The organism is Brevibacterium jeotgali, from assembly GCF_900169175.1.
GTDB lineage: Bacteria > Actinomycetota > Actinomycetes > Actinomycetales > Brevibacteriaceae > Brevibacterium > Brevibacterium jeotgali.
Genome location: NZ_FXZM01000013.1, coordinates 1 through 87,283 on the forward strand (window position 1 = coordinate 1; position 87,283 = coordinate 87,283).

Consider the following 87,283-nt stretch of genomic DNA (forward strand, 5'->3'; position numbering starts at 1 on the left):
GTGGCGATGACGCCGCATCCGGGACAGCCGGTGAGCGGGTCGCAGGCCTCGACGTCGAGGAGAACGGCGGTGTCCGTGACGTGAGCGTCAACGAGGTGCAGGTCGGGCAGACCGAGGAGGACATCACACCTGCTGCAACGATCCAGGGCAGCAGCGCAGGGGCACGTAGGATGGGGCATAGTCGAGGTCCTTGGTGTGCGCGGGGGTTAGAGTCCGCTCATCATCAGGGACCTCGACGTCTATCCCCAGCACCCTCGCCCCATCGGCGCGCCCACACTCAACTCTGAAGAGCCAGTTAAAGTGTTCTCACTATTGGAATTGAGCCGTCGTGACACTCTACGCGTGCGGTGACACACCACTGCACGCGTACTCACGTCGCCCACGAACGGAGATGGTCCTTGAAGTTTCGCCGGCTCGTCCGGACCGCACGCACCGGAGCCTGGCATCTGCGCAAGGGCGGCCTCAACCAGTTCCGCCGATGGCAGCAGCGGCAGGGAACGGACTCCCGGAACCCCAGGATCTCCGAAGCTGGATCACTGCTGGAGCGCTATCACCCGATTGGAGAGACTCACCGGGCCCCCGCATTCGCATCGGTGCGGGTGGGAGTCATCCTCGATGATTTCTCCGCACTTGCCTTCGCGTACGAATGGGACACCGTGCCGCTGTCACGGAAGGGCTGGCGCGAAGAGCTCCAGAGCCTGGATTTCGTCTTCATCGAATCGGCATGGAACGGCAACGGCGGCCAGTGGCAGTACCAGCTCACAGGTGAGAGCGGGCTCAAAGCCGATGCACGTGAGCTGCTCGCGACATGCCGCGAACTGGGCATCCCCACCGTGTTCTGGAACAAGGAGGACCCGCCGCACTTCGAGGACTTCCTCGAGGCAGCCTCCCTGTGCGACCACGTCTTCACCAGTGACAGTCGGCTCATCGACGACTATCGGACGCAGCTGGGACACGATCGGGTGGGCCCGTTGTCATTCGCGGCCCAGCCCGCGATCCACAACCCGGTGCGGCCTGCCGGTCCACGCCGTGAAGAAGGCGCGGCATTCGCGGGGATGTACTTCGCGCACAAGTATCCCGAGCGCCGCGAACAGATGGACTGGCTCCTGGGCGGAGCGGCCGATGCCGCGCACAAGGCCCAGGAGCGCTTCACAATCTTCTCCCGCCAACACGGCGGAGACGATAAGTACCAGTTCCCCGGTGAACTCGCCGCCCACGTGATCGGCTCGCTGCCCTACGACCGGATGCCGAACGCGTACAAGGACTTCGCACTGTTCCTCAATGTGAACTCCGTCGTGGACTCCCCCAGCATGTGCGCTCGCAGGATCTTCGAGGTCACTGCGAGCGGCACACCCGTCGTCAGTGCCCCCAGCGCGGCCACCCGACGGTTCTTCCCTGTCGATGAAGTCTTCCAACCTGCTGGACGGACGGAAGCTGCACACACAGTCCGCGCGCTGATGCGCAGCCCCGAGCTCCGCGATCGGTCCGTGCACCTGGCCCAGCGACGCATCTGGGGCGAGCACACGTACTCGCACCGGGCCATGCAGATCATGGACGTGCTGAGCATCCCCTATGACGACCCCACCGTCTCCACGGCCACGGTCATCGTCTCCACGAATCGCCCTCACCAGGTCGATCACGTGCTGCAGTCCGTCGCGAAGCAGACCGGGGTCGTTGTGCAGCTGTCCCTCCTCACTCACGGGTTCGAACTCGTCGAAGACGACGTGCGGTCACGTGCTGCCAGCATGGGATTGGACGATGTGATCCTCCGTGCCGCGCCGTCCTCCCTCAGTCTGGGCGAGTGTCTGAACCTCGCGATCGAGAGTGCAGACGGTGACGTGATCGCCAAATTCGACGACGACGACTACTACGGCGAGCACTACCTACTCGATCAGATCCATGCCTTGCACTATTCTGCAGCGGACCTCGTAGGTAAGCAGGCCCACTACATGCACCTCGAAGACACTGGTGCTGTGCTCCTTCGCTTTCCTGAGCGAGAACACAAGTTCACAAAACTGGTGATGGGGCCGACGATGGTGGGACGCCGTGAAGCATTCACTGACATCCGGTTCCGTCCGATCACCCGGGGAGAAGACACCACCTTTCAACGAGAGTTGATCGACTCGGGTGGCGCGGTGTATTCGGCCGACCGTTTCAATTTCGTCCAAGTTCGTAAGGACGACGGCGCACATACGTGGACCGTCGAGCAGTCTGAACTGCTCGCTAACAGTGTCGTGCATGGCTTCGGCCTCGCCCCGGAGCATCACTTCTTCTGAACCAAGCGAATGACGCGCATTACACATGCCTGTAGAAAGGACCTCACTATGACATCACCCCACACGCCTTCCGTGGCCGTCATCGGCCTCGGTTACATCGGACTGCCAACTGCTGCCATTCTCGCTAGCGTCGGCGTGCAGGTCACGGGAGTCGATGTAAAGCAGAGCACGGTCGATGCGGTGAACGCTGGCGAGCTCCCTTTCGTGGAGCCTGACTTAGGTACCGTGCTGGCGGGCACCGTTTCACAAGGCACTCTGACAGCCTCCCTTGAAGTCCCGAAGGCGGACGCGTACATCATTGCAGTTCCGACACCGTTCAAGGGGGACAAGGTCCCAAACCTTTCCTACATCGAAGCTGCGACCCGCAGCATTGCGTCGACGCTCACCGGTGGAGAACTCGTCATCCTCGAATCGACATCACCCCCGGGAGCGACTGAGCTCGTCGCGCAGACAGTAATGGATGCACGACCTGATCTCACACTCGAACCTGACCTGCCGAATACCGTCTACTTCGCGCACTGCCCCGAGCGGGTCCTGCCGGGCCGCATCATGATTGAGATGCGCACGAACGATCGGATCATCGGTTCCGTCAACGGTGACGCGGGCGAACGAGCAAGAGACCTCTATCAGCTGTTCTGCGAGGGCGAGATGCTCCTCACCGACGCGCGCACGGCGGAGATGGCGAAGCTGACAGAGAACGCGTTCCGGGACGTCAACATCGCGTTCGCGAACGAGCTCTCACTGATCGCCGACCGCGTGGAAGTCGACGTGTGGGAGCTCATCGAGCTGTCCAATCACCACCCGAGGGTGAATATCCTGCAGCCGGGCCCCGGAGTGGGCGGCCACTGCATCGCGGTCGACCCCTGGTTCATCGTCTCGTCGGCGCCAGAGGAATCGCGAATGATCCGCAACGCACGCGAGATCAACGACGAGAAGCCGGAGTACGTCCTCAATCAGGTCGTTCCGCGTGCGCAACGGTTCAAGCAGCCACGCATCGCAGTCCTGGGACTGGCCTTCAAGCCCGACATCGACGACCTGCGCGAGAGCCCTGCAATGCACATCGCCGATGAACTCGCCCGGCGGCTGCCCGAGGGAGAGATCATGGCCGTCGAGCCGCACATCGACGAACTTCCGTCGTCTCTTACGGCACACGGCAACGTCGTGCTCACGGAGTTCGAAGCAGCGATGTCGGCAGCTGACCTCGTCCTGCTGCTCGTCGATCACACGATCTTCAAGAACGCTGACCCTTCCGCGCTGACGAGCGCCCAGATCTTCGACACACGCGGTGCGTGGCGAAGCATCTGAGAACCGCGGTCGCTCACGACACAGCTCAATCTGACGTGGTCGGTGTCGCCGGTGCGCTCCGTTCGAACACGAAGACGGTCGCAGAGCTCGCATCCACGTCGAGCTGGAGGTCAGCTGTGTCCTCCAGCTCGCCGGAGTACGGAAGGTTCGCTGGCAACGGAAGCGGCTCCAGATAGTTCGACACCATCGGTTCAGTGAGGTTCTCCGCGGAGACCTGCGAGGCCGCGATCGCGGCGTAACCGTCCGGTACATCGACGCTCATTGGCGTGGCGTCGATGTCCGCCGCATCAGCCGTGCTGAGCACCGTGACGACGATCTGATCTGCGGCCTCATTGTGGACAGCGTAGGTCCGCACATCGCTGCGAGCACCTTCGATGGAAATGAACTCACCGTTCGCACTCATCGATGCCAGGCGCAGCGCAGCGTGGTTGTTCTGCCCCACGATCGCCGCCGGACCATCTTCAGCTGTGCAGATGACAGACATCGGTGCCCCACCCAGACAGTCGCCCAGCATGGAGTGCATCGCCATCCGCTGCACGCCCAGCTGAGCCGCATGCAGGGTGTAATCGATGGTCCACAGTGCTTTCGACTGTGTCCGCGAGGTGTCGTTGGTGCCAGGGCAGCTGGTCGGACCGGTTTCCTCGACCCATAGTGGCAGGCCCGCTTCATCGGCTACCCCCAGCCCGATGCCGAGGATCCTCGCCGCAGATTCGTGCACCTCCGGGTGGACGAAGTTCTCCGCCTGCGGGCCTCGACCCGGCACCTCTGTCGACTCGCAGTCGTAGAGCGCGTACCAGTGCTGACTCACCGCCGCCTTGTCGGCTATATCCGATCCTGCGAACCCACGCATCCACTCGGCGTCGAACGCTCCGGGCCCAGCGATGGGCAGGCCGGGCGCCGCATCCGCGACCGCCGCGGCGTACTCCTCCACCTGCTGCACATAAGCATCGACGTCCCAGGAGTCGTCGCGGACGCGGTGGTTCGGCTCTCCCTCCACGGTAAAGCCGTTCGGCTCGTTGCCGATCGAGACGGCGACCAGAGCATCACCGAGGGACTGCTGCGCATGTGCGGCCATGTCCGCGCCCCGCTCCGGGTCGAAGTCTCCGAGTGGAAGCCCCAGAGTCACCTTCGCGTCCGTCGCATCCGTCAGCTTCCGCAGCCGCTCCAGATCCTCCGGCTGGACGACTACGTCGTCGGAGTCGTCAGGTGACTCGCCCGATGACGTCCAGAACAGGTTCCTATCCAGTCGGTTCCCTCCGAAGCGCAGCGCAGGAGCACCCAGCTCATTGAGACGTTCGTCCAGCGTCGATGCTTCCGGATCGAGACGCGGATCAGCCAGGTCGGTTGCTTCCAGAGAGATGCCGATGTTCTCCGGCCGAACACTCCCACCGACCTTGTCCATCGAGACAGTCAGCTCCACAGGGTCGCCCAATGAGGCATGCTCGCCCAGGTCCTGCACGAACTCTTCGGCATCGTCGCGAAGGGTAAGCCCAGGAGCTGAGGGGGGTTCCGGAGGCTCCGTCGTGCGGGTCCCCCGCTCTTCGTCGACTCCCAGGCTGCAGCCCGCGAGCAGGAACACTCCGGCCGAGGCCAGCGCACTTACTCTTCTCACTCGGGTCCTCACCGGCCCAGTCTATTGGCAGTCCTGCGAGGCTCGGACGTCTAGGGGTGGGACCACCGTGCGCGCGCGGTCTCCGTGGGGCCGTCGACCTCGGTGAAGCCCGCGTCGACTACACGCACCGGGGCGGGCGGTGCACTCGCCCAGGAGGTTTCGGTGGCGAACTCCACACGGACGCGGAAGCCTGTATCCCGCCAGGCCGCGCGGGCCTGGTCCGGCATCTGCTCGTACGCGAGCTGTGCCGCGTGGCCGACCTGCGCTGCCGCCTTGCCCGTCGTGAGAGTCGCCGCCGGTAGCAGCTCGATGACGACGACGGCCTCCGTCGTCGCACTCGACGTCGTGGAGGGGTCGTACGCACCATCGTCGGACTCGCTCACACCCAGGGGGAACTCAGTTCCGCCTACCTGCAGCTTCTTCAGCTCGCGGGGCAGCGGCTGCATCGGGCCGGGCGGCAGCACGAGGACGTCCACCGGACCGAAGTCGAAGGCACTCCTCCGCTGCACGCGCACGGATCCCAGCGCTGCGGCGTCCTCGAACTGCTTCCCGTCACCCCGGCGCACGACCTTGCGGATAGCGCCGTGTCGCCAGTACTCGACGGCGTCGTGCCACTCACCACCGGGCTGGCAGCGGGGGTCGTCGAGGAAGGTGACGACGGCCTCGGCGGCGGCCTCCAACACGTCTACGTGACGGGCGATGTGCGTCTTGGATCTGCGGACCACCATCGGCAGGGCCCACGGGATGTCGTGATCGCTCTCATGCCTCCTCATGCGGGAGACGTCGGGGCCTGCGGAGTCGGCAGTGCCGGACTCCGCATCGGCCTCGCTCACGCCTGCTGCCCGGACTTCTCCACGACTTGTCGCTGGATGCGCGTGAGCATCCCCGACATGCCGTTGAGCCGCAGAGGGCTCACCGCCTTCGTGAGCGACAGTCGCAGCGGGAAGTCCGCGGGGACAGCAAGGACCTCACCGACCGTGCGGCCATCCAGCCCCTCTTGGAGGATGCCGGCGAAGCCGCGTGTGGTCGGAGACTCCGGAGGTGCAGAGAAGAACAGGCTCACCGTTCCGTCCTTCGGGTCGTCCGCCGGTTCGACCTCGGCGATGACGAAGATCGGCGACTGACATTCCGGCACCGACTCCAGCAGCTCCGGGTGGTCTGCGTAACGGTCGGGCAGTGCGGGCAGCTCGTCGCTGAACTCGAGGAGGATCTCCAGCAGTTCGTTCTGCGCCGCGGCCGCGAAGTCATCGGCGATCTCCTGGAGGCCGCCGGGCAGCGGTGCGTTCGTCTGGTCGGTCATGCGCGGGGAGCCTCCCCCGCCTCTGCACCGGTGACGATCGGCACGCGCACGACGTTGCCCCACTCCGTCCAGGAGCCGTCGTAGTTCTTCACGCTGTCGAAGCCCAGCAAGTGCTCGAGCACGAACCAGGTGTGCGAGGAGCGCTCACCGATCCGGCAGTAGGCGATGATGTCGCCGTCGGCCTGGAGGCCCAGGTCGTCGAGGTAGAGCTTCTGCAGTTCATCGGCGGAGCGGAAGGTGCCGTCGTCGTTCGCGGCTTTGGCCCACGGGACGGACTTCGCGGTGGGGATGTGGCCGCCGCGCAGGGCGCCCTCTTCCGGGTAGGCGGGCATGTGGGTGCGCTCCCCCGTGTACTCCTCCGGGCTGCGCACGTCGATGAGCGGGATATCGCCGATCGCGTCGCGGACCTCCGGCAGGAAGGCGCGGATCTGGGAGTCGTCGCGGTCGACGACCGGGTATTCGGTGGGAATGGGTTGGGGCTTCTCGCGGGTGTACTCGCGGCCCTCTGCCTCCCACTTCTGGCGGCCGCCGTCCATGAGGCGCACGTCGTCATGGCCAAAGAGGGTGAAGACCCACATCGCGTAGGCGGCCCACCAGTTGGACTTGTCGCCGTAGACGATCAGCGTGTCGTCACGGGAGATGCCCTTGGCGGACATCAGCTGCGCGAACCCCTCGCCGTCGACGTAGTCACGGGTGACGGGGTCGTTGAGCTCCGTGTGCCAGTCGATCTTCACCGCACCGGGGATGTGGCCGGACTCGTACAGGAGGACGTCTTCGTCGCTCTCGACGATGACGACGCCCGGGGTCTCGAGGTTGTCGGCCACCCACTGCGTGCTCACGATGCGGTCCGGACGCGCGTAGGCCGCGAACTTCGGATCCGAGGTGTCCGCGGGAACGCGGGGTGCGGTGGAATCAGTCACGGTGCCTCCGTAGGGGTTGGGCTGTGTGGTGGGCAGCATGTGCGATGCCTTCCGGGACAACCATACGGAGGCGGGCGCCTATTCCCCAGTTCGCGCCCCAGTCCGCGTGCTCGCCCACGTCCGGGTGAAGGCGCTGCCGAGCTTCTTCCACGTCTCATCCCGGATGAAGATCGCGTCGACGGCGATCATCGTCAGCGAGAACCAGGGCAGGCCCATGAGGACCCCGATGCCGATGTGGAAGCTGAGGATGCCAAACAGTGCGACGACACGGGTGCCGCGGCGCAGCAGCATGAAGGGGAAGGCCATCTGCAGGATGATCGAGCCCCAGCTGATCGCCGCGACGCCCGGTCCCCAGACGGTCAGCAGGTCGGCCAGCTCCGGCCACGTGCTGAACTGTGCGACGTGCAGCGGGTCGTAGACGGCCCAGCCCTCCGACCACGGAGTGCCGCCGGCCTTGTACAGCGCGCCGGAGACGTAGATCGCCGACACCTGGAACGTCAGGACGATGAGCACGATGTTGTGTGCGAGGTTCGTCAGCTCCGCGGGCAGCAGCCTCTCCCCCGCCAGCTTGCGCCGCCACCAGGGCTGCGCGACCTCGATGGGCCGGGCCCGGCGTCGGGCGTCCAGTGACAGCCGCATCGAGTTGTCCGCGAAGAGCAGGGCGATGAGGAAGATGCGGTAGGCGTTGTCGCCCTGATCGCCGGCGCCGTCGTTGACCTCGATGAAGCTGACCCAGCCGACCAGGTAGATCGGCAGCATGATCCGCGTGCGCCACCCCAGCATGATGATGACGGCCAGGATCCCCAGGAGGATGTAGAGGAGGGTGAAGAGCGCGGGATTGTCCGCGACGTTGTGGAAGAGGCTGAAGAGCCAGATGCTCGGGAAGTCGCTGACGGATTCCGCCAGCTCACCGTTCCACGCGGAGCCTTCGCCGAAGGTGTAGAGGCGCGCGTTGAAGTTCGTCAGCAGCAGGCCGATGCCCACGAAGCCGACGACGATGCGGGTCACGGCGAGGCCGTACTGGGCATGCTTCGCCTCCAGCAGCCAGTTCTCGGAGAAGAAGTAGAGGTCCGCGATGACCTTCACGACTCCGTGCCAGAGCTGGGACAGGAGCCCGCGTGCGGTGCGGAGGATGCGCATGCCCGGGGGCGCGGCTTGGGCCTTCTGGGCGGTCTTCGCCGTCTGAGTGGCGGCTGTGGTCTTCTGCGCAGGCTTGTTCCGCGTGGTGCTCTTCGGGTTCATGAGCAGACATCCTCCGGTGCGGAGCAGAAGTAGTTCGCGAACTGTTCGCGCGACTGTCCGTCGCGCTCGATGAGGCCGCGCCAGCCGGTGTTGACCACCTGGAGGGGCGGCTTCTGAGCATCGGGCTCGTTGCGCTCCGCGAATGGGATGACGTTCTGTCGCGTCGTCTGGAACTGCACCCGGGCGACGTTCTCACCCCAGACGGCGTAGGCCACCTGAGTGGCGTAGGCGGTCAGCTCCTCCTCTGCTTCGAGGTAGGCGTCGACGACTTCCTCGCCATCGTAGGACTTGAGGTTCTCCTCCAGGCTGGGCTGCCAGTCATCTTGGAAGTAGTTGAGCTCGGCCACGACTTCGTGGTCGGTATTGAGGTCCTCGAAAGCGCGCTTGTGCGCGGACGTGACGTTGAGCGCCAGGTTCGCGGCCCGGGGCGGGACGAGGTTGTGTCGCGACAGGGAGATCTCCACGTCTGTGGCGCGCACCCAATCCGTGACCGTCTCCGTGCCGTTCTCGACGACGACGGCGCGGACGTCCAGGCGGTGGTCGCCGTTGACGGGAGCCGGGGCGAACACGCTCCAGCTCTGCCCGTACAGGGGGAGCATGTAGCTGCGCAGCGCATCACCGGGGACCGCGTCGCGTGCGGGTCCTGCAGGTGCGATCCAGAGGAAGGAGGCGGCCACGTGCCATGCGGTCATCACCAGGGCGATGACCATGCAGATCCGGATCCAGAGGGGTCGCTTCGTGCGGACCGGCGCTTCGGTCTCTGCGCTGTTGCTCACGTTCAAGACTTCTTTCGATAGCTGACGCAGTGGCGGGGCGCTGCGGTCAGTGCAGCACCCCGTCCCTGTGCCGACGCCAGAGCCGGCCCCTCACCCGGAGGCGAGGAGCCGGCTCTGACTATACGGTGTGACTCACGCCTTCCGGCGGCGAACCACCATCAGGATTCCGCCACCGACAAGCAGTGCCAGTGCCGCGATCGCGAGGATCGGGCCCATGCTGTCGGTACCGGTCCGGGGAAGGTCGTCTCCGTCTGCGTCACCCTGTGCGTTCACCGAGCTTCCGGCACCCGCGTTCGCGTCGGCCGATGCGCTGGCGCTCGCCGAAGCGTTCGCCGAGTCATCACCCTGCGCGTCAGCATCAGCCTGCGGCGACGCGTTGGCGTCGGCTTCCGCATCGGCAGTCGCATCAGCATCCGCCGTGGCGTCAGCCGTGGCGTCCGCGTCAGCTGCTGCCGAGGAGGTCGCATCGCTGGATGCGTCAGCGTTCGCCGCCACGGTCGAGGCAGCCGCTGCGTCGGCGGTCGCCGCTGCAGTGGTGTCCGCGTTCGTGTCGGTAGCCGAATCGCTGGTCGCTGTAGCTTCAGCCGAGGCCGAAGCTGCTGCGTTCGCATCCGTACTCACGTCAGCCGAGGCCGTGGAAGCATCCGTCTCAGCAGCGGACTCTGCCGCTGCCGAAGCATCCGCGTCAGCCTCAGCCGAAGCGGCCGTGTCAGCATCTGCGTTCGCCGCAACCTCTGCCGCTGCCTGAGCAGAAGCGTTGGCATCGGAATCCGCGTCAGCCGAAGCCGCAGCGGAAGCCGAGGCGTTCTCGTCGACATCGGCCGAAGCGTTCGTCGAAGCGTCAGCCTCAGCAGCAGCTTCCGCTGCTGCCGCGCCGTCCGCATCGACCGAAGCCGCTGCCGCCGCGTCCGCACCTGCGAGCAGATACTCGGAGCTGATCTCTCCGGCGTCCTTCGTGGCGGTGGATGCGGTCGTACCCAGTTCTAGCGATGCCTCATCGAGAACTTCGTCCGTCACACCGTCCAGGTCGAGCTGATCGAAGAGGTTCGTCAGGTCGACTGTGGCGGGACCGTATGCGCCGGGGCTGTTCGGATCGAGGTCAAGAACCCCGTCCTCACCGACAGCACCAGCGCTGGCGGTCGACGACGTCATGTTCAGCGATTCAGCTTACGAGTTCAGCGCACCGAGCTCACCCAGCTCGAGCAGACCAGCAGCGTCCGGGCCCGCCTTGATCAACGGAAGCATGATTCCGTCACCCAGGTCGACCTCGAGAGCGTTGAGCAGTTCGAGGTTCAGAGGGGTGGATCCCGGACCGATTTCACTGGGGAAGCCGGTGTGCGCGGTGTTGAGGTCAGCCAGATCCGCAGTGAGCAGATCCGTGTCAAGGACCAGTCCGAGCGCTTCCGACTGGTCCTCGGGGCGGCGTTGGCAACCGTCACAGGGGCTGCGAGCAGTTCGATAGCTGTTCCGGCTGCGACGGCGCCTCTCCATCTAGCGCGGGCGAACCGCGGGAGATTACGTCTCAATTCGGCATCCTTTCGGATTGATGTTCCCCGGGAAGAAGTTCAACAGTTCTAGGGCGAACACTCACATGCCGATTTCCGAAAAGCCTCCGCCGAACATTTCGCGATGGATGTTAAATGGCGAGACGTTGGTACCTGTCAGTAACAAAGAATGGCTCGACAGGGCCTCACCGCAGCTGCGCGAAGGCTTCGACGCGGGCCGTCGGGCCGACGACCAGCAGGGTGTCTCCGACGTGCAGAACCGTGCTGGTCTCCGCGGTGCGCCACTTGCCCTGCGGGGACCGGAAGGCCGCGATCGTCACCTGATGCGTGGTGCGGACTCCTGCTTCGCTGAGCGTGATCCCGTCGAGCGCTGCCGGCGCGGCGGTCTTCACCATGGCGTAGCCGGGCTCGATCTCGACGTAGTCGGCCGCCGCCCCGCGCACCAGGTGGGCGACTCTCCGCCCCATGTCGCGCTCCGGCGAGAGCACCCGGTGGACGCCCAGCTGATCCAGGATGATGGCGTGCTGCTCGTCATCCGCTTTGGCCCAGACGACCGGCACCTTGAGCTGGAGCAGCAGGGAGGCAGTGAGGATCGAGACCTTGATGTCGGAACCGATCGCCACCACCACTCGGTCGAACTCGCCCAGCCCCAGCTCCTTCACGACTTCGCGCTTCGTGGTGTCGGCACGCACAGCCTGGGTGAGACGACCGTTCATGTCCTGCACGATCGAATCGTCGAGATCGACGCCGAGCACCTCCGTGCCGGTCTCCATCAATTCCAGCGCGAGAGATGAACCGAATCTGCCGAGGCCGATCACGGCGACGGAATCGGCTTCCGCGATCCGATGCATCCGGCCGGGATGAGAGCGACGTGGTGACATGGTCCCTGCTTCCTACGTGACGTGGACTATCCGATGATGAGGCGTTCTGGAGGGTATTCATACAGTTCGCGGCGCTGACGCACAGCGAGCGCTGATGCGAGGACGATCGGTCCGACGCGTCCCGTGAGCATGAGGGCCGACAGGACGTACTTGCCGAACGCGTCGACCTCCGCAGAGATCCCGACGGACAGCCCGCAGGTCGCGAAGGCGGAGATCACCTCGAACAGGATCCGGTCGAGTGCCGCATCGCTGACGATCGTCAGCAGAGCCGATGCGACGAACACGAGCGTGGCTCCCAGGAACACGACGCTGATGGCCAGCCGAAGCGTCCCGTCGGGGAGCCTGCGGCCCAGGGCATTCGTGTTCCGCGTGCCCCTCGCTTCGGCAACGATCGCCAGGAAGAGCACGGCGAGGGTGGTGACCTTGATGCCGCCGGCGGTCGATCCGGACCCGCCGCCGACGAACATGAGGGCATCGCTGAGCAGCATCGTGGTCGTCGTCGACGCCTCCGGGTCGACGACCGCGAAGCCGCCCGAACGCATCATCGCGGAGGAGAAGACCGCGACCCCCAGCTTCCGCCACCATGGTTCGCCGGCCACGGTGTCCGGATTGGCCCATTCGAAGGCGGCCCACGCGATCGCACCCGCGACCAGCAGCACCGTGGTCGTGATGAGGGTGAGCTTGGTGTGCAGCGTCCACTTGTGCCGCGTCCACCGCGCTCGGATCAGGTTGAGGAAGACGGGGAACCCGAAGCTCCCGACGAACACCCCGATCGCGATCGGGGCGAGGACGAACGGGTTGTCCTCGAACATGGCGAGCCCACCGGAGTGGACGGTGAACCCGGCATTGCCGAACGCGGACACCGCATAGAAGATCCCGTACCAGGAGCCCCACACGACGGACTCCTCGACACTGATGAATGCGGGCACGAGGAACGCCGCGAGGCACACCTCGAACAGCAGCGTCGTCACCACGACGACCCGGAGCAGCCGCCCCACGCTGCCCATGTCGTCAGCCCCGATGCTCTCCTTCGCGAAGACGCGACCGGAGATCCCCAGCCGCCGGGTGACCGTCATCGCCAGCAGCAGAGCAATCGTGACCACACCCAGCGCCCCCGTCTGGATCGCGGCGAGGATGACCACGTGACCGAACATCGACCAGTGCTCCGCGGTGTCGACCGTCGTCAGCCCGGTCACCGTGACCGCTGAGACTGCCGTGAACCACGCGTCCTCCAGAGGTGTGGCGGTACCGTCCGCCGCTGCGGACGGCATCATGAGGAGGGCGGTGAAGACGAGCGTCGCGGCGGCGAAGGCGACCGCAGCGGCTCGCGCAGGCCTGTGACCCACGGAGTACCGTGCCCGATTGCGCAGCCGCACGGCGCGATCACGCAGGGCATTCACCGCATCGCTGCGGATATCCGAGCTCATCTGTTCCTCTTCCGACCCGTCCGTGCCTGTTCCGAACCGTCCGTGCTGCCCCGGGACGCCACGGAGCACACCCGCGGGACTCGCTGGATGCTACTCCCCTTTCCGCGTTCGTGCCTGCATACGGAGGGCGGACCCTCCGTGGGGGTGTCACGCGCGGGGAAGGGAGCCCCTCTGCCACGCTCTGTGGCAGTCGATGAGCTCAGCCGTGATCGGTGAGAAGACTCTTCCACCGGGGCCCTGGAAGCTGCGGATCCCATAGCCGTTGTACACGGCCCTGCGCGGATCGGTCGCCAGGCACACGATCCGCTCCCCCGTGGTGAGCACGAGGACGCTCGCGCCGGTGCGGTACCCGGACTGCTGGACTTCCACGCGGTTGAGCTCGTCCCAGCGAACGTGGCGGGTCGTCCGGAGGAACTGCCGCAGCTCGATCCCACGATCCGTCACCAGGATGCTGGTGCGCACAGCGCCGATGACCAGCAGCGCCACGGCCGCATACACCGCCGCGAAGAGCGCGAGGAGGCCGATCCCCACAGCGACGGTGGCCCGTGACTCCCCCGCTGCGATGAGCACGAGGGGAAACCCGAGGAAGAAACCTCCGGCGATAGCCGTCGCCACGGCCGGGACCAGGAGCAGAAGGCGCGTGCGCGGGTAGGCGAGCAGGATCCGGGAGGGACCCCAGACCTCGGCGAGCTTCGCCGCCCGCTTCTGCGCCCATCGCGGCAGCGGGCGCCCAGACTGCGGCTGCGGAGGCTGCGGAGCGGTGTGGCCGTTCACCGATTCAGGAATGACCGGAGGATCGCCGCGAATTCTTCGGGCTTCTCCGAATGCACCCAGTGGCCGGCGCCCTTCACCGTGATCTGGCGGACCTTCGGGAACAGCTCCCGCATGACGGGCTCAGCCGCCTCCGTGATGTATCCGGACTCCGAGCCGCCCACCCACAGGGTCGATCCCGTGAACTCCCGGCCGCTCATGTCCGGGAAGCCGCCGATCGTCGGCAGGGATTCGTACAGCAGGTCCAGGTTCGGCTGCCAGGAGTATCCGCTGTCGGTGGACCGCAGGTTCTGCAGGAGGAAGCCGCGCGTGCCCCTGCTGGGGATCGGGTCCTGCAGCGCCTCGTCCGCATCCGTGCGCGATGCGAGCGCGCCCAGGTCCAGCGCCGCCAGTGATCCGAGCAGGTGCTCGAACTCGCCGCCGTTGTCGGAGCCGACCGGCGAGATGTCGACGATCACCAGTCGGTCGATGAGGTCGGGGTGGCGAAGCGCCAGCACCATCGCCGTCTTCCCACCCATGGAATGACCGATGAGGTCGACCGGTCCGTCCGCTGCGGCGCCGGATCGCAGGGAGTCCGCGACGGCATCTGCCATGTCGACGTAGGAGAAGTCCTCCGTCCAGGGGGATTCGCCGTGATTCGGCAGGTCCACGAGTGTGCTCGTGTGGGTCTCCCCGATGGCCTTCGCCGCGGTCGTGAAGTTCCTGCCGCGACCGAAGAGACCGTGGAGGAAGACGGCCCGGTCCGGCCCCTCCCCCACGGTCTTCGTCGCCAGTGCGTCGCTGTTCTGTGTGCTCACATCATCACTGTCGCACACTGCATGCCGGCGGTCAGTCGGCGACCGTCAGCTGATCGCCTGCGCGATCGGGGTGTCACCGTCGAAGAAGTTCACTGTCTGACGCATTCCTGCATCCTTCTCCAGCACGTGGGCGATGACGACGGCGACGTTGTCGCGGCTGGTGACCGCGGCCTCGGCATCCAGACCGTCGACCCGCCCGTCCTTGTCCGCCACGACGATCTTCTCCGAGGCTGGCTCGAGCGTGAGCTTGCCGGGCCCCAGGATCGTGTAGTCCAGCTTCGTCGAGCGCAGGTATTCGTCCGCATCGTGCTTCGCCTTGGCATAGGCGAAGAAGGGATTCTCCGGATCGACCGTGTCCACTGCCACGAGCGCGCTGGAGAAGGAGACCATGACGAATCGCGACACGCCTGCCTTCTGCGCAGCATCCATGGCGCGCACCGCAGCCTTATGGTCCACTGCCTCCGTGCGCGCGGGGTTTCCTCCACCGGCACCCGCGGAGAACACGACGGCGTCTGCTCCGTCGAAGGCCTGCGCGAGCTCGTCGACGCCCGCGTCCTCGATATCGAGGACGACGGGCCTCGCCCCCGCAGCCGTGATCTCGTCCGACTGCCCGGAATCGCGGATGAGTCCGTCGACGTCGTATCCCGCGTCGACCAGGCGGGGTGCGGCCAACAGCGCGATCTTGCCGTGCGCTCCGATGATGACGGCCTTCTTGTCAGCCATGTCGCTGCCTCCTTCGTCAGGGGTGCTGCCGAGTCCCGGTCGCCTCCTCGTCTGGAGTGAGGTGCCGGGCGTCCTCCTGCGTCAACGCACGTCAGCGGCGGGTATTCCTCTGCGCCGGACCAGGACGACGGAATCGTCGAGGTGGGCGTGCGCACCATCCGGCGCCTGGACGTCACGCGTGCGGATCCCTGCCGTGAGGGTCTCCCACTCGTGGGGATCGAGTGCGAGCGCGCTCAGTTCGTCCTCGGGCGAGGGGAACTCTGCGGGGCCGGAGTGGTGATCAGCGTGGTGGTCGGTGGTGTGGTGGTCGGTGGTGTCACCGGCGTGCTCTGTGTGCTCCGCGGTCCAGGGCGGCGGTGCCGCGTGCGAGGTGATCAGCAGGTGGCCGCCGGCCACGACGAGGTCCGCTGCTGCGCGGAGGACCTGCTGCCGGTCGAGCGCGACCGGGGACTGGAAGAAGCTCGCGGTCACCAGGTCGAAGGGACCCGTGAGCGATGCGTTCCGATCGCGGTCGGCGAGTGTGGTGAGGTCCGCACGGACGAAGGCGGCACGGTCTTCGCCCAGGTCTGCGGCCTCGGCGGCTGCGCGCGCCCGAACGATCGCTGCCTGCGAGATGTCGACCCCGACGGCCCGCCACCCGCGCTGTGCGAGCCAGAGGACGTCAGCACCCTCACCGCAGCCCAGGTCCAGGACGCTGCCGGGGATGATGTGCTCGACTGCGTCGGCGAGTGCCGCGTTCACGTTGCCGGACCACACCTGTTCGTCGCCGTAGTGGGATTCCCAGAACGCGGCGGGGTCCTGGGGTGTATCGGCCTGTGGCGCGTGGTCGTGGTTGTGCTTGGCATCGGTGCTCATTCCCCCACACTAATCGCGAAGCAGCCGCAGACGGCGACGAAGCTCGAAGAGACCTCGATGACACTGGAACGCTGGTCCGAGCCCCATCATCTGAAGGGCTGGATAGTCGAGCATCCAGAGGTGCTCGACCCATCCCTGAAGATCATCACCACACAGTTCTCCCAGTGGGAGTCCGATGATGCACGTGCCAGGGACCGGCTCGGCGTCTGCGACCAGGCCCGAGCGAGCGAACAGCAGAGGTGAAAGAGCAGCTCTCAGCCAACCGCCGACGAGCCAGATCTGTGGCTCTCATTCACGAGGCCGGCGCAATTCCCGATTCTGCCCGCATCACGTTGAACCTCGAATCACGCGTGCGGCCCGACATAGCGGAGCAGGTGTTCGCCTGGCTCGACGCAGACCCCCGACGGCTCGACGTCCAGTGGCGGAGCCACCCGTCTAAACCCCTGGTCTGGGCAGCGGACGAGGACCCCCAGAGGCAGTGGTCACCCACGAAGCTCCGCAATGAGATCTTCGAGCGGGCCGTCGGCGAACCGGGGGCCTTCTCCGCGGCTGATGCGTGGCAGTACGACGGGCGCAGCCTGTACTGGGTTGCCCAGGACTACGTGGAGTAGAGGATCACTGCTCCTTCTCTATGCAAGGACACCTGTTCGCTACGGTGTGGGCGTGACTCCACGACGCCCCTCGCCGCTCCGCGGCCGGAAGCCCACGAAGGACGACCTCGCACAGGTGGACACCGCTGCTCCGGACGGGGTCGATGACGTCCTCCCCCACGATCCGGCAGAACGGCTGCGACTCCTCATCGTCGGCGTGAACCCGGGCCTCTGGACGGCTGCGGTGAACGCGCCGTTCGCCCGTCCGGGCAACCGCTTCTGGCCGTCGCTGCACCGCGCCGGTCTCACCGACCACCAGATCGATGCCTCGCTTGGCCTGACTGACGACGACGAGCAGCATCTGCTGTCACGCGGCATCGGCATCACCAACCTCACGGGACGCCCCACCGTGCGCGCGGATCAGCTCAGCCGGACGGAGCTGCGCGAGGCCGGCCGCCGGCTGGTCGAGCGTGCGGAGATCCTGCGGCCCGGCGCCGTCGCGGTCGCCGGCATCACCGCATTCCGCACGGCGTTCACGCTGCCGAAGGCGGTTCTGGGCCCGCAGGACCCGGACGACGTGCCCGGCTGGCCGGACGGCGTCCCCCTGTGGGTCGTCCCCCAGCCCAGCGGACTCAACGCGCATGAGAACATCGACACCCTCGCTGCGAAGTGGCGTGCGGTGTGGGAGAACGCGGGACCCTGAAGCGCTCTCAGCCCAGTCTGGTCCGGAGGATCCCCAGGAACTCGTCAGCGCGCTCGACCTGGCGGGCGAGCTTCTCCCGCCTGATGCGAGCGTCCTCCAGCAGCGCCTCGAGCGTGCCCCGCGCATCGCTGCGCTGCTGTGTCGGAGCATCGCTCTCCACGATGTCGAGCAGTGCGAGGAGCTCACCCATCTCAGCCGTCGAATAGTTGAGCGCCTTCATGCGCCGAATGGTCATCAGACGGCGGAAGTCGTCATCCGTGTAGACGCGGAATCCGCCCTCGGTCCGGCCCGTGGCGGGGATCAGCCCGATGTCCTCGTAGTGCCGCAGGGTCCGCGACGACAGACCGGACTTCTCCGCCATTTCGCCGATGTGCACGCACAGCTCCGTCCCGCAGGTTCTCCAGTGAATGGGGGCTCCAGTGCCGTTGGCCCGCAGCCGCCCAGGTTTGCAACGACTCTAACGCAGCGTTAATGTCGGCACTGAACCCTGACACTCCGTGAAGGATCGTGTCGGGCCGCCCCTCTCTTCTCGCCCCCAGGAGTCACTGTGTCCACGGCCCTGCCGTCCACCGCCGAACCCGCGCCGCCATCGCCCGATGAGCGCCAGTCCGTTCGCCTCACCCTGAAGCGCCCCGCCTGGCTCAAGACGGAGATCCTCGGCGGCCTCGTCGTCGCGCTCGCGCTGATCCCCGAAGCGATCGCCTTCTCCGTCATCGCGGGCGTCGACCCCCGCATGGGACTGTTCGCCTCCTTCACGATGGCCGTGACCACCGCGATCCTCGGCGGCCGGCCGGCGATGATCTCCGCCGCCACCGGCGCGGTCGCACTCGTCATCGCCCCCCTCGTGGCGTCGCACGGAACGGACTACTTCATCGTCGCGGTCATCCTCGCCGGCGTCTTCCAGGTCGTCCTGGCGCTCGTCGGCGCCGCGCGCCTCATGCGCTTCATCCCCCGGCAGGTGATGGTGGGCTTCGTCAACGCCCTCGCCATCCTGATCTTCATGTCCCAGGTGCCGGAACTGATCGGGGTGCCGTGGCTGGTCTACCCGCTGTGCCTGCTGGGACTCCTCATCGTGTTCCTGCTGCCGAAGGTCACCTCCGTGGTCCCCGCACCGCTGGTCGCGATCGTCGTGCTGACTCTGCTCGTCGTGGCGTTCGCGTGGGACGTGCCGAACGTCGGCGACAAGGGCGAACTGCCGGAGTCGCTGCCCTCGCTCTTCCTCCCCGCTGTGCCGCTGCACCTGGAGACGCTGCGGATCATCGCACCGTACGCGCTGGCGATGGCAGTCGTCGGGCTCCTCGAATCACTCATGACCGCGAAGCTGGTCGATGACGTGACCGACACGCACTCGAACAAGACCCGCGAATCATGGGCGCAGGGAGTCGCCAACATCGTGACGGGCCTCTTCGGCGGCATGGGCGGCTGCGCCATGATCGGCCAGACCATGATCAACGTGAAGGCCTCCGGAGCCCGCACCCGCATCTCCACCTTCTGCGCCGGCGTCTTCCTGCTGATCCTCGTCGTCGCCCTGGGCGACATCGTCGCGCTCATCCCGATGGCCGCCCTGGTGGCGATCATGCTCTTCGTGTCCTGGGCGACGTTCGACTGGCACTCCATCCGCCCCAGCACACTGGGACGGATGCCGAAATCGGAGACCACGGTCATGCTCGTGACCGTCGTCGCGACCGTGTGGACGCACAACCTGGCGATCGGCGTGGCGCTGGGCGTGCTCGTCGCGATGGTGGCGTTCGCCAATCGCGTGGCGCACTTCGTCCGCGTCGACCGCCGCCTCGTCGAGGAGGACGGTCGCCCCACTGCGCGCTACACCGTCGAGGGCGAGCTGTTCTTCGCCTCGTCCAACGACCTCTACACGATGTTCCACTACGCGGAGGACCCCGACCGCGTCGTCATCGACATGGATCGGTCCCACCTGTGGGATGCCTCGACCATCGCAGCCCTCGATTCGGTGACGGACAAGTACGACAGCTACGGCAAGCACGTCGACGTCGTCGGCCTCAACGACGCCAGCCGCCGCATGCGCGTCCGACTCGGAGGCCTCGCCAGAACCGGCGAGTGACATCGGGCCCATCGCCGAGGCCGCGGCCGGGCCCGTGCGTGGCCCGGGACTGGTCCCGGGAACGGTCCCGGGCTCGGGATCAGCCCAGCAGCCGGTTCTCGTAGGCGCGCCGCGCGACGACCACCCCACCGGTCAGCAGCAGAGCGACGGCTGCCGTGACCGCGAACAGGGCCATCCACCGCTGGGCGTCGGCCACCGCACCGCCCGCGGAGGCCCCCACCGCGCTGCCTGCGAACAGGCACCCCGCGAACAGCGCCACCACAGTCCCCCGCGCCTGCGGAAGGACCCCGGTCACCCACGTCTGCAGCGAGGAGTGCAGGAACGACCAGGTCACTCCCAGCAGCAGTGCGGTGACGACCACCGTCGCGATCGACACGTGCACGGCCAGCAGTGCGTATCCGGCCGCGGCGGCGACCCCGCCGATGGCCATGAGACCCGGCATGGGCAGGTGCCGTGAGACGGGCCGGACCATTCGGCTGGTCACGACGACCGCCAGGCCGTAGGCGGCGGTCGCCAGCCCCGCCCCCACTGCGCCGATACCCTGCGACTGCAGGGCCGGGGCCAGCAGCGTGAGAACCCCCAGCACGACGGCGCCCTCGACGAAGGCCAGCCCGACCACCACGAGCACCCACCGGTTCCGCACAGCACTCCGGACGGTCGCCACGAGCCCCGCCTGCGCCTCGCGCGGTGGTTCGTACAGGCGACCCAGCCCGATCGCGCAGCCGATGGCCAGCACGGCCGGGACTGCGAACACCCACCGCCAGTGCGCGAGTTCGCCGAGCATCCCGGCGAGCGCGGTGGCAAGCGCGGTGCCGACGGCGATCGCGGCCATGAGATCGGCCAGCGCCGGCTGTCGGTGGGCCTCGTCCACCGTGTCGCCCACATAGGTCAGCGACGCCGGGACCACTGCTCCGAAGAACGCTCCGGCGAACGAGCGGGCGATCACCAGCGTCGCGAGGTCGGGGGCGAGCGCGGAGACCACCCCGGCGGCCGCCGCCGCGAAGAGCGTCGCGCGCATGAGGCGGATACGACCGAAGCGGTCGGAGAGGACGCCCCACACGGGCTGGCTGAGGCCGTAGGCGAGGAAGTAGGCGCTCGCGATCGTGAGGCTCTCCGCCAGAGTGGCGCCCAGATCGACTGCGACGAGGACCAGCAGAGGACTGATCGCGAAGCGGTCGAGGCTGCTGACGAAGGCGGCGGCGGAGACGGACGCCGGCGGACGGGTGGGGCCCTGCGGGGCGTCAGCAGGAAGGTCGGCAGAGCTCACGAGGCCTCACTGTACGCGGGCCGGAGTCACAGGGACCGGTCCGATGCGGTGAGCCCGCGGATGATCCGGGGCAGGCCGGCGCGGAACGTCGCATCAGCATCGAAGGCGTCTGCGGATCGGGTGTCCCCCAGCGTCGCGAGCCACGGATGCCTCGTCGTCGCCCCGGTGCGGTCGAGCGCGCGGAACTGGTCGAGCCACCAGGCGCGATAGCTGGTCTCCGTCCTGCCGGTCTCCTGCTCCTCTGCGACGACCAGCGTCGCCATCCCCTGAATGTACGCGCTCAGGGCGAGGTACCGGCCGAACGCCTCCTCACGGACGATCCCCAGCTCCGTGAAGGCCGCGATGACCGCCTCCGCCTGCGCCAGCACGGCCGGGACGAGCGGCGGTCGGGTCGTCGTCATCACCTCGACCAGCCACGGGTGCGCGCGATACGCCTGCCATTCTGCGAGGGCCAACCGTGCCAGCACGTCGACGAGCGCCTCGCCGTCGGCGCGGCCGCTCGCATCCGCCGGCCCGCCGAAGACACGCTGCACCATGAGTGCGACGAGGCGGTCCCGGCTGCCGAGGTCGCGCTGCAGCGTCACCAGTGCCTGCCCCCGGCGGTGGGCGAGACTGCGCAGCGTGAGCGCGTGGATCCCCTGGTCGTCCGCCAGGCCGATGGCATCGTCGACGAGGGACTCCTCCCCTGCCGCTGCCGAGGTCCCGGTCCGGACCGCGCTCAGCCGGCCCTCATCACGGCGGCGCCGATAGGCCCGCGCCTGGCAGGAGCGCGAGCAGTACGTCCGCGGCCGGCCCGTGCGCCCACGGTCCACGCCCTCCCCACACATGGGACACACCATCTCCCGGCCTTTCGTCACAGACTCCGTGTGATGCAACCACTGTAGGCCGTCGCCCCGCGACCGGGATGCTGATCATGCACAGAGTCCGCGTACTCCCCCACCCCGACGAAGGAGACCCGCATGCACACGCCCCGCTTCACCACCCGCACGGCCGGCCCGGACGACCTCGCGATCGTCCTGGAACTCAGCCTCGAGGCGTTCGTCGATGAGGCGGTCCTCGCCTGGGCCATGCCGGACCCCGCAGACCGCGAGGCGCACATGCGCAAGTCATTCAGTGCGTCACTCGCGGCGGCCATCGGGATCGGAGCGGTGCTCCTCGCGTTCGACCGCGACGGAACGGCCGTGGCCGTGTCGATCTGGGTTCCCCGCGACGGGGCCGGCCAAGAAGCGGGCGCCGAAGAGGAGGCAGGGGCGGACGAATGGACGGACGATCCGGTGCAGCGGCGGTTGGCGATCGTCGAGGCCGCGACGGAGGCGCGGGTGCCGGACCAGGCGCACCTGCACCTCTCCGCGATGGCGACGCGGCCGCAGAGCCGCGGGCTGGGAGCGGGCACGGTGCTGCTCGACGCCGGACTGGATCACGCACGCTCCCGCGGCCTGCCCCTCTATCTGGAGGCGTCCGACGACGACAACCGCAGGCTCTACGCTCGGCGAGGATTCCGGGACCTCGGCGACGGGATCGTCCTGCCGGAGCAGGGCCCGGTGCTGCAGCCGATGTGGCGCGAGCACGACGGCGTGCGATGAGCCGCGCTGGCCGCGGGTGAGGCGGTGCCAGCCGCGGGTGAGGCGGTGCTGGCCGCGGCAACGGCCGCGCCGGCCGTGCTCACGCCGGGTCGTCGCCGGTCTCGCGAGGAACGATGTGCTCGAGGAGGTCGTTGACGGTCACCACTCCGGCGAGCCGGTGGCCGTCCATCACCACTGCGAGCTGCCTGCCCTCCCGCCTCATCGTGGTGAGAGCGTCGTGGAGGCGGACATCGGTGCCGAAGACCGGGCCGCCGTGGGCGAAGTCCTCGGCCGGGGCCTCGGGATCGACCAGCAGGGTGTCGCGGACGTGGACGACGACGGGTACGGAACCGTCCTCCGTCTCCACGAGGACGCGCAGGTGGCCGGTCCGCTGCACGGCCTCCTGCACGTCCCGCACAGTGGCGCCGGCCGGCACACCGGTGGGCGCGCTGCGGCCGGCCAGGATGTCGTCGAGCACCAGCGATTCGAACGACAGGGCGTGCGTCATCGGCCCGTGGATCGACCGATCGAGCGTGCCGGAGCGGGCGGACAGCTCCACCAGCTGACGGATCGTGTCCGCATCGCGACCGCCGATCGCCGCCCGCTCCACGGGTTCGACCCCGCTGGCGGCCACGAGGCGGTTGGCCATCCCGTTGACCCATACGAGCAGCGGGCGCAGGGACGCGACGAGCACTCCGGCCGGGACGCCGACGGCCTTCGCCGCGACCTCCGGATGGGCGATCGCCCACGACTTCGGCGCCATCTCCCCGACCACCAGGTGCAGGAACGTGACGAAGAGGAGGGACACGACGAAGGAGCTCACGTCCGCGATGCCCAGCGGCAGACCGATGGCCTCCAGCGCCGGGGTGAGCATGGCGTCGACCGCCGGCTTCGTCACCGCACCCAGTGCGAACGTGCAGGCGGTGATCCCGAACTGCGCGGCGGCGAGCATCATCGTCAGCTCGTTCATCCCGCGCAGCGCGGCCCGTGCCGTCCGGCTGGTCGCCGCGTCCTCCTCGAGACGGTGACGGCGGGCGCCCAGCAGGGCGAACTCGATGACGACGAAGAACGCGCTCAGCACGATGAGGCCGATGGTGGCGACCGCCACGATCCACGGGTTGGTCATCGGTCGTCACCCCCGTCCTCGTGCAGCTCCACGACCGTCTCCGACGGGACATGACTCTCGAGTCGGGCGACTTCGACGGTGAGGAACCGCCGCGGGGGCTCGTCCTCCGCCAGCTCGGCCCCTTCGGGGTCGAGGTCGACACGGACCGAGTCCCCCGGCTCCGGAAGGTCGCCCAGCTCAGCGATGACCAGTCCGGCGACCGTCTCATAGTCCCCGCGCGGAAGGCTGTGTCCGATGGCGCGCTCGACTTCATCCACGTGCACGTCGCCGGCCACGTTCCACACACCGTCCTCGACGTGCTCGATCAGAGGCGTCGGTTCATCGTCGTGCTCGTCGGTCAGTTCGCCGGCGACCTCCTCGGCGAGGTCCTCGGCGGTGAGGATGCCGTCGAAGGATCCGTGCTCGTCGACCACGCAGACCAGTTCCTCGCCGATCGTGCGCAGTCGTTCCAGTGCGGTCGGCAGCGGCATGAGGCCGGGGAGCACCGTGACGTCCCGCATGAGGTCCGCAGCGGTGCGCGAGGAGTCGGCGGCCAACGGGAGGACGTCGATGAGGTGGATGAGGCCCACCAGCTGCTCCTCCTGGACCACGGGGTACCGGGTGTGGGCTCCTGCCATGCGGCGGCGGACCTCGGCGACAGGGGTGTCCGCCTGGACGACGTCCACGCGATTGCGCGGGATCATGGCGTGCTCGACGGTCCGGTGCGGGAAGTCGAGGATGCGGTCGAGGATGAGTGACATGTCCGCCGACAGATCGCCGCTGGACCGGGAGTCGCTCACGATGTGCTCCAGGTCCTGGGCGGTCGCGCTCTGGTCGATGTCCTCGATGGGCTCGATCCGCAGCAGTCTCAGCAGTAGGTTCGACGACCGGTCGAAGAAGGTGACGAGCCAGCCGAACAGGATCAGGTAGACGCGGGTGGGAGCGGCGAGGGCCTTGGCGAGGGGTTCCGGGTTCGCGATCGCGAGGTTCTTCGGATACAGCTCGCCGAAGAGCATCTGCACGATCGTCGACAGACCCAGTGCCAGCACGGTGCCGACGGAGATGCTGACCGCCGGGGGGATGCCGATGCCGTCGAAGAGCGCACCGAGCGCTTCGCCCACGAGCGGCTCTGCGACATAGCCGACGAGCAGGCCGGTCACCGTGATCCCGAGCTGCGCGCCGGACAGCATGAACGACGTGCGCTCCGTGATCCGCAGGGCGCTGCGCGCAGCGGAGTCGCCGGCATCCGCACTGGCCCGCAGCCGTACACGGTCCACCGACATGTAGGCGAACTCCTGGGCGACGAAGAAGCCGTTGGCCGCGATGATGGCGAGGATGACCAGGATCCCCACCAGCAGGAGGAGCAGGGCGGTCAGCACGAGTGCCGCTCACCTGCTCGAGATGGGGGTTCGTCGCTCACTGCGATGCGCTGTCCTTCCGCGGTCGTCGACCCTTTTGAGGCAAGTACGTTGTGAGGCAAGTATACGAGGACCGTCGTGCCCACCAGTAGGCGCCGCCTTCGTCACTTCACCTCCATGCGCACTCCTCACAGTCGACGGCGCGACTGCACAGCGTAGTTCCGACCCACCGTCATCTGGTGCGCGGCGGTGAGGAGTGTCGCCAGTACCAGGATGCCCAGGCCGCTCACGAGTGCGGCTCGCAGCCCGAACAGCGCCAGCAGGCCGCTCACACCCATGACTCCCAGCGCATTCGCGGTGCGCAGATGCGCGAACAGCTCTGCGCGCCTGTCCGCAGGCGCCAGGCGGTCCACTGCGAGTGAGTAGAACGTGCCCAGCATCGGCAGGAAGATGCCCACGACGAAGGCTCCTGCCAGCGTGACGCTCAGATGCGCGTCGAAGAGCGCCACACCCATTCCGGCCGAGGACGCGGCCAGGAAGCCTGCGACCCACCACACGCTGGGCGTGCGATTGCGCACGCTCACCCAGACGCCGCCCAGGACGGATCCGATGCACAGCGCCAGCGCGAAGATGAACGCCCACCCGGGATCGAGGCCGAAGGACAGTGCGAAGGCAACGGCGCCGACCTCGATCGCGGCGACAGAGGCTCCCGTCGCCAGCGAGCAGGTCAGCCAGAGGAGCACCGTCCCCGGCAGGCGCGAGGACGAACGGCGCTCTGTCTTGTCCACGCGCACGCCGTGTGCGTCCGGGATGCTCGGCATGAGGACCAGGGGGCCGATGCCGAGCACCGTGATCGCGATCATCGCCCAGACCGGCGAGACAGCACCGAGCACAGATGCGAGCACGGGCGACAGTGCGAAGGACACCTCGTTCAGGGTCGCGGCGACGCCCAGTGCCCGCGGGAGCTTGCCGGGTTCCACGATGTGATTGAGCAGGGTCCGCTGGAAGCCGTACGCGGCACCGTTGACCAGCCCTGCTGCGACGACGGCCACCATGAGGCTCGCGAAGGGAGCGGACACTGCCGCCAGCACCGTGACGAGGGCGAGCGCGAGCGTCCGCACTGCGATGAGAGCGCGCAGGTAGTGCACCGCGTTGAAGCGGGCGCCCAGGCGTGAGACCGGCACGGAGCCGATCACCTGCGCGGCGGTCATCGCGAAGACCAGGCCGGCTCCGGCCTCGGCGGAACCCGTCAGGGGCAGCGCGATGAGGGCGAACGCGATCGGGGCGGCCGCCTGCGGCACTCCGAACGATCCGTATCCGATCTGCCAGCGGAGCACATGCCAGCGCGAGTGCGTGGCACGTCCGCGCGGCGGCGGTCCGCTCGGCGGCGTCACGGCGGCATCGTCCCCCTGCCCCGGACCTTCACCTGCTGCGCTCACAGCGGATAGTCCATCACGTTTCCCGCTCATGGGTCCGGAAGCCGAAGTTGAGATCATCTTCAAATCCGACGGATTTCACAGTAGTGTGATGCCATCGGTCGGCGCACGTCCGGGTCTGTGACGCGACACCGCAAGGAAGCGGTGGAGGGGCAGGCGAGGACGACGACGCCTTGGGAACTCAAAGAGGAGTGAACATGACATCGGCCCGGAAACATCGACTCTCCGCAGCCGTCGCGGTCGCGGCCACGACGAGTCTGCTGATCAGCGGATGCGCGGGAGGCGCAGGCTCCGCAGACGAGGGAGGCTCTGGCGAAGGATACGAGTTCGGAGCGCCGCAGGAGGAGGTCGATGCGGCGATCGCGGACCTCGACCCCGTGGAGATCACCTATCAGGCGGGCGCGCAGTCTCCCAACTCCGTCTCCGCGATGAACGGCAATCAGTTCAAGGAGTACGTCGAGGAGCGATCCGGCGGGAAGGTCACGGTCGACGTGGTGTGGGGCCAGGCGATCGCCGGCTACGCGGAGATCGTCGATGCGCTGGGAGACGGTCGGATCGACGTATCCTATGCCCTGCCGATCTATGAGCCCGCGAAGTTCCCGGAATTCGATGCGCTCACGACGGCGACCGCGGGTATGCCGAATTCGCCGGTGCTCGGCGAGATGATCGGCAACGCCGCGGTCATGGACAATGCGTGGAACTCGGAGGAGCTGCTCGGCACCTACGAGGAGCTCGGCCTGACACCACTCACACCCATGATCAGCACGGGCTCGTACGTCTCTGTGTGCGGCGACGACGGGACCACGCTGGACGACTACCAGGGTCGCCAGATCCGCGTGGCGAGTGTGGCGCACGAAGCCCAGGTGCAGGAGCTGGGCGGCTCGCCCGTCTCCATGGAGTACGTCGAGGTCTTCGAGGCACTGCAGCGCGGAACTGTCGACTGCACGTTCGCCCAGATGCTGCCGTCCGAGGAGACGGGGCTCCTCGAGGTGGCGAAGAACGTCTCGTACACCACTGCGGAGAACAGCCTCTCGGGTCGATCCGCCGGGGCGAACCTCGCCGGAGTGGGCTACCAGAACCTGCCGCTGGCGTATCAGCAGATCATCTTCGATTCGCAGATGTCAGGCTTCGCTGCGAGCAACGAGGTCATCTCGGAGGGCACTTCACGAGGCGTCCAGCAGCTGCTCGACGCCGGCGGTGAGATCACTCAGATGGAGGAGGAGACGGACGAGCGCATCGGACAGACGAATGATGAACTGCTCGCCGAGATCGAGGACAGCGGCGTCATCGGATCCGACGTGACGGGTCGGACGGACGAGGCGATCGATAAGTGGACTCAGGTCGCTGAGGAGCTCGGGATCACCGAGGAGGGCGACTTCGAGAACATGCCGGAGTGGTTCAACGCGGACGACTACGACTACGACGCATTCGCTGAAAGGGTGTTCGAGGAGACGGCTCTGCCGCACCGACCGAGCTGAGGCTCCCGGACAATCTCCGCCTGCAGACCACTGCGCCCCCGACTGCCGGGGGCGCACTGGTCTGTGGTCGCCTGGTCTGTGGCCGCCGGTGGATCGACGACTATTGAGGAATGAGCGTGACAGCAATCCAGGACCGCCGGCTCACAGTGGGCGCGATGTCTGCCGCCTCAGCAGTGGTGCTTCTCAGCGCCTGTGCAGGAGGCGCTGGCACGACCGCCGGCGAAGGAGGCGGCGGCGGAAGCGGCTTCGCATACGGATCCTCGCAGGAGGAGGTCGATGCAGTCCTCGCGGACCTCGATCCCGTGGAGATCACCTTCCAGGCGGGCGCGATGTCACCTGAGGCCATGTCCGCTCCGAACGGCCACCGCTTCCATGAGTACGTCGAGGAGCGCTCCGGCGGGAAGATCTCCGTCGACGTGGTCTGGGGCCAGTCCATCGCCGGCTACGGAGAGATCGACGACGCGCTGGCGGACGGACGCATCGACGTCTCCTACGCCCTGCCCATCTACCAGCCCGCCGAACACCCGGAGTTCAACGCACTCGCGACCGCCACTGCCGGGATGCCCAACTCCCCCGTGCTCGGCGAGATGATCGGCAATGCAGCCCTCGTCGACATGGCCTGGAACTCCGATGAGCTGCTCGCCACCTACGAAGAGCAGGGTCTCACGCCGCTGACCCCGATGATCAGCACGGGGACGTATCTGTCCGCATGCGGGGAGGAGGGGACCGCGCTGGAGGACTATGACGGTCGACAGATCCGCGTGGCGAGCGTCGCTCACGAGCAGCAGGTGCAGGAGCTGGGCGGCTCGCCGGTCTCCCTGGAGTACGTCGAGGTCTTCGAAGCGCTGCAGCGCGGGACCGTCGACTGCACGATCACCCAGCTGCCGACAGCGGAGGAGACGGGCCTGCTCGACGTCGCCACGCATGTGGCGTACACGACCGAGGAGAACAGCTTCTCCGGACGACCGGCCGGAGCGAACCTCGCGGGAGTCGGCTACCAGAACCTCCCTCTGGCCTACCAGCAGATCGTCTTCGACTCCCAGACGGGCGGCTTCGCCTCGAGCAACGAGGTCATCGCGCAAGGCAGCGCCCGGGCCATCGAACAGCTCATGGACGCCGGCGGCGAGATCGGGCCGATGGACGAGGATGCCGATGAGCGCATCGGTGCGACCAACGACGAACTGCTGACCGACGTCGAGGAGTCTGGACTCATCGGGTCGGACGTTCAGGGTCGTACTGCGGAGGCGGTGGACAAGTGGCGGCAGGTCGCCGAAGAGCTCGGGTACACCGAGGAGGGCGGCTTCGAGGACATGCACGAGTGGTTCGATGCGGACGACTACGACTTCGAACCGTTCGCTGAAAGACTGTTCGAAGAGGTCGCGGTGCCGCACCGGCCCAGATGAACAGCGCGCCTGGCAACGACAGACGCTGGGGCTCCTCGATCAGCTGTCGGTCGGGGACGCGTCCTCATACTGCAGCACGGCGCTGGCCATCATCACGCCGACCATGACGGGGCTGCGCACAGCGAGCGGGACCACTGGTTCATCGCTGACGAACTCGACAAGACCGGCCGTCTCCAGGCGGCGCAGTTCGTGCTGTGCTCTGAGGTGGAATATCTGCGACAGGCCGTCAGTGGGGGCTCGCACGGCGTCAGAGTCCGGCACGACTGCTTCCATGATCCGTGCGATCGTCTGTGCCACGGCAGGACGAATCATCGGCCCCACCGTGGTGAAAAGGGGATTGGTGACGATCTCGGAGACGTAAACAGAGATGAGCTCGTCAGCCGTGTCCAGCGAGAGTGCCGCCGCGGAAGTGAGCGAATCGGCGCGGGGGCCGGGACGAACCCTGGTGGACGTCAGCTCGATCACACCGGCCTCGTGTAGGCCGGTCCACCACGCCATCAGCTCAGGCAGCTCCTTGGCGGACTGCACATACACCCGCTGCCGTTCATACACCGGGCGACCCAGATCTTCAGTCAAAGTATCCCAGTCGGGGTGCACCGGCCGTGTGGCGGCCCCTTCGGCGGAGACGCCGATCATGGCCGCGACCGTTGCAATGTCGCGGCGACGGGGTACACCGGCCTGAGTGATCGCCTGTGAAGTCCCGATCCAGTCGAGCAGCGTCCGGGTGGCGGAGATCAGGCGCAGCTCCGCCACCAGGGGGCGGCGCTGTTCGTCGTCAAGGGCTTCTGCTGTGTGAACCGCGTCAAGCACCGCAGCCGAGGCGGCGCCGTACCCTTCTGCAGATTCGGTGAACACATCATGGGCGTCCTCCCACCCTTCGCGGTCATGGTCGTTGTCCATCCGAAAGTGAACATAGTCATGCAGCACTTCAGACGCCCACTCGGCCTGATGGCGGGGATAGATCTCGTCGATCATGTCCCACAAGGCATCGAACTCGTCGGGTGCATGCGGATCGATGCCCTCGATCGTCGCCTGCTCGACGATCGCTTCCAAGGCGGTGATCTTGGCTTCGGTGGTTCCCGCCGTGGTGTCCGGGTCGTTCTCGAGCCAGGAGCGGAACTCTGTGACGAAGTTCTGCGACGAGACCGCAGCGGCTGCCGCCGGACCGAACGCACTTCCCGGTGCTGCGGGCCTGTGACTCGACTGCGCTGCTCCAGGGAGGTACCGATCCGCCAGCTGCGTGTAGGCAGTCTGCTCGTGCTCAGCGAGTGCGATCACAGAGCCTGCGACCAGAAGTGCGCCGCCATGTGCCAGTGCCAGGCCGCCGTGGTTGCGCATCAGGCTGTCCAGCGATGCATAGGCGCGGCCCTTGCGTGCCAGAGCCAGAAGATCCGGGGCGGCCGAACGACCCCGTCCCAACTCTTGAGGCACGCTCAGTCTCGCCAATTGTGCCCGGGTGGGCTCCTGGGAGTGCCACGAATCCAGCAGATCCATGCTGGTGCCGATCAGCTGTGCGGCGCTGGGTCGGCGGGAGGTTGCATCTGGCGCTATGGTGTCGAGGATCCGCGCGGCACGGGCCGCATTCTTCTGCTCCAGGGCATCGCTGACGTCTCGCAGAGTCGCCAGTGTCCGGGACCGCTGCTCACCCACGGCGGTGAACAGCTCCATGTTGTGCCGCTCAGTGGCGTAGTCCAGGGCCGCGTTGAGCCGGTTGAGGTCGAGCTCAGAATCAGGGTCGTTGAGATCGATACCTTCTTCAGCCAGCAGCGGAGCAAGTTCGTTCAGCATCTCGTCAGCCAGACCGGGCCGATGCACCACGCCGGCCTTCTGCATGGCGGCCTTGACTTCCGGATCCTCGAAGGGTGATTCTGCGTCAGTCACAGACGGAGATTACCAGCGCCGTACTCCATCTTCCGAGAACGAGGCCGAATGTCGGTGCCAGCCAGCGGCCCCATCGCCCGCAGAGTTCCCGGAGAAGCCTGCTCTCGCTGCCGATTCTCCCGCAGTCACGTGTCCGTCCACTTCCCGAACGCCTGTTCCGCCTCGTCTCCGAACGGGACGAAGACGACGGTCTCGACAGTCTCTGCAACCTCGGCGGCGGTGTCCTGCACCGTCTGGACGGCGATGCGAGCGGCGTCGTCCATCGGCCAGCCGTAGATCCCGGCGGAGATCGCGGGGAACGCGACGCTGTGAGCGCCCGCCTCCGCAGCGACCCGCAGGCTCTCGCGGTAGCAGGAGGCGAGGGTCTCCGACCGGTCCTCGGTCTTCGCGTAGACGGGACCCACGGTGTGGATCACCCAGCGGGCGGACAGCTTCCCCGCTGTGGTGGCGACGGCCTGCCCGGCGGAGAGCCCGTCCGGAAGCGTGGTCTCGCGGAGTCTGCGGCACTCCTCGAGGATGGCGGGGCCTCCGGCGCGGTGGATCGCACCGTCCACTCCCCCGCCTCCCCGCAGGCCGGAGTTCGCGGCGTTCACGATCGCGTCGGTTGCTTCCTGCGTGATGTCGCCGGGCCGGATCACGATGTCCATGGCGGCGCTCCTTCGCTGATCGGGCCGTTCTGGTCTGGCTGTGCTGGCCCGGCTGTGCTGGTCTGCGTGTTCTGGCTGACCTGGTCGGTGACCCCACAGTAGTCCGGGTCACCCAGCGCGTGTCTAGGATGGCGGGCATGACGCTTGCGGCCGCCCCCACACGGATCGACGACACGGCGCTCATCTTCGAAGGGGGCGGCATGCGCGCCTCTGTCACCAGCGGCATGGTCGTCACCCTCCTGGAGGCCGGCCTGTCCTTCGACTGGGTGGCCGGGGTCAGCGCGGGGGCGACGAACACCGCGAACTACCTCTCCCGCGATGCCCGCCGTGCTCGTCGCTCGTTCGTCGAGTTCTCCGCTGACGAGCAGTTCGGCGACCTGCGCACCTTCGCCCGCGGCCAGGGCCTCTTCAACGCCGAGTACATCTACCAGGGCTCCGGCGGCCCCGACCAGGCGCTGCCCTATGACTGGGAGTCGTTCCTGTCGAACCCCGGCGACCTGCGCGTCATCGCGTTCGACGCGGAATCCGGTGAGGACGTCGTGTGGTCGAAGTCGGACATGCCGCACATGGACGACCTCATGGTCCGAGTGCGCGCGTCGTCGACGATGCCCATCCTCATGCCGCCCGTCCACCTGGATGGACACGTCTACGTCGACGGCGCGATGGGCGCAGACGGTGGGATCGCGCTGAGCCAGGCGCAGAGTGAGGGGTTCGAGAAATTCGTCGTCGTCCTCACCCAGGAGCGCGGGTATGCGAAGGAGCCGCAGCGCTTCCCCGCGTTCTATCGGAGCTGGTTCCGCCGCTACCCCGCGCTGGCTGACGCCCTGCTGACCCGGTGGAAGCGCTACAACGAGACACGGGAGCGCGTCTTCGAACTGGAGCGCGAGGGGAAGGCGTACGTGTTCGCCCCTGAGCGGATGCCGGTGGACAACGGTACCCGGGACCTCTCGCGACTGGCTGCCGCGCATCGCATGGGGCTGTCCCAGTCGCGGCGTGAGATGCCGGCGATCCGGGAGTTCGTGGGGGCGCGGTGAACAGCATGCGAACTTCTCGTTCCTCACCGCTGAGTGACCGGTGAGCGCTTCGACATCATTCGGTGGAGACCGCCAGTTCGCCATTGACCCAGGTCACAGCGCTCCTTCTAGCGTGGCTGGTGAGGGCACCCGCTCTCATCACCGCTGAAGAAAGGCTCACCATGAAACTGCGCCAGGCGATCAGCACTCCGCTGGCCACGACTGCACTCATCGTCACCGCTGCGGTGGGAGGCTCGGTGTCCGCAGCCGCTGCGGACACCGGCAGCGCCCCCAGCGGCGCATCGGCGTCAGCCGTCCAGCCCGCAGCGTCTGCACAGTTCGACAACACCAGCGACTTCCTCAACCACTACGCGGGGCAGACCCTCGCGAACAGCAACGGCAGCTACCCCGGCCAGTGCGTCAGCGCGATCTCCATCCTCCTCGAAGAGGTCTACGGCGTCGACCACGGCGCCTGGGGCAACGCGATCGATTACCAGGCGGGCGGTTCCGGCGGCCAGCAGATGGCGGCCAACGGCTTCTCCTGGGGCACCGACACGAACTTCAAGAACGGCGACATCGTCGTGTGGGGCAACGGCGCGAACACGTCGGCGTACGGCCACATCGGCATCTACTGGGACGGCCAGATCTGGCACCAGAACTGGAACGGCGACCAGTCGCTCCACGCCATCGACTTCAACAACGACATCGACGCCTACCTCGGCTACTGGCGAGGCTGAGGCACCGGCACGCTCTCGCACAGCCGAGGCCCCACGCTCGTCCGGCGGATCGTGGGGCCTCGGTCTGCGTCGGGCTCGCCGTACTGTGATCAGCCGTTCCGAACCTGGTCCAGTACCGGCATCAAGTAGGTCTTGAACTTCTCCGGGTTCTCCGACATCGGGAAGTGACCCACCTCTTCCATCAGCGTATAGGTCGACCCAGCCACTTCGCGGTGGAGTGCCTGGCACTTCTCGGGGGTGGCCGACCAGTCGTAGGTGCCGCTGAGGACATGCAGCGCTACTTTGCTGGTGTCGATGTTCTTCGCTGTCTCAGTGGTGTCGTAGTCGATGCCGTAGTAGTACAGATCGCCGTGGAACACCGGCGGCGCCCCCTGGCTGTACATCCAGATGGTCTCGTTCTTCCGAGCCTCGGGACTCTGCGGCGCCATCATCGTGTACATCAGGCTCGGTTTCGAATCGTTGCTGAGACGCGGGTGGTTCCACCAGGGCATGATGTCCTGGATGTCGTGACTCTCCAGCGCGCCTTCCAGCGCGATGCACGCGCGGAACTCGTCGGGGTGGTTGAGCGCGAGGTCGGCGGCCAGGTGGCCTCCCATCGAGCAGCCCATGAAGACCGGGTCCTGCAGGTCGAGCGCTTCGACGAACTTCAGCACGAACTCCTTAAAGAAAGCCGCGCGCAGCTTGTACTCGACTTTCCACCACTCGACGCCCTCCGGTGGCAATGACTTGCCGTGATAGGGCAGGTCGTAGACGATGACGCGGTAGTTCTCCGTGACGTCGGGGTCATTGAGGAGGTGGCGGTACTGCCGTCCGTCGCTTCCGGCAGTGTGCTGACAGACAAGGGGAATCCCTGTGCCGTTCTCCTCGAAGTAGACGCGGTACTCCGTCCCGTCCACCTCGATGAAAACGTACTTTCCTGTGATGTCGCTGATCGAGCTCATTGTGATCTCCTCACTCGATGCCGCGCAGCATCTGCTGAAGCCTGCGCAGGGCCATGTGGAATCCGAAGAACTGCTCCAAGTCACCGTCGACCGTGAACCCATGGTGCAGCCAAGCGGAGTAGATGTCCTGGTAGAACGGGGCCGGCTCACGAACAAGCAACCTGTCCCACTCCTCCTTCGACGCCGCGATGGTGAAATCAGCTGCGGTGAAAATCGTGGGATCCACTTCGATTCGATCCACTGCGCCTTCGTGCATCTGGATCACGACGGTGTCGTTACCGCGAACGACTTTGAACCGCCCTTCCCACTTTCGTGCTTTGAGCGTGAACTCCGGATCGGCGTTGAGCCTTTCGAGTGCAGCTTCGGCGGTTCCGCCGAGCTCTTGTAGTGCATTCATCGGTGCCTCCTGTGCCATCGTGAATGTCACCGCGTCGACGTCGGTTGTCGACGGCGGGTGTGTGCCACGCTAGAGAGTTGCCGTCTGTGGAAGTATCCGTTCTCTGCAGAGGTGTATCCGATTCGTGCAATGCCGTCGATCAGGTTCGATTGCTAGCGTCGTTCGCAAAGCTCTGCGGACGCTCTGGCGTCCCAAGTTCGCCGATGGGGGTAACATGGAGAAGCTTCGTAACTTCCGAGTCCTCGCGACTGACGATCTCGATGAGGCCCGCGCGGCCGTGTCATCAACGTATCTCGACCACCATCTGACGCAGCTGAGCAGCAGCGGCCTGCACTTCTCTCTGAATGCCTCCGAGTCATACGACGTGACTGTCGGGTACCTGACCTATGCGAGTGAGGTCAATCTGCAGATGCCGCCGAGCGGGGAGTTCTATCACGTCAACCTCACCACCGGTGGAAGGACCGACGCATGGCGCGATGACCGGCAGCGGTGGCAGACGTCCGACGGTGATTCCGGAGTCGTCCTGCTGCCCGAACAACTGTCGCGCGTGACCTGGTCACACGATGCCGAGCAAGTGATCTTCCGCTTCTCTCGGCGGCGACTCGAGGGCTACCTCGGTCGGCTCATCGGCAGAGAGGTCACGCAGCCCATCCAGTTCGATCTCGGGCTGGGTCTCCGCACACAGGTCGGGGCGGGCCTCTACGCGACAGCCCTACAGATGGTCGACGAGTTCGATCGTCTTCAGTCCGTTCCCGGATTCGCCCAGATGGTCCGCCCCATGGAAGAACTGGTCATGACCCAGCTCATCTACGCTGCTCGGCACGATTACAGCGCAGAACTCAGAGCAGCAGACTCGACAGCCTCGGTTGGACCCCGCGGCCTCGGCAGCAGAGTCGATCGACGACTGCAAACCGTGCAGGAGTTCATCGACGCGAACCTCGGTGACCACATGAGCCTGGAGGGGATCGCCTCGGTCGGCGGAGTCAGCATACGGAGTCTTCACGCACTGTTCCGTTCGGAGCTGGGAACCACACCGCGTCGATACATTCTCGATCGACGCCTCAACGTCGTCCGTAACGAACTCGAGACGTCTTCTAGCGCCGAGACGGTGAGTTCGATCTGCACCCGGTGGGGGTTCACGCACTTGGGACGCTTCGCATCCGCATACAGGAGACGCTTTGGGGAACCACCCAGTTCAACGCTGCGCCGAAACCCTCAGATAGCATAAGAAATCTGTCTCAGGCTCGGCCGCACCGACGCTCGCGAAGCAGGCAGAACAATGGTCTGCGGCGGACGGCGACTTCCTTCTTGCGCTTCGCTTTGCGCTGATTCAGCACTTGCAGCAGCTCATCCGCCTTCTGAAGCAGACGGTACTCACCCTCAAGGGTGTATTCGATCTGACGTCCGTCAGACATCGTAAATGTCTTCACCTTACAGGCGACCGAATCGGGATTGCGCGCTGACTTTCCGTGGTGCGTAGCGGAGGTAGTCATCAATCCATCTCGTTTTCATACGTAAGACAGTACCGAAAGAATTTGAGAGACCGTCTCGACTCACGGCCAGCGCTATCAGACCCACGTGTGGCGCGGAGGCCTTCCCCGGGACGCTACGGGGCCTTCGTCTGCTCCTGAACCGATCCCCGCAACCGACGCGCGAACCAGATCGCGAACAGCGTCGTCGCCGGCATCGTCACCGTGAGGCCCACGATGCCCGCAAGCAGCTGCACGATCGTGTGCGCGACGGTCTCCGACTGCAGCAGCGCCCACACCGGCATCCCGTAGGACTTCGCTGCGACGAACGCCGCGAGGCTCGCACCGACGACGGAGAAGCTCACGGTGTAGATCGCACTCGCCGCATGGTCCTGCCCCACATCCAGCGCCCGCTTCATGAGTGAGGGCTGGCGTTTGCGGAGGCTGCGCCGTGTCGCCGGCTCACCACTCGGGTGAGGGTCGTATGTCGCGTCGCCTCCGCGGCTGTGTCCGTGGTCGTGGCCGCCTTCACCCTGGAATCCCAGGAGTGAGAAGACGACTGACGCCTGAGCCACGGTGATGTCGTTGAGGATGCCGATCAGGGCGATGAGCAGAGCGGCGAGCGCCAGGACGGAGATGTCGATGTCCCCGGTGACGAACACTGCGGCGGACGTCGTCTCCGTGATCCCGGTGAGCCGTGCGACGGAGGAGAAGATCCAGCCGGCGAGCATCGCCGCACCTACACCGGCGACCGTGCCCGCCCACGCCGCCAGAGTCTTCGCCCCGAATCCGTGGGTGAAGTGCAGGACGACGGTGACCACCAGCACTGCGGTCAGAGCGGAGTAGATGAGCGGATTCCCGCCCTCGTGCACACCTGTGACGAGGAACAGCCAGATGAAGAGTGCGGAGACCAGCAGGGACACGAAGGCCCGCAGTCCCTTGCCTCCCACGCTCAGAGCGACGAGCGCCAGGGTGATGGCCGCGAAGATCGCCAGGGAGGTTCCGCGCTCCACCGAATGGAAGGAATGCAGCACTTCACCCTGGACGGGCGTGGCGGTCTGGATGACGACGCGGTCGCCGTCCTCCAGACCTGCGACCCAGCCTTCACGGGTGATGCCGATCTCCTGGGTCGCGCGGTCGTCCAGGTGTGCGGTCGCCTGACCGCAGTGGGAGTCCGCATCGATCCAGTCGGCGGCGCAGTCAGCCAGTTCGACGTCGCTGAGCTCTGCTCGCGAGTAGTCCAGCGTCGTCCCGTTCGGCAGTGCCGCCGGCTGCTGCGACGGCCACAGTGCCAGCACGATCGGCAGTGCGAAGACGAGCACGCAGCCGACGACGATCAGGGAGACGAAGGTCTCCCGTGAGAATCCGGAGAAGCGAAGAGCTGGCAGGCGCATGCCCCCAGTGTTCCCTATGAGCCCGCTTCAGGTGGAGTGTGCACGCAACTGGAGGACGCCCTCGCGCTGCGAGGGCGTCCTCCAGGGGTCAGTCGACTTCAGAATTCCAGGACGATCCGTCCCCGGACGCCGCCTGCTTCGAGCCGGCGGTGAGCCTCCGGCGCCTGATCCATCGGCAGGGCGTCTGCCACGCGCAGGGTGACGACGCCGTCCTCCGCCTGCTGCCGCAGCGTGTCGAGCGCCTCCGGGTTCTTCGCGTACTTGCTCACGACGATCGACCAGAACTTCACCCCACGATCGCGCTCGCCCTTGTCGCCACGGATCGTCACGATCGTCGCGCCGTCCTTCGCAGCGGGCACGATCTCATCCAGCTGCACGGATCCGTCGATCATGCCGTCGACGCCGTCGGGGTACCTCTCCCGCACTGCGGCTGCGAATCCTTCTCCGCGGGGCAGGACGACGTCGGCGCCCAGGGAGGCGACCAGCTCTTGATCCGCTTCCGAGGCATCTGCGATGACCGTGTGGCCGTCCGCCTTCGCCAACTGCACCGAATAACCGCCGAACGCGCCGGCCGCACCCGTAACTGCGATCGTCGACCCTGCGGGCAGGTTGAGCTTGTCGAGTGCCAGGCGGGCGGTGAGTCCGTTCATCGGGAGAGTCGAGGCTTCGATGAGCGAGGCACCGTCGGGGATGCGGGCGACGGACTCCACCGGCACCGCGACCTTCTCTGCGTAGGCGCCGTGGGATCCGTTCGGCACGACGATCGCCATGACCGCATCGGCGATCTCCAGATCCGTATCCGTGTCCGGACCGATCGCTTCGATCATGCCCGCAGCATCCATGCCGACGACGTAGGGCGGCTGCGCACCTGCGGCATCGCGCATGCCGACCCTGCGCATCGTGTCCGTGGGACTCACCGCTGCAGCGCGCACGCGGATGACCACCTCGCCGGGGCCCGGCACCGGATCGGGAAGCTCCATCACTTCGAGGACGTCGGGACCACCGGGCTCTGTGTATGCGATTGCCTTCATGTGTCGCACAACACTCGATCCGAGGCTCTATTCCCGCCGTCCGCCATCCGGACCTGCGTCCTCTCCCGGTCGCACGGACGCCTGCTCCGCGGCCTTCTGCCTCTGCCGGAACCGCTGGGCCTGCCGTCGACCATGCGTGAGCTCGTTGATCGAGTCCGTGTCATCGAAGTTGGAGCCGAGCGCCCCGGCGACGGTACCCATCGAGGCGCTCAGCCACGCGATGTCGACGTAGTTCCACACTGACACCTCGACGCCGATCGTCGTGGCCATGAATCCCGTCTCTATGACGACGAGTGAGCCGACGAGGATACCGACGAAGAGCACAGCGTAGAGCAGTCCCACCGTGACCAGCAGAGTCACCACCGTCGAGGCGTTGTACAGCGCCGTCTCCGCCGGAGAGCCCACCTGACGGGGTCGCTCCCACAGTCGGTTCCCGACCAGAAGCCACAGCACCATCGTCACGATCACCGACACCGTGATGAGTCCCAGTCGCACTGGGGACAGCGCATAGGCCATCTCCCAGATCGATGAGTAGAAGATGCCGAAGGCCCCCGTCGCCGCGGCCGCTGCCAGGACACCCGACATCTTGGTCACCGCCGCGAGGGGCTCGTTGGTCCGCACCATCCCCAGCACCAGGCGCAGACGGCCGGGCCGCCACCAGGGCGAGGCGATGTACACGGACCGGCCCGTCTCCGAATCCTGCTCGTGCACTACGCCGTAATCAATGCGGCGATCCCCGCTGCCCGGCGCCTCCTCCGCGACAAGCGCATCGAGCGAATCGAACATCGCGGCGCGGAGGTTCTTCACCACGTTCGACCATCCGAGAGCAGGCAGGGAGATGATCGCGGCGCCTTCGGCGAAATGCAGGCCGACCATCTTGACCCGCCCGCCAGCGCTGCGTGGGATTTCGGTGACGATGACCATGAAGTCCGCCTCATCGCGCCGCGCCCACTCCCTCACCGTCTCCATGTCCAGTGTGCCGTCGTCGCGCAGGGGGATCCGACGGTTCTTGTGATGCAGGACGAGGTCTGCCTCGGTCTCGTCCTGCTGTCTCGCAGCGAGCACCTTCTCCACCGCCTTCATCGGCAGTCCGGGGTCAGCGAAGATATCGACATGAAATTCGCGGTCCATTCGACTCACGGTACGGGGTTCATCCGACTCCGCACAGGGGACGCACGTGCAGTCTGGGAGGGCTTCGCTTCACAGGTGCAGCCGTTTGCCCAGTTCGTGGCGGACCTCCGTGCCGCGGGCGAACTGCAGGAATGACAGCGCCACCAGGCTCAGCACGCCGCAGACGACCGATGGCAGCGGGTCCTCCACCCACCCGAAGCCCAGGAAGCCGATGGGTGCCAGCCCCAGCAGCACCGCCAGCCCTGTGTAGACGATGTGCTCTCCCACCTCGATGCGCATCACCCGCACCGTGATGATGAGGGCCACGATCGAACAGGCGCAGAGACTGGGCACCGCATACGTGAGCGACCAGCCGTGCCAGCCGGTGAGGTAGTCCCAGTACGTCACCGACAGGCCCACCAGCACGACCAGGTACACGGTGCCCTTCGCGACGTTGCGCCGCTTGCGCACCGCCATGATCACGACCAGCCACATCGCCGCCACTCCCAGCCACAGCGAGCGCAGCACGCCGATGCCGTCGCTGTCGCGGTTGAACAGCAGCTGCGCGGCGAACGACAGGACGACCACCGCGAGCGAACTCAGGAACAGCGTCCGCAGCACCCGCCGGCGGGAGAAGTCCAGGGGGATCACGGGGAACGGCTCGCCGCACCCCTCGCCCTCCAGCCGAGCACGGCACAGAGGACACGCCGTCCACGTGCCCTCGACGTCGACCGCGCACTCCCCACAGCGCTTCATGAGCGGAGCTCCGCGCCGTCAGTGACCTCGGCGACCTCGTCCTCGGTCACACGGGTGGCAGCGACGGACACGTCCACGCCGCCGGCGGCGAGCATCCGTGCGAACTCCCGCACGTGGTCGGTCTCCGTGAACGGCGAGGTGAAGCTGACCGTGAGCATCCCATCGTGCGACATGGAGCAGAACTGCGGGCGGACCGCGGTCACGTGGAACATCATCCGCCGCACGCGCGATTCGGCGGGCTCCGGCAGTGCCACGCGGCCCAGGTTGGACACGGCCACCGTCAGCCCCCGGTTGTTGGCGATGTTGACCAGCCCCAGGATGACGTCCTTGAGGCCCCGGGGCAGGATCCGCAGCAGCGGCATCCGCTCGAACCGGATGAACCTGCGCAGCTTGCGCTCGAGGGCCTCCGGAGTGGCCTCCGGACCGAACTGCTCCTCCAGATTCCGGCAGATGGCGCCGAGGTCGTCGTCCCCCTGTCCGTACGTGTGCTCCACTCGGACGGTGGCGAAGAAGTTCCGCGGCGAGTTCGACGGGAAGAACTGGCGCAGGTTCACGGGGACAGAGGCCGCGATCGTCTGCGACCTGCCGAGTCCGCCGGCGGAGAGCCGGACGGCTTCGAAGAACAGACCGGTGAGGTACATGGTCATCGAGACGCCCTGAGCACGGGCGAGCGCAAGCACCTGCGTCGCCGGCATGCTCAGCTCGACCAGCCGCGGCCGGTTGTCCGGTGTCCTGGTCCCCCGCACGCGGTGCACGCCACGGACAGTCCTGCGACCCACCGCCACCGGGCGGCGACGCGGGCGGGAAGGCGCGGCGGCCTCGGCGGCGGAGCCTTCCGTCGGGGTGTCGGTCGTGGTCGTCTCGTCGGCCGTGGGAGGGCCGGACCCGGCCTCGTCGTGCGCAGGCGCGGTGCCGTCCCCCGTCGGCCTGTCGCTGCGCCGACCCCTGCGGAAGTAGTGGGCGAAGCTGTCGGACGTCAGGCCCAGCGCGTCTGCGGCGGCCTCGCTGGGGTCGGCGTGCAGGTCCGCGGCCTGGTCGGGGGCGTCAGGATGCTCGAGGAGGACGGCCTCGGGATCAGCGTCCTGCGGCTGCGCGGTCGCAGGATCGCGCAGGCGGACATAGGAGTCCAGGAGGTCGGTCAGGAACCACAGGGCGCCGGTGCCGTCGGACAGGGCGTGGAAGACCTCGAGCGATATCCGGCGTTCGTGGTGGACGACGCGGAACAGCAGACTGCGGCGGTCGACCTGGTAGAGGGCCGCGCAGGTGTGTTCGTCCTCCTGGGTGGCGACGGGGCGCAGGTCGCTGTCCTGCAGGTAGTACCAGAAGACTCCCCGGCGCATCACCGCATGGTAGAGCGGATAGCGGTCGTAGACCTCGTCGAGCGCCGCCTGCAGGAGGAGCGGATCCACTTCGTGGTCCATCTCCGCGCTGATGCGGAACACCTTGGGGTCCGCGTCGCTGCGCGCGGCGAGGAAGATGTTCGACGCGTTGTCCAGCCGCACCCAGGCGGGGCGGTTCACGGGATGCCGCCTGAACCGGGGGTGCCGCGGGTGCCGCGGGTGCCGGATGAGTTCGCGCGCACGCCCTCATCGAGGAACGCGTTGATCACCTCGTAGGCCTGGCGGAGCGATCGGGAGAAGCGGGGCAGGGTGATGAAGCCGTGCAGGGCGCCGTCGACACGGTGGATGCGGACGGTGTTGCCCGCTTCCTCGAGCGCACGGCCGTAGGCCTCGCCCTCGTCGCAGAGCAGGTCGAGTTCGGCGGTGATGAGGAGCGTGTCCGGCTGGCCGGAGAAGTCATCGGCCATGAGCGGGGCGACGCGGGGGTCCTTGCGCGCCTGCGGGTCCGGGACGTACATCTCGAGGTAGTCCTGGACCTCGTGGGTCGTGAGGCGATAGTCCTTCCCGTGATCGCGCACGGAGGCGAACGGTGAGGTCCGGGGGTCGTGGTCCCAGTGGGTGACGGGATAGAGGAGGATCTGGCGTCCGGGGGTGGAATGGCCCTCCGCGTGCAGCTGCTGGGAGACGACTGCTGCGAGGTTACCGCCCGCGGAGTCACCCACGAGCACGATGCGGTCCGGGTCCTCGACACCCACGCGGCCCGGTTCGTCCAACAGGAGCCGGGCGATGTGCAGGCAGTCCTCGAGGCCTGCGGGGAACGGGTGCTCCGGTGCCAGGCAGTAGTCGACGGAGACGACGACGCAGCCGGTGAGCTCCGCCATCGTCGCGCACGCCGGCGTGTAGCTCTCGATGTTCCCCGTCACCCAGCCGCCACCGTGGAAGAAGAGGAGGACGTCATCGCGGCTGCGTTCGACCGGGCTGAACACGCGGACCGGGATCGGGTGCTCGCCGTCGTCGACGGTGGTCTGGCGGTAGGGGACGCGGGGTCCTGAGAGTGCGGCCAGCTGTCGCTGCAGACGCCGGACCTTCTCGTAGTCCTCGCGCATGTTGACCCGCGGGGCGGCGAACAGCCCGAGCACCGCTCTGACGAACCGGTTCACGGGCGGCCTGCGGCGATCGGACTGGTCCATGGTGACAGCTTAGGCGCGGGCGGTGGGTTCAGCGCGGTCGTGACGCACGTGGCAATGCACATGGTGACGCACGTGGCGAGGGACTTGGCGACGGGCTTGGCGACGGGCGTGGCGAGGTGTCCCCGAATACACTGCGCTCATGGACAGCCCAGTCGAACCGATCGGACGGATGACGCCCTACGGAGCGGAGCACATCGCGGTGCTCGGGGTGACGGTGGTCCTCGCAGTGGTCCTCGTGATCGCGGCTCGACGCATCCGCGGGACCGTGCACGAAGACCGCCTGCTGCGAGCCGCCGGGTGGATCATGCTGACGGTGACGGTGGTGTGGACCCTGTGGGGCATGATGCCCGGCCAGTGGAACATCGACCAGTCGCTGCCCTTCCAGTTCTCCGACGCGATGCGCTTCCTCACCGCGATCGCACTGCTGACGCGAGCCGGGTGGGCGATTGCGATCTGCTGCTTCTGGGGTCTGACGCTCAACCTGCAGTCCGTCATCACGCCCGATCTGAACTACTTCGACTACCCGGTCGCGGAGTTCGCCGCCTACTGGTTCCTGCACATCGCCGCGCTCATCGTGCCGATCGTCTTCGTGTGGGGACTGGGGTACCGACCCACCTGGCGCGGGTACTGCGTCGCCTATGCGGCTGCGATCGCGTGGGCGCTGGTGGCGATCTGCGCGAATGCGCTCACGGGTGCCAACTACGCGTATCTGAGCCACGCACCGGAGGGTCCGTCGGTGCTCGACGTACTGGGGCCGTGGCCGGTCTACATCCTGTGGGAGCTGGTCATCGTCGCTGTCGTGTGGGCGCTCATGACGTGGCCGTGGGCGATGCGAGGTGCGCGGGAAGCCGGTCTGCTGCCGGACACGCTGCAGCATGCCGTCGAGGTCGACAGGTGGGCGACTGTTCGCAGACTCTCCCCTCCTCGCCCCGTGGACGCCGCGCTCGGATCGAGGGGGTCCTCCGTCCCTCCCCCGCACTCCCCAGGCGCGGTGCGCCCGCAGTGAACCGCATGCAGGACGTCTCCCACCCGGCCGGGTGTGTGGCTGACCGGCAGCGTGCTGGGTGCTGCGTACTGCGGGACGCACCTGCCGGGCGAGGGCCGACGGACGGGCTCACGGTCCGAGGGACGGTCGCACTCGCCCGTCCCTCGGACCGCAGGGGTGTCCGTCGCGGGGGTGGGAGGGGGTCGCTCGACGGGGAGTGTCTGCCCTCGCGCCCTCAGCCGGCCGCGCGGAGTCTCGCGGCCTCCCGGCGGCGCTGCTCCTGCTCGACCGGATCCGGCACCGGCAGGGACGCGATGAGCCTGCGCGTGTAGTCGTGGTCCGGACGCGTGAGCACCTGTTCTCCGGTGCCGTTCTCCAACAGCTCCCCGTGGTAGAGGACGCCGATCCGGTCCGACAGCATGTCGACGACCGCCAGATCGTGGCTGATGAAGACCGTGGCGAAGCCCAGACGATCCTGCAGCTCGCGGAACAGCTCGAGCACCTTCGCCTGCACGGAGACGTCCAGCGCCGACGTCGGCTCATCGGCGACGAGCAGCTCCGGATCCAGCGCGATGCCGCGCGCCAACGACGCACGCTGACGCTGACCGCCGGACAGCTCGTGCGGATACCGCTTCGCGTACTCGGCGGGCAGCTGGACAGCATCCAGCAGTGACAGCACTTCCCCGCGACGATCCGCATCGCTCATCGTCGGACGGTGCACCGCGAACGGCTCCTCGATGCACTGGCCGACGGTCAGCTGCGGGTTGAACGACGCGGCGGGATCCTGGAAGACGAAGCCGATCCGCCTGCGCAGCGGCTTGAACGTCTTCTCCTTCATCCCGACCATCTCGTAGCCCAGGACATTCAGCGACCCGCCCGTGGCGGTGGTGAGCCCGGCGATCGCACGACCGATCGTCGTCTTGCCGGAGCCCGATTCGCCGACCAGCCCGAACACCTCACCCTGGTGCACCGTGAAGTCGACTCCGGCCACCGCGGTGAAGTCCGGCTTGCCGATGCCTCCCGGGTAGACGATCTCCAGCCCGCGAGCCGTGACGACCGGCTCACCGAACGTGCTGCCGGCCTCGCCGGGCGCATCGGCCTCGGCAGGTCCATCGGCCCCGGCGGGCGCATCGGCCGCGGCGGGCGCATAGACCTCGCCGACGGCCGCGGCCCCGGATGCTGCAGCGGAAGTCTTCCCGGGAGCAGTGGTCTCCCCCGCCTCGGCGGTGGTCGCACCGGCGCGAGCGGCAGCCGCCGCACCCGCCCCGCCCGGACCAGAGCGGGAGTCTGCGCCCAGCCGCGGGACGGCCGCGAGCAGCGCCCGCGTGTACTCCTCCTGCGGTGAGGCGAACAGCTCCTTCACCGGTGCGGTCTCGACCAGCTCGCCGCGGAACATCACCGCGACCCGATCAGCGAGGTCCGCGACGACCCCCATGTTGTGGGTGATGAGCACGATCGCCGTGCCGCGCCGGTCACGCAGGTCGCGCAGCAGATCGAGGATCTCGGCCTGGACGGTGACGTCGAGTGCGGTCGTCGGCTCGTCGGCGACGATGACATCGGCACCCAGAGCCAGCGCCATCGCGATGACGATGCGCTGCTTCTGTCCGCCGGAGAACTGGTGCGGGTAGTAGTCGTAGCGGTCGGCGACGTTCGGGATGCCGACGTCCTCCAGCGCGCTGACGACCCGCTGACGGATCTCCTTCTTCCTGAGCTTCGGGTTGTGGGCGCGCAGACCCTCTGCGATCTGCCAGCCGACCGTGAAGACCGGATTGAGCGCGGTCGACGGCTCCTGGAACACCATGGAGACATCCGCGCCGCGCAGCTTCCGCAGCTGGGTCTTCGACGCCGCGAGCACGTTCCTGCCCTGGAGCACGACCGCGCCGTTCGTCGTCGCCGTCTCCGGAATGAGGCCCAGGACGCTGCGTGCAGTGACGGACTTGCCGGAACCGGATTCGCCGACGATCGCGAGCACCTCCCCGGGCGCGACCGCGAGTGACAGGTCCTTGACCGCGTGGACGTCGCCCGCGTCGGTGACGTCGAGGCCGTCGATGCTGAGGACGGGGTCCTGTGTCATGCCGTCTCCTCCACTGCAGACTTCTTCTTCGATCCCGCGCGCCTGCGCAGGCGCAGACGCGGATCGTTGAGGTCGTTCATCGACTCACCCACGAGCGTGATGCCCAGGACGGTGACGACGATCGCGATGCCGGGGAACACGCTGGTCCACCAGATGCCGCTCGTGACGTCGGCCAGCGACTTGTTGAGGTCGTAGCCCCATTCCGCCGCGGACGACGGCTCGATGCCGAAGCCCAGGAAGCCCAGTCCGGCGAGAGTGAGGATCGCCTCGGACGAGTTCAGCGTGAAGATCAGCGGCAGGGTGCGGGTCGCGTTGCGGAACACGTGCTTCGTGATGACGCGCGTGCGGGACGCACCCAGCACGATCGCCGATTCCACGAACGGCTCCGCCTTGAGGCGGACCGTCTCCGCGCGCACCACGCGGAAGTACTGCGGGATGAACACGACGGTGATCGAGAATGCCGCGGCGAGGATGCCGCCCCACGCACTCGACTGGCCGCCGGAGATCACGATCGCCATGACGATCGCCAGCAGCAGCGACGGGAACGCGTAGACCGCGTCCGCGATGACGACGAGGATCCGGTCCAGCCACCCGCCGATGTATCCGGAGACCAGGCCCAGGGCCACACCGAGGAAGATCGACAGCAGCACGGCGACGATGATGACGCTCACCGCGGTCTGGGCACCCCAGATGACACGGGAGAACACGTCGTATCCACCCACCGTCGTCCCCCAGATGTGGGCGGCGCTCGGTGCCTGCTGGGCGCCGAACCGACCGCCCTCCTCGTAGGACATCTGGGCGTAGCCGTAGGGGGCGATGAGCGGCGCGAAGATCGCCGCGATGAGCACCAGCGCGCAGATGACGAGACCTGCGATGAGCATCCCGCGCTGCAGGCCGACGGCCTGGCGCAGGTGGCTGATGATCGGGAGCCGCTGGAACGGGATGCGCTTGAGAATGTCCATCAGTACCTCACTCGCGGGTCGATGAGGGCGGCGATGACGTCGACGAGGAAGTTCGTGAGCGCCACGATGACGGCGAGCATCACGACGATCCCCTGCACGGCGACGAAGTCGCGCTTGAGGAGGTATTGGACCAGTTGGAAGCCCAGGCCCTTCCACTCGAAGGTCGTCTCCGTCAGCACCGCACCGGCGAGCATCATCGCGATCTGCATGCCCATGACCGTGATGACGGGGATGAGCGCAGGACGCCACGCGTGGGTCGTGACGAGTCGGAACTCGCTCACGCCGCGCGACCGGCCGGACTCGACGTACTGCTGCCCGAGCGTGCCGATGAGGTTCGTGCGCACCAGACGGAGGAACACGCCGGCGGTCAGCAGACCCAGCGCGATCGCCGGCAGCACCGCGTGGGACGCGATGTCGCCCAGAGCGTCGAAGTCGCCGATCCGGATGGCGTCGATGAAGTAGATGCGGGTGGGGCCGACGACGCCGGACATGAGCAGTTCGGTGCTGCTGGAGGCACGGCCCGATGCCGGGAACAGCGGGATGAGCACCCCGAACGTCAACTTCAGCAGCAGACCCGCAAAGAACACCGGGGTCGCGTAGCAGAGGATCGCGAACACGCGCAGGGCCGCGTCCGGCCACCGGTCGCGGTGGTAGGCCGCGAGCATGCCCAGGGGGATGCCGACGGCGAAGGCGACGATGAGGGCGAAGAACACCAGTTCGGCGGTCGCCGCACCGTACTGGAGGAAGAGATCCGTCACGGGTCGGTTGTCCGACACCGTCGTGCCGAAGTCGCCGCGCAGCAGATCGCCCATGTACTCGAAGTACTGGACGATGAGCGGCCGATCGTAGCCGGCGGCCTCGATCCTCTCCTGCAGCTGGGCCTTGGTGAGCCTTCCGCCCAATGCCGCGGTGATCGGGTCGCCGGTGATCCGCATGAGGAAGAACACCAGTGTGGTGAGGATCCAGACGGTGGGGATGATGAGGAGGAACCGGATGAGGACGTAGCGCCCCAGTCCGGACCCTGACGGTCGCTGCTTCTTCAGCGGCTTGGCCGGGTCCTCCGCGAGAACAGGGTTCTCAGCGCTTGCAGCCATGGGTACGAAGCCATTCAGTCGCGCCGATGGGGCGGGTGCAGCCGCACCCACCCCATCGGCTGTCAGTTCAGGGAACCGTGATCCGCTCTCACTTGCCCAGCAGGGCGAGGCGGAACTGGAACGACGGGTCGAGCGTCTCGTCGACACCTGTCACGTCGTTGCCGGACACTGCGATCTGCGAACCCTGCAGGAACGGCAGGGTCGGCAGCTGTTCGGCGAGGTCGTTCTGGATGTCGGAGATCGCCTCCGCGCGCTCGTCCTCGTCCGTGATGGAACCCTGCTCCATCAGCTTCGTGTTGATGTCCTCATCGCGGAAGTGGTTCGCGAGGAACGACGGGCTCTCGTCCGTGTCGTAGAAGAACGGCACCATGTAGTTGTCCGCGTCCGAGTAGTCCGGGAACCAACCCAGCTGGTAGGCCGGGTAGAGGTCCTCCGTGCGGTCCTCCGCGTACTGGACCCACTCCGTGGACTGCAGGTCGACGTTGAAGAGGTCCGTCGACTCGAGCTGGCTCTTCACCATCGCGTACTCGTCACCGGAGGAGGGCCCGTAGTGGTCGGGGTTGTACTGGAGACTGACGTCGACCGGTGTCTCCACGCCTGCGTCCTCGAGGCGCTGCGCCGCCTCGTCCGCGTCCGCTGCGCCGCTGCCGTCGCCGTAGAGGTCCTTGAGCGATTCGTTGGCGCCCGGCAGGCCTTCGGGGACGTAGGAGTACAGCGGGGTGTACGTGCCCTTGTAGACCTGCTCCGCGATCGTCTCGCGGTCGATCGAGTCGGCCATCGCCTGGCGGATCGCCAGCGCCTTGTCCTCGTCCGGGTCATCCGACTCCGCGCCGTGGGGCATGGTGTCGAAGTTGAAGACGATGTAGCGGATCTCGCCGCCGGGTCCCTGGTGGACCGTGAGCTCGTCGTTGCCCTCGAGGTCCTCGACGTCCGTTGCGGACAGCGAGCGCCAGGCGACGTCGAGGTCACCCTGCTCCAGGCCGAGCTTCATGTTGTTCGCATCAGCGAAGTACCGCATCTGCACGGTGTCGGACTTCGCTTCGCCCAGCGGGCCCTGGTAGTCCGGGTTGGCCTTGTAGGAGATGAGCTCGTTGAACGAGTAGGAATCGATCGTGAACGGGCCGGCGAAGGCCTCTCCGTCGACGATCTCCTGGTCCGGGGTGATCTCGTCCGCGGCGAAGACGTCTTCGTCGACGATCGGGCCGGCAGGACCGGCGAGCACCAGCGGGAACGTCTGATCGTTCTCGCGGTTGAGCGTGAACTGGACCGTGAGGTCGTCCGGCGTCTCGATGGACTCGACCGTGCCGAGCAGCGAGGAGGGACCGTTCGGGTCCTGGATCTCCAGCTGGCGCTCGAAGCTGAACTTCACGTCGGAGGCCGTGAGCTCATTGCCGTTGGCGAAGGTCAGGCCCTCCTTGAGCGTCACTTCGTACGTGCTGGGATCGGTGAAGTCAGCGGACTCCGCGATATCGGGCTCCGTGTCCGCCGTGCCCGGGGTGTAGGACAGGAGGAACGGGAAGACCTGCTGCATCACGAAGAACGAGCCGTTGTCGTAGGAGCCGGCCGGGTCGATGACCGTCACCTTGTCGGTGGTGCCGACGGTGACGGTGCTGCCGCCCTCGCCTTCCGCGACTCCCACGTCCTCATCAGTGCTCTGGCGGGCGTCACCCGCGCGAAGGTCCGGGCCGCCGCGGGCGCCGATGTCCCGGTGATCCGTGCCATCCCGATGCCGCCGGTCCGCAACCGGGCCGTCGCCACGGTCGTCACCCCCGCGCATCCGGCGGCGGCGGAGATCTTCGATGTGCTCGGCGGGACACTGCCGGTGGCGGACGAAGCAGCCCTCTCCGTGTTCTCGTCCGTGACGGGTGCGGTGTCAAGCCACCTCCACTACCTCGCGGTGGTCTGCTCGTGGGCGGAGTCACAGGGAGTGCCGCGAGACGATGCGGAGCGGTTCCTGCGCGGCCTCTTCGCGGGCCTCTCCCCCGCGATCGCGGACACGGACACCCCGATCGCCCAGGTCGTCGGCGACCATGAGACTCCGGGCGGACTCAACGAGCAGCTGCGCCGGTCGTTCTTCGACGAACACGGCACTGCGTCACTGGAGCACGCGCTCGACGACCTTCACGCACGCGTCACCCGGCCCTGAGGCCGGAGTCGGGAGGTTCAGTGCCGTCCGAGCAGTGAGGCTGCCGCGTCGTCGAGGTAGACGTCGACTTCCGCGTGGTCCTGCAGGGCACTCGCCGGGACCTCCTCGGTGGCAGACCCCTCGATCATCGCGCGGACGGCAGGGGCCTTGCCCTCGCCGAACGCCAGGAGCAGCGCATGCCGGGATTCGAGGATCGTGCCGATGCCCTGCGAGATCGCGCGGGTCGGCACCTCCGCCTCGCTGTCGAAGAAGCGGGAGTTCGCCTCGCGGGTGCTCGGCGTCAGGTCGACGACCCGCGTGCGCGATGCGAAGGACGAGCCCGGTTCGTTGAAGGCGATGTGGCCGTTGGGACCCACGCCCAGGATCTGCAGGTCCACACCGCCCACGGCGAGGATGCGCTGCTCGAAATCCGCTGCGGCGGCGTCCGGGTCGTCAGCGTCGCCAGTGGGCAGAACCGCGGTGTCCGCATCGATGCCCCAGGGCTCCAGCACGTGCTCGGTGATGTAGCGGCGGTAGCTCTGCGGATGGCTGGGTGCCAGACCCACGTACTCGTCGAGGCAGGTGATCCGCAGGCGGCTGAGGTCGAGCCCGTTGGCCACACGCGCGGTGATCTCCGCGTACAGGGGCTCCGGCGAGGACCCTGTGGCGATCCCCAGGACTGCGTCCGGGGTGTCGCGCACCAACTGTTCGATCGCGTCCGCTGCCTGTGCGATCAGGAACGCGGGGTCTTCGCCGGTGGTGATCCTCATGCGTGAAAGCGTACACACCGGAGAAGAGAGCTCCGGTCAGGAGGTTCATGTCGCAGCGCTGAGCCGAGAATGGATCATACTTGTCAGGGGCACGAACAAGCGGAAACGGGGCGGAGACACCGCGACGATACGAGGAGGGCATGAGGCGATGATGGGCAGGCTGTGGCATCGCGCTTATCTGTCCACTTCGCCTGAGACTCGACTGCGCGCTCAGCAACAACTGTTCTTCCTGATACTGGCGCCCGCATCGGTCATCTTCGCGATGTTCCGCCCTCACGTTCTGCAGGTGGAATTCTTCTGGATCGGCACTGGATCACTCCTGCTCGCCAGTGCGGGAGCCTACGGCGCGGTACGTGGACCACGGCTGCGGTGGGCACAGTGCTGCTTGCCGCTGCTTGATCTGATGGCACTCGGTTTCACTCGGGCCTCCACACTTCCGGAGGGTGCCACGCTCTCCTTCGTGGCGTTCTTTCCGGCACTGTGGCTGGTGATCGAACTGCACCGGGTCGGAATGCTGCTCGCCGCTCTGGGGACAATCGGAGCAATCACCGTTCCGTCGGTCCTCTTGGCCGAGAACCCACTGGACCCGCTGACGATGCTGCGGAACCTGGTACTGCCCCTTGTCGTGGTCGTCGTTTCACAGGTGGTCGTGGACCTGTACCAACGCCTTGCTGCGAGCAAGGAGCGCGTCGAGCAGGAGTCCGCTCGTCACGTGACCGCACGCGATGAGGCTCGGCGGTCGGCGCGCCTGCTGACCGCGGTGGGAGACAGCCTGAACGTCGGGGTCCTCGTCATGGACACCGACGGCAATGATCTGATGTGGAATCGAGCGCAACGGGTGATCCACGAATTGGTGTCTCCCCCGACGAACACCGATCGCACGGAGGCAGGACACCTCGTTTTCGCAGAGGATGGCTCGACTCCGCTGCCGACCGCCCTGCGACCGGCGTACAGAGCCGTGCATGGCGAGAGCTTCGACGATCAGATCATCATGGTGGGGCCGCCGGGCCCCGAACAACGTGCTCTGTCGGTCAGCGCCCGAAAGGTGCACGACGACAGAGGAATCCCAGAGGGTTCAGTGGTCGTCTTCTATGACGTCACCGACCTGCGAGCCATGGTCAGAGCCCGCGACGAGTTCATCGCCACGGTCTCCCACGAACTGCGTACGCCCTTGACCTCGATCATGGGTTACATCGATCTGGCGATCGAGGAGGTGGGCCCGATCGACGGGGAGGCCGAAGAGCCGCTCGCCGACTATCTGGCCGTCGTCGAGCGCAATGCCGAACAGATGCTCATCCTCGTCGAAGACCTCCTCGTCGAGCAGCAGGCCCGTGCGGGAAGACTTGTTCTGCATCGCCGGCAGGTACGACTGTCAGACTTGGCGTCCGTTGCAGTCCGCTCCATCGGACCGCAGGCATCGGCACAGCAGATCACCGTCGTCGACCGCACTGGTCCAACGAGCCCGGTGCTCGCGGATCACTCTCGGATCGGCCAGGTGCTCGACAATCTGTTGGCCAACGCTGTGAAGTACACTCAGCCCGGCGGGCGGGTGGACGTCAGGACTCACGAGACGGACACCACCGTGGAGTTCTGCGTCAGTGACAATGGCCGGGGTCTGACTGCCGATGACGTAGCCCGGATCTTCACACCGTTCTTCCGTTCCACCGCCCGGGGAACCCGCACCTCGGGACTCGGCCTGGGGCTGGCGGTCGCCAAGAGCATCATCGACGCGCACGGCGGCACGATCTCAGTCGACTCCACCCTCGGCGAAGGCACCACGTTCCGGGTAAGTCTGCCTCGTCCCACCGCAGGAGCCCTCGAATGACCGAACCGCGTCGCCGCTCGCCCCGGCAGGCGAGCAATCGGGCCGTGACGCCGCTGTCCTTGATCCTGTCGATCATCTACGGCTCGATCGCCGCCTTCGTCTTCTGCTTCTCGGGATCGTTCGGCACCTTCAGCCAGGCGCTCTGGCGCGATATCGCACTTCTGACAGTCACTGTCGCCGCGACGGCGTCCTTGACCTACATCTCCCTTCTCCTGATCGCCTATGGCCGACGAGCAGCCGTGGAAGGAGGCGATCCGAGTGAGTTCGAATGGCACCTCCTCGTGCCGTGCCGCGATGAGGAGAGCGTCATCGCAGCGACGGTGTCGGCAGCCCGCACGTCGTTCCCGAATGTCCACGTGTGGGTGATAGACGACGACAGCGAGGACAACACGGCGCAGATCGTCCGGGGCCTCATGGACTTCGACGTCCGCGTCCACCTGATCTCTCGGGTCCGCCCTGCAGCGCGCACCGGCAAGGGAGACGCGCTCAATACCGCATACGAGCAGGTAGCCGCCTACATCGATCAGGACTCGGCAGTTCGCGAGCGAGCCATCATAGGAGTCCTCGACGCAGACGGGTTCTTGTCCGACAATGCGTTGGAGCTGCTTGCCGGACGCGACGGATTCGGCGATGAAGAGATCGGAGCCGCGCAGCTCGAGGTGTGGATGAAGAACCGGGGGGACCGCAAGCCACGGCCGCAGCACGGGTGGTGGCGCAACGCCCTGGGCCGCTATCTCATCCGCATGCAGGACATCGAGTTCCGAACCTCGAATTCGGCGATGCAGCTGCTGCGGGTGCAGACCGGCACGGTCGGCATGGGAGGCAACGGCCAGTTCACCCGGCTGACCGTCCTCGACGCGCTGGCTGAGCACTACGGCCAACCGTGGGGCAGAAAGCTCAGCGAGGACTATGAACTCGGCCTCAACATCCTCAGCCTCGGCTACCGAAACCACTACCTCCGCCAGGCCCACGTGTCCCAAGAGGCGCTGCCGTACTTCCGTCGACTGCTCACGCAGCGCACCCGGTGGGCGCAGGGCATCATGGAGTGCGCCTCGAACCTCCCGACGCTGAGGCGCAGCGGCACCCTGTCACCGACCGGATTCCTGGAGATCCACTACTTCATGGCGCAGCCGTGGATCATGATGCTGAACCTCGTGCTGATCCCGACACTTCTCGCGCTGGCAGTCCTCGACGGATCTCCAGGCTTCCTCACCGACACGGCGACGACCCTCGTAGCCCTCGCAGGCCTCGTGTTCCTGGTGCTCCCCTACGCCCTATGGGGCCCACTCTACCGCCGCTGGGGTCCGGAGCGCCGGATCGGATTCCTGTCCGCCGTCGGGCTCGGACTGGGCTACTTGGTATACGTCTACTTCACCTACCTGTACTACCCACGGGCGATCCTTCGGATGGTCACCGGACGAACCGGCTGGGCGAAGACGCGACGGAACGCCGACGACCTCCAGCCCGCGCGCCTGCCCGTCCCGACCCTGGAACACCTGCCGCTGCTCGACGTCCGCGAACTGGCCGAACTCGCCGCCGAGCTGGAAGGGCACGACGAGTACGCCCTCGAAGTGGTCTCGGCCTACGCCCTCATGTGGCCCACACGTCTGGACAACCTCGCAGCCGCAGTAGCGGCCGAGGACTCGCTGCGGGCTCGCGATGCCGTCGGCAGCATTCGCGTCTCCTCGACCATGATCGGCGCTCACCGCCTCCCGGCCGCCGCAGAGGCTTTCGCGGAGCTGATCGACGAAGGTGATTTCGACGCCGGCAGGCGCGCACTCGACCCCGTGAGCTCGATCGGCGGCGAGACCATCGCGGAGATCCGCAGACGATTCTCCGACGATCTGCCCACCGGCCGACACTGACTCACGTCAGTCCTCAGGATTCGCATCCGGCCCTGCAGGCGACGCGAGCACCTCCTGCAGGGCCGCCCGCAGGGCTCTGGGACGGAATGGCTTGGTCAAATACGCATCAGCGCCGGCCGTCAGTCCGGCGGCGCGATCAGCGTCGGTCGAGCGAGCACTGATCATCACGATGTGGCCGTCGAAGGAGCCCCGCAGTCGTCGGACGACTTCGTAGCCGTCGACATCCGGCAGACCCACATCAACGGTTATCACCCTCGCCGTCATCGTGTCGGCCCGCTCGAGCCCTTCAGCCCCGGTCGTCGCTGACTCAACGGTGAATCCGCTCTGCTGCAGCACGACTTCCAGCAGCCGACGGATGTCGTCGTCGTCCTCGATGATCAGCGCACTACCCGATGGTTTCACCACCAGCGCCTCCCCCTGGCTCCACACCCCGCGTCGTCTCCACCACGCCTCATGAATAGTTCGAAACCCACACTACGCGGCACTCGGATCATGCTTCCACCACTGACGCTACCCGTCGTGTCCTTCACGCCGAAGGGCATTCATGACGCGACCGAACGGCTTCACAGGCATGCAGTGAGCAGACTGAACGGAACGTGACGCAGGTCGCTACTGTAGCGGTATGCGCTATCCCTATGAAGACATCGAGAACGTTCCCGACGACATCCGCGAGCAGATCCTCGCCGTGGCGGAGAAGAGCGGGTTCGTCCCCAACGTCTTCCTGGGCCTGGCCCGGAGGCCCGCGGAGTTCCGCGCATTCTTCGCCTACTACGACGCGCTCATGGACAAGGAGACCGGCAGCCTCACGAAGGCGGACCGGGAGATGATCGTGACGACGACCTCGGCGGCCAACGGCTGCCTGTACTGCGTCGTCGCCCACGGAGCGGTCCTGCGGATCCTGTCGAAGGACCCGTACGTCGCAGACCAGGTCGCGGTCGACCATCGGCACGCGGACATCACCGACCGGCAGCGGGCGATGCTCGACTTCGCGATGAAGGTGACCCGGGAGCCCGCGGCCGTCGACGACGCGGATCATGACGCACTCGCCGCGCACGGGTTCGACGATGAGGACGCGTGGGACATCGCCGCGATCACCGCGTTCTTCGGCCTCTCGAACCGGATGGCACTGGTGGGCGGGATGCAGCCCAACCCCGAGTTCTATCTCATGGGCCGTGTGCCGCGGGAGAAGAAGGGGTGAGTCACCACGGCAGGCCCTCGCTGCGGTAGAACACGACGATCGACGCCGCTGCGAACACCAGCAGCGTGACCCCCATGACGGGCCCCACCAAGCGGCTCGAGACGACGTCGTCGCGCGACAGGCGCGGAATGAGGGCGGCCAGGGCCAGCGCTTGAACGATCCCGAGGACGATCAGCGACCAGTCCCGCAGCAGGAACGCCAGCGGCATGAAGTGCAGGGCGACGACGAAGGCGACCCACCACGCGATCCACCGGGACTTCCCGCGCCTCCACAGGACGAACGCGCCGGCGGCCGCAAGTACGACCTCGGCGAGGGTGAGCACTCCGAACCACGCGTAGAACCCTTCCAGCGCGGACGGTTCCCTCCAGCGCTGGCCCACCGCGTAGCCGAACACGCCTGCAACGGCGACGCCGAGGACGGATCCCGCCCCCAGCCACCAGCGCCAGCGAGGTAGCGGATCCTCCTGCGCCCAGCCGAGCCACACGACTGCCATGAGACCGAACCACGCGATGGTGAAGGCGTGGTCGCGGACGAATTCCGTGAGCATGAGCGGACTCCTCTACCGAAGCGTGGCCACAGAGTATTGGACGAGGTGCACACAGCAAGCCCACCACCGCTCACACCGCTCGCCAAGCGCTTTCACATGAAACGATGAGGTAGGTAGACTGCCGCAGTAACTCGCTTTGACAACAAGAATGTCTGTGCAACGACGCAGCGACGAAAGGCACACTCGATGAGTCCCGTCCTCCTCATGGCGATCGGTCTCGCGATCCTGGCACTCGGGTACTTCGTCTACTCGAAGTACCTCGCGAACCGCGTGTACCAGCTGAATGACAGCTTCCAGACCCCCGCGCACGAACTGCGCGACGGGGTCGACTACGTCCCCACCAACAAGTTCATCCTCTGGGGACACCACTTCACCTCGGTCGCAGGCGCCGCCCCCATCGTGGGCCCCGCCGTCGCCCTCATCTGGGGCTGGGTCCCGGCGTTCCTCTGGGTCACGATCGGCACCGTCTTCTTCGCCGGGATGCATGACTTCGGCGCTCTGTGGGCCTCCGTGCGGAACAAGGGGCAGTCGATCGGTTCGCTGTCCGGCCGCTACATCGGCAAGCGCGGAGCGGGCCTGTTCCTCATCGTGATCTTCATCCTCCTCCTCATGGTGATCGCTGCGTTCTCCGTGGTCATCACCAACCTCCTCATCTCGACCCCCTCCGCGGTCATCCCGACGTGGGGCGCGATCGGCGTCGCACTGCTGGTCGGTGTGGCGGTCTACCGCCTGCGCATGCCGCTCGTGCCCGTCACCATCGTGGGCGTCGTGGCCCTCTACGCGCTCATCGTGCTGGGCGACGCGGTTCCCGTCATCATCCCGGAGAACTTCCTCGGCATGACGCCGACGGTCTTCTGGATCCTCACCCTCTTCATCTACGGCGCGTTCGCGTCGCTGCTGCCGGTGTGGGTGCTCCTCCAGCCGCGTGACTACATCAACGGCGTGCAGCTCTTCATCGGGCTGATCCTCCTCTACGGCGCAGTCGTCATCGGCATGTTCGTCTCCGACGGTGCGCACGAGATCGTGGCTCCCGCCTTCAACATGAACGTTCCGGACGGCACACCCAGCATCATTCCGCTGCTGTTCGTCACGATCGCCTGCGGTGCGATCTCCGGCTTCCACGGCATGGTCTCCTCCGGCACCAGCTCGAAGCAGCTGGACAAGGAGACCGATTCGCGGTTCGTCGGCTACTTCGGTGCGGTGGGCGAAGGCCTGCTGGCACTCGGCACCATCATCGCGATCTCTGCCGGCCTGCGCACCGTCGCAGAGTGGGAAGAGCTCTACAGCGCCTTCGGCGAAGCCGGCGTCCAGTCGTTCGTCCAGGGCGGCGGCATGCTCATGGAGGCCGGTCTCGGCCTGCCTGCGTCGCTGAGCGCCACTGTGCTCGCGACGATGGCTGTGCTGTTCGCAGCGACATCCCTGGACACAGGGTTCCGCCTCATGCGGTTCGTCGTCCAGGAGATGGGCGAGCGCGTCAATCTCAAGGTCGGCAAGTACGCCGCGACCGGCGTCGTCCTCGTGCTCGGCATGGGCCTCACGTTCTCGCAGGGACTGGGCGGTGAAGGCGGCCTGCGCATCTGGCCGCTCTTCGGCACGACCAACCAGTTGATGGCGTCGCTCACGCTCATGATCCTGGCGGTCATGCTGATCCGGAAACGGCGCAATCCGTGGCCGGCACTCATCCCGCTGGCGCTCGTGTTCACGATGTCCTTCTGGGCCGCGATCGAACAGCTCTTCAGCTTCGCGGCTCCCGGGAGCCAGGACTGGCTGCTGTTCGTCATCGACTGCATCATCATCGTGAGCAGCGTGTTCGTGGCGATCGAAGGCATCCGAGCGATCATCCGGGCGACCAAGGAGCCTCCGGAGGCCGCCGATGAGGACGAGAAGCTCATCGCGGTGCGCGAAGAGGTCTGACCTGTGACCGACTCCACCGGTTCGAACGCGGCCCAGCCCTGGGTGAGGGATCTCGCCCAGGGCTGGGCCGCGTTCCGTGACGGCCTGGAAGAGTTCTACAAGGGTCCGTACCGGCAGATGTTCGCCCGAGAGAAGCGCGACGAGGACGACTTCTTCACGCTCATCGTCCTGGGTGAGGCCCTGGGCGTCCCCGATCCTGCCGCCTACTACACGGCGGAGTTCCTCCCCAGCCTCTACCAGGACTTCCATGCATGGCACCGGCGCATGGGCATGCCGGACTCGCCTCTGGACCACATCGCATGCTGCTGAGCGCCATCGGCGGACTCCGGGTCGTCTTCGTCGGAGGAAAGGGCGGGGTCGGCAAGACGACCGTCGCCTCCACTGCGGCTGTCGCCCGAGCGCTCGAAGGCGCTCGGGTGCTCGTCGTCTCCACGGACCCCGCCCACAACCTGGGGCACCTGTGGGACCGTGAGGTCGGCGATGATCCCGTGCGGCTGGCGACCTTCACCGAGGATGCGTCCGCCGGCGGCGTCGTCGATGGGATGGAGATCGACCCGCGGGCCACTTTGGATCGGCACCTCGCCTCCGTCGAGCGGACGATGCGACGCATGCTGCCCGAACGCATGCGCCCTCACGCGGAGCGTCACCTCGAGATGGCGCGCGAGGCCCCGGGCAGCTTCGAGGCAGCCGTACTCGAACGCGTGGCCGACGCCGCCGCACTGGGCATGGACGCGTACGATCTGGTCGTCTTCGACACCGCGCCGTCCGGCCACACCCTCAGACTCCTCTCCCTGCCGGGCCAGCTCACCACCTGGACGGAATCACTGCTGAAGAACCGTGACCGCTCCGAGCGGTACGCGTCGGCGATGCGCAGCATCGCGGGCACGAAGGGCGATGACCCCGCGTCCGCGGCGGATGCGGAGCTGCGTCGCACCCTCATCCGGCGCAGAGACCGATTCGAGAACCTGCGCGCGGTCGTGACGGATCGTGCGCGCACGGGCTTCCTCATCGTCTTCACTCCGGAACGGATGCCGGTGGCGGAGACGCTCGAGCTTGCCGATTCGCTCACGGATCTCCGGGTCCCCCTCGCAGCGCTCGTCGCCAACCGCCGTTCGCCCGCGGACGCAGGCGAGCTGCTGCGGGCACGGCGTGACGTCGAGGAGCCGCAGGTGGACCGGGTGAAGGTCGCGCTGCCCCACGTTCCGCTGACCGAGCTGCCCCTGGTCTCCGGCGAGCTGGTGGGCCACGACGCGCTCGTCGACTTCGCCCGGCGCCTGACCTGATCCTCACCGGCCTCGCCGGAGGGCACGCACCCAGTTCCTGCACGGCATGACGGTCCCCCGCCGCACTCCGGCGCACGGCGGCATGACGTCAGGGGGCCCACCCTCGATACAGATCTCACCCCCTGACGGGTCCTCGACCCACCGCTCCTTGGACCACAGCGCGAACGCCGGCTCGTAGGCGTTGAGGAAGATCTCGCAGTCACAGCAGCACGCGCCCAAACGCGAGAGCCGTTTGATGATCGCGGTCGAGCGAGGCGCGGACGCGTCCCGGTACTGCAGGGTGAAGCGGTGGGTGTTGTCGTAGCCGAAGCTGCGCAGCTGACGGTCGACGAAGCAGACGAGGCACTCCCCCAGGTCAGGGGTCATGAGCGCCAGTGCGGCTTCCCGGACGATGCGTTCCGCCTCCGCGGATTTCGTGTTCGCTTTCATAACCGAACACTCGCACGAGCCACGGACACGGAAACGGAAACGGAAACGACCCTTGCATCCGGGCAATCGCCCCCGCTGGGCATGCGCGGGCCAGCCGCGCCCCTCCCGGGTTCCGCCCAATCCAGCCCACACCCAGACGGAGCACGAGTGCCGGTCAGTCGTCTTCGTTACCGTAGGGGGTTGGCCAGCGAGCATTGCCCGCACAACCGGGCGTCCGCAGACGAGCAGGCAGGAGAACTGGTGCAGTTCAGAACCATGGGCATGGCAATTGGCGCGACCGGCTTCGCACTGGCAGTGGCCGCGTGCGGCGGCTCCGGAGGCTCTGAAGCAGCCCCCGAGGGGCAGGAGTCCCCCGCCGCCGAACAGGGGCAGGACCCTGCGGCCGGCGGCGGAACAGCCGAAGGCGAGCAGCCCGCGGCGCCAGAACCCGACCTCGAAGGCGTTCCCGACGTGGTGGCCGACGTCAACGGCACGGAGATCACGAAGGACGAGTTCACCGGCGTCTACGAGAGCCAGTTCCAGCAGATGGCGATGCAGTCGCAGGCATCCGGCCAGGAAGTCGATCAGGACAAGCTGAAGAGCGACACCCTGGACAGCCTCATCGGCGTCGAGCTCCTCGAGCAGGAGGCCGGCGACCGCGGCATCGAGGTGAGCGATTCTCAGATCGAGGAAGCACTCACGGAGACGGCCGAGAAGAACCAGATGAGCGCCGACGACTTCATCGCCGCCATGGAAGAGCAGGGCATGCCGGAGGATGAGGTCCGCTCACAGGTCGCATCGCAGGAGACCGTCGGACAGCTCGTCGAAGACGAGAACGGCGGATTCGAAGCGAGCGACGATGAGCTGAAGGAAGCGTACGACCAGGCGAAGTCCCAGCAGGAGCAGATGGCCCAGCAGCCCCAGCAGGGTCAGCAGGGCGCACCTCAGCAGCCGCAGGAGATGCCTCCGTTCGAAGAGGTGAAGCCGCAGCTCGAGGACCAGGTCACGCAGCAGAAGCAGGCGGAGGCGACCGACGCCCTCGCAACCGAACTGCGCGAAGGCGCGGATGTGACCGTCAACCTCTGACGCGCCTCACGCCGCTCACGACGAACCCCACGGCCACGGCCAGCCACGCGCACACGGCGACGCCTAGGAAACCGGTGCCCACGGCCTCGAGCGCGGGGATGTGATCGACGCGCCCCAGGCGGATCGACGCGACGGCGAACATCCCCAGCGGGAACACCATCGACCACAGCGCAGGCGTGTAGCGCAGGGGCACCCGGTGGATGACGTGCCGCCAGATCCCGGCGCCCGCGAACATGGGGATGAGCCACGCGGCGAAGCACCAGAAGATGACGACCGTCGCACTGACGAGTGACCGCGAGGCATCGATCATCGGCGTCGACGGCATGTCTGCGATGCCGGCGCCTGCGACGACGGATATCGCCAGCGCTCCCATCGCGACCCAGTACGGCGCATCGAACTGCTCCGGAGTCACACCGTGGTGGACGAAGCGCAGCGTCACGAGCACGGCGATGCCGGCATAGAGCAGCGTGCCGACGGACCACGACATCACCGTGAGGATGCCGATGAGGTGCGAGTACTGCGGGACCAGCGGCAGGACTGCTGCGAGCGCGACGGCCACCGACTGCGAACCCACCGACCAGATGAACCACGTGCCGTTGGTGCGGGCGAGGATCGGCTCCCCATCGCGCGCCATGAGGACCTGCCACGGCAGCACGTATCCGAGCACCAGCCACACCGCGGCCGCCACGACCACCAGGCCCACGGACACCGGCGCGAACCGCGTCTCCAGCAGACCGACGGACAGCACTCCCGTTCCGGCGACGATCGTGAAGTAGCCGAAGGTCCTCTCCGGGTCGCGCTGGTCGGCCTTCACCCGCTCGCGATGGCGGAACCAGCGCAGCGCGTAGAGCAGGGCCAGCACCACATATGCGACGAGCGCGATCACCAGGAGGATCGTCGCCGCCCATCCGACGCCCACGGTGTCCAGACCGATCGCCACGATGCCCGTCGCCATGACGAGCGCGAAGTACCCCGGCGACAGCCCCGCGAGGGCACGGTCGAATCGCTGCACGGGAGAGCTGATCGTGGTCGTCACCCTCCCATTGTGGCCGCATCCCGCTGCCGAGGTCCCGCGCGGGTCACCGCTCGCGACCCCGGCGCCGCTGGCAGTCACCTCCGGCGACGCCTGCTGCGCGCGGGCGTCCTCGCCCAATCACCCCGGACGAACCGGACGAGTCGAATAAGGCCGATGACCGCGGCGGCGCCGTAGAAGAGCGCACCGATCGCGAACGCGGGGATCGTGAACCCGGGGGCGTAGCGCCATCTGCCGATCACCGGCACGCCGAGTGATTCGAGGAGGGCGCAGAACGCGCAGCCCACCGCAGTCGCACCGGCGGCGGCGACGAGGAGCACCCGACCGACCAACCGCTCCTCGCCGATGAGCTGCGCGATGCCGACCAGCAGGCATCCGCCGAAGAACAGCAGGCAGAGCAGACCGATCGGATGGCCCGGGCCGACCACGATGACAACCCCGGCCACGACGAACAGGGACGACACGACGATCAGCTTGATCGCGTCACGTCGCCGCTTGCGCACCATCTCGGCGAAGTACCTCTCGAACTCGGACACCGTCCCAGGGTATCCGCGCCCCCGTGCACACGAAGGGTGTGACGGTCGTCGCCTCTCCTTGCAGTCAGTGCAATTATGCGCGTACTGTAATTCGCGCGATGACAACACATGAGACACCACCAGACATCAGCCTGCGCGAACGGAAGAAGCTGGAGACCCGACGCATGATCCGTCGGGTCGCACTCGATCTGGCCACGGAGCACGGGCTGGAAGAGCTCACCGTGGAAGCGATCGCCCAGAGTGCCGACATCTCGCCGCGCACGTTCTTCAACTACTTCTCCCACAAGGAGGACGCGCTGGTGACTGACGCCGCAGCAGCCGCGTCGGCACTGCATCCGGCGATCGTCGCGCGGCCCGCGGAGGAGTCTCCCCTCCACGCTATCCGCGCGGTGATCACAGAGCATGACCTCTTCTCCCTCATGAACACGGATCGCGATCGCACGCTCACGCGGCAGAAGCTGGTGCAGCAGCATCCGACCCTCACCTCGCGCCAGCTGGGGCAGCACGCACTGATGGAGCAGGCGCTCAGAGACGCGGTCGCAGAGCGACTGGGCACGGATCCGGAGTCTGATCTGCGTCCCGCGCTCGTCGCCGGAGTGGCGGGATCCGTCATTCGCATCGCAATACAGCGGTGGACCGCGAGCGACGAGACCGCGCTCAGCGACCTGCTCGTCTCCGCCTTCGACATGCTCGAGCAGGGTCTCCTCTCGCACACGCCCTCCGACCCGGGCGCCTCCGTCACATCCTCGCAGGCAGGAGGGAACCCGCATGAGTGAGTCAGGCAGGACCGGCGCAGAGGACCACTCACCGGTCAATCGCAACATCGTCATGGGCGTCCTGCTCTCCGGCGCATTCGTCATCATCCTCAACCAGACGCTCCTCAACACGGCACTGCCCGCATTCATGCTGGACTTCGGCATCTCCGCCAGCGAAGCCCAGTGGGTGACCACGATCTTCATGCTGGTCAACGGCATCATGATCCCCGTCACCGCATTCCTCATCCAGAAGTTCACGACGCGCACGCTCTTCCTCACCGCCATGGGGCTCTTCATCGCGGGGACGCTGATCTGCGCGCTGGCGCCCGTCTACCCCGTACTGCTGCTGGGGCGCGTCGTCCAGGCCATGAGCGGCGGGCTCATCATCCCGCTCATGCAGACGATCCTGTTCGCGATCTTCCCCGTCCACAAGCGCGGCAGCGCGATGGGCACGTTCGGACTCGTCATCTCGTTCGCACCCGCGATCGGACCGAGCCTCTCCGGCTGGATCGTCGACCATCTCCCCTGGCCGGTCCTGTTCTACATGATGCTGCCGATCGCCCTCATCGCGACGGTGGTCGCGCACTTCATCCTCCGGAACGTCACCGAACGGACGCATCCGCGCCTGGACGTCCTGTCGATCATCCTGTCGTCGTTCGGCTTCGGCGGGCTGCTGTTCGGCTTCGGCGGTGCCGGCGATGCCGGCTGGACCAGCGCCGAGGTCCTGGTCCCCCTGGCCATCGGAGCGATCACCCTGACCTGGTTCATCCTTCGCCAGCTGACGCTCGACGAACCGCTGCTCGAACTGCGTGTGCTGAAGTACCCCATGTTCACCCTCAATACAGTGCTGGGCATGTGCGTCTTCATCGCCATGATCGGCGGGATGCTCATCATTCCGATGTTCATGCAGAACATGAGTGACTTCACGGCGATGGAGTCAGGGCTGGCTCTGCTGCCGGGCGCGGTCCTCATGGGGCTCATGTCACCGGTGACCGGCCGCATCTTCGACGCAGTCGGTGCCAAGTGGCTCGCAGTCATCGGCTTCACGATGCTGGCCGTGTCGACGTTCATGCTCGCCCTGCTCTCCGTCGACACCACGTTCGTCTACATCGCGGCGGTCAACACCGTGCGCATGCTGGGCACCGCGATGGTCATCATGCCGGTGACGACTGCGGCGCTGAACCAGCTCCCGCAGCGGCTCATCCCCCACGGCACCGCGCTCAACAACACCATGCGGCAGGTCGCTGCGTCAGTGGGGACCGCGGTCCTCGTCACCGTCATGGTCGCGGCGGCGCGGGACCCCGAGGTATACGGCCCCGCAGGCCCGATCCACGGCGCGAACGTGTCGTTCTTCGTCGCCGGGACGGTCGCGTTCCTGGGCGTCGTCGGCGCGTTCTTCATCAGGGACTCGCACGGGCCTGCGACGCGGGAGGCACCCGCGGAGACCGGGTGATCCGCACCCCTCCCCCTCTGGCCAGAATCGGACTGTTCACGTAGCGTGCCGACTACAGTTCCCTCGGGGATCAGCCTGAGGGCGGCCCACGAGGAGGAGCCATGTCCCATCAGGTCTACAACGTCACGGAGATCGTCGGCACGTCACCGGACGGTTCCGATGCGGCGATCGCCAATGCAGTCCGCGAAGCGTCGAACACGCTGCGCAACCTCGACTGGTTCGAGGTCATGTCGATCCGCGGTCAGCTGGAGGACGGAGCCGTCAAGCACTGGCAGGTGACGATCAAGGTCGGATTCCGCCACGACGGCGGCTGACCGCGGCGAGCTCGTGGACGACCGCGGGCCGCAGTCGAGGCGCACGTGCCGACCCGTGGGCGCGCCTGTCCCCGTGTGGGAGTCTGGACGGATGGATGGCTCACTGAACGACCTCTCGCACACCGCCCACCGCATCGCTTCGGACCATGGCCTCGACCTCGATCCGACGACGATCACCGTCAACGAGATGGGCCTCGATTTCCGCGTGGTCATCGCCCGCACGGTCACCGGCGACTGGTGGACCCTGCGGTTCCCCCGACGGCCCGATGTGCTCGGACGAGCGGACGTGGAGAACCGACTGCTGCGGAGGGTCGCTCCGCACCTGTCCGTGTCGGTGCCGGACTGGCGCATCCATTCTCCGGATCTCATCGCCTATCCGCTGCTTCCCGGCGAGCCCGGCCTCACCCTGACGGAGCAGGGCGAGCCCCGATGGCACACCGATGTCTCGTCGGACGCGTACTCAGAGACTTTGGGCGACTTCCTCAGCGAACTGCACGGCATCGACCCGGCCGAGGTCACAGGCACCGGCATCGAGGTGAGGACCCCTGCGCAGGAGCGTGAGAAGTGGCGTGAGGACATCGACCGCGTCGCCGCGGAGTTCGAGGTCGCCGAGCACCTCACCCGGCGATGGGACGCCTGGCTGCAGGAAGACAGCTACTGGCCGCAGTGGAGCGTGCTCACCCACGGGGAGATCTATCCGGCACACACCCTCGTCGTCGATGACGCGATCACCGCCGTGCTCGACTGGACCACTGCGGCGGTCGGCGATCCGGCGCGGGACTTCGTGTTCCACCGCGTCTCCGCCTCACCGAACGCGTTCGCGCAGACGGTGACCCGCTACGGCGCAGCCGGAGGCCGCGTCTGGCCCCGGTTCGCGGACCACTGCACGGAGATGTTCTCCGCGAACGCCGTGGGCTACGGCCTCTACGCAGTGGAGACGGGCGATCCCGCTCATCGCGAGGCGGCGGCCGCACAGCTGAATCCCGTGCCCTGAACCCCGTGCCCTGAAGCACGAGCCCTGAGACACGAAGACCAGAACCGCACCCGTCCTCACAGCCCCGTGACCGTCCCCTGCGTCCCGTCCAGGCGGACGCGCTGCCCGTTCTCCAGCTTCTTCATCGCGTCGCGCACGCTCATGACGGCGGGGATGCCCAGTTCTCGCGCGGTGACCGCACCGTGCGACAGCGCGCCGCCGCTCTCGGTGATGACGCCGGACGCCTGATAGAACAGCGCCGTCCATGCGGGGTTCGTCGTGCGTGCCACGAGGATCGCGCCGGCAGGGAAGTGCGGGAAGTCGTCCGGGGTGTGGACGACGTACACCTCGGCCTCCGTCTGGCCCGGGCTGCCCGCGGTGCCCTGCAGGTCGGAGTCGGACAGGGCCTCGGCGGCGGTGTCGCGCTGACCGTGGACCCAGTCCGGATCGGATCGGGTCGCCGCGATGTAGACCGCCTTCTGCCGTTCGGCCTGCGGACGCAGGGCCGACAGCGCCTGCGGGGACCCGTCCCGCACAGCGGACTCCACGTCCTCGACGTGCAGGAAGTAGACGTCGTCACGGCTCTCCAGCGCCCCGTGCTCCACCAGCCGCGCCCCCAGGGCGCGCAGCGCGCGCCGCATCGGGAGGGTCAGACGGGTGGTCTGGTAGTGCTCGAGGTCATCGAGCGCCGTGTACGTGCGCGCCAGCCGGATGACCTCCTGGAGGAAGTAGCGCAGGTCGTCGGGGACGGCGTCCAGGACTCGGCGCTCGGTCTCCGCCTGCTGGGCGCGCAGCTGGTTGGGGGACGTCTGCGCCTCCGCCTCGCGATGGGCCAGGACGCGCAGCTGGTTGACGACGATGTGCGGCGCCTCGACCCAGGTGGGGTGGTAGGCGTCGAAGTCCAGCTCCCGGTGCCCGTGCCGCGCCAGGAACCCGTCGAGGTCCTTCATGAACCCGGGGAACTCCGCGCGCAGCTCGTCGATGCGGCCTTCGGCCGATGGCACCGCATCCACCCACTCGAGCAGGCCGGGCGTCGTCCGGATGGTGCGTGACAGCTCCCAGAGCTCGTCGTTCACCTGCCCCGTCTTCGTGTCGGTCTGCGCGAGCAGCTGGTCGAATACGCCCTGCGCCTGGTCTGCGGGCAACCCCACCTGCAGCAGCGTGAGCAGGCCCTTGTAGAGGGTGCTCTGCGTGAGCGAGATGGCGATGTTCGGCAGGAAGTAGTCGGTGCCCAGATCGCTGATCTGCAGCACGTGGTCCCACAGCTGCTCGACGTCCTTGTCGTCCAACGGCTCGTGGTGCAGGCGGCCGATGCCCAGCAGGTAGGTGTCGAGGTCGCGCATCCACTGCACCGGCAGGTCCTGCACCCACGCGTAGCGGCGCGCGATCTCCGGCAGCGCTTCGCGGATGGCATCGGCGTCGCGGAACATGGCCACAGGGAAGCGGCCGCTGTAGAGCTCGACCGCCGTCTGGTTGCCGTAGATATAGCTGTCGCGCATCGCGAACCACTTGTCGCCGAACGGCGGCAGCCCCATGAGTCGGAAGCTGTGATTGAGAGACTGGTGGAAACCGGCCTCGACGAGGTCCCATGTGAGCGGCGTGACCGGGTTCGGGTAGCGCTCCGCTGATTCGTCACGGGTCCAGCGCGCGGCCACGCGCGTGACCGGCCGGGACTGCAGGAGGAACAGCTCACCGCCGGTGATCGCCCATTCGATGTCCTGCGGGAAGCCGAAGTGCTCCTCCGCGCGCACTGCCAGCTGAGCGACGGCCGCGCGGTCGGTTCGTTCGATCGCAGCCCGGTCGGCGAGCGCGGCATCCACCGCGACCTCCTCCGTCCCACCATCGGCGACGACGACCAGGGCCTGGGGCTTGTGGGCGACGCGGACCTCGCGCTCCTCCGTGCCATCGCGGCTGAGCAGGTACTCGTCCACTTCCGCTTCGCCGCCGACCACTGTTTCGCCGAGCCCGTAGGCGGCGTTCACGAGCACCGTCGTGAGGTCACCGCGCACGGGATCGATCGAGAACGCGACGCCTGCGGCCTCCCGCGCGCTCACCTCGACCATGCGCTGGACGACGACCGCCATCGACGCCTGCAGGTGATCGAGTCCCAGGCGGTCCCGGTACTTCATCGCGTGCGCGTTCCACAGCGAGGCGTAGCAGCGTCGGACCGCGAGGGCGATCGACTCCGCACCCCGCTCCCCCAGGAACGTGTCGTGCTGGCCGGCGAACGCGGCGCCCGGCAGGTCCTCCATCGTGCCCGATGACCGGACGGCGACCGCATAGTCGGAGAGTCCGCTGCGCTGCAGTGCCGCCTCGATGTCCCCGATCCAGCCCGGGTCGAAGTCCGTGGTCATCACGAGCTCCTGGACCGCTGCGGATGCCTGCTCCGTCGACGAATCCCTCACGATCTGCGTGATCTGCCTCCGCAGCGGCGCGAGGAACTGCTCGTAGGCCTCCGCGGTGACGATGACGCCGGGCGGGACGGGGAGCTCGCGGGCGGACTTCGCCAGGCTCGCGCCCTTGCCGCCGGACACGTCCAGGCGCGTGGCGTCGTCGTGCGCGAAATCGATGATGCGGGACATGGAGTCTCCTCTGCGGGGCTGAGCGGTGGGGCACATCAGTGAGTCAGTCGGGCGGGTCAGGTGCGCTCGGTGTTCTGTGCGACGTCGCGAGCGGCACTGTTCAGAAGGTCGGTGTCCATCGGTGCTGTGTCGGGCTGCCAGCGACGAGCGCGGAGGATCAGGCGCCCGAGCACTGCACTGAGCACGCCCGCTCCCGCCACCGCCGCCGCAGTCGCTCCGGCACCGGCGAGGGCCGTCCACACTCCGCCGACCACCACGAGGACGAGCCAGATCACCACCCCCGCGCTGCCGCCCAGGCTCCGGAAGAACGACACGGTGTTCCGTTCATCGGCCTTCGTGCCCGCGAACCAGCCCGCGAGGAGGACGGGGGCGAACAGCCAGTGGAGAGCGATCCCCAGTCGGCGGGGCCACGGCGACGGAGCCGCTGTCGCGGCAGAGGCCGAGGCCGAGCCCGAGGCCGTGACCGGCTCCGCGGAGACAGCCGAGCCGGCAGCCGGGCCCCCGTCGGCAACGGCCGTGCCGGCCATGCCCCGCACCGCCGCGGCCTGCTCGTCGAGGAATGCCCCCGCGAACGACTCCCCTGCTCTCGCTCGATCGGTCGCCCGCCGCTGCACGATGTCGAAGGTCTGTGGATCCGGGCAGTGCACCGATACCGCATCGAGTGCCTCGCAGAGAATCGTGTGCGCTCGCTTCTCCCTCTCGATGCGTGGCCCGTCCGTGTCCTGCGGCAGGTCGATGGTGGGTCCGCACCACAGTTCAGCGATCGTGCCGAAGCGCTCCGGCGCCAGATAGAACAGGCCCACGGGGATGACGTCGACGTCGACACCTGCTTCCTGCAGGCGGCAGAAGATCTTCGCGGCACCTCGCTGGTAGGTCCCGGCTGTGTGCTGCCATTCGCTGGTGCCCTCGAGGAAGATCACCAGGTCACCGCCAGCGGTCAGGTGGTCAACGCCGGCGCTCACCGGGTCGTTCACGCTCGAACGGTCCATCCCGTAGCGCTCGACATCGCGCTGCCGAATGACGGGGATCCCGGTGAAGAGCAGGCGCAGCGGGCCGCGCAGCAGCTGCATCGACACGAGGTACTGCGCATCCGGGAATGCTGACTGGACCAGCGCACCGTCGATCGCCCCGTTGCGGTGGCTCGACACGATGAGACGCGGGCGGCGTCGCGGACCCGGGGCTGTTCCACCCGTTCGCACTCGGACGAAGGATGCGCGTCGCATGCACGTGAGGACCCACCGGTGCCATGCTCCCAGAGCTGTGCTGCGCGGAGGCTTCCTCATGCCGATCAGTCTGGCACAGGGCCTGAACAGTGACGCGCCGTTCCATGGTGCGGATCTGCAACGGCGAACCTGGCTGCGCCATGGCGACGATAGCGTCGCGCTATAATGGCGCGCATGGCACGGTTCCAGACGGATGAACCCGGCGAGCTGATCCGCAGTGCGCGACTCGACGCCGGTCTGACGCAAGCAGCACTGGCGCTGCGCGCTGGGCTGCGCCAGCCCAGCTTGGCGCAGATGGAGACAGGCGCGCGAAACGTTTCCTCAGACATGCTCGAACGCGTACTGAAGGCCGCCGATTACCGCCCCTCACTCGCATTGGAGCGGAGCTTCGCGTCGATCAGGAATCTGGCGTCCGGGATGGGGCTGCGGAACGTCCGAGTGTTCGGTTCGGTCGCTCGCGGTGAGGATGGCTTCGAAAGCGACATCGATCTCCTCGTCACTCCCGACGACGGCATCGACCTATTCGACCTCTCCCTCTTCGGAGAAGAAGTCAGAAGAATCACCGGGTTCCATGCAGATGTCATCGTCGACAACGGCCCCTTCCCTCCTGGTTGGGATGTCCTGCAGGAGGCGGTTCAGGTATGACCGCGTCGGAGCACCCGGACGGCCCGTACGTTCGTGCACCTCGCCGACAAGGGCAACGATCGGGGGCTCACGATGACGAGAACATACGGGACGAGCTCTCGCGTATTCTCCGGCGCGCCCAGTCGGTAGCCTCCAGCCCACGGGACGATTTCGTCGACGGATCTGCGTCCTATGATGTCGCGAGCATGGTGATCATCCGGCTGGCATCATTGACCGAACGGCCCGAATTCGCGCCCTGGGCGGACGTGCTGAGTCAGCAGGAGATCACTGCGATCCGTGCAACGCGCAACATTGCCGCTCATGCTGGATACGCAGCGATGAACGACGGTCTGTTCTGGAGCGCGGTCACGGTCACAGTTCCCGAGATCGTCGAACGGCTGCTCCGCCGCTGATCCTCGTGAGCGGCGCGTGGGTCCAGCGAACGCTCACGTCCTCACCGCAGCCCGCCCAGCACCTCGTTGAGCGCCTCCGTCGCAGACGGGTGCGTGTAGATCGAGTCCCGCAGCTGCGTGGCCGTGATCCCGTGGCGGATCGCCAGCGCGACGAGGTTGATCACTTCCTGCGAGTGCACGTGCATGAGCGCCGCACCGAGGACCTCGTCGGTTCCGGCATCGACGACGCACTTGACGATGCCCCGCGGCTCGCCTTCGATCTTCGCTCGGGGCGCCGCGCCGATGTCCGCCATCTGCTTGGAGCCCACCAGCACCTCGCGACCCTGCTCACGAGCTTCGGCCTCTGTGAGACCGACCCGCGCGAGCGGCGGGGAGAGGAACATCGCGTACGGCACGGCAGTGCGGTCGGCGGTGGATCGATCGCCGGCTCCGAACAGCTGGTCGGCGACGATGCGGTTGTCATCCAGCGAGACGTACGTGAACTGCGGACCGCCGTTGACATCGCCCAGCGCATACACGCCCTCCGCAGACGTCCGCAGCCGGTCGTCCACGACGACGTACCCGTCGTCATCCGTGGCCACGCCGGCACGACCCAGCCCCAGCCCCGCCGAGGCCGGCGTGCGTCCGAGTGCCAGGAGGACGGCCTCGGCGTCGATCGTCCGGGACTCTCCATCCACGTCGTAGGTGACCCGGGCGAGGTCCGGCCCGTCCTGGACCGCGGTGACCGAGGCTCCCGGCGTGATCCGGACACCGTCGGCCCGCAGCGCGTCCGCCGCCGTGTCCGCGACGTCCGCATCCTCGTGGCGCAGCGGCCGCTCGCCGCGATCCAGCACGGTGACGTCGGTGCCGAAGTGGGCGAACATCGACGCGAACTCGAGGCCGACGTAGCCGCCGCCCACGATGACCAGCGACCGAGACCGCGGCGAGACATGCTGCAGCGTCTCCGAATCGTGGATGCGGCCGCCCACCCGGGCCCCGTCGATCGGCGGCACGGCGGGGTAGGAACCGGTGTTGATGAGAACGGTATCGGCCGACACGCGCAGCGTCTCGTCGCCGCCGGTCACCCGTACCTCCCGCTCGCCGGTGAACTCCGCGTGCCCCGTGACCAGCAGGACGGAGTCGAGATCGGCGAGCATGCTGTGGTTCTTCTCGCGCATCGCGGCCGTGAGGCTGTCGCGTCGCTCGACGGCTGCAGCGAAGCTGCCGTCGGGGTCATCGTCCGTGCGGCGCGCTTCCGCATCGTGGAGCAGGATCTTCGTCGGCACGCAGGCCACATTGATGCACGTCCCGCCGATCATGTCCCGGGACTGCTCGATCATGGCGACGCGCAGGCCGCGCTTCGCGGCAGTGCCGGCGAGGGTCTTCCCGCCCTTGCCCCATCCGATCACCAGGATGTCGACGTGCTCGGAGTGGTCAGTGCTGTCGGAGTGGTCGGTGTGGTCTTTCCCGGTTCCAGCTGCTGTCCCCGTCATGGTCCACCTCTCTCCGTGCGGAAGTGTTTTCACGCTATCAGTGGGCATCGGCCCGCCGTGGCCTTACAGTGAGGACGTGCTCAGACGCCTCGTATCCCGCGCCTACTGGTTCGTCAGTCCCTGGAAGCTGACGACGCAGCCGGCGCCGGATCGGCCGACGATCCTCATCGGCGCACCCCACACCTCCAACTGGGACTTCATCCTGATGCTCGGCATCGCCTGGCGGCTGGGCATCGATGTGCGGTGGCTGGGGAAGAACAGCCTCTTCACCAGCTGGCGCGGTCCGATCATGCGCGGTCTGGGCGGAGTGCCGGTCGACCGCGAGAACCCGTCCCGCGTCGTCGCGGACATCGTGCGCCAGGCGCACGCGGGCGAGGTGTTCGGCCTCGTCGTCACCCCGGACGGCACGCGCTCCGGGCACACGCACTGGAAGTCCGGCTTCTACCGCATCGCCCGGGAGACCGGCATGCCCGTCACGCTGGGATACGTCGACCGCACCACGATGACGACGGGGCTCGGTCCGACCATCGAGCTGACCGGTGACGTCGAGGCGGACATGGACCGCATCCGCGCCTTCTACGCGGACAAGACCGGATTCCATCCCGACAAGCGGGTCGAGCCGCGGCTGCGCGACGAATCGTCCGGGCTGGGTGAGTAAGCCGGTCACGGCGGCTAGTCCGCGCAGGGCCAACCGGCCATTCCCCCGCGCCTCGCAGACATGGCCGGACATGACCAGACGTGGCAGGACATGCCGAGACGCGCCCAGAAATGACCGGTCAGGGAACTCGCACTGTACTTACGGGTAACTTTCGTGAGTCGTCTCTCAAACCCGCATCGAAAGCCGCTCAGCGCTAGCAAACAATGCAGTCGGCGCATACTGTGAATCGGGTCTGCGGTCTCACCAGCTGAACACGCTGCGTGACCGCATCACCACCATCAGACGTCGATTCTGCACCGGCGAGGACTGAGCGACCGCTCGCGCGCCGGAACGAGAGGAAACAAGCCAGTGGCAGCAGCCGTAGAGGATCAGAGTCCCCCACCGGGCCCCGACGCTCACACCGAGCCGGTCGGCAAGCGCTCACCCGTCAACTGGCCGGTCTTCATCGGCACCGCCGTCATCATCGGAGCGTTCGTCCTCTGGGCGGCGCTGCTGCCCGCGCAGGCTGAGACCGTGATCTTCGGCGCGATGGGCTGGATCGCGACCAACTTCGGCTGGTACTACGTCCTCACCGCCACCATCGTGGTGGTGTTCGTCCTCATCGTGGCCTTCTCCCGCGTGGGCCGCACGAAGATGGGGCCGGATCATTCCAAGCCGAAGTTCAACATGTTCACCTGGGCATCCATGCTGTTCGCCGCCGGCATCGGCGTCGACCTCATGTTCTTCGGCATCTCCGGACCTGCCACGAACTTCCTCACGCCGCCGGACGTCGAAGCGATGTCCCCCGACGCGGCCCGCTGGGCACCTATCTGGACGATCTTCCACTACGGCATCCCCGGATGGGCGATGTACGCGCTCATGGGTATGGCGTTGGGCCTCTTCGCCTACCGCTACCACCTGCCGCTCAGCATCCGGTCCGCCCTCGCCCCGATCTTCGGCAAGCGGATCCACGGCCCCATCGGCCACTCGGTGGAGATCGCCGCGACGATCGGCACGATCTTCGGCATCTCCGTGTCGCTGGGCATCGGCGTCGTCTTCCTGAACTTCGGCCTGTCCTCGATGTTCGGCATCCCGACCTCGATCGGCATCCAGATCGCGATCATGGCACTGGCCGTCTTCATCACGATCCTGTCGACCGTCTCCGGCGTCGACAAGGGCATCCGTCGCCTGTCAGAGCTGAACGTGTTCCTCGCAGTCATCCTCATGCTGTGGGTGCTGTTCTCCGGCCAGACGGCCCACCTGCTCAACGCCCTGGTCCAGAACATCGGCGACTTCTTCTCCGGCTTCCCGTCGATGATGATGAACACCTTCGCGCACGAGACCGGTTCGCCGGACTACCCGGCGGATCAGTGGATGGCCGACTGGACGCTGTTCTTCTGGGCCTGGTGGATCGCCTGGGCGCCGTTCGTCAGCCTCTTCCTCGCCCGCATCTCCCGCGGACGCACGCTGCGCCAGTTCGTGATCGGCGTCCTGCTGATCCCCTTCGCCTTCATCCTGCTGTGGGTCTCGATCTTCGGCAATGCGGCCCTGACCTTCTTCAAGGCCGGGGACGAGGAGTTCATGAATCTGGCGGTGGAACTGCCCGAATCCGGGTTCTTCAACCTGCTGGAGCAGTACCCGGGCTCCCTGTTCACCGTGGGTCTCGCGGTCGTCACGGGCCTGTTCTTCTATGTCACCTCCGCGGACTCCGGTTCCCTGGTGATGGCGAACATGACGTCGAAGGCGTCCGTCAAGGACTCCGACGGCGCTCCGTGGCTGCGGATCGTCTGGGCGGTCATCACCGGCGCCCTGACCCTCTCCATGCTGTTCATCGACGGCGTCTACACGCTGCAGGCGGCGACCGTCGTGGTCGGCCTGCCGCTGTCGATCGTCGTCTACCTGGTGATGTTCAGCCTGTTCAAAGTGCTGAGGTCCGAGCGCCTGACCCTGGACTCCCAGATCGCGTCCATGCCGGATGTGCTCAACAGCCGGATCCGTGAGGGCGGCGAACGCGGCAGCTGGCGCCAGCGGCTCACGCGCCGGATGTCGTATGCCTCCGCACCGCAGATCACCCGCTACGTCAACAACGTCGCGGCACCGGCGGTCGAGGAGGTCGCCGCGGAGCTTCAGAAGCTCGGGGCAGACGTCCACTGCCATCGCGGCGAGCACTCCGACTACCCGATCCCCCACATCGACCTCACGGTCCACTTCCCGGAGCAGGAGGACTTCAATTACCAGGCGTACCCCGTCGCCTACCCGGTGCCCAGCTTCGCCGCGAACCTCGCGGTCACGAAGGACGTCTACTTCCAGCTCGAGGTCTTCTCCGCGACCGGTTCCCGCGGACAGGACATCATGGGGTACACGAAGGACCAGGTCATCTCCGACGTGCTCGACGCCTATGACGCCCACGTCGCGTTCATGACGCTGACCGGGGACAAGGGAGCACCCGCCGCGCGGATGGACTCCGAAATCCCGGATCAGTGGTGGGACACAGACCAGGCGGTCGTCGACGAACTCGACACCGACGAATCCGCAGCAGCAACCCCAGTAGCACCCGACGAATCCGCAGCACCTGCAGAAGGAGAATCGCGATGACGACATCCGACGCAACCACCCTGTACATCGACGGATCCTGGGTCGCCTCGTCCGACGGAGGCACCCGCACGGTGACCTGCCCGGCCGACGGCGCCGAGGTCGGGGTCGTCTCCGAGGCCACGCCTGAGGACGTCGAGCGAGCCATCGCGGCCGCGCGCCGCGCCTACGACGACGGCGTCTGGGCCGACCGGCCCGCATCCGAGCGCGGCGACCTCCTGCTGCGCGTCGCAGACGGCATAACCGCGCGCAAGGACGACTTCGCCCGCGCAGAGGCCCTGGACACCGGCAAGCGGCTGGTCGAGGCCGAAGGCGACATGGACGACATCGCCTCAGCCTTCCGCTACTTCGGGAAGATCGCGGATCAGAATCCGGGTCGCCTGGTCGACGCGGGCGATTCGTCCGTGATCTCCCGCGTCGTCTACGAGCCCGTGGGCGTCTGCGGGATGATCACCCCGTGGAACTTCCCGCTGCTGCAGGCGTCCTGGAAGGTCGCCCCCGCGCTGGCCGCCGGCAACTCGTTTATCCTCAAGCCTGCGGAACTCACCCCGCACACGTCGATGCTCCTCATGGAGGTGCTCGAAGCGGCAGGCCTGCCCGCGGGCGTGGCCAACCTGGTCCTCGGCGCCGGCGGCACCGTGGGCGCGCCGCTGTCCACCCACCCGGGCATCGACCTGGTGTCCTTCACAGGCGGCGCCGTCACCGGTCGGAAGATCTCCGAATCCGCGGCCGCGACGGTGAAGAAGGTCGCCCTGGAGCTGGGCGGCAAGAACCCGAACGTCGTCTTCGCCGACGCCGATTTCGAGGCGGCGGTCGACAATGCGCTGACCGCCGCATTCCTGGATTCCGGGCTCGTGTGCTCGGCCGGCACGCGCCTGATCGTGCAGGACACGATCGCAGAGCGCTTCGTCGACGAGCTGGTCAGCCGTGCTGAGGGCATCGTCATGGGCGGCCCGTTCGATGAGAAGGCGGAGACCGGACCGCTCATCTCGCAGGAGCACCGCGACAAGGTCACCGACTACGTCACGCGCGGCGTCGAGGCCGGCGCGCGCCTGCGGGTCGGCGGTCACTGGGGCGGCGAGGAGCACGCGAACGGCTTCTTCTACGCCCCGACGGTCCTGGACCAGTGCACCCGCGACAACCCCGCCGTGATCGAGGAGGGCTTCGGTCCCGTCATCACCGTGGAGACCTTCTCCACTGAGGCGGAGGCGATCCAGACCGCCAACCACACCGAGTACGGGCTCGCAGGTGCCGTGTGGACCTCGGACGCGGGTGTCGCCAACCGCGTCTCGCGCAAGCTGCGCCACGGCACGATCTGGATCAACGACTACCACCCCTACCTGCCGCAGGCGGAGTGGGGCGGCTTCAAGCAGTCCGGGATCGGCCGTGAGCTCGGCCCGTCCGGCATGGGCGAGTACGTCGAGCCCAAGCACATCTACCAGAACACCGAGCCGGCCCCGGCCGACTGGTTCCCGCGCAAGGAAGGATGAGGAGCACAGATGATCGACGACATGACATCGGAGAATCCCGTTCGCGAATACGACTACGTGGTCATCGGTGGAGGATCGGCGGGCGCCGCGGTCGCCGCACGACTCAGTGAGGACACGGACGTCACGGTCGCGCTGCTGGAGGCCGGCCCCCACGACCAGGACCATGCCGAGGTCCTGGACCTCAAGCGCTGGCCGGAGCTGCTGGAGTCCGGGCTGGACTGGGACTACCCGATCGAGCCGCAGGAGAACGGCAACTCGTTCATGCGCCACGCGCGCGCCAAGGTGCTGGGCGGCTGCTCGTCGCACAACTCCTGCATCGCGTTCCACCCGCCGGCCGAGGACCTGGACCTGTGGGTCGAGCTGGGCGCGGAGGGCTGGGATGCGGAGAACATCCTCCCGCTCCTCAAGCGCCTGGAGACCAATGCGCGCGGCGGCGAGAAGCACGGGACCGCCGGCCCGGTGCACCTCATGGATGTGCCGCCCGAGGACCCGATCGGCGTCGCGGTGCTGGACGCCTGCGAGCAGGCCGGTATCCCCCGCGCCGTCTTCAACGACGGCGAGACCGTGGTGAACGGCGCCGGATTCTTCCAGATCAACCGGAAGGCCGACGGCACGCGCTCCTCCTCGTCGGTGTCCTACCTGCACCCGATCCAGGATGAGCGGAAGAACCTGGACATCCTCACCGGGCACTGGGTCATGCGCCTGCTGTTCGAGGGCGACCGCGCGGTGGGCGTCGAGTACGTCGACAACTCGTTCGACCGGTCGTCCGTGCTGCGGGCGACGCGTGAGATCGTGCTGAGCGCCGGTGCGATCGATACGCCGAAGCTGCTCATGCTCTCAGGCATCGGACCGGCCGACCACCTGCGCGAGTTCGGCATCGATGTCCGGGTCGACTCCCCCGGTGTGGGGTCGAACCTGCAGGATCACCCGGAAGCGGTGATCTCGTGGGAAACGAAGGAGCCGATGGTCCGCGACGCCACCCAGTGGTGGGAGATCGGCATCTTCGCAGCCACGCAGGACGGGCTGGATCTGCCGGACCTCATGATGCACTACGGCAGTGTGCCCTTCGATATGCACACGCGTCGCCAGGGCTACCCCACCTCGCCGGAGTCCTTCGCGCTGACCCCCAATGTCACGCACGCGAAGTCCCGCGGCACGGTGCGTCTGCGGTCGCTGGACTACCGCGACAAGCCGAAGGTCGACCCGCGGTACTTCACGGATGAGGAGGGCCACGACATGCGCGTGGCCGTCGCGGGCATCAAGAGGGCCCGCGAGATCATCGCCCAGCCGGCGATGGCCGACAAGGTCAGCCGCGAGCTGTTCCCGGGCGAGGACGTGCAGACCGATGAGCAGATCGCGGAGTACGTCTCGAAGACGCACAACACGGTCTACCACCCCGCCGGCTCCTGCCGGATGGGTGCGGTCGATGACGACATGTCGCCGCTGGATCCCCAGCTGCGGGTCAAGGGCGTGTCCGGACTGCGCGTGGTCGATGCCTCGGCCATGCCGCAGCTGCCAGCGGTGAATCCGAACATCTCCGTGATGCTGATGGGCGAGCGCGCATCGGACCTCATCAAGGCCGACCGGTGAGCCTCAGCACGGAACGCGGTGCGGCCGGGTGACCGACTGACCGGCTGCACGCAGACGAACGGCGGGGTGGGAGCAGATCTGCTCGCACCCCGCCGTTCGCGTGTCCGCTGCGCGTGCGCGCGCTCAGCCGTCGACGTCGTGCAGGTGGTGCTCGAGGTCGTGGACTAAGTACCGGCTGAGCGTCGCGACGGTGAAGGTGAAGCCGTCGCTGCGCTGGCCGGTGCGGTCCCAGTCGCCGTCGGTCACTCGGTCGAACACCGCCGCCGAGGCCCCAGTCCCCTGCTCGATCTCCCGCGCCACCTGCGCGGGGTCGGCTGCCCAGAACTCACCGCGCACGGCCTCGGCTTCGCCGTCGTAGTCCGCGAATGTGGGGTTCTGCGCGTCGAGCATCGCGGTGATGCGCTCTCCCAGAGCGATGGCGAGGTCGCGGGAGTGGCCCGCGTACTCGAGCGGTGACCACACGCCGTCGCGTGGTCGCACGGCTGCGTCGTCCCTCCTCAGCACGGCGTTCCACCGGGACGGCAGGGCGAGGAGTCGCTGCGCGGTTGTCGCGGGATCGTGCGGTGCGTAGCCGCACTGCTCGCATCCCTCGTCGATCACGAAGGTCCAGTCACGGGTGTCGGTCTCTGCGGGAGGCGGGGCGTGTTCAGTCATACCTCCCACTATGCCCCGCCACGTCGAGGCAGCTTGTCTCAGCTGTGCTCCGAGTCTGCGCTTCGCATGATGGTCTTCGTTGCCTGACCTGCACGTCACGCCATATTTCGTATGACAGCATGGCGAGCATGAGCGCGCAGAGCACCTCGACTATCGACCCACATCTCGGGGATCCGCAGCTGACTGCGTCTGTCGAATCCGTCAAGGACATCTTGGCGACCCTGCGCCCGAATATCCCGTCCTACCAGCGTCCGTACGCGTGGACTGCGAAGAACGTCACTGAGTTGGTCGACGACATCAGACGATTCCGCCCGTCGGGCCGATACCGAATCGGCACGTTCATCCTCAATCACTCGGCAGAGGACGATTCCGACCACTGTTCACGCCGTCCGCGTCCGAACATCGTCGACGGTCAGCAGCGCTATCTCAGCTTCGCCCTCATCGCTCATGCGCTGCTCTCTCGCGCGTCCGACCTGACGGACCGCTTCATCGAAGACCTCAGCACCGCAGTCGATGGCATCTCCATACCTCGGCGACGGGACGATCGAACCGGCCACAATCTGCGTGCCAACCACGACCATCTCCGTACGATCGTCAGCCGCTGGAGCCCGGACGAGCTCAACGACTTCACGGAGTTCTTCCTCAATGACTGCGATGTCGTTGTCCTCAGAGTCCGCGACTTGGATGCAGCGTTCCAGATGTTCGACTCGCAGAATACTCGCGGCCGTCCTCTCTTCCCCACTGACCTCCTCAAGGCCCACCACTTGCGAGAGTTCAGCAGGACGGACCCCTCGCGGGACTCCGTCCTGGAAGCGGTTCGCGAGTGGGAGCAGGTTCCTCCTGCAGAGATCAACCACGTGATCGCAGCGGTCCTGTTCCCGATCAAACAGTGGACCGTGAATCGGCCGATGCCCCGAGACGGCTTCAGCTCGCACGACGTGGACCTCTTCAAAGGCATACGCGAAGACGCACAGGGAAATGGTCGCTACCGGTGGGCGCACCCAGTGCTCCTGGCGAAGGCCGCAGTCGATCGCTTCCACTCCGACAACTCCACCCTGCTGCGTCACGGGGTCGTCGACGCGTTGGACTTCCCCTTCCAGATCACCCAACCAGTGATAGACGGCGAGATGTTCTTCAGGATGGTCAGTCACTACGTGAGTGAGGCTCGGCGCGCGGGGATCGCCGGCGACGCGTCGTCTCCCGGTGCAGAAGCCGGCGACGATCGTGACCCGCGACTCGCCGAGGTGCACAAGATGCTGGACGCGATGCCGCCAGGAACCGGATACCGCTACGTCCGTGAACTGTTCGACTGTCTGCTCATGGCCTACCTCGACCGCTTCGGATGGTACGACGTGGAACACGCGGCACTCTTCCTCGCACGGTATGCGTACCTTCTCAGAGTGCACTTGCAGAGGGTGTATCCCGCGTCCGTGGACATCCACGCCAGACGTGGCCACGACAGGATCCCCGACGCAGACGGAAACCTGTTCGCCGACATCGTCCATGCACTCGATCCGCGTTCCATCCTGGACCGGCCGCTCCCCTCAGTCGACGAGGCCGGCTCGGAACCCCTCCGCAGGCTGTACGGGCTGATCCTGGATACCGCAGAGCGCGACGAGGAGACTCAGCGCGAGGGGATCCGATGACAGTCGATGCGATGTCCCGTGACCAGCCGAATGTCATGAGTGTGAAGGAGATCTTCGACCACCATCGATACAGGATCCCGCTGTATCAGCGTGCGTACTCCTGGACTGCGGCGGAGATCCACACACTGCTGGCAGACGTCCGCGATGCTCGTCTGGACGCTGCGACCCGTCGTGCACGCCGGGGGTCCCGCGACTACTACATCGGCTCGCTCGTCGTCGACGCGATGCATTCGGACGAAGGAACACTGCTCGAAGTGGTGGACGGTCAGCAACGACTCACGACGCTCTTCATCATCCTCTCTCTGACTGGACCGGGGACGGGCAACGAGGATCCGCAGTTCACCGGGGGGCTCACGTTCGAAGGACGCGACGCAGCAGCCGAGGACCTGCGTCGTCTAGCACGCGACGGAGCCGGCTCGATCAACCGACTGACGACACCTGGGATCAGACTCGCTGCCGAGCTCGTCGAACAAGCCGTCAGTCGCGGAGCCCACCTCGACCCGACCAACGCTGACCTCGTCGACAGCGTGGCGTTCTCGTCGGAGGATGCGACATATCTGCGGGAGCACGTGAAGATCCTGCAGACCGCACTTCCATCTGGCACCGACCTCAACCACTACTTCGAAGTCATGAATACCCGCGGCGAGCAGCTCGAGAAGCACGAGATCCTCAAGGCGAACATGATCAGAGCGCTTCCTCACACCATGGAACAAGCCGCGTTCTCTGCGATCTGGGACGCCTGTTCTGTGCTCGAGCGACACGTACAGACTCAGTTCTCGCCGACTCAGAAACCAGAAGGGGCGACCTCCGAGAGAACTATGCTCTTCGGCTCGGGTTGGAACACCTTCCAACCGGAGTCAGCTGACGAGCTATTCGACCATGTACAAGCGATGCTCGCTGGTGACGATACGTCGACGTCGAACGAACCACTGCCCACACCTCACGGGTCAGAGCAGCGCATTCTCCTAGCAGATGTGCTGACTGCCTCTGACAGCCAGGAGGACTCGCGGGCAGGAGGTGATCCCGATCCGGAATCCGGTTCGTACGGTTCCATCATCGATTTTCCGAACCTACTGCTGCACGTCTTGAGAATCCAGAGGAGAGAGACCTTCACCTGGGAGGATCCTCGCGACGGAGCAGAACTTCGAGTACGACTCGAGGACAAGTATCTGCTCAGCGAATTCGACCGTTCCATGCTCGCGTCGCGTCATCTCGATGACGCGTCCCGACGTGCCGAAGTACGGGAGTTCGCCTACCTTCTGCTGAAGACCCGGTACCTTCTGGACACCTACGTCATCCGCACGCAACTGACGGCAGGGGGTGACGACGAGGAGAACTGGGTGCTTCACCGGGCACTGAGATACCCGGCGCCGCCGGCGAAAACCGCGCAGCTCAGTGCGCGGGCCACGTTCAGAACAGGACAGTCGACGGGTTCGGATGAGAACACGAATCGCGACCAGGTCCACCGGCAGGTGCTCATGCTCCAAGCGATGTTCCAGGTCAGCGATACCCGTCGCGCCTCGAAGTACTTCCTCTTCCAGATCCTCGAATGGCTCCATCAGCAGGAGGCTCCCTCAGCTGTCGATGGCGAGAGTTTCGTGAAGAAGCTGGAGACCATGGCACGGAGCCGCCTCCGGGCGCTGGATTTCACAGCCGTGATGAATGACGGCACACACGTGCCGAACTTCCTCTTCAATGTCCTCGACTACGAGCTCTGGAGGCTCGCCGAAGTCGCTGACGGCTCAGAGCTCACGCACGTGCTGCCCCACCCGAATCTCGTGGCTGGCCTGACGGAGGCGTCGCCGACGTTCCGTTTCCGCTACCGAACGTCCGTGGAACACTACTATCCTGTTCAGCCGTCCTCGGAACAAGGTCACCGCCGGCTGGATCCGTCCGACGGGAACCACTTCGGAAACCTCTGCCTCATGTCCCGGTCTGAGAACGCACGCCGGAACAATCTCATGCCGATCGCCAAGGCCAGAGAATTTCAGCCCGCTCGCCAGAGCCTGAAGTTCCAGCTCATGTCCGCCCTCGCTCTGGAGGCCCACGACTGGGCTGAGGAACAGATCCACGCGCACGGTTCAGCGATGCTCCGGGTGATGCAGAATGCTGCCGACACCCCGGTCGCCGTATGCTGATGTCACACGCGAAAGGGCGACACCGTGGACGCACCGATCGACACTGCTCAGACTGCACGCTCGTCTCGCACGACCTGCCTCATCGTCGGCGCAGGCCCGGCGGGACTGGTCCTGGGCCTCCTGCTGGCACGGGCCGGGATCGACGTCACCGTGCTGGAGAAGCACCAGGACTTCCTGCGGGACTTCCGGGGCGAAACGGTGCATCCCAGCACTCTGGAGCTGCTCGACGACCTGGGACTCTTCGAGCGCTTCGACGCACTCCCCCAGTCCCATCTGCACCGCGTGCGGCTGCCGGGGGCAGACGATGAGGACGTGCCCCTCGTGGACTTCACCCGTCTGCCGGTGCGGCATCCGTACATCGCGATGGTCCCGCAGTGGGACCTGCTCGACCTCATCGCCGAGGCCGCAGACCTCGAACCGTCGTTCACCCTCCTGACCGAGCACGAGGTCACGGGCGTCGTGCGGGACGGCGACCGAGTCGTCGGCGTCGACTACTCGACACCAGACGGCGCCGGCACCGTGCGCGCCGATCTCACCATCGCCTGCGACGGGCGGTGGTCGGTCATCCGCCAGGACGTCGGACTCCCCACGAAGGAATTCCCCGTCGATTTCGATGTCTGGTGGTACCGCGTTCCCACCCGCAGCCGCATCGGCGGCTCGCTCCTGCCCCGCATGCACACGGGGCGCGCACTCATCGCGATCCCGCGCGAGAGATACCTCCAGATCGCGCGGCTGGGCCGCAAGGGCACCGACGCCGCGCTGCGCGCTCGAGGTCTCGACGCGCTGAGAGCGGAGACGGCCGACCTCCTTCCCGAAGTCGCGGACGACGTCGACTCCATCTCCTCACTGGACGACGTCAAGCATCTGAGCGTCCGCATCGATCGACTGCGCCGCTGGTACGCGGCGGGCGTTCTGTGCATCGGCGACGCGGCGCACGCGATGTCCCCAGTCGGCGGCATCGGCATCAACCTCGCGGTGCAGGACGCCGTGGCCACAGCCCGCTTCCTCTCACCGTCGCTCACGGATCGCACCGCACCCGTGGAGGACCGCGTCCTTGCTCGCGTGCAGCGCAGGCGAGCGCTCCCGACGGCGCTCACCCAGGGCGTGCAGAGACTCGTGCAGGGGCTCATCATCGCGCCGGCGCTCAACGGCTCTGTGGTCCAGCCGCCTCAGCTCATCGGGAGGATCCTGCGAAGGCTGCCTGGCCTGTCGGTGGTCCCCGCCTACATCGTCGGTGTGGGCTTCCGCCCGGAGAAGGCGCCTGCGTGGGCTCGGCGTCGCAGCGATCGGTCGCCGTCGTCAGTCGCATAGTGTGGTGTGATGCTCCTGCTCATGAGGCGCCGCGCATGACCGTCCCGCATCTGGCTGTGTGGCCGCCCGATCCTTCGACGCGGCTGCACCGCTCCGAGGTGTCTGCGGTCATCGGCAGTGGTGATGAGACCTGGAAGAGGGCGGCTGCCGACCTGCTGCGTTGGAAGGTCAAGACCCGCAGCGGCTTCCGCGTCGACGACGACCAGCCGGTGACGCCCGGCACCGAACTCATCGTCACAGCACGCGTCCTCGGCATCACCGTCAGGGAGCCGATCCGGGTCGAGCACGTCGTCGAGTCCGAGGATCGAGTCGGATTCTCCTACCGGACACTCCCCGGCCACCCCGTCTCAGGAGAAGAGGCATTCATCGTCCACCGCGAGGGCGAGGACGTCATCCTCACGATCCGCTCCCTGACCGGTCCCTCTCCGCGGCTGCCCTGGCGTCCGCTCTTCCCTCTCCTGCTGCTCGCGCAGCGGGTCGTGCGGCGCAGGTACCTCCGTTCGCTGACCGCCTCGTGAGTGCGCCCCCGAAACATTCCAGGAGCCGCCGAGCCCGCGAGGGGTAGGCACCGTCGCCGGCTCTCCGTACACTCATCTGTGTGACGAAGCTCACGGCCTCGACGGCGGAGAGTCTGGTGGCATCCTCGACCAGGCTCGCGCGGGAGCGTGCCGCCGACCTGAGCGTGGCCGACCTGGCCGATCACGCCGGGTACAGCCCCTTCCACTTCGCGCGCCTCTTCGCACGTCACGTCGGCATCGGTCCCGGACAGTACCTCACGGCCCTGCGGATCGATCGTGCGAAGCAGCTGCTGCTCACGGAGACCGAATCGGTGATCGATGTCGCGACAGCAGTCGGGTTCGACTCCCTCTCCAGCTTCAGCCGGCGCTTCCGCTCCACGGTCGGCGTCCCGCCCGCGCAGCTGCGGCGCCTCGCCGACCGCATCAGCGACAAGCCCCCGCGCCCCTTCAGCCTGCTCTCCCCCGGTATCGAATGCGTGCGCGTCACGATCGAACTCCCCGCCGATTTCAGCCCGCGCGGCGACGCGGCCCTGTGGGTGGGCTGGTACCCCCACCCAGCACCCATCGGCCTGCCTCTGTCCGGAGCACTGATCTCCGGTGTCACAGAGGTCAGCATGCCGCTGTGCCCCGGCGCGCCCTTCCTGCTGGGATTCGCGGTCCCCGCACAGGCCGATCCGATGGCCCAGCTGGTGCCGCCGGAACCGATGGTCGGTGTGCACCCGGCACCACTCACCGCATCGGCGGACGTCACCCTGCGCTTCGAGACCTCGCCGACCGCACGCCGCATGCCGCTCCTCACCGCCCTGCCCAGTCTGTGCACGCGGTGACGACCGCAACGGACGGGCACGGCGAACGGCGACCGGGACCTCGGCGGCGGTTGCGCAGTTTCGGACAAAGACCGACCGCATCGTCCGTCTAGCGTGGAATCACCACCCGGGCCACGCGCCCTCGGCTACAGGAGGAATCATGAGCAACCCCATCGGCACCAGCGCATGGATCGATGTCAGCGCACACGACTTCGCCGCGGCGAAGGACTTCTACACCGGACTGTTCGGCTGGACGTTCGAGCAGCTGGGCGATGAGTTCGGCGGCTACAACCTCATCCACAATGGCGACGCCCTGGTGGGCGGCGCGATGGACGTCACCGGCATGACCTGTCCTCTGGGCCAGCCGATCCCCGCCGAATGGAGCATCTACCTCACCGTCGACGACCTCGACGCGCGACTGGCGAAGGCAGAGAAGCACGGCGCCACCATCGCGATGGGCGCAGACCAGATCGGCGAGTTGGGACGCATGGCGATGCTCATCGACCCGACCGGGGCGACCATCTGCATGTGGGAGCCCAAGGACCTCGATGGCTATGACTTCACCGGGCAGCCCGGCTCACCCGTCTGGTTCGAGCTCATGACCCACAAGTTCGATGAGGCGAGCACGTTCTACACCGCCGTGTTCGACGCGAACCTCGTGGCCATGTCCGAGGAGATGGAGGATGACAGCTTCCGCTACGTCACCAACGGCCCGGGTGAGACTGCGAGTTGGGGCCTGGGCGATGCGACCGGTGTGATGCCCGAGGAGGCAGCCGGTTGGCGCGTCTACCTGGGAGTCGAAGCCGCTGACTCGGCGGTGGAGAAGGTCGCGGAGCTGGGCGGGAAGCTGCTCGACGGGCCGGTCGACTCCCCGTTCGGACGGATCGCCACGATCGCGGACCCGGAGGGAGCGACCTTCCAGATCTGCGCGATGAGTGAAGCGGTGCCGGAGGGCTGAGGCCGTCATCGGGGCTGGGAGTAGAGCCCCATAGAGTGGTGTAGCGCACGGAGGTCCGGCCTATCCGTCAGGATGTGGACGCGGCCACCGTGTGATCCTTCGAGTCAACCTTCCAAGAATCCTCGAACGGAGTCACAACGATGACCGCTCCTCA

Annotated in this window: 82 protein-coding genes; 37 read left to right on the top strand and 45 right to left on the bottom strand. The window is 66.9% G+C overall.

Features of this window, described 5'->3' with window-relative positions:
* Positions 1–398: 398 nt before the first annotated feature.
* Both BJEO58_RS12310 and wecC read left to right on the top strand, forming a co-directional pair.
* Positions 399–2,276 (top strand): glycosyltransferase family protein, encoded by a 1,878-nt coding sequence (locus BJEO58_RS12310; protein WP_101589774.1) that lies wholly within the window; start codon positions 399–401, stop codon positions 2,274–2,276.
* Positions 2,277–2,324: 48 nt separating this feature from the next.
* Entirely contained in the window at positions 2,325–3,581 is a 1,257-nt protein-coding gene (wecC, locus tag BJEO58_RS12315) for a UDP-N-acetyl-D-mannosamine dehydrogenase (RefSeq protein WP_101589775.1), read from the top strand.
* Positions 3,582–3,606: 25 nt separating this feature from the next.
* Here the strand turns inward: wecC and BJEO58_RS12320 are convergent, their stop codons facing one another.
* The 14 genes from BJEO58_RS12320 to BJEO58_RS12385 form a co-directional block, all read right to left on the bottom strand.
* Complete coding sequence (locus tag BJEO58_RS12320) at positions 3,607–5,193, bottom strand: hypothetical protein (RefSeq protein ID WP_219617112.1); 1,587 nt, start codon at positions 5,191–5,193, stop codon at positions 3,607–3,609.
* A 50-nt stretch (positions 5,194–5,243) separates the two neighbouring features.
* Entirely contained in the window at positions 5,244–6,026 is a 783-nt protein-coding gene (locus BJEO58_RS12325; RefSeq protein ID WP_246076040.1) for an aminoacyl-tRNA hydrolase, read from the bottom strand.
* A complete protein-coding gene (locus BJEO58_RS12330) occupies positions 6,023–6,493 on the bottom strand; it encodes a SufE family protein (protein WP_101589777.1) in 471 nt (156 codons plus the stop codon). The genes BJEO58_RS12325 and BJEO58_RS12330 overlap by 4 nt, the downstream gene beginning before the upstream one ends.
* The gene (locus BJEO58_RS12335) at positions 6,490–7,413 is read right to left on the bottom strand and encodes a sulfurtransferase (protein WP_246076041.1); all 924 of its coding nucleotides are present in this window, start codon (positions 7,411–7,413) and stop codon (positions 6,490–6,492) included. The genes BJEO58_RS12330 and BJEO58_RS12335 overlap by 4 nt, the downstream gene beginning before the upstream one ends.
* A 78-nt stretch (positions 7,414–7,491) precedes the next feature.
* A complete protein-coding gene (locus BJEO58_RS12340) occupies positions 7,492–8,655 on the bottom strand; it encodes an HTTM domain-containing protein (protein ID WP_246076042.1) in 1,164 nt (387 codons plus the stop codon).
* On the bottom strand, positions 8,652–9,431 hold the full coding sequence (locus tag BJEO58_RS12345) for a DUF5819 family protein (RefSeq protein ID WP_246076043.1): 780 nt from the start codon (positions 9,429–9,431) through the stop codon (positions 8,652–8,654). The genes BJEO58_RS12340 and BJEO58_RS12345 overlap by 4 nt, the downstream gene beginning before the upstream one ends.
* Positions 9,432–9,563: 132 nt before the next feature.
* Positions 9,564–10,589 carry a choice-of-anchor G family protein gene (locus BJEO58_RS12350; protein ID WP_308297869.1) on the bottom strand — a complete coding sequence of 342 codons (1,026 nt, stop codon included), beginning with the start codon at positions 10,587–10,589 and terminating at the stop codon, positions 9,564–9,566.
* Between the two features lie 9 nt (positions 10,590–10,598).
* On the bottom strand, positions 10,599–10,922 hold the full coding sequence (locus tag BJEO58_RS12355; protein ID WP_101589780.1) for a hypothetical protein: 324 nt from the start codon (positions 10,920–10,922) through the stop codon (positions 10,599–10,601).
* A 199-nt stretch (positions 10,923–11,121) separates the two neighbouring features.
* Positions 11,122–11,787 (bottom strand): potassium channel family protein, encoded by a 666-nt coding sequence (locus BJEO58_RS12360; RefSeq protein ID WP_257904217.1) that lies wholly within the window; start codon positions 11,785–11,787, stop codon positions 11,122–11,124.
* A 56-nt stretch (positions 11,788–11,843) separates the two neighbouring features.
* The gene (locus BJEO58_RS12365) at positions 11,844–13,244 is read right to left on the bottom strand and encodes a TrkH family potassium uptake protein (RefSeq protein ID WP_101589782.1); all 1,401 of its coding nucleotides are present in this window, start codon (positions 13,242–13,244) and stop codon (positions 11,844–11,846) included.
* Between the two features lie 147 nt (positions 13,245–13,391).
* Positions 13,392–14,018 (bottom strand): hypothetical protein, encoded by a 627-nt coding sequence (locus BJEO58_RS12370; RefSeq protein ID WP_101589783.1) that lies wholly within the window; start codon positions 14,016–14,018, stop codon positions 13,392–13,394.
* Complete coding sequence (locus BJEO58_RS12375) at positions 14,015–14,812, bottom strand: alpha/beta fold hydrolase (protein ID WP_101589784.1); 798 nt, start codon at positions 14,810–14,812, stop codon at positions 14,015–14,017. The genes BJEO58_RS12370 and BJEO58_RS12375 overlap by 4 nt, the downstream gene beginning before the upstream one ends.
* A 45-nt stretch (positions 14,813–14,857) precedes the next feature.
* Positions 14,858–15,535 carry an SDR family oxidoreductase gene (locus BJEO58_RS12380; RefSeq protein ID WP_101589785.1) on the bottom strand — a complete coding sequence of 226 codons (678 nt, stop codon included), beginning with the start codon at positions 15,533–15,535 and terminating at the stop codon, positions 14,858–14,860.
* Between the two features lie 81 nt (positions 15,536–15,616).
* The gene (locus BJEO58_RS12385; RefSeq protein ID WP_101589786.1) at positions 15,617–16,390 is read right to left on the bottom strand and encodes a class I SAM-dependent methyltransferase; all 774 of its coding nucleotides are present in this window, start codon (positions 16,388–16,390) and stop codon (positions 15,617–15,619) included.
* Between the two features lie 57 nt (positions 16,391–16,447).
* Between BJEO58_RS12385 and BJEO58_RS12390 the strand changes: the two genes are divergently transcribed.
* Genes BJEO58_RS12390 through BJEO58_RS12400 form a run of 3 tightly spaced genes read left to right on the top strand, consistent with a single transcriptional unit; the run spans position 16,448 to position 17,683 of the window.
* Positions 16,448–16,633, top strand: coding sequence for a hypothetical protein (locus BJEO58_RS12390; protein ID WP_101589787.1), 186 nt, complete (start codon positions 16,448–16,450; stop codon positions 16,631–16,633).
* A gap of 38 nt (positions 16,634–16,671) precedes the next feature.
* On the top strand, positions 16,672–17,001 hold the full coding sequence (locus BJEO58_RS12395; RefSeq protein ID WP_101589788.1) for a hypothetical protein: 330 nt from the start codon (positions 16,672–16,674) through the stop codon (positions 16,999–17,001).
* A 52-nt stretch (positions 17,002–17,053) separates the two neighbouring features.
* The gene (locus BJEO58_RS12400) at positions 17,054–17,683 is read left to right on the top strand and encodes a mismatch-specific DNA-glycosylase (RefSeq protein WP_246076044.1); all 630 of its coding nucleotides are present in this window, start codon (positions 17,054–17,056) and stop codon (positions 17,681–17,683) included.
* A 7-nt stretch (positions 17,684–17,690) separates the two neighbouring features.
* Here BJEO58_RS12400 and BJEO58_RS12405 read toward each other — a convergent pair whose 3' ends face one another.
* Positions 17,691–18,059 (bottom strand): MerR family DNA-binding transcriptional regulator, encoded by a 369-nt coding sequence (locus BJEO58_RS12405; RefSeq protein ID WP_101589790.1) that lies wholly within the window; start codon positions 18,057–18,059, stop codon positions 17,691–17,693.
* A gap of 171 nt (positions 18,060–18,230) precedes the next feature.
* On the opposite strand from BJEO58_RS12405, the gene BJEO58_RS12410 reads away from it, so the two are divergent.
* Entirely contained in the window at positions 18,231–19,760 is a 1,530-nt protein-coding gene (locus BJEO58_RS12410; RefSeq protein ID WP_101589791.1) for a SulP family inorganic anion transporter, read from the top strand.
* Positions 19,761–19,839: 79 nt separating this feature from the next.
* Here BJEO58_RS12410 and BJEO58_RS12415 read toward each other — a convergent pair whose 3' ends face one another.
* Entirely contained in the window at positions 19,840–21,027 is a 1,188-nt protein-coding gene (locus tag BJEO58_RS12415; RefSeq protein WP_101589792.1) for an MFS transporter, read from the bottom strand.
* Positions 21,028–21,053: 26 nt separating this feature from the next.
* On the bottom strand, positions 21,054–21,854 hold the full coding sequence (locus BJEO58_RS12420; protein WP_180951945.1) for a TetR/AcrR family transcriptional regulator C-terminal domain-containing protein: 801 nt from the start codon (positions 21,852–21,854) through the stop codon (positions 21,054–21,056).
* A 132-nt stretch (positions 21,855–21,986) separates the two neighbouring features.
* On the opposite strand from BJEO58_RS12420, the gene BJEO58_RS12425 reads away from it, so the two are divergent.
* A complete protein-coding gene (locus BJEO58_RS12425; protein ID WP_101589794.1) occupies positions 21,987–22,610 on the top strand; it encodes a GNAT family N-acetyltransferase in 624 nt (207 codons plus the stop codon).
* Between the two features lie 79 nt (positions 22,611–22,689).
* Here BJEO58_RS12425 and BJEO58_RS12430 read toward each other — a convergent pair whose 3' ends face one another.
* The 3 genes from BJEO58_RS12430 to BJEO58_RS12440 form a co-directional block, all read right to left on the bottom strand.
* A complete protein-coding gene (locus BJEO58_RS12430; protein ID WP_101589795.1) occupies positions 22,690–23,715 on the bottom strand; it encodes a CNNM domain-containing protein in 1,026 nt (341 codons plus the stop codon).
* The gene (locus tag BJEO58_RS12435) at positions 23,712–25,073 is read right to left on the bottom strand and encodes a hemolysin family protein (protein ID WP_101589796.1); all 1,362 of its coding nucleotides are present in this window, start codon (positions 25,071–25,073) and stop codon (positions 23,712–23,714) included. Before BJEO58_RS12435 ends, BJEO58_RS12430 begins: the two co-directional genes overlap by 4 nt.
* A gap of 167 nt (positions 25,074–25,240) precedes the next feature.
* Entirely contained in the window at positions 25,241–26,491 is a 1,251-nt protein-coding gene (locus BJEO58_RS12440) for an MFS transporter (protein ID WP_246076045.1), read from the bottom strand.
* Between the two features lie 194 nt (positions 26,492–26,685).
* Here BJEO58_RS12440 and BJEO58_RS12445 point away from each other — a divergent pair, with 194 nt between their 5' ends.
* Positions 26,686–27,966 carry a TRAP transporter substrate-binding protein gene (locus tag BJEO58_RS12445; RefSeq protein WP_101589798.1) on the top strand — a complete coding sequence of 427 codons (1,281 nt, stop codon included), beginning with the start codon at positions 26,686–26,688 and terminating at the stop codon, positions 27,964–27,966.
* A 116-nt stretch (positions 27,967–28,082) separates the two neighbouring features.
* Complete coding sequence (locus tag BJEO58_RS12450; protein WP_246076046.1) at positions 28,083–29,369, top strand: TRAP transporter substrate-binding protein; 1,287 nt, start codon at positions 28,083–28,085, stop codon at positions 29,367–29,369.
* A gap of 39 nt (positions 29,370–29,408) precedes the next feature.
* On the opposite strand, the gene BJEO58_RS12455 is transcribed toward BJEO58_RS12450, so the two are convergent.
* On the bottom strand, positions 29,409–31,250 hold the full coding sequence (locus BJEO58_RS12455) for a hypothetical protein (RefSeq protein ID WP_101589799.1): 1,842 nt from the start codon (positions 31,248–31,250) through the stop codon (positions 29,409–29,411).
* Between the two features lie 125 nt (positions 31,251–31,375).
* On the bottom strand, positions 31,376–31,897 hold the full coding sequence (locus BJEO58_RS12460) for an O-acetyl-ADP-ribose deacetylase (protein WP_101589800.1): 522 nt from the start codon (positions 31,895–31,897) through the stop codon (positions 31,376–31,378).
* Positions 31,898–32,034: 137 nt separating this feature from the next.
* On the opposite strand from BJEO58_RS12460, the gene BJEO58_RS12465 reads away from it, so the two are divergent.
* Both BJEO58_RS12465 and BJEO58_RS12470 read left to right on the top strand, forming a co-directional pair.
* On the top strand, positions 32,035–32,931 hold the full coding sequence (locus BJEO58_RS12465; RefSeq protein WP_101589801.1) for a patatin-like phospholipase family protein: 897 nt from the start codon (positions 32,035–32,037) through the stop codon (positions 32,929–32,931).
* A gap of 161 nt (positions 32,932–33,092) precedes the next feature.
* Positions 33,093–33,647: a CHAP domain-containing protein gene (locus BJEO58_RS12470; RefSeq protein WP_101589802.1), complete on the top strand. Its 555-nt coding sequence runs from the start codon at positions 33,093–33,095 to the stop codon at positions 33,645–33,647.
* An 89-nt stretch (positions 33,648–33,736) separates the two neighbouring features.
* On the opposite strand, the gene BJEO58_RS12475 is transcribed toward BJEO58_RS12470, so the two are convergent.
* Positions 33,737–34,588, bottom strand: a complete 852-nt coding sequence (locus BJEO58_RS12475) for an alpha/beta fold hydrolase (RefSeq protein WP_101589803.1) — start codon at positions 34,586–34,588, stop codon at positions 33,737–33,739.
* A 10-nt stretch (positions 34,589–34,598) separates the two neighbouring features.
* The gene (locus tag BJEO58_RS12480; RefSeq protein ID WP_144573869.1) at positions 34,599–35,003 is read right to left on the bottom strand and encodes a hypothetical protein; all 405 of its coding nucleotides are present in this window, start codon (positions 35,001–35,003) and stop codon (positions 34,599–34,601) included.
* Positions 35,004–35,199: 196 nt separating this feature from the next.
* Between BJEO58_RS12480 and BJEO58_RS12485 the strand changes: the two genes are divergently transcribed.
* A complete protein-coding gene (locus BJEO58_RS12485; RefSeq protein WP_101589805.1) occupies positions 35,200–36,213 on the top strand; it encodes an AraC family transcriptional regulator in 1,014 nt (337 codons plus the stop codon).
* A gap of 10 nt (positions 36,214–36,223) precedes the next feature.
* On the opposite strand, the gene BJEO58_RS15020 is transcribed toward BJEO58_RS12485, so the two are convergent.
* From BJEO58_RS15020 to BJEO58_RS12515, 7 genes are all read right to left on the bottom strand, one after another.
* A complete protein-coding gene (locus BJEO58_RS15020; protein WP_186438848.1) occupies positions 36,224–36,400 on the bottom strand; it encodes a hypothetical protein in 177 nt (58 codons plus the stop codon).
* A gap of 191 nt (positions 36,401–36,591) precedes the next feature.
* Positions 36,592–37,848, bottom strand: coding sequence for a YibE/F family protein (locus tag BJEO58_RS12490; protein WP_101589806.1), 1,257 nt, complete (start codon positions 37,846–37,848; stop codon positions 36,592–36,594).
* A 98-nt stretch (positions 37,849–37,946) separates the two neighbouring features.
* A complete protein-coding gene (locus BJEO58_RS12495; protein WP_101589807.1) occupies positions 37,947–38,879 on the bottom strand; it encodes an NADP-dependent oxidoreductase in 933 nt (310 codons plus the stop codon).
* Between the two features lie 27 nt (positions 38,880–38,906).
* Positions 38,907–40,010, bottom strand: coding sequence for a hypothetical protein (locus BJEO58_RS12500; protein ID WP_101589808.1), 1,104 nt, complete (start codon positions 40,008–40,010; stop codon positions 38,907–38,909).
* A gap of 69 nt (positions 40,011–40,079) precedes the next feature.
* Positions 40,080–40,745 (bottom strand): DUF6320 domain-containing protein, encoded by a 666-nt coding sequence (locus tag BJEO58_RS12505; RefSeq protein ID WP_101589809.1) that lies wholly within the window; start codon positions 40,743–40,745, stop codon positions 40,080–40,082.
* Positions 40,742–42,265 carry a VOC family protein gene (locus BJEO58_RS12510; protein WP_101589810.1) on the bottom strand — a complete coding sequence of 508 codons (1,524 nt, stop codon included), beginning with the start codon at positions 42,263–42,265 and terminating at the stop codon, positions 40,742–40,744. Before BJEO58_RS12510 ends, BJEO58_RS12505 begins: the two co-directional genes overlap by 4 nt.
* On the bottom strand, positions 42,262–43,275 hold the full coding sequence (locus BJEO58_RS12515; protein WP_101589811.1) for an alpha/beta hydrolase: 1,014 nt from the start codon (positions 43,273–43,275) through the stop codon (positions 42,262–42,264). The genes BJEO58_RS12510 and BJEO58_RS12515 overlap by 4 nt, the downstream gene beginning before the upstream one ends.
* Before the next feature lie 139 nt (positions 43,276–43,414).
* On the opposite strand from BJEO58_RS12515, the gene BJEO58_RS12520 reads away from it, so the two are divergent.
* Positions 43,415–44,281, top strand: a complete 867-nt coding sequence (locus BJEO58_RS12520; protein ID WP_101589812.1) for a YwaF family protein — start codon at positions 43,415–43,417, stop codon at positions 44,279–44,281.
* A 214-nt stretch (positions 44,282–44,495) separates the two neighbouring features.
* On the opposite strand, the gene BJEO58_RS12525 is transcribed toward BJEO58_RS12520, so the two are convergent.
* The 4 genes from BJEO58_RS12525 to BJEO58_RS12540 form a co-directional block, all read right to left on the bottom strand.
* Positions 44,496–46,334: a dipeptide ABC transporter ATP-binding protein gene (locus BJEO58_RS12525; RefSeq protein ID WP_101589813.1), complete on the bottom strand. Its 1,839-nt coding sequence runs from the start codon at positions 46,332–46,334 to the stop codon at positions 44,496–44,498.
* On the bottom strand, positions 46,331–47,296 hold the full coding sequence (locus BJEO58_RS12530; RefSeq protein ID WP_101589814.1) for an ABC transporter permease: 966 nt from the start codon (positions 47,294–47,296) through the stop codon (positions 46,331–46,333). The genes BJEO58_RS12525 and BJEO58_RS12530 overlap by 4 nt, the downstream gene beginning before the upstream one ends.
* On the bottom strand, positions 47,296–48,390 hold the full coding sequence (locus tag BJEO58_RS12535) for an ABC transporter permease (protein ID WP_101589815.1): 1,095 nt from the start codon (positions 48,388–48,390) through the stop codon (positions 47,296–47,298). The genes BJEO58_RS12530 and BJEO58_RS12535 overlap by 1 nt, the downstream gene beginning before the upstream one ends.
* 88 nt (positions 48,391–48,478) lie before the next feature.
* Positions 48,479–50,029, bottom strand: coding sequence for an ABC transporter substrate-binding protein (locus BJEO58_RS12540; RefSeq protein WP_246076047.1), 1,551 nt, complete (start codon positions 50,027–50,029; stop codon positions 48,479–48,481).
* Positions 50,030–50,098: 69 nt separating this feature from the next.
* On the opposite strand from BJEO58_RS12540, the gene BJEO58_RS12545 reads away from it, so the two are divergent.
* Positions 50,099–50,536: a hypothetical protein gene (locus tag BJEO58_RS12545; RefSeq protein WP_144573870.1), complete on the top strand. Its 438-nt coding sequence runs from the start codon at positions 50,099–50,101 to the stop codon at positions 50,534–50,536.
* Between the two features lie 17 nt (positions 50,537–50,553).
* Here BJEO58_RS12545 and BJEO58_RS12550 read toward each other — a convergent pair whose 3' ends face one another.
* Positions 50,554–51,285 (bottom strand): glucosamine-6-phosphate deaminase, encoded by a 732-nt coding sequence (locus BJEO58_RS12550; RefSeq protein WP_101589818.1) that lies wholly within the window; start codon positions 51,283–51,285, stop codon positions 50,554–50,556.
* Between BJEO58_RS12550 and BJEO58_RS12555 the strand changes: the two genes are divergently transcribed.
* Positions 51,272–53,110 carry a sensor histidine kinase gene (locus tag BJEO58_RS12555; RefSeq protein ID WP_144573871.1) on the top strand — a complete coding sequence of 613 codons (1,839 nt, stop codon included), beginning with the start codon at positions 51,272–51,274 and terminating at the stop codon, positions 53,108–53,110. The two genes, BJEO58_RS12550 and BJEO58_RS12555, sit on opposite strands and share 14 nt — an antisense overlap.
* Positions 53,107–54,975 carry an XrtP-associated glycosyltransferase gene (locus BJEO58_RS12560; RefSeq protein ID WP_101589820.1) on the top strand — a complete coding sequence of 623 codons (1,869 nt, stop codon included), beginning with the start codon at positions 53,107–53,109 and terminating at the stop codon, positions 54,973–54,975. Before BJEO58_RS12555 ends, BJEO58_RS12560 begins: the two co-directional genes overlap by 4 nt.
* 6 nt (positions 54,976–54,981) lie before the next feature.
* Here the strand turns inward: BJEO58_RS12560 and BJEO58_RS12565 are convergent, their stop codons facing one another.
* On the bottom strand, positions 54,982–55,377 hold the full coding sequence (locus tag BJEO58_RS12565) for a response regulator transcription factor (protein WP_101589847.1): 396 nt from the start codon (positions 55,375–55,377) through the stop codon (positions 54,982–54,984).
* Between the two features lie 220 nt (positions 55,378–55,597).
* Here BJEO58_RS12565 and BJEO58_RS12570 point away from each other — a divergent pair, with 220 nt between their 5' ends.
* Complete coding sequence (locus tag BJEO58_RS12570; protein ID WP_101589821.1) at positions 55,598–56,173, top strand: peroxidase-related enzyme; 576 nt, start codon at positions 55,598–55,600, stop codon at positions 56,171–56,173.
* 1 nt (position 56,174) lies between these two features.
* On the opposite strand, the gene BJEO58_RS12575 is transcribed toward BJEO58_RS12570, so the two are convergent.
* Positions 56,175–56,720 (bottom strand): hypothetical protein, encoded by a 546-nt coding sequence (locus BJEO58_RS12575; RefSeq protein WP_101589822.1) that lies wholly within the window; start codon positions 56,718–56,720, stop codon positions 56,175–56,177.
* 186 nt (positions 56,721–56,906) lie between these two features.
* On the opposite strand from BJEO58_RS12575, the gene BJEO58_RS12580 reads away from it, so the two are divergent.
* Genes BJEO58_RS12580 through BJEO58_RS12590 form a run of 3 tightly spaced genes read left to right on the top strand, consistent with a single transcriptional unit; the run spans position 56,907 to position 59,917 of the window.
* Complete coding sequence (locus BJEO58_RS12580; RefSeq protein WP_101589823.1) at positions 56,907–58,634, top strand: carbon starvation CstA family protein; 1,728 nt, start codon at positions 56,907–56,909, stop codon at positions 58,632–58,634.
* Between the two features lie 3 nt (positions 58,635–58,637).
* The gene (locus tag BJEO58_RS12585; RefSeq protein ID WP_246076048.1) at positions 58,638–58,943 is read left to right on the top strand and encodes a cory-CC-star protein; all 306 of its coding nucleotides are present in this window, start codon (positions 58,638–58,640) and stop codon (positions 58,941–58,943) included.
* Entirely contained in the window at positions 58,934–59,917 is a 984-nt protein-coding gene (locus BJEO58_RS12590) for an ArsA family ATPase (protein ID WP_101589824.1), read from the top strand. Before BJEO58_RS12585 ends, BJEO58_RS12590 begins: the two co-directional genes overlap by 10 nt.
* 3 nt (positions 59,918–59,920) lie before the next feature.
* Here the strand turns inward: BJEO58_RS12590 and BJEO58_RS12595 are convergent, their stop codons facing one another.
* On the bottom strand, positions 59,921–60,346 hold the full coding sequence (locus BJEO58_RS12595) for a DUF2695 domain-containing protein (protein ID WP_180951948.1): 426 nt from the start codon (positions 60,344–60,346) through the stop codon (positions 59,921–59,923).
* A 240-nt stretch (positions 60,347–60,586) separates the two neighbouring features.
* Between BJEO58_RS12595 and BJEO58_RS12600 the strand changes: the two genes are divergently transcribed.
* Positions 60,587–61,411, top strand: a complete 825-nt coding sequence (locus tag BJEO58_RS12600) for a SurA N-terminal domain-containing protein (protein WP_246076049.1) — start codon at positions 60,587–60,589, stop codon at positions 61,409–61,411.
* Here BJEO58_RS12600 and BJEO58_RS12605 read toward each other — a convergent pair.
* Positions 61,401–62,447, bottom strand: a complete 1,047-nt coding sequence (locus tag BJEO58_RS12605) for a tellurite resistance/C4-dicarboxylate transporter family protein (protein ID WP_246076050.1) — start codon at positions 62,445–62,447, stop codon at positions 61,401–61,403. The genes BJEO58_RS12600 and BJEO58_RS12605 overlap by 11 nt on opposite strands.
* Positions 62,448–62,521: 74 nt before the next feature.
* Positions 62,522–62,980: a hypothetical protein gene (locus BJEO58_RS12610; protein ID WP_101589826.1), complete on the bottom strand. Its 459-nt coding sequence runs from the start codon at positions 62,978–62,980 to the stop codon at positions 62,522–62,524.
* A gap of 98 nt (positions 62,981–63,078) precedes the next feature.
* Between BJEO58_RS12610 and BJEO58_RS12615 the strand changes: the two genes are divergently transcribed.
* From BJEO58_RS12615 to BJEO58_RS12630, 4 genes are all read left to right on the top strand, one after another.
* Positions 63,079–63,756 carry a TetR/AcrR family transcriptional regulator gene (locus BJEO58_RS12615; RefSeq protein ID WP_101589827.1) on the top strand — a complete coding sequence of 226 codons (678 nt, stop codon included), beginning with the start codon at positions 63,079–63,081 and terminating at the stop codon, positions 63,754–63,756.
* Positions 63,749–65,188: an MDR family MFS transporter gene (locus tag BJEO58_RS12620; RefSeq protein ID WP_101589828.1), complete on the top strand. Its 1,440-nt coding sequence runs from the start codon at positions 63,749–63,751 to the stop codon at positions 65,186–65,188. Before BJEO58_RS12615 ends, BJEO58_RS12620 begins: the two co-directional genes overlap by 8 nt.
* Before the next feature lie 101 nt (positions 65,189–65,289).
* Positions 65,290–65,502: a dodecin gene (locus tag BJEO58_RS12625; protein ID WP_101589829.1), complete on the top strand. Its 213-nt coding sequence runs from the start codon at positions 65,290–65,292 to the stop codon at positions 65,500–65,502.
* A 91-nt stretch (positions 65,503–65,593) separates the two neighbouring features.
* Complete coding sequence (locus BJEO58_RS12630) at positions 65,594–66,496, top strand: macrolide 2'-phosphotransferase (protein WP_101589830.1); 903 nt, start codon at positions 65,594–65,596, stop codon at positions 66,494–66,496.
* A gap of 56 nt (positions 66,497–66,552) precedes the next feature.
* Here BJEO58_RS12630 and BJEO58_RS12635 read toward each other — a convergent pair whose 3' ends face one another.
* Together BJEO58_RS12635 and BJEO58_RS12640 are read right to left on the bottom strand one after the other, a co-directional pair.
* Positions 66,553–69,057: a PEP/pyruvate-binding domain-containing protein gene (locus BJEO58_RS12635; protein WP_101589831.1), complete on the bottom strand. Its 2,505-nt coding sequence runs from the start codon at positions 69,055–69,057 to the stop codon at positions 66,553–66,555.
* Between the two features lie 56 nt (positions 69,058–69,113).
* Positions 69,114–70,205 (bottom strand): lysophospholipid acyltransferase family protein, encoded by a 1,092-nt coding sequence (locus BJEO58_RS12640; RefSeq protein ID WP_144573872.1) that lies wholly within the window; start codon positions 70,203–70,205, stop codon positions 69,114–69,116.
* Positions 70,206–70,454: 249 nt separating this feature from the next.
* On the opposite strand from BJEO58_RS12640, the gene BJEO58_RS12645 reads away from it, so the two are divergent.
* Both BJEO58_RS12645 and BJEO58_RS12650 read left to right on the top strand, forming a co-directional pair.
* On the top strand, positions 70,455–70,925 hold the full coding sequence (locus BJEO58_RS12645) for an XRE family transcriptional regulator (protein ID WP_101589851.1): 471 nt from the start codon (positions 70,455–70,457) through the stop codon (positions 70,923–70,925).
* Positions 70,926–71,110: 185 nt separating this feature from the next.
* A complete protein-coding gene (locus BJEO58_RS12650) occupies positions 71,111–71,317 on the top strand; it encodes a toxin-antitoxin system, antitoxin component domain protein (protein ID WP_101589833.1) in 207 nt (68 codons plus the stop codon).
* A gap of 41 nt (positions 71,318–71,358) precedes the next feature.
* Here the strand turns inward: BJEO58_RS12650 and BJEO58_RS12655 are convergent, their stop codons facing one another.
* Positions 71,359–72,789 (bottom strand): dihydrolipoyl dehydrogenase family protein, encoded by a 1,431-nt coding sequence (locus tag BJEO58_RS12655; RefSeq protein WP_101589834.1) that lies wholly within the window; start codon positions 72,787–72,789, stop codon positions 71,359–71,361.
* Positions 72,790–72,865: 76 nt separating this feature from the next.
* On the opposite strand from BJEO58_RS12655, the gene BJEO58_RS12660 reads away from it, so the two are divergent.
* The 4 genes from BJEO58_RS12660 to BJEO58_RS12675 all read left to right on the top strand — a co-directional run bounded on the left by BJEO58_RS12660 (position 72,866) and on the right by BJEO58_RS12675 (position 79,098).
* Positions 72,866–73,447: a 1-acyl-sn-glycerol-3-phosphate acyltransferase gene (locus BJEO58_RS12660; RefSeq protein WP_101589835.1), complete on the top strand. Its 582-nt coding sequence runs from the start codon at positions 72,866–72,868 to the stop codon at positions 73,445–73,447.
* A gap of 348 nt (positions 73,448–73,795) precedes the next feature.
* A complete protein-coding gene (gene betT / locus BJEO58_RS12665; RefSeq protein ID WP_180951949.1) occupies positions 73,796–76,021 on the top strand; it encodes a choline BCCT transporter BetT in 2,226 nt (741 codons plus the stop codon).
* Entirely contained in the window at positions 76,018–77,508 is a 1,491-nt protein-coding gene (locus BJEO58_RS12670; protein ID WP_101589837.1) for an aldehyde dehydrogenase family protein, read from the top strand. The genes betT and BJEO58_RS12670 overlap by 4 nt, the downstream gene beginning before the upstream one ends.
* 21 nt (positions 77,509–77,529) lie before the next feature.
* Positions 77,530–79,098 carry a GMC family oxidoreductase gene (locus BJEO58_RS12675; RefSeq protein WP_219617113.1) on the top strand — a complete coding sequence of 523 codons (1,569 nt, stop codon included), beginning with the start codon at positions 77,530–77,532 and terminating at the stop codon, positions 79,096–79,098.
* A 123-nt stretch (positions 79,099–79,221) separates the two neighbouring features.
* Here the strand turns inward: BJEO58_RS12675 and BJEO58_RS12680 are convergent, their stop codons facing one another.
* Positions 79,222–79,752 carry a DinB family protein gene (locus tag BJEO58_RS12680; RefSeq protein WP_087004639.1) on the bottom strand — a complete coding sequence of 177 codons (531 nt, stop codon included), beginning with the start codon at positions 79,750–79,752 and terminating at the stop codon, positions 79,222–79,224.
* A 128-nt stretch (positions 79,753–79,880) separates the two neighbouring features.
* Here BJEO58_RS12680 and BJEO58_RS12685 point away from each other — a divergent pair, with 128 nt between their 5' ends.
* The 6 genes from BJEO58_RS12685 (at position 79,881) to BJEO58_RS12710 (ending at position 87,129) form a co-directional block, all read left to right on the top strand.
* Complete coding sequence (locus BJEO58_RS12685) at positions 79,881–81,398, top strand: DUF262 domain-containing protein (RefSeq protein WP_180951950.1); 1,518 nt, start codon at positions 79,881–79,883, stop codon at positions 81,396–81,398.
* A gap of 35 nt (positions 81,399–81,433) precedes the next feature.
* Positions 81,434–83,536: a GmrSD restriction endonuclease domain-containing protein gene (locus tag BJEO58_RS12690; RefSeq protein WP_246076104.1), complete on the top strand. Its 2,103-nt coding sequence runs from the start codon at positions 81,434–81,436 to the stop codon at positions 83,534–83,536.
* Between the two features lie 24 nt (positions 83,537–83,560).
* Positions 83,561–84,847 carry an FAD-dependent oxidoreductase gene (locus BJEO58_RS12695; RefSeq protein ID WP_246076051.1) on the top strand — a complete coding sequence of 429 codons (1,287 nt, stop codon included), beginning with the start codon at positions 83,561–83,563 and terminating at the stop codon, positions 84,845–84,847.
* A gap of 35 nt (positions 84,848–84,882) precedes the next feature.
* Positions 84,883–85,365 carry a DUF1990 domain-containing protein gene (locus tag BJEO58_RS12700; RefSeq protein WP_087004646.1) on the top strand — a complete coding sequence of 161 codons (483 nt, stop codon included), beginning with the start codon at positions 84,883–84,885 and terminating at the stop codon, positions 85,363–85,365.
* 80 nt (positions 85,366–85,445) lie between these two features.
* The gene (locus BJEO58_RS12705) at positions 85,446–86,192 is read left to right on the top strand and encodes a helix-turn-helix transcriptional regulator (RefSeq protein ID WP_101589841.1); all 747 of its coding nucleotides are present in this window, start codon (positions 85,446–85,448) and stop codon (positions 86,190–86,192) included.
* A gap of 139 nt (positions 86,193–86,331) precedes the next feature.
* A complete protein-coding gene (locus tag BJEO58_RS12710) occupies positions 86,332–87,129 on the top strand; it encodes a VOC family protein (RefSeq protein WP_101589842.1) in 798 nt (265 codons plus the stop codon).
* Positions 87,130–87,283 lie beyond the last annotated feature (154 nt).

Bases quoted from the DNA above. Each gene is read 5' to 3' on its own strand.
- BJEO58_RS12630 (WP_101589830.1), top strand. From the start codon at position 65,594: ATGGATGGCTCACTGAACGACCTCTCGCACACCGCCCACCGCATCGCT.
- BJEO58_RS12390 (WP_101589787.1), top strand. From the start codon at position 16,448: ATGACACTGGAACGCTGGTCCGAGCCCCATCATCTGAAGGGCTGGATA.
- BJEO58_RS12355 (WP_101589780.1), bottom strand. From the start codon at position 10,922: ATGGAGAGGCGCCGTCGCAGCCGGAACAGCTATCGAACTGCTCGCAGC.
- BJEO58_RS12420 (WP_180951945.1), bottom strand. From the start codon at position 21,854: ATGTGTGGGGAGGGCGTGGACCGTGGGCGCACGGGCCGGCCGCGGACG.
- BJEO58_RS12500 (WP_101589808.1), bottom strand. From the start codon at position 40,010: ATGGACCGCGAATTTCATGTCGATATCTTCGCTGACCCCGGACTGCCG.
- BJEO58_RS12360 (WP_257904217.1), bottom strand. From the start codon at position 11,787: ATGCATCGGATCGCGGAAGCCGATTCCGTCGCCGTGATCGGCCTCGGC.
- BJEO58_RS12680 (WP_087004639.1), bottom strand. From the start codon at position 79,752: ATGACTGAACACGCCCCGCCTCCCGCAGAGACCGACACCCGTGACTGG.
- BJEO58_RS12460 (WP_101589800.1), bottom strand. From the start codon at position 31,897: ATGGACATCGTGATCCGGCCCGGCGACATCACGCAGGAAGCAACCGAC.
- BJEO58_RS12425 (WP_101589794.1), top strand. From the start codon at position 21,987: ATGCACACGCCCCGCTTCACCACCCGCACGGCCGGCCCGGACGACCTC.
- BJEO58_RS12480 (WP_144573869.1), bottom strand. From the start codon at position 35,003: ATGGCACAGGAGGCACCGATGAATGCACTACAAGAGCTCGGCGGAACC.
- BJEO58_RS12530 (WP_101589814.1), bottom strand. From the start codon at position 47,296: ATGGACATTCTCAAGCGCATCCCGTTCCAGCGGCTCCCGATCATCAGC.
- BJEO58_RS12580 (WP_101589823.1), top strand. From the start codon at position 56,907: ATGAGTCCCGTCCTCCTCATGGCGATCGGTCTCGCGATCCTGGCACTC.
- BJEO58_RS12470 (WP_101589802.1), top strand. From the start codon at position 33,093: ATGAAACTGCGCCAGGCGATCAGCACTCCGCTGGCCACGACTGCACTC.
- BJEO58_RS12650 (WP_101589833.1), top strand. From the start codon at position 71,111: ATGGTGATCATCCGGCTGGCATCATTGACCGAACGGCCCGAATTCGCG.
- BJEO58_RS12465 (WP_101589801.1), top strand. From the start codon at position 32,035: ATGACGCTTGCGGCCGCCCCCACACGGATCGACGACACGGCGCTCATC.
- BJEO58_RS12550 (WP_101589818.1), bottom strand. From the start codon at position 51,285: ATGAGGATCACCACCGGCGAAGACCCCGCGTTCCTGATCGCACAGGCA.
- BJEO58_RS12485 (WP_101589805.1), top strand. From the start codon at position 35,200: ATGGAGAAGCTTCGTAACTTCCGAGTCCTCGCGACTGACGATCTCGAT.
- BJEO58_RS12515 (WP_101589811.1), bottom strand. From the start codon at position 43,275: ATGGACCAGTCCGATCGCCGCAGGCCGCCCGTGAACCGGTTCGTCAGA.
- BJEO58_RS12385 (WP_101589786.1), bottom strand. From the start codon at position 16,390: ATGAGCACCGATGCCAAGCACAACCACGACCACGCGCCACAGGCCGAT.
- BJEO58_RS12700 (WP_087004646.1), top strand. From the start codon at position 84,883: ATGACCGTCCCGCATCTGGCTGTGTGGCCGCCCGATCCTTCGACGCGG.
- BJEO58_RS12380 (WP_101589785.1), bottom strand. From the start codon at position 15,535: ATGGCTGACAAGAAGGCCGTCATCATCGGAGCGCACGGCAAGATCGCG.
- BJEO58_RS12340 (WP_246076042.1), bottom strand. From the start codon at position 8,655: ATGAACCCGAAGAGCACCACGCGGAACAAGCCTGCGCAGAAGACCACA.
- BJEO58_RS12575 (WP_101589822.1), bottom strand. From the start codon at position 56,720: ATGCTCACGGAATTCGTCCGCGACCACGCCTTCACCATCGCGTGGTTC.
- BJEO58_RS12505 (WP_101589809.1), bottom strand. From the start codon at position 40,745: ATGAAGCGCTGTGGGGAGTGCGCGGTCGACGTCGAGGGCACGTGGACG.
- BJEO58_RS12710 (WP_101589842.1), top strand. From the start codon at position 86,332: ATGAGCAACCCCATCGGCACCAGCGCATGGATCGATGTCAGCGCACAC.
- BJEO58_RS12590 (WP_101589824.1), top strand. From the start codon at position 58,934: ATGCTGCTGAGCGCCATCGGCGGACTCCGGGTCGTCTTCGTCGGAGGA.
- BJEO58_RS12490 (WP_101589806.1), bottom strand. From the start codon at position 37,848: ATGCGCCTGCCAGCTCTTCGCTTCTCCGGATTCTCACGGGAGACCTTC.
- BJEO58_RS12495 (WP_101589807.1), bottom strand. From the start codon at position 38,879: ATGAAGGCAATCGCATACACAGAGCCCGGTGGTCCCGACGTCCTCGAA.
- BJEO58_RS12430 (WP_101589795.1), bottom strand. From the start codon at position 23,715: ATGACCAACCCGTGGATCGTGGCGGTCGCCACCATCGGCCTCATCGTG.
- BJEO58_RS12330 (WP_101589777.1), bottom strand. From the start codon at position 6,493: ATGACCGACCAGACGAACGCACCGCTGCCCGGCGGCCTCCAGGAGATC.
- BJEO58_RS12645 (WP_101589851.1), top strand. From the start codon at position 70,455: ATGGCACGGTTCCAGACGGATGAACCCGGCGAGCTGATCCGCAGTGCG.
- BJEO58_RS12570 (WP_101589821.1), top strand. From the start codon at position 55,598: ATGCGCTATCCCTATGAAGACATCGAGAACGTTCCCGACGACATCCGC.
- BJEO58_RS12670 (WP_101589837.1), top strand. From the start codon at position 76,018: ATGACGACATCCGACGCAACCACCCTGTACATCGACGGATCCTGGGTC.
- BJEO58_RS12615 (WP_101589827.1), top strand. From the start codon at position 63,079: ATGACAACACATGAGACACCACCAGACATCAGCCTGCGCGAACGGAAG.
- BJEO58_RS12655 (WP_101589834.1), bottom strand. From the start codon at position 72,789: ATGACGGGGACAGCAGCTGGAACCGGGAAAGACCACACCGACCACTCC.
- BJEO58_RS12525 (WP_101589813.1), bottom strand. From the start codon at position 46,334: ATGACACAGGACCCCGTCCTCAGCATCGACGGCCTCGACGTCACCGAC.
- BJEO58_RS12690 (WP_246076104.1), top strand. From the start codon at position 81,434: ATGAGTGTGAAGGAGATCTTCGACCACCATCGATACAGGATCCCGCTG.
- BJEO58_RS12675 (WP_219617113.1), top strand. From the start codon at position 77,530: ATGACATCGGAGAATCCCGTTCGCGAATACGACTACGTGGTCATCGGT.
- BJEO58_RS12625 (WP_101589829.1), top strand. From the start codon at position 65,290: ATGTCCCATCAGGTCTACAACGTCACGGAGATCGTCGGCACGTCACCG.
- BJEO58_RS12535 (WP_101589815.1), bottom strand. From the start codon at position 48,390: ATGGCTGCAAGCGCTGAGAACCCTGTTCTCGCGGAGGACCCGGCCAAG.
- BJEO58_RS12560 (WP_101589820.1), top strand. From the start codon at position 53,107: ATGACCGAACCGCGTCGCCGCTCGCCCCGGCAGGCGAGCAATCGGGCC.
- wecC (WP_101589775.1), top strand. From the start codon at position 2,325: ATGACATCACCCCACACGCCTTCCGTGGCCGTCATCGGCCTCGGTTAC.
- BJEO58_RS12685 (WP_180951950.1), top strand. From the start codon at position 79,881: ATGAGCGCGCAGAGCACCTCGACTATCGACCCACATCTCGGGGATCCG.
- BJEO58_RS12520 (WP_101589812.1), top strand. From the start codon at position 43,415: ATGGACAGCCCAGTCGAACCGATCGGACGGATGACGCCCTACGGAGCG.
- BJEO58_RS12365 (WP_101589782.1), bottom strand. From the start codon at position 13,244: ATGAGCTCGGATATCCGCAGCGATGCGGTGAATGCCCTGCGTGATCGC.
- BJEO58_RS12620 (WP_101589828.1), top strand. From the start codon at position 63,749: ATGAGTGAGTCAGGCAGGACCGGCGCAGAGGACCACTCACCGGTCAAT.
- BJEO58_RS15020 (WP_186438848.1), bottom strand. From the start codon at position 36,400: ATGTCTGACGGACGTCAGATCGAATACACCCTTGAGGGTGAGTACCGT.
- BJEO58_RS12445 (WP_101589798.1), top strand. From the start codon at position 26,686: ATGACATCGGCCCGGAAACATCGACTCTCCGCAGCCGTCGCGGTCGCG.
- BJEO58_RS12595 (WP_180951948.1), bottom strand. From the start codon at position 60,346: ATGAAAGCGAACACGAAATCCGCGGAGGCGGAACGCATCGTCCGGGAA.
- BJEO58_RS12475 (WP_101589803.1), bottom strand. From the start codon at position 34,588: ATGAGCTCGATCAGCGACATCACAGGAAAGTACGTTTTCATCGAGGTG.
- BJEO58_RS12635 (WP_101589831.1), bottom strand. From the start codon at position 69,057: ATGTCCCGCATCATCGATTTCGCGCACGACGACGCCACGCGCCTGGAC.